Consider the following 107,291-nt stretch of genomic DNA (forward strand, 5'->3'; position numbering starts at 1 on the left):
GAGGAGAAGGCGCGGATCCGGCGAGAGATGGACGCACTCTTCGACGAGCTCGGACTCGACGACGAGGGTGTGATCGCCCTGCCCTATGTGACCAGGGCGTTCCGAGCGACTCGGGACTGAGCCGCGGGCTGTGGCCAGAGGGACTCGTGACTCGTGCCCCCTGGCTCTCGCTAGCGGCATCGTCCGTGGCCGCTAGGTCTAGCCGACACCGGGGACTGGTCTGCAGGGCCGAATGAACCTATGGTTGTGCCATGAGCCGTCGGCGCAACATGCTCTGGACGATCCTCGTGGCATCCGTCGCATTGGCGGGTTGTGCGGAAGCCCAGACGCCGCGACCGAGTCCGATGACGACTGCCCCAGCGCAAAGCGCTACGCCCGCAGAGTCCGGTTCCGCGGCGACATGGGACCTGGTCGACCCGGGCAGCGTGACAGCGGAGAGCAGGACACTCGACGTCGCGGTGACCCGACTCGGCTGCGCCAACGGGGAAACCGGCGAGCTGCTCGCGCCCGTCGTGACCTACGAGGCGGGCGAAGTGATCATTCGCATTGATGCCGAGGTGCTCGAGCTGGAGGCTGCCAACTGTCTTGGTAACAACGCGGTGCCGGTCACTGTTGTGCTCAGCGAGGCAGTCGGAGAGCGTGCTCTCGTCGATGGAGGCTGCATCGGTCTGGAGGCCGAAGGCACGGCGCCATGCATGTCGAGTGTGCGCGCCTCGTTCGCCCCGTAGATCTGCGCCTCGCCAGGCGCGTCCTTGACATAGGGTTCTGCGAGCTCGTGCATGTGCGCGCCCCGACTATGCTCGTATAGCCATGCCAAACTTATCCATAGGTATCGTCGGCCTGCCCAACGTCGGCAAGTCCACCCTCTTCAACGCACTCACCAAGAACGACGTGCTCGCGGCGAACTATCCGTTCGCGACGATCGAGCCCAACGTCGGCGTGGTGAACCTGCCCGACCCGCGCCTCGAGAAGCTCGCCGAGATCTTCGGGAGCGAGCGGATCCTCCCGGCGGCGGTCTCGTTCGTCGACATCGCCGGGATCGTGCGCGGCGCGAGCGAGGGTGAGGGACTGGGCAACAAGTTCCTCGCGAACATCCGCGAGGCCGACGCGATCGCTCAGGTCGTCCGCGGCTTCGCCGACGACGACGTCGTGCACGTCGACGGCACGGTGAATCCTGCCTCCGACATGGAGACGATCAACGCCGAGCTCATGCTCGCCGACCTGGAGACCGTCGACAAGGCGATCGCCCGGTACGAGAAGGAAGTTCGTGGCAAGAAGACCGAGCCCGTCGTGCTCGAGACCGCGAAGGCGGCGAAGGATGCGCTCGAGCGGGGTGTGCTGCTGTCGGTCGCCGGCATCGACCTGACGCCGATCCGGGAGCTCGGTCTGCTCACCGCGAAGCCCGTCATCTTCGTCTTCAACGTCGACGAGTCCGTCCTGACGGATGACTCCCGCAAGGCCGAACTCGCCGCTCTCGTCGCTCCCGCCAAGGCGATCTTCCTCGACGCGAAGATCGAGTCCGAGCTCATCGACCTCGATCCCGAGGATGCGGCCGAGCTGCTCGCGTCGACCGGCCAGGACGAGTCGGGTCTGGATCAGCTCGCCCGCATCGGCTTCGACACCCTGGGGCTGCAGACCTACCTCACGGCCGGCCCGAAGGAAGCCCGCGCCTGGACGATCCCCAAGGGGTCGAAGGCGCCGCAGGCAGCCGGTGTCATCCACACCGACTTCGAGAAGGGCTTCATCAAGGCGGAGATCGTCTCGTTCGACGACCTGGTCGAGACGGGCTCCGTCGTCGAAGCTCGCGCCAAGGGCAAAGCTCGCCTCGAGGGCAAGGACTACGTCATGCAGGACGGCGACGTCGTGGAGTTCCGCTTCAACAACTAGCGTCGTTCTTGTTGACGATCACTCCTGATCCCACGGCAGTCTCACCTGCGGCAGGATGTAGATGCGGCCGAGGGTCGCGACCGGATGCTTCGTCATGAACTCGGCGGCTTCGTCGATCGAAGCGGCGGTGATGAGGTCATAGCCGGCGAACCACTCCTTGAACTCGGGGAACGGGCCGTCGGTGATCAAGGCGCGGCCGTCACGGACGACGACGGACTTCGCCTGCTCGGGACCCGCTACAGGTGCCCCCTCGCCCAGACGGCCCGCCGCTTCGCCCTCGGCAGCCCAGCGTTCGAGCATCGCCTGGTCCTCGGATCGGGGCAGATCGGTGCCGGTGGGGTCGGACATGTGGATGACGAGGTACTTGCTGCTCATGCGAGTTCTCCATTCGATGGTACGAGCTGATTTCGTCGGCGGATGAGGTGAGCGGTCTCGGCGGTGTTCCCGACCAGACCGATTGCGCGGTCATAGGCCGCTCGGGCCTCGGCGGAGCGGCCGGTCGCACGCAGCAGCTCCGCACGGGTGGCGTGGAAGGCGTGGTGGCCGTCGAGCGTGTCGGTGAGTCGGTCGATGATCGCGAGAGCGAGGTCGGGTGAGTCGTGTTCGGAGATCGCGATGGCCTTGTTGAGGGTGACGAGTGGACTCGGGTCGATCTCCTCGAGCCGTGAGTAAAGGCTCGCGATCCGCGCCCAGTCGGTGCTACGCGGATGCGGGGCGGTGACGTGGGCGGCATTGATCTCCGCGAGTAGCCGGTATCTGCCGGAGGGCTCGTCAGCCTCTCGTGATCCGAGCAATTGCAGACCCTCGGCGATCAACTCTCGGTCCCAGGACCCACGATCCTGCTCATCGAGCCGCACCAGCTCACCGTCGACCGAGACGCGGGCCTGAGAGCGGGCGTCGGTGAGCAGCATCAACGCGAGCAGACCGACCACCTCGGCATCGTCAGGACGGAGTCCATGTGCGAGCCGGGTGAGTCGGATTCCCTCGGCGGTCAGTTCGCGCCGGATTGCGGGCGTGTCGGGGCCGGAAGCGAGATATCCCTCGTTGAAGACGAGATACAGCACAACGAGGACGGCATCGATGCGCGCGGGGAGGTCCTCCGCCGTGGGGATCGCGAAGGGGACGCCGGCCGCCTTGAGCTTCGCTTTAGCCCGGCTGATCCGCTGACCCATGGTCGTGTCCTGCACAAGGAACGCGTGGGCGATCTCGGCGACGGTGAGCCCGCCGACAATCCTCAAGGTCAGCGCGACGCGCGCGTCGAGCGAGAGGGCCGGATGGCAGCAGATGAACAGCAGCCGAAGCCGATCATCCTCGATGACGCCGGTCGGGGCGGCGGGTTCCGGATCGTGCAGCCGCAGCGACTCCCAGTGCTTCTCGTCTCTGCGCGCCTCACGTCGCAGCCGGTCGATCGCCCTGCGATTCGCTGTTGTGGTCACCCACCCGGCAGGGTTCGGCGGTATGCCGTGTGCTGGCCAATGCTCGACAGCGGTCGCGAACGCCTCCGCGGTCATCTCCTCGGCTAGGTCGAGGTCGCCGAACCGCCGCGTGAGTCCCGCGACGATCCGCGCCCACTCCTCGCGATGCGTGCGGGTGATCACCGACGCGACATCCCGATTGTCGTCCCGGGGTTCCGGCATGGCCATCATCTCCTCGCTACACATGTTCCGAGCGGGCCGTTCAGCTTGCGACAGTCTTCCGGAAAAGCCGTCGGATCGGTGTGCGGTCGGAGGACTTTCGCAGCGGGCCCTCGGCCTTGGCGTCCGCCCTGCGTTCCGCGGCAACGCGACGTCGCTCCGCCTCAACCATGGCCCGTCGGATCTCAGCCTGGTGATGGATGATCGTCAGCATCGGATCGTTGTACATGGAGGAGGCCCTTCCGGATCGGGCCGGAATCGTTGCATCCCGGCTATCAGGACCACGAACGGGCGCAGCTCATTTCGACACCGGCCTGACGGATTGTGCGCGCTTGGCAGCGAACAACCCGCAACCCTGGCACAACTTGGGGGAGTTCCTGTTTAACGTATAGCGTTATTAACGCCTAGCGTTATATGATCCTTGTGTGATCAGGTCGTTCGGGAGCAAGGAGGTGGAGATCGTTGACTACCGTTGACAAGGTTCCCCCGATCCACCCGGGCGAGGTCCTGATGGAGGACTTCATCGATGGCTTCGGGATCACGCAGAACAGGCTTGCCGTATCGATCGGTGTGCCGCCGCGACGGATCAACGAAATCGTGCACGGCAAGCGGGGGATCTCGGCCGATACCGCCCTGCGGCTTGCGCGGTACTTCGGTGTCTCGGCACAGTTCTGGCTCGATTTGCAGACGCGGTATGAACTGGATCTCGCTGAGGACCGTGCCGCTGAGCAGATCGCGGCGATCACGCCACTTCGGGCTGCGTAACTCAACCTGTGCAGTGATGGAGGTCGAGACGTCGGATTCTTATCCCGCACTGCAGGCGGGACATCGCACACTCGTCATCCGCATCTGCCTGGTCATCGTCATCTTCGGGCTCGTGGTGAGTGGGGTCACCGCCTTCCCGCTCCGCGAGGAGTTGTCGCTCGGACGCGACATCCTGAACAACACGGGCCTCAGCGCGACCTTCCCCGACTTCGCCTTCTGGGTGCAGCGGGTAGCGGAAGGGCTCAACGTCAGCGGGAACGACTATCCGTTCCTGGCCTACGGCACGGATTGGCTGGCGTTCGCACACCTGGCCATCGCGATGGCCTTCATCGGTCCGCTCATCGATCCGGTGCGCAACGTCTGGGTGACCGTCTGGGGCCTCACCATGTGCGCGGGCATCGTCCCGCTCGCGGTGATCGCCGGAGCCATCCGCGGTCTGCCGATCGGCTGGCAGCTCATCGACATCTCCTTCGGGGCCGTGGCTGCCGTGCCTCTTACGATCGCACTCGTGCTGACGCGCCGACTCGAGAGATCGAGCGTCGTCACCACTGTCGGAGGAACCGCGTCCGTGCGCCGCCCACACGGGTGACAGGATTGACGGATGACCGCAACACTCGTGGCCCAAGGGCTGGCCGGCGGGTACGGCCACCGCACCCTGTTCGACTCCCTCGACCTGACCGTCACCGCGGGCGATGTCGTGGGCCTCGTCGGGGCCAACGGGGCGGGGAAATCGACGCTCCTGAAGTTGCTGGCCGGCGTCGACGAGCCGCAGGCCGGGACGATTCGGCTCTCGCCGGCGGATGCCGTCGTCGGATGGCTCCCGCAGGAACACGAGCGCGTCGCGGGTGAGAGCGTGGTCGACTACATCGAACGCCGCACCGGGTGTGCGGCGGCGACCAGAGACATGGATGCTGCAGCGGCTGCGCTCGGCGATCCTTCCCTCGCGACCCCCGGGGCAGACCCCGCCGACACCTACTCGGTCGCGCTCGATCGCTGGCTGGCGAGCGGGGCCGCCGACCTGGAGGAGCGGCTTCCGGCGGTGCTCGCCGACCTCGGCCTCGATCTGGGCGAGGATCCTGCCCACACGCTGATGACATCGCTGTCGGGCGGACAAGCGGCGCGCGTCGGTCTGGCTGCGCTGTTGCTGTCGCGCTTCGACATCGCACTGCTGGACGAGCCGACGAACGACCTGGACCTCGACGGGATCGAGCGACTGGAGGCGTTCGTGCGCGGTCTCCGCGGCGGTGTCGTCGTGGTCAGTCACGATCGCGAGTTCCTCGCCCGATGTGTCACCCGCGTCCTGGAGCTCGACCTCGCGCAGGGGAGCAACCGCGTGTACGGCGGCGGCTACGACTCGTACCTGGAAGAGCGGGCGACGATCCGTCGACACCAGCGCGAGAAGTACGACGAGTTCGCGGACAAGAAGGCCGACCTCGTCGCGCGAGCCCGCACGCAGCGGGAATGGTCCAGCCAGGGTGTGCGCAACGCGATGAGGAAGGCACCCGACAACGACAAGATCAAACGCAAGGCGTCGGCGGAGTCGAGTGAGAAGCAGGCGCAGAAGGTGCGTCAGATGGAGAGCAGGATCGCCCGACTCGAAGAGGTCGAGGAACCGCGAAAAGAATGGCAGCTGGAGTTCACCATCGGGTCCGCGCCGCGTTCCAGCTCGGTCGTGTCGACACTGAGCTCGGCCGTGTTCCGGCAGGGTTCCTTCCAGCTCGGCCCGGTGTCGCTCCAGGTGAACGCGGGCGAGCGGATCGGCATCACCGGTCCCAACGGCGCGGGGAAGTCGACGCTGCTGCATGGGCTGCTCGGGCGGCAGCTTCCCGAGGAGGGAACGGCGAGCCTCGGTGCGAGCGTCCAGATCGGCGAGATAGACCAGGCCCGCGCGCAGCTCGTCGGCACGCAGCCGCTCGCCGTCGCCTTCGAGGAACTCGTGCCGGAGATGGCATCGGGGGAGGTGCGCACGCTCCTCGCGAAGTTCGCGCTCAAAGCCGATCACGTGACACGCGCCGTCGATGAGCTGTCGCCCGGGGAACGCACGCGCGCGGGGATGGCACTGCTGCAGGCCCGTGGCATCAACCTGCTCGTGCTCGATGAGCCGACGAACCACCTCGACCTCCCCGCGATCGAGCAACTCGAACAGGCGCTCGAGTCCTTCGAGGGCACTCTGCTGCTCGTCACACATGACCGTCGGATGCTCGAGACCGTAAAGACCGACCGGCACTGGCGGGTGGAGGCGGGGCAGGTGACCGAGGCGTGATCGGCAGCGTCGGCCGGACAGCGCATGCGGCTAGGCTGGAACACGGCGGCTCCGGCCGCGGTCCGGTCGCTGGCGTCCGCCGTGGACGTGCCGCCCGAGTCCTGACACCGACGGCACGAGGAGATTGACGCCGATGACCGACACCCAGATCTTCGAGCCCGACGGCCGCGCGATCCCCTTCGTCGATGAAGGCGACGGTCCTGTCAAGCTCGTGCTGATCCAGGAGCGCGATCTGGCGGCCGACGTCCTCGGCGTCGTGGCGCACTATCTCGCCGAAGAGGCGGGCTTCCACGTAGTGCGCGTCGGTCACCGAGCAGAGGTCAAGGGCGAAGAGGTCTCGCTGGAGGAACGAGTCGAGGACGTTCTCGCCGTGATCGATCAGGTCGGGTTGGGTGACACCTGGATCGGTGGGCACGGCTTCGGCGGCACGGTCGCACGCGCCTTCGCGCTGGCACACGCTGACCGCGTGAACGGTCTCGCACTGCTGGGCGTCGAAGAGAACGACACCCCGCTTGCGCCGGTGATGCCCGTACTGATCATCCAGGGCACCAAGGACCTCGCCAATCGGTTCGTCAACGGCGAGCAGCTGCAGGCCACGGCACCCGAGCGTGCGAGCGTGAAGAGCATCGACGGCGCCGATCACCTGTTCCCGATGACGCACCCGATCGAGACCGCGGTCGTGATCGAGGAGTACCTCGACTGGGATTGAGCCCCTTCAGCCGTTCAGCGTCCCTGTCGCTTCTTGTACGGCTTCGGCTGCCCCTTCACGGCGGGCGCCCGACCTTTTCCCTTCGAGGCCTTGGCTTTGCCTCCGACGGGAGCGGGGGCGCTGCGCACCGGTTCCGGCGCGGCGGCGACCTCGGCCCGCGCCTCCACGAGCAGGAGCTCGCCGACCGCCGTCAACCGTGTGGGGCCGTCGCGATGGACGAGCGGGTGACCGACCTCGGCTTCGAGCTTGTCGATCGAGGAGTACAGAGAGGCGAGCGGGATGCCGAGCCTCTCAGCCGCGCGCGGGAAGTGCAGTTCGTCTGCGAGGACGACGAAGCGACGGAGCAGTGAGATCTTCACGATGGCCTTTCGACTGCTCACGCGGGCGTGCGAGCACGCTCCAGGTTACGCGGTAGAGACAGACGGATGCCGCGACCGAGTCGGCCGCGGCATCCGGAAACCTTCGGTCAGGCGACCTGCGGGGTGACGGCGAACGACACGGAGCCTTCGTCGTCGACACCGGCATCGAGGATCTTGTCATCGAGGGCGGCGACAGCGGACTCGTCGAGGAAGAGCCGGGTGCCGGCGACTTCCACGACCTGGTCCTGCGGCTCCGGGTCGGTGGCGACGAGCACGGCGAGACGTGCGCTGCCCTCAGGGCCCTGAGCCTCGGTCGAATGGATGCGGAGCCCGGCGTCCGGGGCATCCGTCTGACGGCTGACGAGAGTCGTCACGATGGCGGAGGCGTTTTCGGTCAGGGTGAGCACGAGACTCTCCTTCCGGTTGGGGCATGCCGCGGTCGCGACATGTCCTGGCTACGATGCCCGACGGGGGGAATGCGCTCAACCCCCTTGCGCGTCCTCGGAGGAGACTCTTACCCTGCTCGCAGATTCTTGCGAAGGAACACCTGCGCCGTGCCGTCGCCGTCGGGTACGCGCTCGTGCTCTTCATAGCCGCACGACTCGTAGAGGCGGATGTTCGCCTCACTCAAGCTGCCGGTGAACAGTTCCGCCACATCAGCGCCGGACGTCTTCTCGGCGCGCTCGAGCAGGAGCCTGCCGATTCCTTCGCCCTGCACATCCGGTGCGATCGCGATTCTGCCGATCAGCAGCAGCCCATCTCGCTCGACGTAGCGGATGGCGCCGACGAGGCGCCCGCCGATGCGCGCCGTCAGCCCTGACTCAGAGCGCAGCTCCGCTTCCAGCTCCGGGAGAGTCTGCGTCAGGGGCGGCATGTCGAGGCTTCCGTAGATGGCGGCCTCCGAGACGAACGCGGCGCGCTGCACCGTCAGCACCTCACCGGCGTCCTCGTCGCTGATCGGGGAGATGACGATCTCCGATCGCGTTTCTTCCTGGTCTTCGTTCACGATGTCCGCGTCAGTCACGCGTGTCAGATTCCGGGTTGCGACCCCGCAGTGTCAACCCCCTCGCTCCCGTCCGCGTCCGGGACTAGCGTCAGAATCCGGAGGTACATCATGGCGAAGAGCACGACCACCAAGAAGACCGGCGACTCGACGAAGCGCGCGGCGAAGACGACCAGGCAGCAGAACGCGGAGAAGGGCTTCACGGCCTCGAAGACCCTCGCGGACAACCTGCAGGCCGTTCTCGTCGACCTGCTCGATCTCGCGATCCAGGGAAAGCAGGCGCACTGGAACGTCGTGGGGCGCAACTTCCGCGACACGCACCGTCAGCTCGACGAGATCATCGACGATGCGCGCGCATTCAGTGACACGATCGCGGAGCGCATGCGCGCCTTGCATGCCGTTCCTGACGGGCGCAGTGCAACCGTCGCGAAGACCACGTCGCTTCCCGAGTTCCCCGCCGGTGAGGTCTCGACCACGGAGACGATCGACCTCGTCACGGAGCGTCTGGAGGCCGCCGTGGGAACGGCTCGGGACGTGCATGACGCGGTCGACGCGGAGGACCCGACTTCTGCCGACCTCCTGCACGCGATCATCGAACGGCTCGAGCAGTTCGCCTGGATGGTCAGTGCCGAGAACCGGAGTCCCGCGGGGCGCTGAGTGCCGCTGCTCTGCCGCGCACGAGTCGCGGAAGAGCCGCCCACAGCGCCATCACGAGGATGAGCGCTGCGATGAGCGCGATGATGCCGGCGACGCGGTTGACCGTGAAGTCGATGATCAGCGTCGTCACGCCGATGGTCAGCGCGCCGATCACGACGAGGTCGATGCGGACGATCCGCGCCGCGATGCGCACCAGCTCGGGCTTGCGACGCCGACCGAACAGTGCCCGGTGCATCCCCACGGGTGCCAGGGCGAGAATGGTCGCCACCGCCGCGAGAGCGACGAGCACGACGTAGAGATCGCGCTGGAGCGCGTCCATGTCGGTGAAGCGTGGCTGGAAGGCGACCGCAAGGAGGAAGCCGGTGAGGATCTGGGTCCCGGTCTGCATGACGCGAAGCTCTTGGAGAAGCTCTTCCCAGTTGCGATCCGCCCGTTCGTTCGTGGTCTCATCTCGTCCGTCGAGACCGTTCCCACCACCCGAAGGATCTGATGTCATGGTCTCAGTGTGGATTCCCCACTCGCCCACTGTCTAGGCGGCGTCGGGCTCCGTGGTCTCGGCGCCTTCCTCACGCAGTCGCGGTTCGGTGCGACGCTCGGGCCGCGCGCCGGCCTTGTCCGCGTAGAACGCTCGGATCCGATCCATGTCGGCCGCCACATCGCCGGTCAGGTCGATCCTCGGACCGAGTCCGCTCGTCATGGTCGTCCGATCCACGAACCCGAGCGTGACCGGCATGCCTGTCGCGCGGGCGATCCGGTAGAAGCCCGACTTCCAGTACTCGTTGCCGCCCCGGGTGCCGTCGGGTGTCACGACGAGCCCGAAGACCGTACCCGCGTGCACCTGGCCCACGACGTCGTTGACCACCCTCGCGGGGTCGGCGCGGTCGACGGGGATTCCGCCGAGCCCACGCATGATCGGACCGCGCCATCCACGGAAGAGGCTCTTCTTGCCGAGCCAATGCACGTCGATGCCGAGTCGCCAGGCGATCGCCAGCATCAGCACGAAGTCCCAGTTGCTCGTGTGCGGAGCGCCGACCAGAACGGTGGGCCGCGTCGGCGCTGCCTCGCTCACGAGCGTCCATCTGCTGAACGCCCAGAACATGCGGGCGAGGAGTCGTTTGACCATCCCTCAACCGTACGGGAGAACCGCGGTAGATCTGCGGGTATGTCCGGCCGTGCGGATCCGGCGCCACCCCTTCCCGACAGGCGTAGCATCGAGGGATGAAGAACACGCGGCAGGATTCCGTGCAGCAGGAAGAGCCCGCCGGGCTGCAACCGCTCCTGGATTCCCTGAACCTGCTCGAGGGCGAAGCTGCGGGCTACTGCAGCAATGGCGTCTGCCAGTTCCCCGCGCCGAAGAACGAGTAACGGGCAGACGCCATCGCCGGTCGTCTACGGGCGGTCAGTGACCGCCGGGGAGGGCTCCGCCGGCGTCGTCGGAAGGCTTGCGGACGAACGGGCTCAGCGCCACGGCCGCGAGCGAGATGAACGCCGCGATCAGGAAGGCCGTGCGCGCACCAGGAGCACCCGCGACCGCGGTCGTCAGCCCCTCCTGCTCGCCGGCATGCAGGATCGTCGAGTAGGTCACCACCAGCAGCGCCACACCCGTGGCCCCGGCGACCTGCTGCATCGTGTTCAACACCGCGGACCCGTGCGAGTACAGCGAGCGCTGCAGCGAACCCAGTGAGGCGGAGAACAGCGGCGTGAACGACATCGCGAGCCCGACCGACATGGCCGCCTGAACGATGATGAGCGCCCACCAGATGGTGTGCTCGCCGACCGTCGAGTAGAAGAACAGCGACGACGAGACCAGGATCGTGCCGGGGATGAGCAACGGACGAGTGCCGCGCGCGTCGTAGACACGGCCCATGACCGGTCCGAGCAGCCCCATCAACACAGAGCCGGGGAGCAGGATCAGGCCGGACTGAAGCGGGTTGAGCCCGGCGACGTTCTGCAGGTACTGCGGCAGGAGCGTCAGGGTGCCGAACATCGACAGCGCCAGGATCGACATGATGATCACGGACAGCGTGAAGTTGCGCGAGCGGAAGACACGCAGATCGAGCAGCGCATCGTCGATGCGCTGCAGCACGAGCTGACGCCAGACGAACAGTCCCAGCGACAGCGCACCGACGATCAGCGAGATGATGCCGGCGGTCTCGCCCGATCCACCTTCGGCTCCGAACTGGCTGAGTCCGAACACGACTCCGCCGAAGCCGAGCGCTGCGAGGGGGATCGAGAGGATGTCGAGCGGGACGGACCGCGTCTCACCGAGATTCGTCATCCACTTCACGCCCATGAGAAGGGCGATCAGCGCGATCGGGAGGATGATCCCGAAGAGTGCGCGCCAACTGGCGAACTCGAGCACGGCTCCGGCGAGGGTCGGACCGATCGCCGGAGCGAGCGAGATCACGAGGCCGACGCGGCCCATCATGCGACCGCGCGATTGCGGCGGAACGACGTTCATGATCGTCGTCATCAGCAATGGCATCATGATGCCGGTGCCGGCGGCCTGGATCACGCGTCCGACGAGCAGCACGGTGAACCCGGGAGCGACGAGGGCCACGAGGGTGCCGAGCGAGAACGCGGACATGGCGGCGATGAAGACTTGGCGGGTGGTGAACCGCTGCAGGATGAACCCCGTGGTCGGGATCACCACGGCCATCGTGAGCATGAACGCGCTCGTGAGCCATTGGCCGAGTTCGGGTGGGATGCCCAGGTCGGCATTCAGATGGGGGATCGCGATCCCCATCGTGGTCTCGTTGAGGATCGCGACGAAGGCAGCGACGAGCAGCAGCCAGATCACGCGCATATCGGTGCGGGAGATCTCGCCCCCTGCCGCCGCGGGGGGCGTCGGGATGGAGCCGGTATCGACGGCAGACATGGGCGGCCTCCAGGGCGAAGATGAAACGGATATCGCGAGAGTTCGCAAGAGTCAATCAGCGTAACGGCAATCGCCGACATTTCATTCCGAACTCACAGATATCCGTGGAGAACGGGTGAGCGGGCCGTGGTGTCCCCGTGCGTGGGTACGCTGGCGCCATGAGCATGGGCGGCGGCATGGGCGGAGGGCACCGCGGTGGATTCCGCGGAGTCGACGAAGACGCGCAGCGGAGGCTGAACGCCGAGGCGCCCCGGATTCCCGGTCTCGGCGCGCGTGTGGTCTCGCTGTTCAGCGCCTACCGCTGGCGCATCTTCTTCACCGGGATCCTCGTGGTCGTCGGCGCCGCGATCGCCGTCGTCCCGCCGCTGATCGTGCAGCGCATCTTCGACGATGCTCTGTTCCCCGTGGCAGGCGGCGGCCCTCACCTCGAGTTGCTGGCCGTGCTCGTCGCCGCGATGGTCGGCCTGTTCCTGCTCTCCGCGGCGCTCGGTGTCGCGCAGACCTGGCTCACCTCCACGGTCGGCAACAGCGTGACGGGCGACCTGCGCGTGAAGCTGTTCGAGCATCTCCAGGCGATGGAGCTCGGCTTCTTCACCCGCACCAAGACAGGGGTCATCCAGTCCCGACTGCAGAACGATGTCGGCGGCGTCTCGGGCGTGCTGACCAACACCGTCACCAGCATCCTGGGAAACGTCGTGACCGTCATCGCCTCGCTCGTCGCGATGATCCTGATCGATTGGCGCCTGACGATCATCGCGGTCGTCATGATGCCGTTCCTCATCTTCGTCCAGCGACGCGTGGGGCAGGTGCGCGCCCGGATCGCGGGCGAGACACAGGAGTCCCTCTCCGAGCTCACTTCGATCACGCAGGAGACCCTGAGCGTGTCGGGGATGCTGCTGTCGAAGGCGTTCAACCGTCAGCGCACGGAGTCGGAGCGCTATCAGGCGGAGAACCGCAACCAGGTCGTCCTGCAGGTGCGGAGGGCGATGAGCGGGCAGGGCTTCTTCGCGGTCGTCCAGGTGCTCATGGCCAGCGTGCCCGCCGTCATCTATCTCGTCTCGGGATATCTGATCGCCGGTGGCACGGGCGCCATCACCGCAGGAACCGTGGTCGCGTTCACAACGGTGCAGGCGCGGCTGCTCATGCCGTTGATGGGACTGATGCGCGTGTCGCTCGACGTGCAGACCTCGTCGGCGCTGTTCGCCCGCATCTTCGAGTACCTCGACCTGGTGCCCGAGATCCGGGACGCCCCCGACGCGATCACGGTCGACCAGGCTCCGGGCCCGCGCGGACGACTCGAGTTCGTCGACGTCGTCTTCCGCTACCCGGATGCGTCCGCCGATGCCCGCGCGACGCTGGACGGAGTCTCTTTCGTCGCGGAACCGGGACAGCACGTCGCGTTCGTCGGACCGTCCGGCGCGGGAAAGACCACGATCCTCTACCTGGCTCCTCGCCTGTACGAGGCGAAGGGCGGCGCCGTGATGTTCGCCGGTGCCGACGTGCGGGATCTCTCCCAGGCGTCGATCATCGATCACGTGGGCATCGTGTCGCAGGAGACCTATCTCTTCCACGCGACCATCCGCGAGAACCTGCGCTACGCCAAGCCGGACGCGACCGAGGACGAACTGATCGCGGCCTGCACGGCGGCCAACATCCACCACATCATCGCGGGGTTCGAACAGGGCTACGACACCGTCGTGGGCGAGCGCGGGTATCGGCTGTCCGGGGGCGAGAAGCAGCGCATCGCGATCGCCCGTGTGCTGCTCAAGGACCCGCCGGTCCTGCTCCTGGACGAGGCGACCTCCGCGCTCGACACGGTGTCGGAGCGCGTCGTGCAGGAGGCTTTGGACGAAGCGGCGAAGGGGCGGACCACCCTGTCGATCGCGCACCGACTGTCCACCGTGATGGGGGCCGACGTGATCCACGTCCTCGAAGCCGGGCGCATCGTCGAGTCGGGCACCCACGCGGAGCTTCTCTCGTTCGGCGGGCTCTACGCCGAACTCGCGGCGGAACAGGTCGCGGCGTCCCGCGTGCTCGACGCCGAGGCCGCCGTCGACCAGGCCGTGTCCAGCGGAACCTCGGCCCCACTCGCCGATCGTCGCGCGGATCGGGCGCCTGCCGACTCTGCGGGCGCCGACGCGGTCGAGGCGATCACCGCAGGGGTGCCCCTGCTGGGCGAGGCTCGACCCGAAGAGCCGATCTACCCGCCGGAGTCCTGAGACGCCGTGGCGGCCTCAGTGCACCGAGAGGCCTCCGTCGACGAACAGCGAGTGCCCTGTCACGTAGGCGGAGCCCGCGCCCGCGAGGAAGATCGCCGCACCGGCGAAGTCGCTCGGAAGGCCGTTGCGGCCGATCATCGTGCGTGCGGCGAGCTCGGCGATCTTCTCGGGATCCTCCTGCAGACGGGCGTTCAGCGGGGTGAGCACGAACCCGGGCACCAGGGTGTTGCTGGTCACGCCGGTGCCGCCCCATGCCTCCGCCTCCGAACGCATGAGCGACTCGACGGCCCCCTTGGACGCACCATAGATCCCGCTGCCGACGAAGGCGCGGTGAGCCTGTTGGGAGCTGATGTGGATGAGCCTGCCGTAGCCGCGTTCCACCATGCCGCGCGCATACCGCTGACCCAGGAGGAAGGGTGCGAGTGCGTTGACCGTCATCGTCGCATCCCAGTCGTCCTCGGTGATCTCCGCGAACGGAGGGCGGATGTTGATGCCGGCGGAGTTGACGAGGATGTCCGGCTCGCCGAACGGCTCCGTGGCCGCCTCGGCGAGAGCGTGGATGCCCGGGCGGGTGCTGAGATCGCCCACGACTCCGGCGACGCGGCAGCCGTGCGCGCGGAGTTCCTCGACCGTCTCGTCGATGCGCGTCTTGCCACGGGCGACGACCACGGTCGCGGCACCGGCACGGGCCAGGGCGGTGGCGATGCCCCGACCGATGCCGGAGCTGCCGCCCGTCACGACCGCCGTGCGACCGTCGAGGGAGAAGAGGGAGGAGAGGTAGTCGTGCATGTCGCGGGTGCCTGTTCGGTCGGGAAGATGAGCGTCACCACGCGAGCGCGGCGGCGATGGCGGGGTCGGGGGCGGCATCGGCGAACTCGGGGAGTGCCCGGAGCTCCGCAATGAACGCATCGACTTCGACCGTGTAGGTCGGGTCGGGGTGGGTGCGCGCGATCTCGAGCAGGGGCGCGATGTCCATCGCGAGGATCAGGTCGAGGCGAGCGGTGACGGATGCGCGAGCGCCCGCTTCGTGCAGCACACGGATCCCGCCTCGCAAGGCCGCGAGGTAGTCGCGCAGGACGGTCAGCTGCGACTTGCCCTGCGTGATCGAGGTGCCGTCGGCACGGAGGCGCCACCGTACGACGACGTCGGGGATCACGTCGAAAGCGCGCGCCCGGGTGTACATCAGCTGCGCGACCACCTGGTCTTCGTAGGCGACACCTTCGGGGAATCGGAGGCCGCGCCAGAACTCGGTGCGGCTCACCTTGGACCACGCGACGATGTTCGATACCGCCTTCGGGTGCGCGGCGAGGGTCGTGCCGAGTCGCTCCGGCGAGGTCGCGGCCGCCACCCAGGGCTGCACCCGCCCTGCGACGTAGCCGGCCCCCTCCAGGCGGGAGCGCACGTAGGCGCCGGCCACGAAGTCGCTTCCGGTGTGATCGAGCGTCCGGGTCATCCGGGCGAGCGCGTCGGGGAGCAGCTCATCGTCGCCGTCGAGGAATCCGAGGTACCGGGTGTCGATCCGCTCGATTCCGAGGTTGCGCGCGGCCCCGAGGCCGCGGGACGCCGGGTGATGGATCGCCGTGAAGCGTGGGTCGGAGGCCGCGGCCGCATCGAAGATCGCTCCCGTGTCGTCCGTCGACCCGTCATCGATGAGGAGCGCCCGCCACCGGGACTCCGTCTGTCCACGCAAGGAGTCGAGCGCGGCAGGGGCGAAGGCGGCGATATCGCGTCCGGGGACGACCAGCGTCACGATCGGGTCGGAGGCAGTCACCCGCTGAGTCTATGGCCGCGCTTCATCCCCGGGCCGCATGCACGGAGTCTGTGACGAGTTCCGCGAGGTGTTCCGGCGCGCCGTCGGGGAGGACCTCCCTGCCGAAGGTGAATCGGACCGAGGTCTGCGCGACTTCGGCGGGCACGCCGCAGGCGAGGAGGACGTGCGAGGGATCGTCGCTTCCCGCCGCGCACGCCGACCCGCTCGAGGAGATGACGCCTCGGCGTTCCAGCTCGAGGAGCACCGATTCGCCGCTCGTGCCGGCGAAGGTGAAACTCGCCGTGCCGGGCAGACGGTGCGCGGGATCGCCGCTGAGGGCTGCTTCGGGGAGGCGGGAGAGCACTGAGGAGATGAACCGTGCCGTGGTCGCGGCGACGCGGGGCGCCACAACCTCCCGCTCGCTCTCCGCGAGGTCCAGGGCGGTCGCCAGCGCGACGGCTCCGGCGACGTTCTCCGTTCCCGACCGACGCCCGCGTTCCTGACCACCACCGTGCAGCAACGGCTCCAGCGGTATGCGCCCCCGCACGGCCAGCGCACCGATGCCCTTGGGGGCGCCGAGCTTGTGACCGGCGATGGACACGGCGTCGGCGCCGAGATCGCTCAGCGGAAGCCACCCGGCTGATTGCACCGCATCGAGGTGGAGCGGTACGCGAGAAGCCCGGGCTGCGGATGCCAGCGCCGTCGCATCCTGGACCGTGCCCACCTCGTTGTTCGCATGACCGACGGAGACCAGCGCCGTGTCGCTTCTGATCGTCGCCGCGAGCGCCTCCGGTGTGATCCGACCGGCGTCGTCCACCGGCAGGACGGTCACCTCGACCGCGTGGAAGCGCCGAAGATAGTCGGCGGATTCCAGGATCGACTCGTGTTCGATCGGGGAGATCACGAGATGCCGCTTCCCGGTCTCGAGGGCCGCGAGCGTGATGCCCTTCACCGCGAGGTTGTTCGCCTCTGTCCCTCCCGCGGTGAAGACCACATCTCCGGTTCGCACCCCCAGCACCCGCGCGACCCGGGCGCGGGCGTCGTCGAGCGCGCTCGCCGCCGCTTCGCCTGCCGTGTGATGGCTCGAGGGATTGCCGAACACTCCGCTCAGGTACGGGCGCATCGCGTCAAGCACCTCCGGACGCACCGGAGACGTCGCTGCATGGTCGAGGTAGAGCACGGCGCTCAGTCGATCCGCAGATCCAGGCCGAGGTCGAGGGCACGGGCCGAGTGGGTCAGTGCCCCGACCGAGATCACATCCACGCCGGTGCGTGCGATGTCGGCGACGGTGTCGAGGCTGACCCCACCGGAGGCTTCGACCGTCGCCCGCCCGCCGATCACGGCGACGCCCGCACGCAGATCGTCGAGGGAGAAGTTGTCGAGCAGCACGGTGTGTGCCCCGCCGTCGAGGACGGCGGGGATCTGGTCGAGCCTGTCGACTTCGACGACGATGTGCGTGGTGTGCGGAAGACGCGACAGCGCCTGGCGCAGAGCGGTTGCGAGGTCGAGGCCCGATCGGGTGAGCACGGCCAGGTGGTTGTCCTTGGCCATCACCGCGTCCGACAGCGAGTATCGGTGGTTGCGCCCGCCACCCGACTCGACCGCATGCCGCTCGAAGGCGCGCAGCCCCGGCGTGGTCTTGCGGGTGTCGGCGATGCGCGCATCCGTCCCCTCGATCGCGCTGACGTACGTCGCGGTGAGAGTCGCGATGCCGCTCATCCGTTGCGCGAAGTTCAGCGCCACCCGTTCGGCCGTCAGGATGCTGCGTGCCGAACCCGAAACGGAGGCCAGGACGTCCCCCGCGCCGAACTCGTCGCCGTCGCCGACGTGCACGTCGACGACGAGCTCCTCATCGGTGAGGGCGAAGGCGGCGGCGAAGACCGCACCACCGCTGAACACCCCGGGTTCGCGGGCGACGAGGTCGGCCGTGGCCGTCGCCTCCACCGGGATCAGGGTGGTGCTGGTGAGGTCGCCCCAGGGGGCGTCTTCTTCGAGGGCCGCTCCGACGATGCGGTTCAGGGTGGCGCGGGTGAGCATCAGACGGTCTCCAGGATCGATGAGCGGTCGCGGGACCACGGGAGTGCTTCAGGTGCGGGGGCGTCGACTCGATGGTGGGCGCCGACCGACGTGGTGCGGGCGAGGGCGGCGGCCGCGGTGGCCTCGGCGAGCAGCAGCAGGTTCGCGTCCTCATGCTCCATGGCCGTGGCCGGAGCGGGGACGGATGCGGCCCAGGCGCGCACGGTGGCCTGGGCACGGGCGAGTTGCGCGCCGGAGCGCAGGAGACCGACATCCTCCCACATCAGCTGTTGCAGGCCGCCGCGAGTGAAGGCGGGCGGCGCAGACGAGAGGGGCGCCGGTTCGCGGACTGCCGCGCGAGACGGTTCCGGGGAGATCGGGCGCCAGGGAGTCGTGAGCGCGGCGGCGGCGCGGGCGCCGAAGACGGCTCCCTCCAGCAGGGAGTTCGAGGCCAGTCGGTTCGCGCCGTGGACGCCGGTGCGCGCGACCTCACCAACCGCATAGAGCCCGGGGACCGTGGTGCGGCCATCGAGATCGGTGACGACGCCGCCCATCAGGTAGTGCGCGGCCGGAGTGACGGGGATGGGCTCGCTCGACCAGTCGTATCCGCGTTCCCTCGTCACGCGATCGATGGTAGGGAACCGCGCGGCCAGTGTCTCGGCGTCCAGCATGGTGGCGTCGAGGCGCACGGGTGCCGCCTGGATCCCTGCTTGCCGGGCTATGGCGCGCGACACGACGTCCCTCGGAGCGAGTTCACCGTCCGTGTGGCTGTCGAAGGCGAACCGACGGCCGCCGTCATCGATCAGAGTCGCGCCCTCGCCCCGCACTGCCTCCGAGACGAGGAACGCCGGACCGGTCGCCAGGATCGTCGGATGGAACTGGATGAACTCGAGGTCGGCGACAGCCGCTCCCGCACGCAGAGCCGCGGCGATGCCGTCGCCCGTCGCGCCGCGAGGGTTCGTCGTATGCGCGTAGAGCTGGCCGGCGCCACCGGTCGCGAGGATCACGGCATCGGCGAAGACCTCGGCGATCTCCCCGCCGATGAGGAGGACGACTCCGCGCGCGGCGCCATCCGTGACGATCACCTCGGTCACGAGCGCCTGCTCGATGATGCTCATCGAAGTGCGCCGCACGGAAGCGACGAGCGCCGCGGAGATCGCGGCTCCCGTGGCGTCTCCGCCCGCGTGCACGATGCGGCCGTGGCTGTGCGCGGCCTCCCGTCCGAGCTGCAGTTCGCCGTCCGCCGTCCGGTCGAAAGCGACACCCCGGCGGATCAGCTCTGCGATCCGCTCTGCCCCGTCGGTGACGAGCGCCCGCACCGCCGCGTGGTCGGCGAGCCCTGCACCCGCGTCCATCGTGTCGTCCGCGTGCTGCCCGGCCGAGTCTCCCGGTCCGTAGACCCCGGCCACGCCGCCCTGTGCGAGTGCGGTGCAGCCGTCTCCGAGCGCGCCCTTGGTGACGACCGTCACCGTGTGCCCGGCCTCCGCGGCGTGCAGCGCTGCGGTGAGTCCCGCGATGCCCGACCCGACGACGACGACGTTCATCGCGCGCCTGCGGTCACCGGTGGCTTGGCGGCGAGCATCCGCTCCAGCGCCACCCGCGCGGGGTCGGCGACGTCGCCCGAGACCGTGATCCGGTTCGGGGTGCGGCCCGCAACGAGTTCCTCCAGCACCCAGGCCAGGTAGCCGGGGTGGATGCGGTACATCGTCGAACAGGGGCAGACGACGGGGTCGAGGCAGAAGATCTCGTGCTGCGGATACTGCGCCGCGAGGCGTCGGACGAGATTGATCTCGGTGCCGATCGCGAAGGCGGAGGGCTCGGTCGCCGAGTCGATCGCCCGCCGGATGTACTCGGTCGAGCCGGCCTCGTCGGCGGCATCGACGACTTCCATCGGGCACTCGGGGTGCACGATCACACGTACGCCGGGGTGTTCAGCGCGGGCCTGCTCGATCTGGCCGACGGTGAAGCGCCGGTGTACCGAGCAGAAGCCGTGCCACAGGATCACCCGAGAGTCCAGGAGCTGCTCGGCGGACGAACCGCCGAGCGCTCGCCGCGGGTTCCACATCGGCATCTGCTCGAGTGGGACGCCCATCGCCTTCGCCGTGTTGCGGCCCAGATGCTGGTCGGGGAAGAACAGCACGCGGCGGCCGCGCTCGAAGGCCCACTCGAGCACGGTCTGGGCGTTCGACGATGTGCAGACGATCCCGCCGTGTCGACCGACGAAGCCCTTGATCGCCGCGGAGGAGTTCATGTAGGTCACCGGGATCACCGGGACCCGGCCTTCGGTGTCTGTGGCCTCGAGGTCGCCGAAGACCTCCTCGAGCTGTTCCCAGCACTCCTCGACCTGGTCGATGTCGGCCATGTCGGCCATGGAGCAACCCGCCGCGAGGTTCGGGAGGATCACCGCCTGGTCGGGCTGGGAGAGCAGGTCGGCGGTCTCGGCCATGAAGTGCACGCCGCAGAACACGATCGCCTCGGCATCGGCCCGGCCCTTGGCCGCGGTGGCGAGCTGGAAGGAGTCACCGACGTAGTCCGCGTGCTGGACGACCTCCTCGCGCTGATAGAAGTGGCCGAGGATGACGACCCGGTCGCCGAGCGTCTCCTTGGCCGTGCGGATCCGTCCGTCGAGCTCTTCCTCGGATGCCTCCCGGTACGCGGCGGGCAGCTCGCCCTGTCGCGGCGCTCCGGTCGGGATGACGTCGCCCATCGAGGAACCGGGTCCGTACCCGGGACGCGCGTCGAAGTCCCAGGGCCCGGCGGCGAGGTCTGTGGCGCAGGTGGCGTCGGTCGACGCGCCGGTGACGATCGCCTGGATCGCATGGTCCACCGAGGGGTCCAACGGGGGAACGGCGGGAGCGGGTACGAAGGTGATGCTCATCGGGTGCTCGTTTCTTCGGGACCGAGCGGGCCGCGGTCGGCCAGCTCGACATCGGTGTTGTCGCGGTACAGACGTGCAGGACGATGACTTCCGGTACGGAAGCGGTCGGTGGGGAGGAGTTTTCCGGCGGCCTCGACCTGGCGGCGGAAGTTGGCCGGGTCGAGGGTCCGGCCGAGGATCGACTCGTAGGCCTCTCGGAGCTCGGCGAGCGTGAACTCCTCGGGGAGGAAACCCTGGGCGACCCGGCTGTAGCCGACCTTGTTGCGCAGTCGCCACAGCGCGTATTCGACGATCTCGGAGTGATCGAAAGCCAGTCGGGGCAGCTGGTCGACGTCGAACCAGCGGACGTTCTCGGGGGCGCGGCCGGAGGCCTGGTGCGCAGCGATCTGGGCCGTCACGTCGTCCTGGCGGAGCAGCGCCCAGTACACGATCGAGACGACTCGGGTGGGGGAGCGGTCGACCGCACCGAAGGCGTAGAGCTGCTCCAGGTAGCTGGGCGCGAGGCCGGTGGTCTCCGCGAGCGTGCGTGCCGCTGCGTCGACGGGCGATTCGGCGACGGTCAGCCAGCCGCCGGGAAGTGCCCACTGCTGCGCGTACGGCTCGCGGGTGCGCAGGACGAGCGGCAGGGCGAGTCGCGCTCGCCCGTCATCCGTGCGTCGCAACGTCAGGATGACCGTCGAGACGGCGACCCGGATGTCACTGCTTTGAGTCATTGACACCTTAACCTCCGTGAACGATCTTAGTGTCACGCAGACCCTTAGTGCGCACATGTGACGCGGATTCGCGCCGAGTCCGAAACGTTATCTGCGTTGCGTAGGGAGGCTTGTTCACCGGTGTCGGGTTTGTTAGGTTACTGTCCTAACAAACCCCTTCGTGGTGGCCAGCCGGTCGCCTCCCGGGGCCCGCGAACCCCACACACGGGGTTCTGCTCCATCCGGAGCGATCCCTCCTGCAGTGCAGCACCGAGAGGAAACAAGAGAAATGATCCGAAACGGAAAGCGCAAGCTCGCGCTCACCGCCATCGCCGGAGCATCCGTCCTCGCCCTGGGCCTCACCGCCTGTGGCACCGGCGGCAGCGGCGATGACAACGCCGACAGCGACCGGGCGCTTCGTGTCTGGGCCGGCAGCCAGACACCGATCACCGCGAACTACAACCCGTTCGCACCGACGGTGCTCCACGGGGCGCTCGGCCCGATCTACGAGCCGCTGTTCTTCTACAACAAGACGGCGGACACGGAGCCCGTCGGCCTGATCGGCGACTCGTTCGAGTACAACGAAGACGGCACGGCGATCACGATCACCATCAAGCCCGACCTCACCTGGAGCGACGGCGAGCCGCTCACCGCGGAAGACGTCGCGTTCTCCTTCAACTACGAGGCCAACAACCCCGAGGGCAACGGTCTGATCTCGGCCGAGGCCACCGACGACACCACCGTCGTGCTGACCTACTCGTCGGCGCAGTACACGACCGAGTTCCAGCGTCTGGGCTCGACCTACATCCTTCCCGAGCACATCTGGGCCGACATCACCGACTTCGCGAACTTCACGAACGAAGAACCCGTCGGGTCCGGCGCCTACGTCGTCGACAAGACCACGAGCGAGTCCTACACCCTCGTCGCGAACGAGAACTTCCGCGATGCCGACAAGCTCGGCGTCAAGAAGGTCCAGTACATCGCGGTCGACAACAACCAGACCGCTCAGGACCTGCTCGCCGCGGGCAAGCTGGACTGGACGGGCATGTTCATCCCGAACCCGGACGACGTGACCGGCAACGGGAAGATCGACTGGATCAACACCCCGCAGGACCCCACCGTCCTGTACACCTGCTCGAACGCCGACCTCGGCTGCACCGGTCCGCAGACCGACGTCGCCGTGCGCCAGGCGCTCAACGTCGCCATCGACCGCGCCACGATCAAGGACAAGGCGTTCGTCGGTCTGACCGGTGACATCTCGCCGACGTTCGCCCTGCTGCCGCGCGACGAGAAGTGGGTCGCGGACCCGGCCAACGAGGTCAGCCCGCAGGAGGCGAACGTCGCCGAGGCGGGGGAGATCCTCGAGGCGGCCGGCTACACCAAGGGCTCCAGCGGCATCTATGAGAAGGACGGCGTGCCTCTCGAGCTGACCCTCACGTCGGTCGACGGATGGACGGACTACAACGACGCCGCGAAGCTGATCGCCGAGCAGGCCGAGGCCGCCGGTATCAAGATCACGGCCTCGACTGTCCAGTGGCAGGAGTTCTCCGATGCCCGGCAGGGTGGCGAGTTCCAGCTGATCGTCGGCGGTGTCATCGGCACCTCCGTGGCGGACCCGTTCCAGATCTACCGCGACTGGTTCGGTGGAACCACCGTCGAATCGACCAGCCCCGTGGGCACGGAGGTGCCGGCAGGCCGTTGGAACTTCAGCCGCTACAGCAACCCGGTGGTCGACACCGCGATCCAGGAAGCGATCAGCACGAACGACGAGGCGGAGAAGCAGGAGCTCTACGGCACGATCCAGACCGAGATCGTGCGTGACCTGCCCTACATCCCGCTCGTCATCAACGCGACGCAGACCTTCTACAACACGAAGGACTTCACGGGCTGGCCGACCGAGGAGGACCTCTACGCCTTCCCGCCGTCCTGGGGCGCGATCGCGGCAGGCTACGTCCTGACGCAGCTGCAGCCGGTCAAGTAACAAGAGAGGAGCCGGGGAAGAAGGAAGTCAGGAATCAGTGACATGAAGTTCTATGCACGAAGGATCGGGTTCTACGCGTTCACGCTCTGGGCCGCGATCTCCATCAACTTCCTTCTTCCCCGGCTCATGCCGGGGAACCCGGCCGACATCATGATCGCCAAGATGCAGCGGGCCGGCGGTGAGGTCTCCGAGACGGCGATCCGCAACATCAAGCTCCTGCTCGGCGGCGATGACTCCTCCCTCTGGGAGCAGTACCTGGCGTACTGGGGACGCATGTTCCAGGGCGACCTCGGCGTCTCGGTCACCAAGTTCCCCACGCCGGTCACCGAGCTCATCGCAGGTGCCCTCCCCTGGACGCTCATCCTCGTCGGCACCGCGACGGTCATCTCCTTCGTCCTCGGCGTCGTGCTCGGAGCCTGGGCAGGGTGGAAGCGCGGCACCTGGGTCGATCACCTGATCCCCGCCACCACCGTCCTCCAGTCGATCCCGTACTTCTGGATGGCCCTGATCCTGGTCGCCGTGTTCGCGGTCGGGCTCGGCTGGTTCCCGATCTTCGGCGGCTACGACGTCTTCGACTACCCGGACGGCCCCGAGCCGACGTGGGCGTTCTTCACCGATGCCGTCGCGCACGCGATCCTCCCGGCGATCACGATCGTGATCAGCTCGGTCGGTGGCTGGATGTTCGGCATGCGCAACATGATGGTGTCCACGCTCGCCGAGGACTACGTGCTCACGGCGGAGGCGAAGGGGCTGCGTCCTCGTCGGATCATGACCACCTATGCCGCGCGCAACGCCGCGATCCCGTCGATCGCGGGCTTCTCGATCACGCTCGGCTTCGTCGTCGCCGGCTCCATCGTGATGGAGCAGGTCTTCACGTACCCGGGCATCGGCAAGCTGATGTTCCAGGCTGTGACCAACAACGACTACGCGCTCATGCAGGGGCTGTTCCTCGTGATCACCCTGACGGTGCTCGCCGCCAACTTCATCATGGACCTCGTCTATGGCTTCATCGACCCGAGGGCTCGCCAGAATGTCTGACACGAAGAACCCGCTCCTGACGCAGGAGCCACCGACCACCGCGCCCGCCAGCACGATCTCGTTGGCCACGCAGCAAGGGCGCAAGCGCCGTCGGATCCTGCCCAGCACCTCACCCAAGTTCATCGTCGGCGCGAGCATCGTGGTGGCGATCGTGCTCTTCGCCATCATCGCGCCCTTGTTCACCCAGGATCCACGCAGCACCGCCAACCCGGCGCTCCAGCCGCCGTCTGCTGAGCACTGGCTCGGCACGACCAAGCTCGGCAACGACATGTTCGCCCAGCTCGCGATCGGTGCTCAGGGTTCACTGCTCATCGGTGTCACGGCCGGTGGCATCGCGATCATCCTCTCGCTCTTGTTCGGTGTCCTGGCGGGCTACCTGGGCGGATGGCGGGAAGACGGGCTGGCGCTTCTGACCAACGTGATGATCGTGATCCCCGGGCTGCCGCTCGTGATGGTGATCGCCTCCTTCGTCCCGCAGCGCAGCTGGCAGCTCGTCGCATTCGTGCTCGGCATCACGTCCTGGGCCGGCGCCGCCTACGTGCTGCGACTGCAGACACGGTCGCTGCGCACGAGGGACTACGTCTACGCCTCGAAGGTCGCCGGAGAGCGCTCCTTCCGCGTGATCCTGGTGGAGATCATGCCGAACCTGCTCCCGCTGCTCACCGCGCAGTTCCTCTTCGCCATCATCTTCGCGATCCTCGGCGAGGCGGGGCTGTCCTATCTCGGCCTCGGGCCCAACTCGTCGATCACGTGGGGGTCGATCCTCAACGATGCCCAGTCAGGGCAGGCGCTCGGTCGCGGAGCATGGTGGTGGTTCGTGCCGCCCGGGCTCATGATCGCGCTGCTGGGCGCAGGGCTGTCGCTCATCAACTTCGCGATCGACGAGGTCATCAACCCGAAGCTGCGCAATGCGCCGGAAGCCGCGCGTCGTGTGCGCAAGGCCGCCAAGACCAAGGGAGTCACCGCATGAGCGAGCCGGTGCTGACGGCGCGGAACGTGTCGATCGAGTATGAGGTCGACCCGCCGGTGAAGGCGGTGCGGGATGTCTCGCTCACCCTGAACCGCGGGGAGATCCTCGGCCTCGCGGGGGAGTCGGGCTGTGGCAAGACGACCCTGGCGTACGGGATGAACCGCCTCCTCAAGGCACCCGCGTTGATGACCGCTGGAGAGATCGTGTTCCACGATCGAGACGGACAGGACGTCGATATCGTCGGTCTCGATGGCGAAGGACTCCGGGCCTTCCGCTGGGACAAGATCTCCATGGTCTTCCAAGGGGCGATGAACTCCTTGAACCCCGTGATCAGCGTCAAGGCGCAGATCTTCGACATCTTCGACACACACCGCCCCGGCATGTCCAAGAAGGCCAAGCAGGAGCGCGCCGAGGAGCTGCTGACACTTGTCGGCGTCGATCCGAGTCGGCTCACGAGCTTCCCGCACGAGCTCTCGGGTGGCATGCGGCAGCGGATGATGATCGCGATGGCCCTGGCTCTCGACCCCCAGGTCATGATCATGGACGAGCCGACCACTGCGCTCGACGTGGTCGTGCAGCGCGGCATCATCCGCGAGATCATGCGTCTTCGCGAGAAGCTGGGGTTCGCGGTGATCTTCATCACGCACGACCTCCCGATGCTGATCGAGATCAGCGACCGGATCGCGATCATGTTGCAAGGGCAGATCGTCGAGCAGGGGACGGCGGAGGAGATCTACCGCACCCCGCAGCACGAATACACGCGGCGGCTGCTGTCGAGCTTCCCGTCGCTCAAGGGCGAGCGGGGCGACTTCGTCCGCACCGGCGCCGGCCAGGAGGGCGTCCGATGAACGCGAACACCACTGCCGCGATCGAGGCCGAGACCGGGGGGACCGCGACGTTGGAGGCGCGGCATCTGGTGAAGGACTTCCATCTGCGTTCGGGGTTCCGCACGAGCGTCCTGCACGCGGTGAAGGATGTCTCCTTCACGATCGAGGCCGGCAAGACGGTCGCTCTGGTGGGGGAGTCCGGGTCGGGGAAGTCGACGATCGCGCGGATGCTCATGAAGCTGGAGACGCCCACCAGCGGAGAGATCCTTCTCGACGGGAAGCCATCGGGGACCGGGGGGCGGGCGCTGGAGGCCTATCGCTCGGACGTGCAGATGGTCTTCCAGGACCCGTTCGCGTCGTTGAACCCGTTCCACACGATCGTGCACCACCTGGAGCGGCCGCTGCGTCTGCACCACCCGGAGCTGTCGCGGAAGCAGGTGCGGGAGCGCGCGGTGGAGCTCCTCGAGCGTGTGCGGTTGACGCCGGGGGAGAGTTTCGCCGAGCGTCGTCCGCACGAGCTGTCCGGTGGGCAGCGGCAGCGCGTCGCGATCGCGCGCGCCCTCGCTCCGGGAGCGCGGTTCATCGTGGCGGACGAGCCGGTCTCGATGCTCGACGTGTCGATCCGGCTCGGGGTGCTGAACCTGCTCGCCGAACTGCAGCGCGAGGAGAATCTCGGGGTGCTCTACATCACGCACGATCTGGCCACGGCGAGGCACTTCTCCGACGAGATCATGGTGCTCTACAAGGGGGATGTCGTCGAACGCGGACCGGCGGACGAGGTCATCCTGAACCCGCAGCACGACTACACGAAGACTCTCCTGGGCGCGGCACCCGAGCCCGACAACCTCGGCCGTCTCCGTGACGAGGTGCGCGCCGAACTCGGCCTCGCGCACTGACGCTCGACACCCTGCTTTCGAATCGCGTGAATGGTCGCTTCCGAGCTCAGAACGAGACCATTTGCGCGATTCGAACGCGCGTTTGGCGAATCCGGCACCGAGAGTCCAACCCGCTAGACTGGACCCACAACTGAAGACAGGCCGTATGACCCACGCGGGAGAGCCCCGGCGAACGCAGCCGGGCACCGAAGGAGCAAGCCTCCCCGCCAATCTCTCAGGTATGCGTACCGCGCGGGTCCGGCCACTCTGAAAAGCGATCCCGCGACCGTGCGGATCCGCCGACGGTGAAAGCCCCGCCTCTGTGCACGGGTGAAACTCTCAGGCCCATGACAGAGGGGGAGTTCCGAGGGACGGCACGCCGCCGTTCCGCCCGACACAGCCCGGGAGAACTCCATGTCCGATCCTCGCTACACCCCGCTGCGTGAACGCCACGAAGCGCTCGGCGCGTCGTTCACCGACTTCGGCGGCTGGCAGATGCCGGTCCGCTACACCTCCGACCTCGCCGAGCACCATGCGGTGCGCGAGAGCGCGGGGATGTTCGACATCTCGCACATGGCCGAGTTCAGCGTGCGTGGCGAGGGAGCCGGAGCGTTCCTCGACTATGCGCTCGCTGGTCGTCTGTCGGCGCTGGCGGTCGGAAAGGCCAAGTACTCGCTGCTGCTCGCCGAGTCCGGCGGGATCATCGACGACGTGATCGTGTACCGCTTGGCGGATGACGACTTCCTCATCATCTCCAACGCGGGCAACCGTCACGCGGTATCCGCGGCGCTGAGCGCTCGCAGCGACGGGTTCCCGCTCGTCGTCCAGGACGTCTCCGACGACTACGCCCTCATCGCCGTGCAGGGCCCACAGGCCGAAGCCGTCCTCGCGGCGACCACGGACATCACCGACGTCAGCATCCCCTGGGACGAGCAGAAGTACTACGCCTGGGCGTCCGCGAACTACGACGGCAAGCCCGTTCTCCTCGCACGCACCGGCTACACCGGCGAAGACGGTTTCGAAGTTCTCGTCGCCGCCGACGACGCGGCCGCTCTGTGGGATGCCCTGCTCGAGGCGGGCGCTCCACACGGACTCGTTCCCGCCGGACTCGCGGCGCGCGACACGCTGCGCCTCGAAGCGGGCATGCCGCTCTACGGCCATGAGCTGAGCCTCGACACCCGTCCGTCGCAGGCCGGCCTCGGTCGCGTCGTCGTGACGGCGAAGGAGCGGTTCGTGGGCAAGGAGGCGCTCCTCGCCGCTGAACAGGACGCGACCACCGATGCGCCGGTGCTGGTGGGCCTCGTCGCCGAGGGCAAGCGCGCCGGGCGAGCCGGATACGCCGTGGTCGACGCCGAAGGGACCGCGATCGGCGAGATCACCAGCGGCGCACTCAGCCCGACACTCGGACATCCGATCGCGATGGCCTATGTGCACCCTTCTTCCGCTGAAGCGGGAACCGCAGTATTCCTTGATGTGCGGGGGACCAGGATCCCCGCGACCGTGACCGCCCTGCCTTTCTACCGGAGGACCAAATGACCGACCTCGCCGCACTCCGCTACACCGAAGAACACGAGTGGATCGCCGCTGACGGCGACACCGTGACGATCGGCATCACCGACTACGCCGCAGAGAAGCTGGGCGACGTCGTGTTCGTCGAGCTGCCCGCGGTCGGCACCGAGGTCACCGCGGGTGCGGTCGTCGGTGAGATCGAATCCACCAAGTCCGTCGGCGAGCTGTACGCACCGGTCTCTGGAACGGTCGTCGAGATCAACGATGCCGCCGTCGACGATCCCTCGCTCGTCAATGCGGCGCCGTTCGAGGGCGGCTGGCTGCTCAAGGTTTCCGTCGCCGCCGGCGCGCTGGACGGCCTGCTCGACCGCGACGCCTACGTCGCACTGACGGAGGGCTGATCGCGCAGTGGTCACTTTCGCCGATCGTCACATCGGACCGACGGATGCCGCGCAGCACACCATGCTCAGCGCCCTCGGTCTGGACATCTCCGGAGCGGACGACGCGCTGAGCCCGGTCGAGACGCTGATGCGTCAGGCCGTCCCCGCGTCGATCTACACCGGCCCGTCGTCCGACGCCGGGAGCTCGCCGTCGAGGATTCCCGCCGCCGCGAGTGAGACCGAGGCGCTCGCCGAGCTGCGGAGCCTCGCCTCACGCAACACGGTGAACCGTCCGATGATCGGTCTGGGCTACTACGGCACCATCACGCCGCAGGTGATCCAGCGCAACGTGCTGGAGAACCCCTCCTGGTACACGGCGTACACGCCCTATCAGCCGGAGATCTCCCAGGGGCGTCTCGAAGCTCTCATCAACTTCCAGACGATGGTCGCCGAACTCACCGGGCTCACCACGGCCAACGCGTCGATGCTCGACGAGTCCACGGCCGTGGTCGAGGGGATGCTGCTCGCACGTCGGGCCTCGAAGTCGACGTCTGCGGTGTTCGCCGTCGACGCGGACGCGATGCCGCAGACCACGGCGATGCTCGCCACGCGCGCCGAGGCCCTCGGTATCGAACTCGTGGTCGTCGACTTCGCTGCGGGGGAGGAGCTGCCCGCCGAGCTGTTCGGCGTGTTCGTCCAGTACCCGGGAGCATCGGGTCGGGTCTGGGACCCGACGGCGGTCTTCGATGCTGCGCACCTCGCGGGTGGACTCGCAGTCGCCGCGGCTGATCTGCTCGCCCTCACCCTGATCGCCTCGCCGGGCGCGCTCGGTGCCGATGTCGCGGTCGGCACGACCCAGCGCTTCGGCGTGCCGATGGGATTCGGCGGGCCGCACGCAGGCTACATGGCGGTTCGCGCCGGTCTGGAGCGTCAACTGCCCGGCCGACTCGTCGGAGTCTCCGTGGATGCCGACGGCAAGCCCGCATACCGCCTCTCGCTGCAGACGCGCGAGCAGCACATCCGTCGCGAGAAGGCGACGTCGAACATCTGCACGGCTCAGGTGCTGCTGGCCGTCATGGCGTCGATGTATGCGGTGTACCACGGCCCGGACGGGCTCCGCGAGATCGCGACGCAGACGGCCGCAAAGGCCGCATTGCTGCGCGATTGGCTGGCTGAGGCCGGGGCCGACATCGTTCATTCCCAGTTCTTCGACACCCTGCAGGTGCGAGTCCCCGGACGTGCGGCCGAGTACGCCGCGCAGGCGCACGACGGCTACGGCATCCTGCTGCACGTCGCAGACGCCGACACGGTCGGCATCGCGGTCGATGAGACCACGACCCTCGGCGAGCTGCACCAGGTCACCCGCGTCTTCGGCGGCAAGAACGAGCGGGCCTTCGGGCACTTCGGTGGCGAGAAGCTGCGGGGGCTTCCGGTCGAGCTGCTCCGTCAGGACGATTACCTCACGCACCCCGTGTTCCACTCGCACCGCTCCGAGACCGCCATGATGCGGTACCTCAAGAGCCTGGCCGACCGTGACTACGCGCTCGACCGGGGCATGATCCCGCTGGGCTCGTGCACGATGAAGCTCAATGCGGCCACCGAGATGGCTGCGATCACCTGGCCTGAGTTCGCCGGCATCCACCCGTTCGCTCCTGCCTCAGACGTGCAGGGCTACCTCGATCTCATCGAGCAGCTCGAGGGCTGGCTCGCCGAGGTCACCGGATACGACGCGGTCTCACTGCAGCCGAACGCCGGTTCGCAGGGGGAGCTCGCCGGTCTGCTGGCGATCCGCGGATACCACCACGCGAACGGCGACCAGCACCGCACAGTGTGCCTCATCCCGTCGTCAGCCCACGGCACGAATGCGGCTTCGGCCGTGCTCGCGGGCATGAAGGTCGTCGTCGTCGCCACGGATGAGCTCGGCAACGTCGATCTCGACGACCTGCGCGCGAAGATCGCCCTGCACGCCGAGGACCTCTCGGCCCTGATGATCACGTACCCCTCCACGCACGGCGTGTACGAGCAGCAGGTCGTCGAGATCACGGCTGCCGTGCACGATGCGGGCGGGCAAGTGTACGTCGACGGTGCGAACCTCAACGCGTTGCTCGGCTACGCGCGCTTCGGTGACCTGGGCGGTGACGTCTCGCACCTCAATCTGCACAAGACGTTCGCGATCCCGCACGGGGGCGGTGGGCCCGGCGTCGGACCGGTGGCGGCGAAGTCGCACCTGGCCCCGTTCCTTCCGTCGCATCCGCTCGCGCAGCGTGCCGAGCACTTCGGCGGCTTCACCTTCGACGGCGGTGTGATCTCCGCTGCTCCCTACGGCTCCGCCGGAATCCTGCCGATCTCCTGGGCGTACGTGCGCATGATGGGTGCCGACGGTCTGCGACGGGCGACCGCGGCGGCCGTGCTCTCGGCCAACTACATCGCCGAGCGCCTCTCCGCTCACTTCCCCGTCCTGTACACGGGTGAGAACGGCAGAGTCGCGCACGAGTGCATCCTCGACCTGCGTCCGCTCAAGGAGACGACCGGCATCACGGTCGACGATGTCGCCAAGCGCCTCATCGACTACGGCTTCCACGCGCCGACCATGTCGTTCCCGGTCGCTGGCACACTCATGGTCGAGCCGACGGAGTCGGAGGACCTCGATGAGATCGAGCGCTTCATCGAGGCGATGATCATGATCAAGTCGGAAGCGGACGCGGTCGCCGCAGGGCGCTGGCCCGCCGACGACAACCCGCTCGTGCGCGCACCGCACACCGCGGTCTCGCTGATCGCGGGGGAGTGGAACCACGCCTACACGCGAGAGGAGGCGGCATATCCCGTGCACACCCTCGTTGCAGGCAAGTACTGGCCGCCCGTGCGCCGGATCGACCAGGCCTACGGCGACCGCAATCTCGTGTGCGCCTGCCCGCCCGTGGAGGCCTTCGCCTGAGTCCTCGTGCTCATGTGAGCACCCGGTGCCGCACCTCCGTGGGGGTGCGGCACCGCCTTCGTGTCTGCGGGTGTTTCGGCGATATTACGGATGATCACCACTCAGTAACGGTTCGTTAGCTGAGCGCGGCGGAGGCGGAGGGCCGGGTTACGCTCAGGTATCCCTGCTCGCTCGATGGTGAGTGTGCAGAATTCCCACGTCCACAGGAGGACACAAAGTGAAGCGCAACAAGATCGCCCTCGCGGGCGTCGCGCTGTTCGCGGTCGGCGCTCTGTCGCTCGCGGGCTGCGCAAGCGGATCCGGCAACAACGGTGACGGAGGCAACGGGTCGAACGCCGATCCCGACGCCATCATCACCACGAACGGCTCCGAGCCCGAGAACCCGCTCATCCCGACCAACACCAATGAGGTAGGCGGCGGAAAGATCCTCGACGAGATCTTCGCGGGTCTGGTCTACTACGACGCCGACGGCGAGCCGGTCAACGACATGGCCGAGGAGATCACCACTGAAGACCCCCAGCACCTCACCGTGAAGCTGAAGGAGGGACAGACCTTCACCAACGGTGAAGAGGTCACCGCCGACAACTTCATCAAGGCGTGGAACGAGGGTGCGAAGGCGTCCAACGCGCACCTCTCGAGCTACTTCTTCGAGGACATCGAGGGCTTCAGCTACGACGAGGACTCCGAGCTCACCGGTCTGGAGCAGGTGGACGACTACACGTTCACGATCGCGCTCAACAAGCCGGCCTCGGACTTCGCGCTGCGTCTGGGCTACTCGGCCTACTACCCGCTTCCCGATGTCGCTTTCGAGGACATGGACGCGTTCGGTCAGAACCCCATCGGCAACGGCCCGTACATGATCGACGGCGAAGACGCATGGCAGCACGACGTGCAGATCGACCTCGTCCGCAACGACGACTACGAGGGCGGACGCAAGCCGGCCAACGGTGGTCTGACGATCAAGTTCTACGCGACGCAGGAAGCCTCCTACGCCGACCTGCAGGGCAATGACGTCGATGTGATCGACCAGATCCCGACCAGCTCGCTGCCCGTCTTCCAGGACGAGCTCGGGGACCGGGCCGTCAACCAGCCCTCGGCTGTCTTCCAGTCGTTCACCATCGGCCAGTTCCTCCCGCACTTCAGCGGCGAGGAGGGCAAGCTGCGTCGTCAGGCGCTGTCGATGGCGATCAACCGTGAAGAGATCACCGAGACGATCTTCTCCGGCACCCGCACCCCGGCGGCGGACTTCACGTCCCCGGTCATCGCGGGCTGGTCCGACTCGATCCCCGGCAACGAGGTGCTCAGCTACGACCCCGAGAAGGCCAAGGAACTCTGGGCCGAGGCCGACGCCATCGCTCCGTGGGAGGGTGACTTCAAGATCGCCTACAACTCCGACGGCGGACACGACGCCTGGGTCGACGCGGTGAGCAACAGCATCAAGAACACGCTCGGCATCGAGGCGTCGGGCGACCCGTACCCGACCTTCCAGGACCTGCGCACCAAGATCAACGACCGCACCATCACCACGGCGGCGCGTTCGGGTTGGCAGGCCGACTACCCGGGTCTGTACAACTTCCTCGGACCGCTCTACGCGACGGGTGCCGGCTCTAACGACGGTGACTACTCGAACCCCGAGTTCGACGCCCTCATCTCGGCGGGCATCAGCAACCCCGACCCCGACGCGCAGCTCGAGGACTTCACCAAGGCTCAGGAGATCCTGTTCCAGGACCTGCCTGCGATCCCGCTGTGGTACTCGAACGTGACCGGTGGGTTCAGCGAGAACGTCGACAACGTGACGTTCGGCTGGAACTCGGTCCCGCTGTACTACGAGATCACGAAGGCCGGCGAGTAAAGTCTGACGGCACTTCACCCATGAGGCGGTGACGATTCTTCGTCACCGCCTCATGGGCTGTGTTCGCCTCGCTTTCTTTGCCCTCAAGAAGGGACAAGCGGATGCTCGGTTACATTCTGAGACGTCTTCTGCAGGTGATCCCGGTCTTCTTCGGAGCCACCCTGCTCATCTATTTCCTCGTGTTCGCCATGCCCGGCGATCCGATCCTCGCTCTGTTCGGCGACAAGACCCCGAACCCGGCGGTCATCGAACAGCTGCGTGCGCAATACCACCTGGACCAGCCGTTCCTCGTGCAGTACTGGTACTACATCACCGGTGTGTTCCAGGGAGATCTCGGAACCACGTACTCCGGACGGCCCGTCTCCGCGGTTCTCGCTGCGACACTTCCTGTGACGGGGCGCCTGGCCGTCATGGCGATCGGCATCGAGTTCTTCCTCGCGATCGTCATCGGTACGGTCTCGGCTCTGCGTAAGGGCAAGCTCTTCGACAACGTCTCGCTCGTGGTGGCGCTCGTGGCGATCGCGATCCCGATCTTCGTCGTCGCCTTCCTCGCCCAGTACTTCCTGGCGATCCAACTCGGCTGGTTCAAACCGACCGTCGGCGCGGACAACGACTGGGGCGGTCTGTGGCTTCCGGCGATCGTTCTGGGGTTCAGCCTCTACGCGGTCAGCATGCGCCTGATGCGCAGCTCCGTCATCGACACACTCAACCAGGACTGGGTGCGCACCGCCTACAGCAAGGGTCTGTCGCGTAATCGCGTGCTCCCTGTGCACGTGTTGCGGAACTCGCTGATCCCTGTGATCACCAACTCCGCCACCAACTTCGGTGTGCTGCTCGTCGGCGCGACCGTGACAGAGGGCATCTTCAACGTCCCGGGCGTAGGAAACACGCTGTTCCAAGCGATTCAGCGCGGTGAGGGTCCGACCGTCGTCTCGTTCGTGACGGTGTTCGTGATCCTCTACGTGCTGGTCAACCTTGTCATCGACCTGCTCTACGGTCTGCTCGACCCGAGGATTCGCTATGCCTGATCCCACTTCTCAGAAGCACTACGTCGCTCCCGTCGAGACGGAATCCGTCAACGTCGACGCCGTGCGCATCGCCGACAAGCCCAGCAACCTGTGGCGTGACGCCTGGCGCGACCTGCGCAAGCGCCCGCTGTTCTGGTTCTCCGTGGTCCTGGCGCTCGTCTTCCTGTTGATGGCGCTGTGGCCCACACTGTTCACGCAGGTGCCGCCGAACAGCGACTGCCACCTGTCGGACAGCAACGGCGGCCCGACCGAGGGCCACCCGCTGGGCTTCACCTTCCAGGGCTGCGACATCTACTCCCGTATCGTCTGGGGGTCGCAGACGTCGCTCGCGGTCGGTCTGATCGCCACAGTGATCGCCTCGGTCCTCGGACTCATCATGGGGGCGCTCGCGGGGTTCTACGGAGGGTGGCTCGACTCGGTGCTCTCGCGCATCGGTGACATCTTCTTCGCGATCCCCTACATCCTGGCCGCCGTGGTCGTGATGACCGTCTTCCGGGACTCCCGCTCCGTCTGGACGCTCGCCTTCGCTATCGGTGGGTTCGCCTGGGCCTCCACAGCCCGTGTGGTCCGCGCGGAAGTGCTGAGGGTCCGGCAGGCCGACTTCGTGATGGCGTCGCAGGCCGTGGGGCAGTCGAAGTTCCGCATCCTGGTGAGCCACGTCATCCCGAACGCGCTCGCGCCGCTGCTCGTGGTCTCGACTCTCGGTCTCGCTGCCGCGATCGTGGCTGAGGCGACCCTGTCGTACCTCGGCGTCGGTCTCGGCAGCAACACCATGTCGTGGGGCCTCGATATCGGCAAGGCACAGGCATCCCTGCGCGTCGCTCCGATGGCGCTCATCTATCCGTCGATCGCGCTCACCCTGGCGGTGCTCGCGTTCGTGACCCTGGGTGAGCTCATCCGAGACGCCCTCGACCCGAAGGCGAGGGCTCGGCGATGAGCGAACGCACTCCCGACCAGGTGCCCCTGTTGAGCGTTCGCGACCTGAAGGTCGCCTTCCGCACGCAGGAGGGGCTTCGTGAAGTCCTCCACGGTGTCAGCTTCGACGTGCTTCCGGGCGAAACCGTCGCGATCGTGGGGGAGTCGGGTTCCGGCAAGTCCACGACTGCCACGGCGATCATCGACCTGTTGGCTGGTACGGGGCAGGTGACGGGTGGTTCGATCACCCTCGACGGTCGTGAGCTCACCACGCTCAGCCGTCGAGAGATGGAAGCAGTTCGTGGTCGCGACATCGGATTCGTGCCGCAGGACCCGATGTCGAGCCTGAACCCGGTGTGGAGCATCGGCTTCCAGGTCAAGGAGGCCGTCCGCGCCAACGGCATCGCCCAGGGTCGCGCCGCCGTGAAGGCGCGCACCGTCGAGGTGCTGCAGCAGGCAGGCCTGGCCGATGCCGAGCGTCGACTGCACCAGTATCCCCACCAGTTCTCCGGCGGGATGCGTCAGCGCGCGCTGATCGGGATCGGTCTCGCGGCCGATCCGAAGCTGCTCATCGCCGATGAGCCGACGTCGGCGCTCGACGTGACGGTGCAGCGGGTGATCCTGGATCACATGGCCTCCCTCACGCAGGACAAGGGCACATCGGTTCTGCTGATCACCCACGACCTCGGCCTCGCCGCCGAACGCGCGGAGAAGATCATCGTGATGAACGGCGGCAACATCGTCGAGGCGGGCCCGAGCCGGCAGATCCTCGAGGATCCGCAGCATCCGTACACGAAGCGGCTGGTCGCTGCGGCGCCGAGTGTGGCATCGAAGCGAATCCAGGCCGTGGTCACGGATCGTGGCATCGAGACGCGCGAGGACCTTGCGGCGATCCCGCCGACGGTTCGAGTCGCCGGGCTGACCAAGGACTACAAGATCCGTCAGGGGAACTTCCGCAGCGAAGCCTTCCGTGCGGTGGATGACGTGTCCTTCGAGATTCCGCGCGGCAAGACGCTCGCGCTCGTGGGTGAGTCCGGTTCCGGCAAGTCGACCGTCGCGAAGATGGTGCTCAAGCTGGAGGATCCGACCAGCGGCACGATCGAGATCGACGGCCAGGACGTGTCGAACCTGTCGCGCGCGCAGGCGTTCGGCCTTCGCCGACGCATGCAGCCCGTGTTCCAGGATCCGTACGGCTCGCTCGATCCGCTCCGCAACATCGGCAACACGATCGCCGAGCCGATGCAGATCCACGGCGTCGGTGACAAGGCGTCGCAACGTGCGCGCGTGAAAGAGCTGCTGGAGCAGGTCGCCCTGCCGCAGGCGCTCGCCAGTCGCTACGCCAACGAGCTCTCGGGCGGACAGCGCCAGCGTGTGGCGATCGCCAGGGCGCTCGCGCTCAAGCCCGACATCATCGTCCTCGATGAGGCGGTGTCGGCGCTCGATGTGCTGGTGCAGGACCAGATCCTGAAGCTCCTGGCAGACCTGCAGTCCGAGTTGGGCCTCACGTATCTGTTCATCACTCACGACCTGGCCGTGGTCCGCGTCTCGAGCGACCTGGTGTGTGTCATGGAGAAGGGGAAGATCGTCGAGCAGGGAACCGTCGACGAGATCTTCGCGAATCCGCAGGAGGAGTACACGGAGCGCCTCCTTCAGGCGATCCCGGGTGCGTCCCTCACGCTCGGAGGCGCCGGAGCGTGACCTCGTCGCAACAACCCGAGGGCGCGCGCACCTACCGCGCGCCCTCGGGCGTGGTCGTCCTCGTCTTCAGCGCTCTCCTGGCTTTGTTCCTGCTCGGCGACACCGCCGTTCGGGGAAGCTGGGAGCAGATGCTGCTCGTCGCTCCGTGGGTGCTGCTCGCCTTGTGGATCGTGTACGAGATCAGTTACGTCTCCCATGTCCGCGTGGATGCCGATGGGGTTGTCGTCCAGAACATGCTGCGTCGCACGAGCTTCGACTGGGCGCGGGTGCGCGACATCGACCTGCGCTGGCAGCTGCTGTTCTCGCTGGACGACGGGCGTGAACTCAACTGCTACGGCGGCCCCGCGCGCGCCCGGCCTCCTCGCCCCGGTCGCGGAGAAGAGGCCGAGCCCAAGCCGTCATCCGGTTTCCAGGCTCTCACGGACATCCGCGACCTCTGGGATGCTGCACCCTCGTCCGACGCTCCGATCCGACGTGAATGGGATCGACCGGCGGTCGTCGCGCTCGCGGTGATCGCGGTCTGGGCGGTCGCAGCGATCTTCCTCGCCGGTTCCGCCGCGGTCTGATCGACTCAGCCGGGGAGCCCGAACAGTGCGGGCCACATCGCAGCCGCCCAGGGGTAGCCGACGAAGGCGGCGGCGTCGATCACGAAGTGTGCGACCAGGAAGGGCAGGAGGCGTCCGCTGCGCTGATACAGCCAGCCGAAGAGCAGGCCCATCGCGAGGTTGCCGAGGAACGCCGGATACCCCTGGTAGAGGTGGTAGCTCGCGCGCAGCACCGACGTCGAGACGATGATCGTCCACGGGCGCCAGCCGAGCTGGCGGAGCCGGGCGAAGAGATAGCCGAGCAGGACGAACTCCTCCTGCAGCGATGCGCGCGCCGCGGCCAGCAGCAGGACGGGAACGGTCCACCAATACGCGTCGATCCCCGCGGGGTCGATGGCCACGGTGAGTCCCAGAGCCCGTCCGGCGAGGTAGAGCCCGAGGCCGGGGATGCCGATCGCCAGGACGAGCAGGATGCCGCGGCCCACATCGCGTCCTGGCCCGGTGCCGTCCAGGCCCAGCCGCGCCAGATGCGGCCGCCGGGACTGCCAGAGCAGGAAGCACACCAGCACCACCGGGACGAGGGAGAAGCCGATCGCGAGCACCTGGTAGATGAGGTCGAAGATCTCGCGGTCGCTCCGGGAGGGGTTCAGCTTCGCGACCTGATCGGCGATCGGGATCTCATCCGTGAGCCGGTAGGCGAGCTGAACGATCGCGTACACGGCGGACTGACCGAGTCCGAGCGCCAGGACGATCCCGATCTCCCACCACAGTCGTGCGCGAGACGGGGCGGGGGAGAGGTCGGGGAGCTCCCACGGAGCCTGCGGTCTGGTCACGATCTCGATGCTACGACCTGCTTTCAGGAACAAGCTCTGTGCTTGCGTTATCCTGGAACGTCGGCTTCCCGGCACAAACCCCCCACCGTTTAGGACACCTGCATGGCGCACGCCCTTCGCTCTGACCTCCGCAACGTCGCGATCGTCGCGCACGTCGACCACGGCAAGACCACCCTCGTCGACGCCATGCTGCGTCAGACGGGCTCCTTCGGTGAACACGCCCACGTCGATGAACGTGCCATGGACTCGAACGACCTGGAGCGTGAGAAGGGCATCACGATCCTCGCCAAGAACACGGCGATCACCTACAAGGGCAAGCACGCCGGCGGCGAGGAGATCACGATCAACGTGATCGACACGCCGGGTCACGCCGACTTCGGCGGCGAGGTCGAGCGCGGCCTGTCGATGGTCGACGGCGTCGTGCTGCTCGTCGACGCGAGTGAGGGCCCGCTGCCGCAGACCCGCTTCGTGCTTCGCAAGGCGCTCGAGGCCAAGCTCCCCGTGATCCTCCTGGTCAACAAGACCGATCGCCCCGACGCCCGCATCGCCGAGGTCGAGGAGGAGGCACACGACCTGCTCCTGGGCCTCGCCTCCGACCTGGTCGACGATGTGCCCGACCTCGATGTCGACGCACTGCTCGACGTGCCGGTGGTCTACGCCTCCGGTCGCGCCGGTGCCGCATCGCAGAACCGTCCCGCCGACGGCTCGCTGCCGGACAACGACGACCTCGAGCCGCTGTTCGAGGCGATCCTCGAGCACGTTCCCGCTCCCGAGTACGACGACGAGCACCCGCTGCAGGCCTGGGTCACGAACCTCGATTCCAGCCCCTTCCTCGGTCGCCTCGCGCTGCTTCGCGTCTTCAACGGCACGCTCAAGAAGGGCCAGACCGTGGCCTGGGTCCGGGCCGACGGCACCACCAGCAACGCGCGCATCACGGAGCTCCTGAAGACCCGTGCTCTCGAGCGCTACCCGGCCGACTCCGCCGGTCCCGGCGACATCGTCGCCATCGCCGGCTTCGAGAACATCACGATCGGTGAGACCATCGCCGACCCCGAGGACGTGCGTCCGCTGCCGGCCATCACGGTCGACGACCCCGCCATCTCGATGACGATCGGCACCAACACCTCGCCGCTGATGGGCAAGGTCAAGGGGCACAAGCTCACCGCGCGCATGGTCAAGGACCGTCTCGACAAGGAGCTGATCGGCAACGTCTCGCTCAAGGTGGTCGACATCGGGCGTCCGGACGCCTGGGAGGTGCAGGGCCGCGGAGAGCTTGCCCTCGCCATCCTCGTCGAGAACATGCGTCGCGAGGGCTTCGAGCTCACGGTCGGCAAGCCGCAGGTGGTCACGAAGAAGATCGACGGCAAGACCTACGAGCCTTTCGAGCATCTCACCATCGACACCCCGGAAGAGCACCTCGGAGCGATCACCCAGCTGCTTGCGAACCGCAAGGGTCGCATGGAGAACATGACCAACCACGGCACGGGCTGGGTGCGGATGGAGTTCATCGTCCCCTCGCGCGGCCTGATCGGATTCCGCAGCGAGTTCCTCACCACGACGCGCGGCACCGGCATCGCCAACGCGATCTCGCACGGTTACGAGCCGTGGGCCGGGCAGATCACGACGCGTCAGAACGGCTCGATCGTCGCTGACCGCCAGGGTGTCGTCACCCCGTTCGCCATGATCGCCCTCCAGGAGCGCATGTCCTTCTTCGTGCAGCCCACTCAGGAGGTCTACGAGGGCATGGTTATCGGTGAGAACTCGCGTGCCGACGACATGGACGTGAACATCACCAAGGAGAAGAAGCTCACCAACATGCGCTCGGCCACGGCCGACAACTTCGAGTCGATGACGCCGCCGCGCATCCTCACGCTCGAGGAGAGCCTCGAGTTCGCGCGCGACGACGAATGCGTCGAGGTCACGCCCGAGTCGGTGCGCATCCGCAAGGTGATCCTCGACCAGACGATCCGCGGCCGCGAGGCATCCCGCTTGAAGCGTCAGGACGCCAACGCCTGAGACATCTGGAGCACGCTCCCGAGGGCCCTGCGAGCACCGATACGGTGCTCGCAGGGCCCTCTTTCATGAAAATCCCAGGTGGGGGCAAGTTTTCACTCAGACTGATGATGCAGAATCGTTGACTTGCGCCCGGGGTGACCTCCCGATGAGCCCCCTGCAGAGGCGTACGACCACCCGAAAGTCGACCCATGCTTCAGAAGACCCGTGCGCTTCGGCGCGCCTCCGCGGCGGCATCCGCCCGCGCGGCGATCCACGCCCGCCGTCCCATGACCATCCTCGCGACGACCGCGGCCACCCTCGTCGGGATCACGCTCAGCGTGGGCCTTGCCTCCGCACCTGCGGTCGGTGCCACCGTCTCCGACGCCGCGGCAGCGGTGGGTGCGACCTTCGTCGGCGCCGAGCCGCTGACCTCGATCGACCAGGACGCCAAGGAGACCCTCGCGGCGGCGCAAGGCGCCGTGCTGGCGGCCGAGACCCTCGGCGACGAGGTGACCGCATCGGGACTCGACGTCGGCGCCGTCACGGCAGTCGACACGGCCGCGCTCGAAGACGGCATCGACCGGCTGTCCGACCGCGGTCTGATGCCCGTGCTCCTGGTCGGCATCCTCTCCGACGAGGTGCAGGCCGCGACCGCCCAGGTCGCCTCCGCCACGACCGACCTCCGGCAAGCGCTGACCACGGCACAGGAGAAGCACGCCGCAGAGGAAGCCGCGCGTATCGCGGCAGAGCAGGCCGCGGCCGCACAACGCGCCGCAGAAGCCCTCGCGGCAGCCAACACCGTCGAGGGCGCCAAGGCGACGGCGCGACAGCTGATGGCCAGTCAGTACGGCTGGGGTGAGGGGGAGTTCTCCTGCCTGGAGTCGCTGTGGAACAAGGAGTCGGGCTGGAACTATCAGGCGTACAACGCAGACGGAGGTGCCACCGGTATCCCGCAGGCGCTGCCCGGCAGCAAGATGGCCTCGGCGGGGGCCGACTGGCAGACCAGTGCAGCCACGCAGATCGCCTGGGGCCTGGGCTACATCGCTTCGGCGTACGGGAGCCCCTGCAGCGCCTGGTCGCACTCGCAGGCGATGAACTGGTACTGATCGGCACGGGAGCGCTACGGTGACAGTGACGCCGGGAGGCGTCGCTGATTCCAGGAGGGCAGATGCTCGATCCGGCCGCGTGGCTCGACGTTCCGCAGGAGGTGTCGACCGGCGGGCTCCCCGGGTGGGACCGCGTCGAGGAGATCGTCCACGCCGCGCACGCGCGATACGCCACGGAGAGCTCCGGACGTGTGGCCGACTACATCCCGGTGCTGGCTGAGGCCGACCCTGAGCTCTTCGGGCTCGCCGTCATCGAGGTCGGCGGCGGGCTGCACGATGCGGGTGATGCGCAGCATCCGTTCTCGATTCAATCGATCTCGAAGATGTTCGTCTACGCCCTGGCGATCCAGGAGCACGGACACGAGCGCGTGCGCGAGATCATCGGGGTCAACAACACCGGTCTGGCGTTCAACTCGGTCGTCGCGCTCGAGCTCAACGGCGGGCATCCGATGAATCCGATGGTCAACGCCGGTGCGATCGCGACCACCGCACTGATCTCGGGGGACACCGAAGCCGAGCGCTGGGATCGGGTGCGAGAAGGGCTGTCGGCCTTCGCCGGACGCCCGCTGGCACTCGACGACGTCGTCTACCGCTCCGAAGCCGAGACCAACGACCGCAATCGCGCTTTCGGGCGCCTGTTGCGCAGCTATGGTCGCCTCGACGGCGACCCCGACGCGATCGTCGACACCTACACGCGCCAGTGCGCGGTGAGCGTGACGGCGCACGACCTCGCTGTCATGGGCGCGACGCTCGCCGATGGCGGAGTGAACCCCGTGACGGGGGAGCGGGTCGTCTCGGCAGAGGTCTGCCGCGACACGCTCGCGGTCGTCGCCTCGACCGGGCTGTACGAACGGTCCGGCGACTGGCTCTTCGAGATCGGACTCCCCGCGAAGTCGGGAGTATCGGGCGGGATCGTCGCCATCGCGCCGGGCAAGGGCGCCGCCGCCGGCTTCTCGCCGCGCCTCGACGAGGCAGGCAACTCCGTGCGGTCGCAGATGGCGATCGGCCACCTGTCCCGCGCACTCGGCCTCAACCTCTTCGCATCCGCCGTCGCACCCCGGGAGATCCCATGACGCACGCAGAGCAGGTAGCAACGAAGACGTCGTGGCTGCCGATGGTGAGCCTGTTCCTCGCGCAGGTGCTGATGTCGTTCAACGTCGCGGCGCTCCCCATCTCGCTCGGCGGTATGGTGAGCGAGTTCGGGGTGCCGCCAACGGTGGCCAGTACGACGATCGTGATGTACGGTCTCGCGGTCGCCGCGCTCGTGATGACCGGTGCCAAACTCGGTCAGCGTGTGGGGTGGGTGCTGATCTTCCGCGTCGTGATCGCCCTGTTCGCCGGTTCCGCCGTGATGATGCTGTTCGCCCCGACGGTGTGGTGGGCGATCGCAGGGCAGGCGGTGGCCGGAGCGGCGGCCGCCATCATCGTCCCCTCGATCGTCGCCCTGATCGCCGAGAACTACCGCGGTTCCCAGCAGGCCACGGCGATCGGCGCGATCGGCTCGGCACGCGCGATCTCGGGCGTCAGCGCGTTCCTGATCGGCGGCACGCTCGGCACTCTGGTGGGCTGGCGGCCGATGTTCATCATCGTCCTGGGCATCGCCGTGGTGGTCTTCGCATTGAGCTTCACGCTGCGCGGCGATCGCGGCGACGCGTCCATCCGCATCGACCTGGTCGCCTCGCTCCTCATCGGTGCGGCGATCGTGCTGCTCACGCTCGGCTTCAACAACCTGAACGGCTGGGGAGCCCTCGCGGCGACCGAGGCTGCGCCGTTCAGCATCCTGGGGCTGTCGCCGGCTCCGGTCTTCATCATCCTCGGCATCGTGCTCGGGCAGGCGTTCTTCCTCTGGACCAGGAAGCGGATGGCCGACGGCAAGGTTCCCCTGATCGATCTCAGCGTCCTCGGGTCGGGGCGGGAGCGGGCGGCCGTGTACGCGATGTTCATCGTGGTCGCGCTCGAGGCGTGCGTGAACTTCACGATCCCGCTGTACATCCAGATCGTCCAGGGGCGGACGCCGTTCGACACCTCGATGGCGATGATGCCGTTCAACCTCACGGTCTTCATCACCGCCACGCTCGTGGTGCGGTTCTACAAGCGCTACCCACCGCGGACGATCGGCGTTTTCGGGTTCATCCTCACGACGGCCGCGCTCGTGTGGCTCTCCGTGGTCGTGAACAACAACTGGGAGACGCTGCCGACGATCCTGGGACTCGTCGTCTTCGGCGTCGGCCAGGGCGCGCTGGTGACCCTGGTGTTCAACGTGCTCGTGACTGCGGCGCCCGCCGAGCTGGCCGGAGACGTCGGATCCCTCCGAGGCACGACGCAGAACCTCGCCTCCGCCGTCGGAACAGCTCTCGCCGGCGCGCTGCTGGTAACCCTGCTCTCCGTCAGCGTCGGGCGAGCGGTGATCGAGCATCCCGAGATCCCGCCGTCGCTGGTGGCGCAGGTCGACATGGACAACGTGAACTTCATCAGCAACGACGACCTGCGTGCGGCGCTAGAGGCCACGGATGCCACGCCGGACCAGGTCGATGCCGCTGTGGCTGTGAATGAGGACTCGCGCCTCGGGACGCTCAAACTCGGTCTGCTCATCCTCGCCGGGGTCAGTGCTCTCGCGATCCTGCCCGCGTCGCGTCTGCCGCAGTACCGGCCGCACGAGATCCCCGATCCCTCCCCGGCCGGCGGGGCGGACGACTGAGGATCAGCGCAGCTCCGAGATGAGGACGGCGCTGGTGCGCGGCGTCGTCGCCTCGAAGATGTGCGGCGCATCGCCGGCGTAGGTGAGGTAGTCGCCGGGGTGGAGGACCACGGGTTCGTCCGCGGGTCCGACCCGCGCCTCTCCCGCGACCAGGATCACGTGCTCGATCGTGCCGGGGTGGTGGGGGTCCGACAGGCGAGGGTCCCCCGGATCCGCCTGGATCAGGTAGACGTCCCTGCGCGCACCCGGAGGGCTGGCCGATAGCAGAGTCGCGCTGTAGGCCGCGGCCGAGGACGGCACCCCCGCGAGGTCGTCAGCACGGATCAGGGTCGGGGCGTTCGCCTGCTGGTCGACGAGCACAGCGAACGGCACGCCGAGTGCGACGCCGAGTGCCCACAGCGTCTCGACGCTGGGGTTGCCCGAACCGCTTTCGAGCTGGGAGACCGTCGCCTTGGACACTCCGGCTCTTCGGGCGAGCTCGGAGACCGACAGGCTCGCGGACTCCCGTTCGCGGCGCAGGGTGCGGGCGATGCGTGTGCGGAGATCCTCCATGTGTTCATCATGTCAAACGTTCGTTCGCTTGACTATGCGTCTCCTCGTGTTCAGAATTATGGACATGCGTTCATTGAAGCGAACACCGCGAGGCGACCGGCGTCATGACCGCGGAGCGTGAGGTCTGGCGCGAGGCGCTCGGCGTCGTGCTCGCGACCAGCGCATACGGGATCTCCTTCGGCGCCCTGGCCGTGGCATCCGGGCTGGACGTCTGGCAGACCTGCGTCCTGAGTCTGCTGATGTTCACCGGTGGCTCGCAGTTCGCGTTCGTGGGCGTCTTCACGGCCGGCGGCCTCGCGGCCCTGCCCTCGGCGATCGCGTCGGCGGCTCTTCTCGGAGTGCGCAACGTGGCCTACGGGATGCGTATGTCGCCGATCGTCGGGGGCGGCCCCGGGCGCAAGGCGGTGGCCGCGCACTTCACGATCGATGAGTCGACCGCGGTCGCGATCTCGCAGAGCGATCCGCGGCTGCGTCAGATCGGCTTCTGGGTGACCGGGATCGGCATCTTCGCCGGCTGGAACATCACCACCCTCGTCGGAGCGCTCGTGGGCGACGTGCTGGGGGACCCGAAAGCGTGGGGGCTGGATGCCGCCGCCGCTGCGGCGTTCCTCGCGCTGCTGTGGCCCCGACTTCGGCAGCGGCAGGCCGTCGCGGTCGGGGTGGCTGCCGCCGTGGTCGCCGCCGCGTTCACACCTTTCCTGATGCCGGGTCTCCCGGTCCTCGTCGCGGCCGTCGTCGCGATAGCGGTCGGCTGGTTCAACTGGCTCGGGCGACCGGCATCCGTGACGGAAGGGCCGCTGGATGACTCGGAGGCTTTCTCGTGACACTCTGGAGTGCGATCCTCCTCGCCGCCGTGATCTGTCTCGCGTTGAAGGCGGCCGGCTATCTGGTGCCGTCCTCGGTGCTCGAAGCGCCCCGTGTCGCCCGGATCTCCGACCTGCTGACCGTGGCTCTCCTCGCGGCGCTCGTCGCCGTGCAGACGCTCGGTGACGGTCAAGCCATCACCGTCGATGCCCGCGTGCCCGCCTTGCTGGTCGCCGGAGGGCTTCTGTGGCTGCGGCAGTCGTTCCTCGTCGTCGTGGCCGCTGCTGCCGCGGTGGCGGCTCTCTTGCGCGTCTTCGGCCTCGCGGTGTGATTCCCGGAGCTCGTCGGTGCACCGCTCGCGCCGGTAAGCTCGACGGGTGCGCGTGAGCTGGGTGTCGAGAACGTTGTCCTGGGTGGCTGCGGCCCTGGTGGGCGGCGTCTACGGCGTTGCGGGCACCATCGCCCACAGTGTGATGTGGGGTCCGATCCCGATCGGGCTCATCGTCGCCGCCATAGCGTGCGCCGCGATCCTGGTCGCCGTGCGTGCGCTCACTCACGATAGGGGAGCAGCCGTCGCCGCCGGCCTGGGGATGATCGGGATGCTGGTGCTGATCTCCGGTGTGGGCCCCGGCGGATCCGTGGTCGTGCCGGATTCGCTCAGTGGCCAGATCTGGACGTACGTGGTCGCGGGGATCGTGCTTCTGGTCATCGCCTGGCCGTCCTTCTCGCGGGTCCCTGTGCGCACCGAGGCGCCCGCCGCGCAGGAATCCGAGTCGCGTGAGTCGTAGACTGGAGCGGTGACGTATGTGATCGCCCTCCCGTGCGTCGATGTCAAGGACCGAGCCTGCATCGACGAGTGCCCCGTTGACTGCATCTACGAGGGCGAACGCTCGCTGTACATCCACCCGGACGAGTGCGTGGACTGTGGTGCGTGTGAACCGGTGTGCCCCGTGGAAGCCATCTACTACGAGGACGACCTGCCCGATGAGTGGCAGGACTACTACAAGGCCAATGTCGAGTTCTTCGACGAGATCGGCTCTCCCGGAGGCGCGGCGAAGGTCGGCGTCTACGCGTTCGACCACCCGATCGTCGCCGCGCTCCCGCCGCAGGGCGAGTAGGCGCGCGCTGTGAGCGTCCGCGACCTCGCCGACTACCCCTGGGACGCCGTCGTCCCGTTCCGCGAGCGTGCAGCCCGGCACCCGGACGGGATCGTGGATCTCTCCATCGGCTCGCCGGTGGACCCGACCCCCGACATCATCCGGCGCGCTCTGGCCGATGCGACCGATGCCCATGCCTATCCGCAGACGGTCGGCACGCCGACCCTGCGCGAGGCGATCGTGGAATGGTACGCGCGGCGACGCGGCGTGCCCGACCTCCGGGTCGACAACGTGCTGCCCACGATCGGCTCCAAGGAGTTCGTCGCGTTGCTGCCCACCCTGCTCGGATTGGGGGAGGGCGACATCGTGGTGCACCCCCGTGTCGCCTATCCGACCTACGAGGTCGGCGCCCGTGTCGTCGGCGCCACACCGCACCCCGCCGATGATCCTGCGGACTGGCCGGAGGGCACCAAGCTCGTCTGGATAAACACGCCCGGCAACCCGGACGGGCGCACGTGGACCGTCGACGAGCTCGCCGCCGCCGTGGCACGCGCCCGCGAGCTCGGCGCCGTGCTCGCGAGTGACGAGTGCTACGCCGAACTCGGCTGGGACGGCGAATGGGCCACCTCGCCGATTCCGTCGATCCTCGACCCGAGGGTGACGGGTGGCAGTCGCTCGAACCTGCTCAGCGTGTACTCGCTCAGCAAGCAGTCCAACCTCGCCGGCTACCGTGCCGCGTTCGTCGCCGGCTGTGCCCGCGTGGTCGGCGACCTCCTGACGGCGCGCAAGCATCTCGGTCTGATGCCGCCCGCTCCGGTGCAGCACGCCATGGCGGTGGCGCTCGGCGACGACGCGCATGTCGCGGCGCAGAAGGAGCTCTATCGCACCCGGCGCGATGCGCTGCGTCCCGCCCTGGTGGCCGCGGGGTTCCGCATCGATGGTTCGGAGGCCGGACTGTACCTGTGGGCGACCGAGGAACGGGATGCATGGGAGTCACTGGAACGGCTCGCTGATCTGGGTATCCTCGCGGGGCCGGGGCCGTTCTACGGTGCCGACGCCGCGCAGCACGTTCGCCTCGCGCTCACCGCACCGACCGAGCGCATCCTCGAGGCTGCACGACGCCTCACTGTCGAAGCTCTGTAGGTTATCCCCTTGAAGTAGCCGTCTGTTTGGCGGATGTCACAGTAGGCCAGAGTGCCTACTAGGCTGTAAAAGCGATTCGGTCGTGACCCGACCTGGCGCTTCAGCGCCGTGAGATCGCCAGTTCCGACTTGATCAAGATCATGTCCGACACCACCGCGACGAGCGGGGACGGACACCAGGAGGAGGTCCGCGTGAGTGCAGCGGCAGACCAGACGGCGAAGCTGACGATCGGTGAGACGACCGCCGAATTCCCGGTACTGCGCGGCACGGCGGGGCACGACAGCATCGACTTCTCGACGCTGACCCGTCAGACCGGCTACACCGGCCTCGACTACGGCTTCGTGAACACCGCGTCGACGAAGTCCGAGATCACCTTCATCGACGGCGACAAGGGCATCCTCCGCTATCGCGGGTACCCGATCGAACAGTTGGCGGGATCGACCAGCTACCTCGAGGTCGCGTGGCTCTTGATCTACGGCGAGCTGCCCTCGGCGTCCGAGCTCGCGGAGTTCGACGAGAAGATCCGTCGCCACACTCTGCTGCACGAAGACCTCAAGCGCTTCTTCTCCGCACTTCCGCATACGGCGCACCCGATGTCGGTGCTGTCTTCGGCGGTCGCGGCGCTCTCGACCTATTACGAAGGTCAGACCGACCCGCACAACCCCGAGCATGTCGAGCTGAACATGGTCCGCATGCTCGCCAAGCTTCCGGTGATCGCGGCGTATGCGCACAAGAAGAGCGTCGGCCAGGCCTTCCTGTACCCCGACAACTCGCTGAGCTTCGTGGACAACTTCCTGAAGCTGAACTTCGGCGTGCACAGCGAGGAGTACGAGGTCAACCCGGTGATGTCGAAGGCTCTCGAGCTCCTCCTCATCCTGCACGAAGACCACGAGCAGAACGCCTCGACCTCGACCGTCCGCCTCGTGGGGTCGACCGGAGCGAACCAGTTCGCGTCGATCTCCGCCGGCATCCAAGCTCTCTCCGGCCCCCTCCACGGCGGTGCGAACGAGGCCGTGCTGACCATGCTCGGGCAGATCCGTGACTCCGGTCAGAGCGTGTCGCGCTTCGTCGAGCGGGTGAAGAACAAGGAAGAGGGCGTGAAGCTGATGGGCTTCGGGCACCGGGTCTACAAGAACTACGATCCGCGCGCCAAGCTCGTCAAGGACGCCGCCGATGAGGTGCTGTCGTCGCTGGGCGTCACCGACCCCCTTCTCGACCTGGCCAAGGAACTCGAGGAGCTCGCGCTCGCTGACGACTACTTCCGCGAGCGTCGGCTGTACCCGAACGTCGACTTCTACACGGGCGTGATCTACAAGGCGATGGGCTTCCCGACGCGGATGTTCACGGTGCTCTTCGCGATCGGACGTCTGCCCGGCTGGCTCGCGCAGTGGCGCGAGCTGCAGCTCGACCCGCAGACCAAGATCGGCCGCCCGCAGCAGCTGTACACGGGATCGTCGGAGCGCTCTTTCCCGACCCGCTGAGCCATCGGCCGCGCCCGGCCGTAAGCAGTCGAGGCCCCCTCTGCCCACCGACGCCCCCTCGCAATGACGACTGTCAGTGGGGGCGTCGACGTGCTGAGGGGGCCTCGACGTGAAAGGGGGCGGAGCGGGACGCGTCAGCGCCCCCGGCCGCCGCCCTGACGGGACTGACCGCTCTGGGTGGAGTAGCCGCTGCCCTGGCCGCCACTGGAGCGGGGACGGCGGCGCCGACGCGACGGCGGGTTGGCGGCCCCGTTCCGCTCGCCGCTCGCGGGACGCTGCTTGGAGGACTGACGCTGCTGCTGCTGCGCCGGCTGGACCGGGGCCGGTCGCACGTGCGGTGCGCGCTCGGGGACGAGGGCGGTGACGGCCGCCGCGGTCACGTCCTCCAGCTGTGCGCTGATCGCAGCCTTGCGCAGCAGGTCCTTGACGTCACGACGCTGGTCGGGCAGGACCACGGTCACGACCGTCCCGGCTGCTCCCGCGCGTGCCGTGCGACCGGAGCGGTGCAGGTACGCCTTGTGCTCGACGGGCGGGTCCACGTGCACGACGAGGTCCACATTGTCCACGTGCACACCGCGCGCGGCGACATCGGTCGCGACGAGCACGCGCACGCCACCGTCCTCCGGGGCGGCGGAGAACGCGCCGAGATTGCGCTCGCGGGCGTTCTGCGAAAGGTTGCCGTGCAGGTCGACCGCGGGGATGCCTGCGGCGGTGAGCTGCTTCGCGAGCTTCTTGGCCTGGTGCTTGGTTCGGGTGAAGAGGATGCGACGGCCCGTGCCCGATGCGAGGTCGCGCACGAGCGCGGTCTTGTTGTCGGTCGAGTCGACCACGAGCACGCGGTGGGTCATCTCGCCGACGGGCACGCTGTCCTCGTCGACTTCGTGGCTGACTGCGTTCGAGAGGAAGCGGCGGGCCAGAGTGTCGATCCCACGGTCGAGCGTCGCGCTGAACAGCAGGCGCTGGCCGCCCGCGGGGGTAGCGGTGAGGATGCGGGTGACGCCGGGGAGGAAGCCGAGGTCTGCCATGTGGTCGGCCTCGTCCAGCACGGTGACCTCGATCGCGCTGAGACGCACGACCTGCTGCTTCATGAGGTCTTCGAGTCGACCGGGACAGGCGACCACGATGTCGACGCCGCCGCGCAGTGCCTGCTCCTGCGGGCGCTGGCTGACACCGCCGAAGACGGTCGTGACACGAAGACCTGCGGCTTCGGCGAGAGGCGCGATGGTCGCGGCGATCTGGGTCGCGAGCTCACGGGTCGGAGCGAGGACGAGTCCGCGCGGGAGGCCTGCGCGGCGCTGACCTCCGGACGCCGCGAGGCGCGCGACGAGCGGGAGGGCGAAGGCGATGGTCTTGCCGCTTCCCGTGCGGCCGCGGCCCAGGAGGTCGCGTCCGGCGAGCGAATCGGGGAGGGTGTCGCGCTGGATGGCGAACGCCTCGGTCTTGCCGGAGGCGGCGAGAACATCGGCGAGCTCGGCGGGAACGCCGAGTTCAAGGAAAGTAGACATGCAGAAACTCCGTCAGCGCACGAGTGAACGGCGCGAGATAGGGGGTGAGGTGGGCGACGGCGCAGGAATTGCGCATCGATTCGCCGTTCGAAAGGCCAGCTCGTGCTGGTGATGGGAGCGGTTCGGCTCGCTTCGGTCCTCAGAGACCCCGTGACGACGACGATGTTGTGGGACCGGCGGTCCGTGCAACGCTTCTAGTCTATCAGCGCGGGCATGCCGTCAGCTGCATGCCCGCGTCGTGCGCGAGTCGTCGAGCGCGGATCAGGCGTGCAGGGCCTGGTTCAGCGTCACTCCGACACCCGCCCGTCGCACGGCCTCGACCGCTCCGCTGAGGGAGTTGCGACGGAAGAGCAGTCCATCCTGGCCCGAGAGCTCTGCGCCCTTCACCGTCCGCCGTCCGCCGTCCGGAGTCGCGGGACCGTCGGCGAGGACGATCTTGGTGCCGGCCGTCACGTAGAGTCCCGCCTCGACGATGCAGTCATCGCCGAGCGAGATGCCGATGCCTGCGTTGGCGCCGAGGAGGGTGCGCGCTCCGATCGACACGCGATGGGTGCCGCCGCCCGAGAGGGTGCCCATGATGGAGGAGCCGCCGCCGATGTCACTGCCGTCCCCGACGACGACACCCTGCGAGATGCGTCCCTCGACCATCGAGGCGCCGAGAGTGCCAGCGTTGAAGTTGACGAAGCCCTCGTGCATCACCGTCGTGCCGGGGGAGAGGTGGGCTCCGAGGCGGACGCGGGACGCGTCGGCGATGCGCACGCCGGGGGGCTGGACGTAGTCGGTCAGACGGGGGAACTTGTCCAACCCCTGCACCTGGATGCCTGCGCGCTGGAGGTGCGGGCGGAGCCGCGCCGCGACGTCGGGGTGCACCGGCCCTGCGTTCGTCCAGGCGACGTTCGGCAGGTGCCCGAAGATGCCGTCGAGGTTCAGCTCGTTGGGGCGCGCGACGAGGTGCGAGAGCGCGTGCAGTCGCAGATATGCGTCTGCCGTGGACGCGGGGGCCTCGTCGAGGTCGATCTGCAGCTGCACGACCTCGACCGTGACATCTCGTCGCTCGTCGCGTCCGACGAGGGGCTCGAGCGCAGCGACCGCAGCCTCGTCCGCGACCGATGCGCCACGGCGCACCTCCGGGTACCAGGCATCGAGAACCGTGCCGTCCCCGGCGATCGTGGTCAGTCCGATACCCCATACCGTGCGTGCGTCGCTCATCCCTCCACGCTATCGCGCCCGGCCGGTGACGACGTCACGCATGACGGGGAAAGTAGGCTGGACGCATGGTGCTCGATCTGACCGCGTCCTCCGTCGAACTCACTCGTGCGATCTGCGACATTCCGAGCGTCTCCGGCGACGAGCAGACGCTGGCCGACGCGATCGAGGCCGCGCTCTCACCGCTGGCCCATCTCGAGGTCTTCCGCCACGGCAACACGATCGTCGCCCGCACCGACCTCGGGCGTGCCCAGCGCGTCGCGATCGCCGGTCACATCGACACCGTGCCGATCAACGCCAACCTCCCGACCCGGGATATCGAGATCGATGGAGTGCCGTACCTGTGGGGACGCGGAACGGTGGACATGAAGGCCGGGACCGCCGTGCAGCTGAAGCTCGCGGCCGAGCTCACCGCTCCCGCCGTCGACATCACCTGGATGTGGTACGACAACGAGGAGATCGAAGCCTCCAAGAACGGTCTCGGTCTGCTCGCCGCCGTTCGTCCCGATCTGTTCCAGGCGGACTTCGCGATCCTCGGCGAGCCGTCCAACGGCGAGGTGGAGGGGGGCTGCAACGGCACCCTTCGAGCGCTGGTCCGTACGACCGGCGTCCGAGCGCACAGCGCCCGCGCGTGGATCGGTGAGAACGCGATCCACAGCGCCGCGCCCATCCTCACCCGGCTGGCGGAGTACCGCGCGAAGGAGGTGCTCGTCGAAGGACTGCTCTACCGCGAGAGCCTGAGCGCCGTGCGTATCGCGGGCGGCGTCGCGGGGAACGTCATCCCCGATGCCTGCGAGGTCGAGGTCAACTACCGTTTCGCTCCGAACAAGTCGGCTGCGGATGCCGAGTCCCATCTGCGCGGAGTCCTCGCCGGCTTCGACATCGAGATCACGGACGCCGCCGAGGGCGCGCGCCCGGGGCTCGATGCCGAGATCGCGAAGCAGTTCGTGGCGGCCGTCGGAGCGGAGCCGCGCCCGAAGTACGGGTGGACGGACGTCGCGCGGTTCTCGGCTCTCGGTATCCCCGCGGTGAACTACGGCCCGGGCGACCCCCACCTCGCACACCACGACGAGGAGCGCGTGCCGCTCGCGCAGATCGACGCCGTGGAGCGGGGCCTGCGCGTATGGCTCGCTTCGCGCTGAGCACCGCTCGCCGGTGGGCGCACGCGCCGCTCGCGCTGCGCATCGCGCTCATCTATCTCGGTGCGCGGGTGGTCACGACCGCGTTCTTCCTCGTAGCGGGCTCTCTGTCGACCGGCGCCTCCCGGTTCGGGGCAGACGCGAGCCTCGTCGACTTCATCCTCGGCTGGGACGCTCAGTGGTACTGGCTCGTCGCGGAGACCGGGTACCCGGCCGACCTTCCCCTGACCGACTCCGGCGAGGTCGCCGAGAACGCCTGGGCGTTCATGCCGGTGTTCGCCTTCGCGGCCAAGACGGTCGGGTTCCTGTTCGGCTCGTGGGGCGTGGGGGCTCTCCTGATCTCGTTCGTCTCCGGATACCTCGCCTGCCTCGCCCTGCACCGCCTGCTCCGTGACCGCATCGGAAGCGGCGCGGCGACCTGGGCGGTCGTCTTCTTCGCCGCCGGGCCCATCGCGGCCATGTTCCAGGTCGGCTACGCCGAGACCCTCTTCCTCCTGCTGCTGTTCCTCGCACTCGACGCGACCGCCCGACACCGCTACTCCTGGCTCTACGTGCTCATCCCGGTGATGGCGTTCACCCGCCCCGGTGTGCTCGCCTTCGCCCTCTACCTGGGGCTGCACGGGATCATGCGGTGGATTCGTCGGAAGGAGGAGCCGCTCTCCGGTCGGGAGATCGCGCACATCCTGGCGCTCGGTGCGCTGGCGAGCGTGACCGGGTTCGCGTGGCAGGTGATCGCCGGCATCGTCACCGGTGACCCCGGCGCATATCTCGCCACCGAGCTCGCCTGGCGTCGTCACTGGATCGTCGGCGGGGTCGACGGTTTCGTCCCGTTCGAAGGCTGGGTCCAGGCAGCGCAGTTCTGGTTCGGCTTCTGGGGGTTTCCGCAGTGGTGGGGGCCGATCGCACTGGTGCTCCTGGTCGTCGGGTTCGCGGCCGCGCTGTTGTACTCCCCGCAGGTCCGCGCCCTCGGGGGTGAGCTGCGACTGTGGAGCGCAAGCTACCTCCTCTACCTGCTCGCCGTGTTCTTCCCGCAGTCGAGCACGTTCCGTCTGCTCCTGCCGCTGAGCCCGTTGTGGGGCGCGGTCGCCGTCCCGCGGTCACGGCGTTGGCGACTCGGAATCCTGGCGCTGTGTCTCGTCGGGCAGTGGATCTGGATCTTCCACATGTACGCGCTCGGAAACACGTTCTGGCAGGTGCCGTGATCGTGAAGCTCCGCCCAATTGTTGCTCGGTGACCTCCAGGCCCCGGTGACACCCGATAAACTCATCCCATACCACCGGAGGAAAGGGAGCCACGATGGCAGCGATGAAGCCGAGGACCGGAGACGGACCCATGGAGGCCGTGAAAGAAGGACGACTCATCATCGTGCGCGTTCCGCTCGAAGGCGGCGGCCGTCTGGTCGTCTCCGTGAACGACGCAGAGGCCAAGGAGCTTCACGACGTGCTCGCCGCCGTCGTGGCGCCGGCCTGATCGATCTCGGGTCCGCGTCCGCGGATTCGGAAGGGCGGTGGATCTCGGATCCACCGCCCTTCGTCGATTGCGAGGTCTTCGCAGCGGCCGGAGCCGAGGGCTCAGTCCCGCTCGGGAAGGCTGATGAGTTGCAACAGGCCTTCGCCGGCGGGGGACACCGTCGCCAGCACTGCCGACGACTCTTGCGTCTCCTGCACCAGCGAGCGGTAAGCGGAGGTGACCTCGTCGCGCTGCACCGGGTCGGCGACGCGACCACCGGCGAGGATGCGAGGTACCAGGACGAGTCCGCCCGTGCGAGCGAGGCGAAGCCCGTGTTCGACGTATTCGATCACGTGTTCGGGGTCGGCATCGACCAGCACGATGTCGTAGGAAGCTTCGTTCATCCGAGGCAGGACGTCGATGGCGCGCCCGGTGATGAACCGGACCCGCGTGGAAGGGACCTTCGCATCGGCGAACGCCTGGCGCGCGGCCGCGAGGTGCTCGGGCTCGTTGTCGATCGAGGTGAGCACGGCCTGCGGGGCACCGCGGAGGAGCCAGAGTCCCGAGACGCCGGCGCCGGTGCCGATCTCGACGATCGACCGCGCGCCCGTCGCAGCCGCGAGCACGGCGATCTGGGAGCCGACGACCGTGCTGACCGGCATTGCGCCCAGCTCGATCGCGTGTGCGCGGGCACGGGCGATGGCGTCCGGTTCGACGATGGACTCGCGGAGGAAACGCGCGTTCGCGTCGTGCTCGCTCATAGCCTGTTCTCCCTGCCTGCCCGGTGATTCCCTCCAGCGTATTCGCTCGTCGCGCGCGAGGACCGCAGGCGCGGCGGTAGCCTGTACAGATGACGTTCGGGCTCACCTTCGAGAAGATGCTGCTGATCGGCCTCATCGCGGTCCTGATCATCGGTCCTGAGCGTCTTCCGCGGGCCGCCGAGAGCTTCTCGCGAATGGTCCGCAAGGCCGGTGAGTACCTCCGCGACACCAAGAGCCGGATGCGCCAGGAGATGGGCCCCGAGCTGGACGATGTCGATTGGCGAAAGCTCGATCCCCGCCAATATGATCCGCGCCGGATCATCCGCGACGCCCTGTTCGAGGAGCCTCAGCCGGCGACGCCGATGCAGGCCACGCAGGCGATCGCCGAGCCGATCGCCCCTCGAGCCGCCCCGCAGGAGTTCAGCGCGACGAATCGCCCTCCGTTCGATTCCGAGGCCACCTGATCCTCTAGGAGATCCGTGAGCGCAGCGTCGTGATGTCCGCGTCGCTGAAGAGGGCACGGGGGATGGCGGTGGCCGCGCTCGTGCCGCGCACCTTGAGCAGTACCGCATCCCTGCCTACGCGCATGCTCTGGAACGTTCCGTAGGCGATCTCCGACTGTCTCCTGCCGCTGCCCAGCCTCAGCACGCCGTCTTCGAGCTGTGCCCACACCACGGTCTCGACGGGCATCGCCGTCCGTACGGCCTGGCGCGCGGACGAGACCGACATCACGACGGCGAACACCGCGAGGCCGACGATCAGCAACGGCATCCAGCCTGCGCCGAACGGTGGTTCCGTGCCGCTGGGCACGGGCGTGCTCAGGTTCAGGATGCTGAGCGTCAGCGCGCCGGCGAGCGCGACCCACATGACGATGGCGGCCGGCCGGGTCAACGAGTAGATCGCCGCGTCGCGAGCCATTCGTTGCAGCAGCCCCTCGTCGATCGTCAGGGAGCGGGGAGGCATCGGGTCACTCCTCCTTGCGCGGTCCACCGACGGTCATCGGCAGCGAACGACCGGCGAGGCCCCGCCCCCGCCGTGTGAGGGAGCGAGCGAGATCGTGGATCGCGGTGGCTGCGGCATCCGTGGCTCCCCCCGAGATGAGAGGGGCGCCGGCGTCTCCACTCTGTCGCAGCGCGGGGCTCAGGGGAATCGACGCCAGAAGCGGGACGGCCTCGTCCGGCTCGGAGAGCGCCTCGGCGACGGCCGCTCCGCCGCCTGACCCGAACAGGTCCAGCGCGGTTCCGTCTGGCAGCGTGTAGGCGGCCATGTTCTCGACGACGCCGATCACGTGCTGGCCGGTCTGCCGTGCGACGAGCCCGCTGCGGATCGCCACATCCGAGGCCGCCGTCTGCGGGGTCGTCACGACGAGGACCTCCGCGTGCGGGAGCAGCTGACCGATCGAGATGGCGATGTCGCCCGTGCCGGGAGGCATGTCGATGAGCAATATGTCGAGGTCGCCGAAGAAGACGTCGGTGAGGAACTGCGACACGGTGCGATGCAGCATCGGCCCCCTCCACGCCACGACGGACTCGCCGTCGCGCAGGAACATCCCGATCGAGATGGTCTTCACACCGTGCGCCACCGGGGGCAGCATCAGGTCGTCGATACGCGTCGGCTGCGTCCCCGCGGGGATGCCGAGGAGGCCCGGGATGGAGAATCCGTGCACGTCGGCATCGACGAGTCCGACCGAGAGACCCTGATCGGCGAGGGCGACGGCGAGGTTCGCGGTGACGGTGGACTTTCCCACTCCGCCCTTGCCGCTCGAGACGAGGATCACACGGGTGAGGGAGTCGGGGCCGAACGGCATGTGCCGCGCCGGACGGCCGTCGCGGAGTTTCTCGGTCAGCGCCTTCCGCTCGGCAGGCGTCATCACGCCCACCGCGACGTCGACACCGGTGACGCCGGGGACGGACGCCGCGGCCTGTCGCACGTCGGCTTCGATTCGCGCCGCTGCGGGGCAGCCCACGATCGTCAGCACGATGCCGACCTGGGCGCGGCCGTGCTCGACGGAGATGTCGCGCACCATGTCGAGGTCGCCGATGGGGCGACGCAGCTCGGGGTCCGTCACGGCGGAGACCGCGGTGCGGACGAGGTCGGCCGCGGTCACGATGCGGCGCCCCTCGATGCCTCGTCGTCGGTGTCCCCGAGCTCGGCGAGCAGAGCCTTCAGCTCCTGCCGAAGCACGTCTCGGGTCACGGCTTGCGAGTTGCGCTCCTCGAGCGCCATGCGCAGCGCCACGATCTCGCGGGCCAGGTACTCGGTGTCGGCCAGGTTGCGCTCGGCGCGCTGGCGATCCTGCTCGATCTGCACCCGATCGCGGTCGTCCTGGCGGTTCTGCGCGAGCAGGATCAGCGGAGCGGCGTAGGAGGCCTGCAATGAGAGCATGAGCGTCAGGGCCGTGAACCCGAGCGCGGCATCATCGAAACGCAGCTCCTCGGGCATCAGCGTGTTCCAGACGATCCAGACCACGCAGAACAGGCTGAGGATCACGAGGAACGCCGGCGTCCCCATCGCCCGCGCGACCCACTCCGTGAATCGCCCGAAGCGATCGCGAGAGGTGGTGCGGGGGCGGCCCGTGCTGCGTCCCGGCGCGTCCAGACGCGACTCGCGGGCCATCAGCTCGTCTCCTTCGCGGCGGCGGCGATGTCGTCGCTGTCCTGTGAACGCCAGTCATCGGGGAGGAGATAGTCCAGCACATCGTCGATGCTGATGGCGCCGACGAGCCGATGGGCGGCGTCGATCACCGGCAGGGAGACGAGGTCGTAGCTCGCCAGCAGACGTGCCACCTCGGCTGCCGATGCCGTGACGGGAACGGGCTCGAGGCTGTCATCGAGGATCGCTCCGAGCCGTTCGTGCGGGGGATAGCGCAGCATCCGCTGGAAATGCACGAGCCCGAGCAGGCGGCCGGTAGGTGTCTCGAACGGGGGGAGGGTCACGAACACCGCCGCAGCCAGCGCCGGGTGCAGCTCGTGGCGGCGGATCAGGGCGAGGGCTTCGGCGACGGTGGCATCGGCCGACAGGATGATCGGTTCCGGGGTCATCAGACCGCCGGCGGTGTCCGGGCCGTAGCGCAGCAGCATCCGGACGTCCTCGGCCTCCTCCGGCTCCATCAGCTCGAGGAGCTGCTCCAGGCGGTCCGGTGTGAGCTGGGCGAGCAGATCGGCTGCATCGTCCGGCTCCATCTGGTCGAGGATGTCGGCCGCGCGCTCATCGCCGAGCCGGTCGAGGATGTGCACCTGCTCGTCCTCGGGCATCTCCTCGAGGGCATCGGCGAGGCGATCGTCCGAGAGCTCTTCGGCGACCTCGATCATGCGCTGCTGGGGCAGATCGAGAAGCGTGTTCGCGAGGTCGGCGGCATGCAGTTCGGAGTACGAGGCGACGAGCTGTTCAGCCGACTGGGATTCTCCCGGTGCACGTTCCTCGGCGACCTCGTTCCACGCGGCGAACGTCGTCGGTCCCTTGGCGAAGGGCGAGGCGCTGGTCTTCGGCCGACGCAGGAAGAGCTGGCTGATGGCCCATTCCCCGAGGCGGTTGGGCTCGATCGCCACGTCCTCGATCACGGCCTTGCCGCTGCCGTCGGCGAAGCTGACCCGCCTTCCGAGCATCTCCGCGAGCACACGCACCTCACCCGCACGCGGAGAGAAGCGTCGCACGTTGATGAGCCCGGTGGTGATGACCTGACCGGAGCGGATCGAGGTGACGCGGCCGATCGAGAGGAACACGTGTCGTCGTCCCGGGATCTCGACCACGAGACCGATCACGCGGGGTGCCGCGGTACTTCGGTACACCACGACGACATCCCGGACCTTGCCGAGCCGGTCGCCGACGGGATCGAAGACGGCGCACCCGGCCAGGCGCGCGGCGAAAACCCGTTGTGTGCTCACCCCTCCAGAGTAGTCGGCGGGTACGGTCATGCGCGGGATGGCCGCGCCTCGGACGGTGTGGCGATGCGCATGGAAGAATAGTCGGATGAGTATGCTGAACCGCCCCGCGAACAGCTCGGAGACCGGCGAGACCGTCGCTTCCACGCGCGACTACGAGAACGCACAGAAGACCGTCTCGAAGCTGATCGCCGGGGAGGTTCCGGCACGGGACATCGCGATCGTCGGGCAGAGTGTACGCACGGTCGAGCGTGTCACCGGCAAGCTCGGCTATGCCGCGGCGGCACGCTCCGGCGCGATCAACGGAGTGCTGATCGGCCTGTTCCTGTCCGCGATCCTCGTGCTCGGCAACCCCGAGGTCCCGATCCAGCTGTTCGTGGGTTTCGTTCTCATCGGTGTCGCCGTCGGGATGCTCCTGAGCCTCGTGACCTACGCGATCGTGCGGCGTCGGCGTGACTTCGCCAGCGTCACGCAGTTCGCGGCGGATCACTACGAGGTCACCGTCCAAGCCGCCTCTCTCGCCAAGGCTCGCGATGTGCTCGGCGCGACGCGCGTCGCTCCGGTGCGGCCCCCGGTGAACCTCGACGAGCCGCCCCGATACGGAGAGCGGATCCCCCCCGGCGCTCCTGCTCCTACGCCGGCACCCGAAGAGCCCGTGATCCCCCCGCGTCCCGCCGATCCCGTGACAGAACCGGCCGCCGACCCGGAGCCGGGGGCGCCCGCACCGGAGCCGGGGGACGCTGGACCGATCGAGCCCGACGCGACCCCCGGCGCAGACGGCGCCTCGGGCGAGCGGGCCTGACGCCGATCCCGGCACGTTTCGCCTGATGGCCGAGATCGAGGTCGCCCTGCCGAACGGAGTCACCGTCGTGTCCGCAGACTGGACCCGCGGCGACAACGGCGCGACGGTGATCGTCGCCCACGGTGCGGGCGGGGGAAAGGACCACCCTTTCCTCACCGGGTACGTCGAGGCACTCAGTGCGATCGGCTTCTCGACACTCCGCTTCAATTTCCCGTACGTGCAGCAGGGGCGGCGGATGCCGGGGCCGGCCGCGCACGCGATCGCCACCTGGAACGCGGTCACGATGTTCGCGCGCACGTCGGACCCCGCGGCGACGATCTGGGCGACGGGGAAGTCCTACGGCGGACGCATGGCATCGATGGCGGTCGCGGAGGGCTTGCGCGTGGACGGACTCGCCTACCTCGGCTATCCCCTGCATCCGCCGGGGCGGCCGGAGAAGCCCCGGGTCGAACACCTGCCGGCGATCACCGTGCCACAGCTGTTCGTCGAGGGGACGAACGATCCCTTCATCCAGCCGATCTCGCAGTTCGAACAGGCGGTCGAGGCCTGTCAGGATGCGCGCATCGTCTGGTTCGAGGGCGGCGGGCACACGTTCGAGGTGAAGGGCCGCAAGCTCCCCGCGGAGCAGATCGGTGCCTCGCTCGCCCCGATCGTGGCCGAGTTCGCCCTCGGAAGCGCTGAGGACTGACTTTCAGTCGATGAGAACCGACAGCTCCGGGTCCGCGAGCACGCGGCGGACGGTGGAGACCCCCAGCGCGCTCATCTCCGGGTTCGAGTTCTCGTAGTACCAGCCGAGGCCCAGTGCCTGTTGCAGCGCCCATCCGGCACCCCGCCGCCATTCGGCCTCGCCGACGGAGATACCGTCGCGGACGAGGCGTCGCGCCGGGGCGTCGAGGATGTGCCAGGCGGCGACGAGGTCGAGCGCCGGGTCCGCAGGCCCGAAGCCCCCGCCGTCGAGCACACCCGCCAGCCGGACCTCGTCGCCGCGGTCTATGACCAGGAGGTTGAACGGCGTGAGGTCACGGTGGCTCATCAGCGGAACATCTGCGGGCGGAAGCGCGCGCAGGGCCGCCCAGAGCCTCGCCGTGCGCTCCACGTCGATCAGGTGGTCGCTCCGCGACAGACACTCCGAGACCCAGCCATCGTGGTCGCCGAGTCGCCCGCCGCGGCCGTTCCCGTCGAACACCCGCCCGCGTACATCGACCGACCGCAATGCACGGATGAGGACGACCAGATCCTGAGCGAGTGCTTCCGAGGCGGCGGCTTGAAGGGGTCCCAGCGGCTCGCCCTCGATCCAGGATTGGATCGCCCAGGCCGAGTCGAACTCCTCCGACGCGGCGGCGGTTCCGTACGGTCGCGGGGCGGGGAACGGAATCGCCCCCGCCAGCTCGTCGAGCGCCGCGGCCTCGCGCACGAGAGTGGGCTCCGACGTCGCGAGGCGCGGGAAGCGTGCAACGAGGCCGTCGCCCACTCGAATTATCCTGTTCACCGTCCCCGTGGCCGTGATCGGCCGCAGGATCTCTCCGTGCAACTCGGGGAAGCGCCGTACGATCAGGCGTGCTGCGACCTCGGTCTCGAGCGCCAGCTCACCGTCATGCATCCGCCGATGTCAGCTCTGGAGCCGGGCGATCCATGCTTCCACCTCGTCCGCCGTGCGGGGGATGTCGGCGGAGAGGTTGACGGGGCCGTCCTCGGTCATCAGGATGTCGTCCTCGATGCGGACGCCGATGCCGCGAAGCTCTGCAGGAACGGTGAGGTCGTCGATCTGGAAGTACAGGCCCGGCTCGATCGTGAACACCATGCCGGGTGCCAGGACCCCGTCGTAGTACATCTCGCGGCGCGCCTGAGCGCAGTCATGCACATCGATGCCGAGATGGTGCGAGGTTCCGTGCACCATGTATCGACGGTGCTGGCCGCCCTTGTCCGCGTCGATCGCCTCGTCGGCCGTCACCGGCAGCAGGCCCCACTCCGCAGTGCGCGCGGCGATGACCGCCATGGCAGCCGCGTGCACGTCGCGGAACCGGACGCCCACTCGCGCGGCCGCGAACGCGGCGTCCGCGGCCTCGCGCACCGTCTCGTACACCCGGCGCTGCACCTCGGTGAAGGTGCCCGACACCGGCAGCGTGCGGGTGATGTCCGCCGTGTACAGGCTGTCGGCTTCGACTCCGGCGTCGACGAGGATCAGGTCGCCAGGTACCACGGTGCCGTCGTTGCGTGTCCAGTGCAGATAGCAGGCATGCGGACCGGAGGCCGCGATCGTGTCGTAGCCCTCGCCGTTGCCGTCTTCACGGGCACGGCGGTGGAAGACGCCCTCCACGACCCGCTCGCCGCGGGCGTGCGCCACCGCGGACGGGAGCTCGCGGACGATGTCGTCGAAGCCGTTCGCAGTGATCTCGACGGCGCGGCGCATCTCTGCGATCTCGAACTCGTCCTTGATCAGGCGCAACTCGGAGACGAAACGGGTGAGCGACTCGTCCTCGTCGAGCACGAGCTCTCCCTCGACGCTTTCGAGCTCGTGCAGATGGGCGGTCGCGATCTCGAGATCGGCCGCGACACCGTCGAGGGATGGGCGCGGACCGATCCAGAACTCGCCGATCGTGGCGTCGGCATAGAACTCCGTCGTGGTGCGATCGGCGCGCTCACGGAAGAAGAGCGTGACGTCGTGCCCCGTATCGGTCGGCGCGAAGACGAGGACCGAGTCGGGTTCGGCATCCGCGGCCCACCCTGTGAGGTGAGCGAAGGCGGAGTGCGCTCGGAAGACGTAGTCGGTGTCGTTGCTGCGCTGCTTCAGCGAACCTGCCGGGATGACGAGGCGCTTCCCAGGGAAAGCCGCAGAGACCGCGGCACGACGGACGGCGGCGTACGATGCTTGCGCGCGCGGTGCGGGAAGGGTCTCCGGACGCTCTGCCCACCCTGTGGAGATCGTGTCGAGGAATCCCTGCGGGAAGGGCTGCTTGCGGTTCGTACTGCTGTTCTCGACAGACGCTTCGACGGTGGTTTCTGCGATCGTGTCGCGTTCTCCGGTGCTCATCCTCCCAGTCTGTCACCTGCGAGGCGGGTTGCGGGAGCTCAGCCGGCCGGCTCCAGCTGGACGACGAGCGCGCGATGGTCACTGCCCCCGGCATCGGCCAGGACCACGGAGCCCGTCGGCGTCCAGTTCGGCGAGGCCATCACGTGATCGATCGGCGCCCCGGCGAGGGGCGGGAGCGAACTGGGCCACGTTCCCGCGAGACCGTTGCCGGTGCGCGAGGCGACATCGCGGCAGTACCCGATGTCGCCACCGCCCACTCCGAGCGGCGCCATGTGGTCGATCGTCGCGTTGAAGTCCCCGGCCAGGATGAAGTCGCCCTGCGGGCACTGGTCGGCGATCCACTGGAGATCGCTCTGCCACTGCTGCATCTCCTCCATGCGGGGAGCGACCGCGTGCACGGCGACGATCGTGGGGCCGGAGCCGTCGATCGGCATCAGCACGGCACTCGGCACGGAGCCCGTGTTGCTGCTGCCGTCCTTCGAGGACTCGATCACCGAGTACTCGCCGAGGTCGGGGGCGACCAGTACCGTGGTGTGCCAGGACTGGGGACCGTTGGGGACATCGGGGCGGAACTGCACGTGGTGCACCCACATCGGGTGCCCCTGTTCGCGCAGCATGATCGCGATGCGTTCGCCGACGTCCTCGGTGGTCTCCGGGAGCGCCACGATATCGGCACCCTGAGCGAGGATCTGCTGCGCGATCACCTCGGCGGATACGGCTTCGCCCGCCGTGTTCCACGTCAGTACCCGGATGCTGCTCTCCGTCTTCTGCGGGAGGTCGGTGGTGCCGAAGCCGCGGGTCGCTCCGATGATGCCGGTGGCGCCTGCGCCCAGCAACGCGACGATGAGCACCGACGCGGCGAACCCGCGCAGGGGACGGGCGAAGAGCAGCAGGAGCGCGAGCACGGCGAGCACGAGGAGTCCGCCGAGGACCAGCCCGCGCGCGGACACCAGCTGCGCGAACGGATACGTCTGCTCGAGACGGAAGAACTGCGGCCACACCACGATCGCCGTCGCGATCGCGAGCAGGACGGTGAAGAGGATCCCCAGTAGTCGAAACATCACCTCAAGCCTAGGAGCGCCGCCTGTGAAGTCCCTGCCTCGACATCCGTCTCCGTGCGCCTCCGCGTCCACCGGTGGTCGCGCTCGGTACGCTCGGAGGATGGCCTCTCCGTCCTCCGGGTTCGTCGGTCCCACCGACCTGCATCTGCACTCCAACCAGTCCGATGGCACGGAGTCGCCCGCGGAGGTGATCAGGCAGGCGCACGCGCACGGGATCCGCACCGCGGCGCTCACCGATCACGATCGCTCCACCGGATGGCAGGAGGCCGGCGACGCCGCCGTCGACCTCGGCATGACATTCATCCCGGGGATGGAGCTTTCCGCGAAGCACGATTGGCGCAGTGTGCACGTGCTCGGCTACCTCTTCGACCCCGATGATCCGGCTCTGCAGGCCGAGACCGACCGCATCCGCGGGGATCGGATCGGGCGCGCGGAACGGATCGTTCGCAACATCGGGCGCGACTACGACCTGGCCTGGGATGACGTCATCGCTCAGACGACTCTGGATGCGACCGTCGGCCGCCCCCACATCGCAGACGCCCTCGTGGCACGGGGCATCGTCCGCGACCGCACCGAGGCGTTCGACGGGATCCTCCATCCGCGCGAGGGCTACTACGAGCCGCACTACGCACCGGATCCGCTGACCGCGGTGCGCCTGATCACGCAAGCCGGGGGAGTGGCGATCGTCGCGCACCCGGTCACCGCCGGCCGGGACCGGATGATGCCGATCCCGTACATCGAGCGTCTGATCGCGGCCGGGCTCGGCGGCTTCGAGGTCGACCACCGCGAGAACACCGAGGCGGGCAAGCGGATGCTGCGCGAGCTTGCGCAGAAGCACGACCTCATCGTGACGGGGTCCAGCGACTACCACGGCAGCGGCAAGCCGAACCGTCCAGGCGAGAACACCACATCCGACGTGATGGTCGCGCGATTGCTCGCACGCGGCACCGGTGTCGAACCGCGCTCACCCTTCCGAGAAGTCGAGGCGTCAGGCTCCGGTGACCGGAGCGGCGCCGGCCCCGGAACCTCCACGGCGACGACGGCGGCGGCGTGCCGGCGCGGGCTTGCCGTCGTGGTGCTCCTTGCCCGCACCGTCGTGGGTGCCTGCGCCTTCGGCGCTGCGGTCTGCCGTCGGAGCGGACTGTCCTTCGCCGGTGGTGGCTTCCGATGCACCCTCGGTGAAGGTCGAGCCGACCGGAGTCGCGCTGTTGCGGCGGCGGCGGCGTCGTCGCGTCCCGGTCTTGTCGGCGCCCTCGGCGGCGGCGTCTGCCGCACGCTCGGGACGACGGGTGCGCTCGGTCTTCACGGATTCGGTCTTCGGAGCCGACACCAGGCGGCCCTTCGTTCCCTCGGGGATGTCGAGGTCTTCGTACAGGTGCGGACTCGACGAGTAGGTCTCGATGGGCTCCGGCTGACCGAAGTCGAGTGCCCGGTTGATGAGAGCCCACTTGTGCAGGTCCTCCCAGTCGACGAACGTGACGGCGATACCGGTCTTGCCGGCCCGACCCGTACGGCCGGCGCGGTGCAGGTACGTCTTCTCCTCGTCGGGAATCGTGTGGTTGATGACGTGGGTCACGTCGTCGACGTCGATGCCGCGCGCGGCCACATCCGTCGCGACGAGCACGTCGCGCTTGCCGGCCTTGAAAGCCGCCATGGAGCGCTCGCGCTGGTCCTGACCCATGTCGCCGTGCACACCGCCGACGTTGAACCCGCGATCGTTGAGCTCATCGACGAGGCGCTGTGCCGCGCGCTTGGTGCGCGTGAAGATCACCGTCTTTCCGCGGCCCTCGGCCTGCAGGATGCGGGCGATGATCTCGTCCTTGTCCATCGAGTGCGCGCGGTACACGAGGTGCTTGATGTTCGCCTGAGTGAGGCCCTCGTCCGGATCGTTGGCACGGATATGGATCGGGTTCGACATGAAGCGACGGGCGAGGGCCACGATCGGGCCGGGCATCGTGGCCGAGAACAGCTGCGTGTGGCGGACGGCCGGGACTTTCTGGAAGATCTTCTCGATGTCGGCGAGGAAGCCGAGGTCGAGCATCTTGTCGGCCTCGTCCAGCACGACCTCCGTCGCATTGGACAGGTCGAGCAGGCGCTGCCCAGCCAGGTCGATCAGGCGGCCGGGAGTGCCGACCACGATCTGCGCGCCTGCCTTGAGCTGGTCGATCTGGCCTTCGTAGGCCTTGCCTCCGTAGATGGCGACCACGCTGGTGGAGCGGTTGCTGGTGAGCAGGTCGATGTCCTCGTACACCTGCACCGCGAGCTCGCGGGTGGGGACGACGATGAGTGCCTTGACACCGTGCTCCGGGTCTTTGCCGAGGCGCTGGACGACGGGGATGCCGAACCCGAAGGTCTTTCCCGTTCCGGTCTTCGCCTGGCCGATGATGTCCTGCCCCGGAAGGCCGAGAGGGATGGTCTGCTCCTGGATCGGGAACGCATCGACGATGCCCTTGGCCGCGAGTGCGTCGACGATGTCCTGATCGATGCCGAGATCGGCGAAAGTTGTCACTTTTTCAGATTGCCTGTCCGGCGACCCTGGGGGATCGCCTCGTAAACGGATCCACGCCGTCTCTTGTGCCACAGGCGCGGTGCCCCGCTCCGACGGCGGGGACACGCCCAGCCTACCGGAGGGGTGGTGCGGACCAGGAAGGAGAGGCGCGCGCGGGTATTGTGAATCCCGTGGCGGACTCGAGAGGAAGACCTCGTGGTTAAGTGGTTCTGGCAGCGCGATGACGCGCCACGGCGAATCCTCACCCTGCGCAGCCGCGGAGAGCAGAGTGATGCGACGAGGGTCGACTTCGCCGAACTCGCCCCCGAGCTCGATCGATTCCTCGGTCAGGCCGCATACCTGCAGCTGGGCTACTTCGAGACGCTCACCAGACTCATCCGGGCGACCCCTGAGCTCTCCGAGAAGGAGTCGCTGTCACGGGCGGCCGGGGCGGCGTTGACCAAGCACCGGGGGATCGTGGAGGTCATCGCCGAGCGCGGCGGCGACCCGACGCAGGTGATGTTGCCCTTCCGTGAGAACCTCGACGCGTTCCGGCGGAAGACGATCGGTGCGCGCCCGCGGGAGACGCTCCTCGCCGTCTACATCACCGCCGGGATGCTCGACGACTTCTACCTCGCGCTCGCGTCGAGCTATGGGGATACCGGTCGTCGGGTCGCGGAGATCCTCCGTGAGGACGATGCCGGCCATGAGATCGTCGCGATCATCCAGGAGACGATCGAGAGCGATGAGGAGTGGCGGTCCCTGCTGTCGATGTGGGCACGTCGCCTCGTCGGCGACACCATTCTGGTCTGCCGTTCGGCCCTGCGGCCGGAACTGCTCCAGGTCGACGACGAGCGCGTCGAGCCGGTCTACACCGAGCTCATGGGCGCCCACGCACGCCGCATGGATGCGATGGGCCTCGCGTCCTAGGCGCCGTCAGATGCCGAGTGCCGCCTTGGCATCGGCATCGGAGCGCTTGCGCTGCGCGGTGACCGCAGCCGTCGCCACCGCGGCGATCGCGCTGGCGCCCAGCACGCTCGCGAGCCACAGCCAGATGTCGTCCTCGCCGACGCCGGCCCACTGCAGGCCCGTATAGGTGATCGCCGAGACCGCTGTGGCGACAGCGGGGGCGAGCGCCACTCCGCGCAGCTCGCGGCCCGAGATCAGGAAATGCACCGCGATGCCCAGGGCACACGCGCCGATGAGTGCGAGCAGGATGTACATCGTGTGCTCAGGCGACGAAGCCGACGCGGCGCGATTCCTCGGTGCCCAGCTCGACGTAGGCGAGGTTCGCCGTCGGGACGATGTAGGAGTTGCCCTTCACATCGGCGAAGCTCACGTGCGTGGCGTTCTGCTCCAGTGCCGAGGTGACCTGGGTGCGGACCTCGTCCGCGCTCACGCCGGTGTCGAAGCTCAGTTCGCGGCCGGTGTTGATGATGCCGATGCGGATTTCCACGCGTGCTCCTTGAAGTTCGGGGACTGGCCCAACTCTACCCCGCGGGCCCCGGGCCGGATCGGCGCCCGGCGTCGGTTTCGCCGTGAGCGCACAGCCCGGACGATCGCTCGCCGCGAGCTGCCCTCGCGGGCGGGCGTATGAGGATGTCCGCGCACCCGGATAGCGTGGAGGGCATGACACCGGATGCCGCGCAGCGAGCTGTGATCGCCGCCGAGACGTTCGCATCGGGCGTCATCATCGGGGCACCGGGAACCGGAAAGACGCGGACGCTCGTCGAGCGCGTCGTGCACCTGCTGGATGCCGGCGATCTGCGACCGGAGCAGGTGCTGGCCCTCACGCCGAGCCGCCAGGCTGCGACGGCGCTGCGTGACCGGATCGGTGTCCGCATCGGGCAGGCGACTCCGGGGCCGCTGGCGCGTTCGCTCGGCTCCTTCGCCTTCCAGCTGGTCCGAGGGGCGATGGTGCGCGACGGGGCGGAACCGCCGGCGCTGCTCACCGGAGCCGACCAGGATCGCATCATCGCGGATCTGCTCGCCGGCGATGCCGAGGACGGTCGCATCCCCTGGCCGGAAGCGCTCAGCAGTTCGGTGCGCGCGTCGAAGGGATTCCGTTCCGAGCTCCGAGCCTTCCTCGCCGAGTGCACCGAGATCCGGGCCCGGCCGGACGAACTCCGCGCGTCGGCGAACGACGTGTGGGTAGCGGCCGCGGACTTCCTCGTCGAGTATCGGACGGTGCTCGACGCGCTGCGCTCCGCGCACCGCGACGCCGCGGACCTTCTCAGCGAGGCAGGTGCCATCCTGCGCACGGCCGAGGCGACCACGCTCGGCCCGCTCGCGCCGTTGCGCGTCGTGCTGATCGATGACGCGCAGGAGCTCACCCGCGGAGGGATCGATGTCGTGAGGGCACTGCGGGGCCGGGGCATCGCAGTGCTGGCCTTCGGTGATCCCGACATCTCATCCGGGTCGTTCCGGGGCGCGAGCCCGGAGCTTTTCGCCCAGCTCGCCGGAGCCGTGGGCGAGGTGCATGTGCTCGACGGTGCGCACCGGCAGCATCCGGCGCTCACTGCGTTGACTCGCACTGTGACGCAGGCGATCGGCGTTTCCGGACGCGTCGAACATCGCCGCGCTCCGGTGCCCGTCGAGCTCGACGAGGTCGACGCGCACGTGTCGACGTTCGTCGCCCCTTCCCCCTATGAGGAGCTCGACCGCATCGCCGGAGTCATGCGCGACTGGCATCTGTCCGAGGGCATCCGCTGGGACCGGATGGCCGTCATCGCTCACGACACCCGGCAAGTGACCACGCTGGAGACCGAGCTCGCGGCCAGGGAGATCCCGACGCGCGCCGCCGGTGTGCAACGCCCGCTCGGCAGCGAAGGGGTCGTGCGCGACATCGTCGGCATCGTGCGGCTGGCCCTGACGCCGGTGGACGAGCGCACCCCGGAGCAGCTCGAAGAGGCGCTGCGCACCCCTTTCGGCGGGATGGATGCGATCGGGCTCCGCCGTCTCCGCGCCCGCCTCCGGCACATCGAACTCGAGCAGGGCGGGTCGACGCCGGCGCGCGAGCTCTTGCGTCAGGCAATGGCGAACCCCAGCCATCTGACGCTCATCGACGCGCCGGAATCCCGCTCCGCCGAGCGCTTCGCCGAGACGGTCGAGGCGGTCGCGCGCGCCGCCGACGAGGGGGAGACGATCCACGATCTGCTGTGGCGGGTGTGGGAGCAGGCACGAGCCGTCGACGGCCGGCGTCTCGAGGTGGCATGGCGGGAGATCTCTCTGCTGCCGACTGGCGCGGAAACGGCCCGCTCACTCGATGCGCTCGTCTCGCTCTTCGACGCGGCGAAACGCTTCGTCGAGCGCACCCCCAACGAGAAGCCCGAGGCATTCGTGCGCGACGTCCTCGACAGCGAAGTCCCCGAGGACTCCCTGTCGACGCCCGACCGTCCGGGCAAGGTCACGTTGCTGACCCCGGCCACGGCACTCGGGACCGAGTTCGACGCGGTCGTCGTCGCCGGAGTGCAGGACGGCATCTGGCCCAACGTCCGCTTGCGCGGTGGCCTGCTGCAGACCTGGCGCCTGGCCGATGCGCTCGAGGCCGCTCGTACCGGCAAGAGCATCGATCAGCCGGGTGTGCTGGACCGGCGGCGCGCGGCGCTGCACGACGAGCTCCGTCTGTTCGTGCGCGCCGTCTCGCGGGCGCGGCAGCGGCTCCTGATCACCGCGGTGGACGACGACGACCTCACTCCGAGCCCGTTCTTCGCTTTCCTGCCCGCCCCGGCGCCGCCGGAGCGCCACGCATCGGCCGAGCATCCGCTCACGTTGCGCGGGCTGGTCGCCCGGCACCGTCGGACGCTCACCACAGCGCACTCGGACGCGCTCAGGCGTGACGCGGCGGGCCAGCTCGCCATCCTCGCCAGAGAAGGAGTGCCGGGAGCCGACCCCGCCGAGTGGTACGGCGTCACTGCACCCTCGACGGAGTCACCGCTACGCGATCTCGCCGTCGACGGCGCGCGCGTCTCGCCGTCCAAGATGGAGTCCTTCGAGGAGTGCGGTCTCAACTGGGTCGTCTCGGCTCTCGGCGGAGACACGGTGATGCCGCTGACGGCGGGGATCGGCACGATCGTCCACGAGGCGATGGAGCGCGTTCCGGATGGCGACCTGGAGCAGATGCGCGCGATCGTCGCGGGACGATGGCCGGAGCTCGACTTCGAGACCGCGTGGATCGGCCGCAAGGAGCGGCGACGCGCCGACCTGCTCGTCGAGCGCCTGCACACCTACCTCGGCGAGGTGCGCCGCGAAGGGGGACGCGTGATCGGCAGCGAGGCGGAGTTCCGTTTCGCCGTCGACGTCGCCGCTGCCACCGGGGCGGACACGGTGCCCGCCGTGCATCCGGTCGGGGAAGACCGCGCGAACCAGGCGATCATCCACGGATACATCGATCGCATCGAAACATACCCGCCGGGCTCCGGCGAACATGACGCTGCACGCGGTCGCGGCTGGGAACCGATGTCCGGCGGTCCGGAGGATCGCATCGTCGTGGTCGACCTGAAGACCGGGAAGAACGACCCGGAATCGGACTCCGGTGTCCGCGAGCATGCCCAGCTCGCGGCGTATCAGGTCGCCGTCCAGCAGGGTCTCGTCGGTGACGCTCCGCCGGCGTCGTTGGCCGGCGCGCGTCTCGTGATCGTCTCCAAGACGCTCGCCAAGAGCGAATACCGCATCGCGCATCAGCACACGCTCGACGACGGATCGCGTGCGGCTTTCCTCCGTCGTGTCTCGGATGCCGCCCGCGGTATGTCGGCATCGAGCTTCACGGCGCAGGTCGAGTCGCACTGCGCCGACACCCAGCGCCGTGTGCATCCGTGCCGCATCCACACCGTCCCGGCGGTGAGTGCATGATCGGTTGGAGCGGCGGCGAGCGGATCTCTGCGACCGACATCGCCGCCGCACTCGGACAGCCTCCGCCCACCCCCGCGCAGCAGCGGGTCATCGAGGCGCCCCCCGAGCCGGCGCTCGTCGTCGCCGGCGCAGGCAGCGGCAAGACCGAGACGATGTCCGGTCGAGTGGTGTGGCTCGTCGCGAACGGGCACGTGCGACGCGACGAGATCCTCGGACTCACGTTCACCCGCAAGGCCGCGGGGGAACTCGCAGAGCGGATAGGCCACCGCTTGGCGGTCATCGACGAGTACGGCCATCGGGGGTTGCTGCCCCATCTGGCACGGATCGTCGCCGACGGTGCCCTCCGCCGGGTCGAGGAGGCCGCCGATGGTCGACAACGTGACGTGGTGCGCAGGCACGTCCTCGACGAGCTCGCCGAACGTCATGGCACCGGGTGGGACCCGGCGATTCCTCGCGCGGCGGAGGACGTGATGATCCGCCCGAGGGTGTCGACGTACAACGCCTTCGCGGACGGCATCGTCCGCGAGCACGCTGCGCGCATCGGTCGTGATCCCGACGTCGCGATGCTCAGTCAGGCGGCCTCCTGGATGCTCGCCCGCGAAGTCGTGCTCCGCAGTGATCTTCCTGAGCTGGAGAACATCGAGTTCGCGCTCGGCACGATCATCGACGCCGTGCAGCGTCTCGCCGGCGATGCCCTCGATCATCGAGTCGACCTGGATCGGGCGGAGCGAATCGCACGGGAGCAGGCTCACGCGTTCGCCCCGTACCGCGCCAACGCCGATGTGGAGAAGGCGGCCGTGAACCTGCTCAGCCTGCCGACTCTCTCGCGGCTGGTCCGCGACTACATCGCCGCGAAGGAGCGCCGGGGCGTGCTCGACTTCGCCGATCAGGTCGGCGGTGCGTACGACATCGTCGAGTCCGCGCCCGACGTCCGTGACGAGCTTCGGGAGCAGCACCGCGTCGTGCTGCTCGACGAGTATCAGGACACCTCGGTCATTCAGACCCGCTTCCTGGCTGAGCTCTTCCGGGACTCCGCGGTGATGGCGGTCGGCGACCCCCACCAGTCCATCTACGGCTGGCGCGGTGCGAGCGCTGACAACCTCTATGCCTTCTCGCGGACGTTCTCGAGCACGGGAACGGCGCAGACGTACAGCCTCATGACGAGTTGGCGCAACGACCGCGGCATCCTCGGCATCGCCAACCGCGTGCTTGAGCCCCTGCAGCGGCCAGGACTCGATGTGCCGCCCCTCGAACCCCGTCCGGGAGCGGGAGAGGGAACCGTGACCGTCGAGTACGCGTTCACAGTCGATGACGAGGCAGCCGCCGTCGCGAACTGGTTCGCTGAGCGGAGGAAGGAACACGAAGGGCGCGGATCCCGTGCAGCGGAGAGCATTCGCCCGCACACGGGCGCGATCCTGTTCCGTTCGAAGCGGCATATGCAGACCTTCGCGGCGGCGCTCGCCGCTCGGGGCATCCCGCACCGCATCCTCGGCCTGGGCGGATTGCTCGCGACACCGGAGGTGGTCGACGTCGTCTCGACGCTTCGGGTCGTGCACGACCCCACCGCAGGATCCGCGCTGATCCGCCTCCTCACGGGCCCCCGCTTCGGGGTCGGCGTCGCCGATATGGCCGCCCTGTACGACCTCGGCCGCACGCTCTCGGAGCGAGACACCGCGTTGGCACCGCTCCCGGAAGAGGTGCGAGCGCGGTTGCGTTCCTCGCGCGGTGCCGATGAGGCGGTGTCGATCGTCGATGCGGTCGATGTGGTGCGCGCGGTGCGCGATGACTACCGCCTGCTCGAGACGATCAGTCCGGACGGTCGCGCACGCGTCCGTGCCGCAGGGGAGATGCTGGAACGGCTCCGCAGGGCAGCGTCGCAACCGATCCCAGAGCTGATCCGTCTCATCGAACTCGAACTCCGACTGGACATCGAACTCGCCGCCAACGAGACGCGGGGGCCTGCCCGGATCGCCGCCACGCAGCTACGGGCGTTCACCGACGAGGTGCGGGCATTCCTCGCGGCCGATGAGCGGGGGAGCATCGGGAGCCTGTTGGCGTGGCTCGACAAGGCCGAGAGCACCGACGAGCTGATGCCGCGCCCCGAACCTCCGGAGCCGGGTGTCGTGCAGCTGCTGACCATCCATGGATCGAAAGGTCTGGAGTGGGATGCGGTCGCGGTCGTGCGTCTGGTGGTCGACGAGCTCCCCAGCCGTGTCTCCGATACCTCGGGGTGGTTCGGTTTCGGCGTGATCCCGTTCGCCCTCCGCGGCGATCGAGAAGCGCTCCCTCGCTTCGAGTGGGATCCCGTCGAGGCGATGGGGGAGGAGACGGATCCGCAGAAACGACAGAAGCTTGCGCAGGCCTCGTTGTCGGGCGGTGCCACGAAGGCGAATCCGCAGGGCGGCGCGCTCAAGCGCTTCAAGGACGCGTACCGGGCGTATCAGCAGCAAGAGGAGCGGCGTCTCGCTTATGTCGCGGTCACTCGTGCGCGCACCGATCTGCTGCTCAGCGGCGCGCACTGGGCGGGGCAGAAGGCCCCTCGGACGCCGAGTCCCTACCTGGTCGAGGCGATCGACGTGTTGGGACTCGAGCCGATCACGCCGGTGGACCCCGACGACAACCCCTACGACGGGCCGGGGTCGACCTTGCGGTGGCCGCTCGATCCGCTGGGAGCCCGTCGCGCGACCGTCTCGGCCGCGGCGATGGCCGTCGACGATGCGTTCCGGAGCGGTGCCGCCGAGCCGTCGATCGAGCTCACGCGATTGTTGATCGAACGTGCCGCCCGACAGCGCGCGAGCGATGCCGAGGCTCCGACACGCGTGCCGGCATCGCGGTTCAAGGACTATGTGACCGATTACTCGGGCACGCTGTCGTCGATCGTGCGGCCGATGCCGGAGAGACCGTATCGACAGACCCGCCTGGGTACGCTCTTCCACGCCTGGGTGGAACAGAGATCCGAGCTCGTGGGAGTCGGCGCTCGTGTGGATGAGGCGCTCTGGGAGGTGGACGAAGACGAGGCCATGCCTGAGCTCGCGTTCGGAGCGACAGAGGCGTTCGACGGGCCGGGAGCGTCGGCGGACGCCGCAGACCTCGCGGTCCTCCAGGCGACGTTCGAACGGAGCGAATGGGGTCCACTGCGACCGATCGCGGTGGAGATCGAGATCGACTTCGCCCTCGGGGCCGGATTGCCGGATGCCGATGCCGGAGCCGTCCACATCGTCATCTGCAAACTCGACGCCGTGTATCGGCGCGCCGATCGCGGCGACCGCATCGAGATCGTCGATTGGAAGACGGGCAGGGCTCCGCGGACGGCGAAAGAGCGCGACGAGCGGATGCTGCAGCTCGCGCTCTATCGGCTCGCCTACCATCGGCGGTACGAGGTGCCCTTGGACGCGATCGACGTGGCCCTGTACTACGTGGCGGACGATCTGGTCATCCGCGGCGACCGTGTCTACTCCGAGGAGGAGCTCTTCCAGCGTTGGAGCGCCGCGCGCGCCGCCCGCTGAGCCTCGTCCGAGTCGTTCTCGTCGTCGTCGCCGTGTTCGTCGCCGGAACGCGGGCGAAGCGAGTGGGAGTCTTCGCGCGCGCCCGCTGGGCCGCTGGTCCCCGCGAACAGGCTGGCGACCCCGGAGAGGTCTTCGGTCTCGACGTCGAGCATCCTGGCACGACGGTCGGCGTCGTCGACGTGCTCGCCGGACGCGGGACCGGTCGGGTCGGTGGGCGCTGCGGTCACCGTGTCCGCCTCATCTTCCGCGTCTGCGGACTCCGCCCACAGCTCCTCGGGGTTGTACGCGTCGGTGTGCATCGAGGTGTCGATCTCGGCGACGGTGTCCTTCGGCACACGGTCGAGAGCATCGAGCGCCGAGTCGACGCCGGCACCCCGGGCGTCGATGATGGCGAGGTCGTCGCTGCGCAGTCCCTCGGCGAGTGCCTCCAGCAACGAGGCCGCATCATCGACGATGTCGGGTCGATGCATCGAATCGCCGTGCACGAGCCAGCGGGCGAACTCCAGTTCGGCGAGCAGCCGGGCGCGCACCTCCAGGCCGGCATCCGGTGCCCGGTCGATCGCATGGGAGTACGCGCGCTGGACGTCTTCAGCCGCGTCCGGTGCCGCGGACAACCAGGAAAGATCGAGGGCAGGGTCTCCCACCGAGAGTCCGTGCCAGCCGACCACGCCGACCACTTCAGGGCCGCGCTCGGGGTCATCGTCGAACAGGAACGAGGTCGCCTGCACGCCGCCAAGGATGACGGTGGATTCGAAGTGCCACAGCTCATCGTCCGCGACGGCGTCACGCCACCGGACGGTGAGTCGTGCGGGGACGCGGCCCGTGGCGGCCGCGGTGTCGACCAGGCGCTCCAGCTCTGCGCGACTCTCCTCGGCGCTGCGCGTGGCGAGACCGGCGCCGCGGACGACCGAGGTGGGCAGACCGTGCACGGCGGCGATCGAGGCGCCCATGGACTCCGCGGCGCCGCGTCCGGCCGGCACCATGGCGGCCTCGATCTGGAAACCGGGAAGGAGCTCGGTCACGAGAGCGCGTCCGTCGCCGAGCCGCGTCTCGCCGACGTAGGCCGGTGCGCGGAAGGGGAGCATGGCACGGGCCCCATCGGTCAGCGCGCGCAGGGCGAGCGCTTCGGCGGCGAGCTCCCGCGCTGTCTCGTCGTCGTCCGCCACGCGGATCGCGAGCTCACGGCCGTCGGCGAGCGTGGCGATCGCCGAGTCGAACCGTCCGTCGCCATCGGCGCTCAGACGGCGCGCCCCCGTGACCTCTGCCCCGGGCAGCGCAGCGGTCACGGCCGCGGCTAGAGTGAATGGAGAGCGTCCCATGCCCCCAGGGTAGGTCGGCTCAGGGGCGGTCCCGCCTCCGCCACGCCCGTGAAAGAGGGAGTCGATGACCAGTCAGCGCCCGTCTCTCGACCGTGCAGCCGAACTCCGCGACGAGCCGGACGTCCTCGAACGGCTTCGAGAAGACCCCGCCACTCGCGTGATCGTCGTTCGCGAGGGGCGCGTCAGAGTGGTCGATTCCGCATTGCTGCGGGTTCCGCCCGCAGCGGTCGTCGAGGCCACCTGGGCTCTGCTCGGACGGGACGCCGATGGCATAGCGCTGCTCCTCGCCGCGGCCCCGCCGGAGACCGATTCCCTCGACGCGACGCCCGACGAGATCTGGCTCGGGATCCGCGACCTCGGCGGCCGCGTCGACGGTCGGGAGTCCGAACTCCTCATCAGCGCCGTCGCCCTCGCCGGTTGGCTCCGCGATGCACCGTTCTGCCCGGCATGCGGGGGCGGGACGGAGCTGCGGCAGGGCGGATGGTCACGACGATGCGTGGTCTGCGGTCGCGAGCACTTCCCCCGCACCGACCCGGCGGTGATCGTCGCGGTCGAAAGCCGTGATGGCGAGCGTCTGCTCCTCGGAGCGAACGCGAACTGGGGCGGACGCATGTATTCCTGTTTCGCCGGGTTCACCGAGGCGGGCGAGTCGCTCGAGTCGACCGTGCACAGGGAGATCGAGGAGGAGTCGGGGGTTCGCCTGTCATCGCTGCGGTACATCTCCTCGCAGGCATGGCCGTTCCCGCGCTCTCTCATGATCGGCTTCCGCGCCGTCGTGGACGAGGAGTCCGCAGCGCTCGCCGACGGTGAGGAGATCATCGATGTGCGCTGGTTCTCCCGTGAGGAGATCGGCTCCGCGCTGGCAGGGCGGGGGCCGGTCGGGCTCCCCGGGCCCGCGTCGATCGCCCGCGCGCTGATCGTCGACTGGTACGAGGACCGCTTGTGAGCGCACTCGATGCCCTCGACGAGCGGCAGCGGGCGGCGGCATCGGTCTTGCGCGGTCCCGTCGCCGTGCTCGCCGGTGCAGGCACGGGAAAGACGCGCGTCATCACACATCGAATCGCTCATGGCGTGGATACGGGTGCGTACTCGCCCTCGCGCGTCATGGCGGTCACGTTCACGGCCAAAGCCGCCGGAGAGCTGCGAGGGCGCCTGCGAGCGCTCGGCGTCGAGGGAGTGGCCGCCCGGACGTTCCACGCGACCGCCCTGGCGCAGCTGAACTTCTTCTGGCCGACGCTCGCAGGCTCGCCCGCCCCGTCGATCATCGACAACAAGGTTCGGATGCTGGGGCAGGCGGCCGACGCGATCCGCCTGAGGCCCAGCACGGCGACTCTCCGCGACATCGCTTCCGAGATCGAGTGGCGTAAGGTCTCGATGCTCTCGATCGATCAGTACGCCGCGCTCGGACGCCCGATCAGCGGCGTGGACACCGGTCAGCTCATCGAGTTGATGCGCGGCTACGAGGCGCTGAAAGACGATCGCCGTCAACTCGATTTCGAAGACGTGCTCCTCGCCTGCGCGGGAATGCTCGAGACGGAGCCGCGCGTCACCGCGTCCGTCCACGAGCAGTATCGGCACTTCACGGTCGATGAGTTCCAAGACGTCTCGCCCCTGCAGAACCGGCTGCTCGAACTCTGGCTGGGGGATCGGCACGACATCTGCGTCGTCGGTGACGCCAGCCAGACGATCTACTCGTTCGCCGGCGCCGATCAGCGGTTCCTGCTCGAGTTCGAGCGTCGCCACCCCGACGCCACGGTAGTGCGGTTGGAGACGAACTATCGTTCCCAGGCGCCGATCCTGACCGTGGCGAACGCGCTGATGCACGGGCGGCCCGGAGCGCTCGAACTCGTGCCCGCGCGCGAGCAGTTCACCGCGGATGCCCCCACCGTGACCGCATACGACTCCGAGAGCGACGAGGCCGCGGGGATCGCGGCCTCGATCTCGGCCCAGCTCGCCGCAGGGGCATCGCCGTCGGAGATCGCGGTGCTCTACCGTGCGCACGCCCAGTCCGCGGTGCTGCAGCAGGCGCTCGCGGCCGAGGGCATCGCGACGACCGTGCTGGGTGGTACCCGGTTCTTCGCGATGCCGGAGGTGCGTCAAGCCATCCTGGCGCTGCGGGCGGCCGCGGTGGCTCCCTCCGAGCACGGTTTCCTGCCCGCGGTGCGACGGGTCCTGCGCGAGCTCGGTCTCACGGAGGAACCGCCCGCCGCAGGTGGTGTGCAGCGTGAGGGATGGGAAGCGCGACGTGCGATTCTTCGCCTCGCGGAAGAGGCAGGTCCCGACACGGATCTGCGCAGCTTCAGCGACGCGCTCATGGCCCGCGCGAAGGATCAGCATGAGCCCACGATGCGCACGGTGACTCTGTCGACCCTGCACGCGGCCAAGGGACTCGAATGGCCCCACGTGCACCTCGCCGGGTGGGCCGAGGGGTCGCTGCCGATCTCGTACGCGACGAGCTTCGAATCGGTGGACGAGGAGCGCCGTCTCGCCTACGTCGGCGTCACGCGCGCCGCGAGGACGCTGTCGCTGTCCTGGGCGAGAACTGCGGGGCGGGGAGAGCGGTCGCCGTCGCGGTTCCTTGCCGAGATGGGGACCACGGGGCGCGGCACCGGCATTCTTCGTGAAACGTCACCGAACGCCAACCGATCGAACCGTCGGCGCTGATCTGGGCGACGCGGCTCTCCGGAGCCGGGCGCTCGCCCAGGAGCACGGCCGCGACCCGCCCGGCTTCGGCGACCTGCACGGCGCGGATCGGACCCGGGTGGCGACCGATCAGCTGCGCGTGCAGCAGAGGCCAGGACGGGTCGAGATCGGTGGAGTGCGCGTCCCGGCAGGCCAGGCACGCGGACACCCCGGGGATGACGAGAGGGCCCACCGTCACGCGTCCCTGTTCGAACGACACCGGCAGATGCGGGACGTCGTCGCGGAGATGACGGGCGAGCAGGCGAGCCGCTGCGGCACCTGGCACGAGCACGACGGCGACGGCGGCTGGCTGGGCGGGATCGACGAGGGTGATGCCCTCGTCCACGAGCGACTCCCGCATGCGGTACTCGCATCGGCCGTCGGTGAGACCGATGCTCTCGACCCAGGCAGGGCGGGGTGCGGATGGCTCGTCGACCAGGAGTGGCTCCACTCGGCTGAGCAGGGCACGAGCCTGGTCACGCGGAGCCCCGGCGGCATGCGCGATCACGTCGAACGATCCGCGACGGAAGTACGAGCGCAAGCGACTGAGGAGGAGCTCCACCCAGGGTGCGTCCGCTTCGAAGCGCAGGTCACCGTCGTGGCCGAGCTGGAGCGTGCGTTCGTCGCACCACAACAGGGGCGCGTTCGGGTTCAGGCGCGTAAGGATCGGCGGAGTGAGCGGCATCCCTCTGATTGTGGAGGGGCGCGCGGGCTGCGGGTGACCCTCCAGGGCCTTCGGTGGAGAACTTCCGCTGATCTGCGCGACCGGGGAGGAGAAGTGGGGCCGCCCACGTCCGGCCGACGCCGACCCGGTCAGACGGGTCGGTCGCCCTCCGGCGCGGCGTCGCCGTCGCTCTCGTCGGGCTTCTCCGCCGCGAAGTCGTCGCCGTCCAGCAGACGTGCCAGCGCCTCGTCGAACTCGTCGGCGACCGGCTGCTCCCCGCGCTCCGCGGCCTGCAGGCGGGCCACCAGAGCGCGGGGATCGTCGATGTCCTCGGCGGTCGGCATCAGGTCGGGGTAGTCCCACAGCGAGTCTCGTGCTCCGATGCCGACGGCATCCGTCACGGCCTGCCACATCGCCGAGGCCTCGCGCATACGCCGTGGGCGAAGCTTGAGCCCGACGAGGGCGCCGAGTGCGTCCTCGGCGGGGCCGCCCACAGCGCGCCGTCGGCGAGCGGCTTCCGCGATGCGCGCGCCGTCGGGGAGCCGGGAGGTCGCCTGCGCGGTGACCACGTCCACCCACCCGTCGATCGTCGCAATGAGGTTCTCGAGCCGCGTCAGCGCCTCCCGCTGGGCCTCGCTCTGCACAGGGAGCAGCGCCCCACCCTCGATGGCGGCTCGCAATTCCTCCGGGTCGGAGGGGTCGAGCCTGCTCGCGACATCTTCCAGGGCGTCCACGTCGACCGTGACGCCGCGGGCGAAGTCCGTGATCTGCGCCATCACGTGCAGATGCAGCCATTTCGCGTGCCGGTAGAGACGCGCGTATGCGAGTTCGCGGGTGGCGAGGTAGAGGGCGATCTGGTCTTCCGGGATTTCGAGGCCCTCGCCGAACGCGGTCAAGTTCTGCGGGATCACAGCGGCGGTGCCGGCCGGGAGCACGGGGATTCCCACGTCACCGCCGGAGACGACCTCGAGCGACAGGTTCCCGAGCACCTGCCCGAACTGGGCCGCGAACACGGAGCCGCCCAGACCCCGCATCAGCTTTCCGGCCCCCTGGACCACACCGCGCATCTCCTCGGGGACCTGCGTGTCCAGCGCGGAGGTCAGCGCGTCGGCGATACTCGTCGACACCGGATCGGCGATCTCCTTCCACACCGGCAGGGTCTTCTCGACCCACTCGCCGCGAGTCATCGCGGTCGGGGGCGCAGCGAGCTCCGAGATCGTGGTCGCCTCGCCCAGCCACAGGTTGGCGAGCGAGAAGGAGTCGGCGAGCGAGGTGCGCGATCCGTCGCTGATGCCCTGACCGTCACGGTTGGCGATGAACAGGGCCTGACGCAGGGCGTTCTCCCACGGATCGCCGCCGAATGCCCCCTGGAGCTGCGACATGATCGTCTGCATCATCGCGGGGTCGAGGCTGAACCCGTCCATGCCCTCGAACGCGCCTCGCAGCGCCTCGGGGTCGATGTCGCCACCGCCCTGATTCGCGAGCATCCGTCGGAGGAACTCCTGGAAGTCCTCGGGTGTCGGGTCGTTGTCTGCCATGTCGCTCGCCTCTCAGGACATCTCTTGCCGTGGCATCTACGCTAGTCACAGGTTTCTGCGCGCGAACCCGATGCGGGCAGATCGGTGTACGCCGCTCGCGAACGACGGAGGACTGCTGTGGATCGAACGCGATCTGGAAAGCCCGGGCTCGGAGTCTGGGCGCTGATCGTCGCGCTCGTCGCCCTCGTCGTGCTGACCTTCCTGCCGTCGCCGTACGTGATTCAGCGCCCCGGTCCGGTCTACGACACACTCGGCACCGCGACGGACAAGGACGGCAACGAGGTACCGCTGATCAAGGTCGACGGCGCCGAGACGTTCGAGACGGCCGGGACGCTGGATCTGACCACCGTTCAGGTCGTGGGAAACCGCGAGCGCACCCCGAGCTGGTTCGAGCTGGCGTTGGCCTGGATGGACTCGTCCCGCGCGGTCGTGCCGCTGGACTCGGTCTTCCCGGAGGGCGTGACGACCGAGCAGCGCGACGAGCGCAACGCGACGCTGATGATCGACTCGCAGCATGAGGCCACCGCGGCCGCCCTGAACGAACTCGGGTATGACACCGGCGCGCAGGTCGTGGTGGTCGATGCCGTTCCCGATTCCCCGGCGGAGGGCGTGCTCGAGGCCGACGACGTGATCACCGCGATCGATGGCGAACCGGTGGCCTCGGCGACACAGCTGCGCGAGGCGATCCAGGAGGCGGCGGGCGAGCCCGTGACGCTCACCGTGCTGCGGGACGACGAGGAGCAGACGGTCGAGGTGACACCGGCGGAGCACGTGGAGGGCGGGGTCACGACCTGGCTCATCGGCGTCACCCTCCGCACCGACTACGACTTCGAGATCGATGTGACCATCCAGTTGGACAACGTCGGCGGCCCCAGCGCGGGGATGATGTTCGCGCTGGGCATCATCGACACGCTCACGGAGGGGGAGCTCAACGGCGGGGAGAACGTCGCGGGCACCGGGACCATCGATGCCGCGGGCACCGTCGGTCCGATCGGCGGGATCCGGCAGAAGCTCTACGGTGCGCGCGACGCCGGTGCGGAGTTCTTCCTCGCGCCGGAGGCGAACTGCGACGAGGTCGTCGGGCACGTCCCGGCCGGACTTCAGGTGATCCGCACCGCGACGCTGGACGAGTCGCTCGCGGCGCTCGAGGTGATCGCCGACGACGGCGACGTCGCCGCACTGCCGACATGTGAGCCCGCCGGCAGCTGAGTTGCGACCAGGCACCGTGACCTCGCCGTGACCGGGATGACAGCCTGCGCACAGTGAGCGATGCCTAGGATGGAAGTGTGACCTCGACCTCAGCTCCGACTCCGGCCACGCCTCGAACGTCCCGACGTATTCTCGGCATCTCCCTGGTGATCATCGCCGCCCTGATCGCGGTGTTCTTCGTGTTCGCCTCCCTGTACACCGAATTCCTCTGGTTCGACCAGCTGGGCTTCACCGGTGTCCTCACCACGCAGTGGATCGCCACGGCGGTGATGTTCGTGGTCGGCTTCCTCGGAATGGCGGTGCCGTTGTTCGTCGCCATCCAGCTCGCGTACCGGCTGCGTCCGGTGTACGTGCGGCTCAGCTCGCAGCTGGATCGTTATCAGGAGGTCATCGAGCCGCTGCGTCGACTCGCGATGTGGGGCATGCCGATCTTCTTCGGTCTGTTCGCCGGCTTCGCCGCCGCGGGGCAGTGGAAGACGGTGTGGCTCTGGGCCAACGGTGTCGCCACGTCCAGCGTCGACCCGCAGTTCGGTATCGACACCGGGTTCTACATGTTCGCGATGCCGTTCTACTCGATCCTGCTCGCTTTCGTGTCGGCGGTTCTGCTTCTCGCGCTCCTGGTCACCGCGCTCGTCTCCTATCTGTACGGTTCGGTGCGCGTGGGGCAGGGAGAGCTGCGCATCTCCAAGCCCGCCCGTATCCAGCTCGCGGTCATCGCCGGCCTTTATCTGCTCGTGCAGGCGGCGAGCCTGTGGCTCGACCAGTACAAGACCCTCGTCGAGCCGGACGACCGCATCACGGGTGCGGCCTACACAGGTGTCAACGCGACGATCCCCGGCCTCGCGATCCTCGCCATCATCGCCGCCGTCGTGGCCATTCTCTTCTTCGTCACCGCTGTCATCGGCCGGTGGCGCTTCCCGCTCGCGGCCACGGCACTCCTGATCGTCGCGGCGCTCGTCGTCGGCGTCGGCTACCCGTGGGTCGTGACGACCTTCCAGGTGCGGCCGAACCAGAACGCCTATCAGGCCGAGTACTACCAGCGGAACATCGACGGCACCAAGGAGGCCTACGGTGTCGCGGAGCTCGAGACCACGCCCTTCGCGGCCAAGACGGATGCCGAGGCCGGTCAGCTGCGAGCCGACGCCGAGACCACGGCCTCGACCCGCATCATGGACCCGAAGGTCATCCCGCCGACCGTGCGCCAGCTCGAGCAGTACCGCGGCTACTACCAGTTCCAGACGACCATGGACGTCGACCGCTACGAGATCGACGGTCAGATGCAGGACACGGTGGTGTCTGTGCGTGACCTCGACATGTCGGGCCTCGGCGACGGGGACAACTGGAACAACCGTGTGGCCGTCTACACGCACGGCTACGGTCTCGTGGCCGCCGCGGGCAACCAGCGCACCTCGGACGGAGAGCCGGTGTTCCTCGAGCGCGGCATCCCGTCTTCGGGGTTCCTGACGGACCGGGAGAACTTCGAGCCGCGCGTGTACTTCGGAGAGAACTCGCCCGAGTACTCGATCGTCGGTGCTCCCGAGGGATCCGAGCCCGCTGAGATCGACTATCCGCGAGGCAAGGACGGCTCCAACGAGACGAAGACGACGTTCTCCGGCGACGGCGGACCGAAGGTGGGCGACACCTTCACGAAGCTGCTGTACGCGCTGAAGTTCCAGTCCGAGCAGATCCTGTTCTCGAACCTCGTGAACGAGGACTCCCAGATCCTCTACGATCGTGACCCGACGACCCGTGTGCAGAAGGTCGCTCCGTACCTCGAGCTCGACAGCGACCCGTACCCGAGCGTGGTGGACGGACGCATCGTCTGGATCGTCGACGGCTACACGACGAGCCAGACCTACCCGTACTCGACGAGCGTGAGCCTGTCTGACGCGATCGCCGACTCGAACGTCACGTCACCGACGCTGGCGATCGACGACATCAACTACATCCGCAACTCGGTCAAGGCCACGGTGGACGCATACGACGGTTCCGTGACGCTGTACGCCTGGGACGAAGAGGACCCGGTCCTCAAGACGTGGCAGAAGATCTACCCGTCGACGCTGAAGCCGATCAGCGACATGTCGGGCGAACTGATGAGCCACGTGCGCTACCCGACCGACCTGTTCAAGGTGCAGCGCGACATCCTCGGCATCTACCACGTCGACACGGCGGGCTCTTTCGCGCAGCAGGACAACCGCTGGCAGACGCCGAACGACCCGCGCAGTGAATCCATGCTGCAGCCGCCTTACTACCTCACGATGCAGATGCCGGGTCAGGACTCCCCGCGGTTCTCGATGTTCTCGACGTTCATCCCGGCCTCGCAGGGGGCGGGGGGAAGCCGCGACGTTCTCATGGGGTACCTCGCGGTGGACTCGGACGCCGGTTCGGAGAAGGGCGTGAAGGCGGAGGGCTACGGCCAGCTGCGGATGCTCGAGATCGACACGGACACGACGGTGCCCGGTCCGGGTCAGGTGCAGAACACCTACAACTCCGACACGTCGGTCGTGCCTCAGCTCAACCTGCTGCAGCAGGGTGAGTCCGAGGTCATCTACGGCAACCTGCTGACGCTGCCGGTCGGCGGCGGTCTGCTCTACGTGCAGCCGGTGTACGTGCAGTCGTCCGAGGGCACCCAGTTGCCGCGTCTGCAGAAGGTGCTGGTCGCGTTCGGTGATCGCGTCGCATTCGAGGACACGCTGACCGAGGCTCTGGACACGCTCTTCGGCGGTGATTCCGGCGCCACCGGCGGCGATGACACGGTCGAGCCGAGCGACCCCGACACGGAGAACCCCGACGCCGGCGAGACGCCGGCCGAGCCGACGCAGCCGACGGATGCGCAGGCCGAGGCTCTGGCCGCTGCGCAGCAGGCACTGCTCGACCGGGAGACGGCGCTGCAGTCCGGTGACCTCACGAAGTTCGCGGAGGCCGATGAGCGCCTCACCGCAGCCGTCGAGAAGCTCCTGGAGCTGGACGCCGCAGCCGAGTAGTGACTCGTCTCGCACTGTCGTGAATGGGCGCTCCCGTAAGGGGGCGCCCATTCTTCTTCCGCCGACTCATTGCTGCAGGAAAGGCGAAAGGCCCTCTGATCTGGATTTCTCTAGATCAGAGGGCCTTTCATTTGTTGCGGGGACAGGATTTGAACCTGCGACCTCCGGGTTATGAGCCCGGCGAGCTACCGAACTGCTCCACCCCGCGGCACAAGAGATAACTTATCACGGAATGCGGGCCTCGGCGAATCGAGGGGGCTCGTGGATGGCGCCCCGGGCGTGTCGATGCGCGAGGATGGGAGCATGTCCGAGAGCGCAGCCGTCCCCGTCGCCGTGTGCCAGTTCGCGCCGACCGCATCCCGTTCCGAGAACCGCGCGAGGATCGCGGAGCTGACGGCGGACGCAGCGGCACGCGGCGCCACGCTGATCGTCTTCCCCGAGTACTCGAGCTACTTCGTCGATCCGATGGATGAGAGCCTCGCGGCGAACGCGGAAGACCTCGACGGCGACTTCGTCATGACGCTCACCGCGCTCGCTGCTGATCATGCGGTCGTGATCGTCGCGGGTCTGGTGGAGCGCGCGTCCGACGACCGCCGCGTGCGCAACACGGTGGTCGCCGTGCGCGGAGACGGCGTCCTGGCGGTCTATCGCAAGCAGCATCTCTACGATGCGTTCGGACAGACCGAGTCCGACTGGATCGAGCCCGGAGAGGTGGGGGAGGCATCGACGTTCGAGGTCGGAGGCCTGCGGTTCGGGCTCATGACCTGTTACGACCTGCGTTTCCCGGAGGTCGCCAGGTCGCTGGTCGACGCAGGGACCGATGCGCTGGTCGTACCGGCGGAGTGGGTGCGAGGTCCGCTCAAGGAGCATCACTGGACCACGCTGCTTGCGGCGCGTGCGATCGAGAACACGGTGTACGTGGTTGCGGCGGACCACCCGACGCCGATCGGGGTCGGGTGGTCCCAGATCATCGATCCGCAGGGTGTCGTCCTCGCCGGGGTCGGCACGGCCTCCGGCACGGCGGTGGCGGTCGTGGAGCGCTCCGCGATCGATCGGGTGCGAACGGTGAACCCCTCGCTCCGTGTGCGGCGTTACGCCGTCGTCCCGCGCTGAGGGGACGATCCCATCCTTCAGAGACGCTCAGGCGATGAACCCCGCCAGGCGGGACGCCGCCTCCTCCAGCACATCCACTCGCTTGCAGGCGGCGAAGCGCACCAGTCCCGCGTACTCCTGTCGGTGCGGTTCTGACACGAATGCGGTCAACGGGATGGCGACGACGCCGACGCGTTCCGGCAGCGCCCGGCAGAAGGCCGCCGCGTCGCTCCCGCCGAGCGCGGTCGCATCGGCCACGGTGAAGTAACCGCCCTGTGGCGTGTGCACGGTGAACCCGGCCGCCCGTAGTCCGTCGCCGAGGATCCCGTGTTTGCGGGCGAGCGCGGAGGAGGCGTCGGCGAAGGTGGAGTCGTCGAGTCGGAGCCCGAGGGCGACGGCGGGTTGGAACGGGGAGCCGTTCACGTAGGTGAGGTACTGCTTCACCGTGAGCACCGCCGTGATGAGTGCGGCGGGGCCGTGCACCCAGCCGATCTTCCACCCGGTGACCGAGAAGGTCTTGCCGGCGGAAGAGATCGTCAGCGTGCGCTCCGCGGCGCCGGGCAGTGTCGCGATCGGCGTGTGGGATGCCGTGAAGGCGAGATGCTCGTACACCTCATCGGTCACGATGACGGCGTCGTGCAGCGCGGCGAGCCGTACCACTTCGGTGAGGACCGCATGCCCGAAGACCGCGCCCGTCGGATTGTGCGGGTCGTTGACGAGGATGATCCGTGTGCGATCGGTCACGGTCGCCGCGAGCTGGTCGAGATCAGGCTGGAAGTCGGGCGCGCGGAGCGGAACCGTGCGCAGCCGTGCGCCTGCCAGCGCCACAGCCGCGGCGTAGGAGTCGTAATAGGGCTCGAACACCACGACCTCGTCGTCGGGGCCGTCGATCAGGGCGAGGAGCGTGGCCGTGAGCGCCTCGGTCGCGCCTGCCGTCACGATCACCTCGGTGCCGGGGTCGACGTCGATTCCGTAGAAGCGGCGTTGGTGCTCGCTGATCGCCCGCAGCAGGTCGGGCACACCGCGACCCGGTGGGTACTGGTTCGCCCCGTGCGCGATCGCGGTCCTGGCGGCTTCGAGCACCTCCGGCGGTCCGTCCTCGTCGGGGAATCCCTGGCCGAGATTGATCGCTCCGGTTCGCGCCGCGGCAGCGGACATCTCTGCGAAGATGGTGGGCGCGACGGTTCCATCTGGGGCGAGCAGACCGGCACCCGCCGCTGTGCGGCGCCATGCGCCGGGGATGACACTCATGAAGAACAGGCTAAGGCCATAGCTGAAACTCATCTTCGACATAAGGAACGCACAGACACACGCGTCATTCTGAAGTGGTCGTTGAAGGAGCACACCATGAACGAAGACAACACCCAGGACCACTCGGCACCCGCGTCGAACGACGCCGTGCCGTCCACCGAGGCAGCAGAGGTCGCCGCTCAGCCGGCAGCGGATGCCGCCGCCGACATCACCGCACCATCCGAGGCGCCGGTTCCCTCCGCACCGGCACCCGCTGCCCCCGTCGCGGGACACGAGGTGCCGCCGACCTTCACGTCGCAGGCGCCGTCGGCACCGGTGGTCGAGCCCGTGCCGCATGTCTTCGCCGCCCCCGCGACCCCCGCGACCGCGACGGCCTCTGGCGCCGCGTTCGGGATCCCCACCGCTTCGTCGTACACGCAGCCCACCCAGCCGCTGGGTGCGGACACGCTTCCCGGCGGCGCGAAGGGCAAGGACCAGAAGTCCCGCGGAGGCGCGAAGTTCGCCGCGTTCATCGTCGCGGCCGCGCTCGTCGGCGGTGTCGCAGGCTTCGGCGGCGGCGCGCTGCTGAACGGTCTTCAGAATCCGCCGTCCTCCGGGACGGCCTCGGGGCCGCAGACCGTCACGGTCAACAACCCCGGGTCGGTCAACGAGACCACCGCTGTCGCGACGTCTGCTCTGCCCTCCGTGGTCACCATCGAGGTCGCGGGCTCCGAGGAGGCCGGCAGCGGCTCCGGCGTCATCATCAGCGATGACGGCTATGTGCTCACGAACACCCACGTGGTGACGCTGGGCGGCGCCGTCGCCGACCCCACGATCCGGGTGACCACCTCGGACGGGAAGATCTACGAAGCCACGGTCGTGGGCACCGACCCGATCTACGACCTCGCCGTGATCAAGCTCACCGACGCGAAGGGCCTCACGCCCATGAAGTTCGCGGACTCGTCGAAGCTCAACGTCGGCGACACCACCGTCGCGCTCGGCGCTCCTCTCGGCCTGGCGAACTCGGTCACCACCGGCATCGTCAGCGCACTCAACCGGAGCATCCAGATCGCGTCGTCGGCTCTGCCCGACTCGTCCTCCGAGGATGCTCCTGAGCAGCAGTCGCCCGATCAGGGCCAGGGCCCCTTCCAGTTCGACATCCCCGGAAACTCTGGTCGGCAGACCTCCTCTTCCATCTCGATCGCCGTGATCCAGACCGACGCCGCCATCAACCACGGCAACTCCGGCGGTGCGCTGGTCAACAGCAAGGGAGAGTTGATCGGCATCAACGTGGCGATCGCGAGCTCGGGCAACTCCGAGGACTCCGGTTCCATCGGCATCGGCTTCGCGATCCCGTCGAACATCGCCAAGCGGGTCTCCGACGAGATCATCGCCGACGGTGCCGCGACGCACGGCCTCCTCGGCGCGTCGGTCCAGGACGCCTCGAGCGTCGAGGGCGCGACCGTCGCCGGTGCGTACATCGCCGACGCGAGCGACGGCGGCGCTGCGGCGGCAGCAGGCATCGAGGTGGGAGACATCGTCACCTCGTTCAACGGGGTGCCGATCACCAGCGCGACCGACCTCACCGCGCAGGTCCGTGCAGCGGCAGCGGGCAGCGACGCGCAGCTCACCTATGTCCGCGGCGGCAAGTCGTACGACATCGAGGTGACGCTCGGCGAACTCGCCGGCTGAGTCCCCCCGGTCTCACAGAGAAGGACGCCGCCCCGCGATAGGCTCGCGAGGTGGCGTCCTTCTCTTTCGGCTCCGGCAACGCGGCCAAGCTGCTCCGGATCCCGTTATACGCGGTCGGACGCCTCGGTACCTTCCTCCTCCCGCGCGGTCAGCGCTGGGTGTTCGGCTGCGGCGCCGGTATCGGCGACGGAGCCCTCGCTCTGTATCAGCACGCGTCAGCGCTCGGCCACGACACCCTGTGGCTCACAGGTTCCGCCCGCGAGGAGCGGGACGCCACCGCTCTCGGTATCCGGTTCGTCCGGAAGAACGGTCTGCGTGGCTGGTTGGCGACCGCCGCAGCGGGTGTTCTCGTCGTGACGCACGGCTTCGGAGACGTCAACCGCTACGCCGTCGGCGGCGCTTTCGTCGTGCAGCTCTGGCACGGGATCCCGCTCAAGCGGATCGGTCTTGATTCGCCGGCGACGACTCAGGTGCCGAAGGTCCCCGGAGCATCTCTGCTCCGACGTGTGATCGCCTTCCTGTACCGCGCGACCGCACAGCGGATCCGCGTGCTGCCGGCAGCTTCGACCCGGGCCAGAGGGCGACTGGAATCGGCATTCGGCCTGAGTGGCGATCGCGTGGTCGTGACCGGCGAACCGCGGGTCGATGTGCTGTCCGCCGGCTCGGGCGAGGGGCGTCGGGATACGGCCACCGCCCTGCTGCGCCGCGTCGTCGGGGAGATTCCGGAGGGGGCCCGGACGATCCTGTACGCCCCGACGTGGCGTGACGGAGCGCCCGATCCGGCGGTGCCGTCCGCGACGGAGTGGATCGCGATCCTTCGGATCCTCGAAGAGCAGAACGCGGTGTTGCTGGTGAGATCGCATCCCCTGGGAGCAGGTGGTTATGCGCCACCGCTGCCGAGTCGCAGGGTCCGGGCCCTGGGCGCCTCCGCCTTGGCAGATGTGACGCCTGCGCTCGCCGCCGTGGACGTGCTGGTCACCGACTACTCCTCGCTCGTCTACGACGTGGGACTGCTGGGAATGCCGGTGCTCTTCCTGGCTCCGGACGCGGCGGAGTACGCGCGCACGCGAGGCTTCTACGGTCGGTTCGAAGACGTCGCCGGTTCCGCGACGGCCGCGGACTGGCCGGCGCTGCTCGCGCAGCTGGAGCGCCTCCTGTCCGATGCCGGCTCGTATGACGCGGCATCGGCACGTTCCGCTACGCTCAGCGCGACGATGCATGCGCATCGGGACGGTCGCAACACGGATCGCGTGTACCGCGTGATCCGCGCACGGGGGATTCCCGCGCCGAAGGGAGCAGTATGACAACGGCCCGTATCGATGACGTGGCAGAGACGCTGGTCATCGCAGGGACCGGTCAGCGTCCGGCTGCGGCGGCGCTCGTCGGGCCGCGGGCGCGGGTCGAGGCGCGCGTCAGCGGAGGCGGGAAGACCTGGAAGGCCACGTTCGCGCTGCAGGCATCGCGCTGGGGAGGACCTTCGCTTCCGCTTCCCGCCGGCGTGTACGAACTGCAGATCGCCGGCGCCGATCTCGACGCTCTGCGCATCGATCCCGTCGTCCTCAGCGGAGTACGCGTCGCGGTCAGCGGGAGCGTCGTCCGCATCGCACCGCCGATCGACCCCGTGTACGAGACCGCCGAAGGGCGATCGACCCTGGAGGAGCGCTATGTCGCGCAGTCCGGCGGCACCGAGAACGCGGTCTTCTTCGAAAGCTTCTACGGCCGCAGCGTCGGCTGCAATCCGCGGGCGATCGACCGGGAGCTCGCGGAGCGGGCACCCGGGGTACGTCGCTACTGGAGTGTCGTCGACCTCTCGGTCGAGGTTCCGGACGGGGCCATCGCGGTCGTCGAAGGAAGCCCGCAGTGGTGGCACGCGCGGGGCGCCGCCCGGCTTCTCGTCGTGAATGACTGGCTGCGCCGTCGCTTCGCCCGTAAACCTGGGCAGAAGGTCTTGCAGACCTGGCACGGAACGCCCCTGAAGCGGCTCGCACTGCACCGTCCCGGCTTCGATCCGCGTCGGATGGCCGCCGTCGTGAAGGAATCGCGTCGATGGGACGTGCTGCTGGCCCAGAACACGTACTCCGAGCGCATACTCCGCAAGGCATATGCGTTCTTCGGACGACCGATCTGGGTGGAAGGATATCCGCGCAACGATGCGCTGATCACGGGCGATCCCACCGCGGTCCGCAAGGCTCTGGGCATCGGACCCGAGGAGCGGGTGCTCCTCTATGCCCCGACCTGGCGTGACGATCGTGCGGAGATGGTCGACTTCGTGGACGCAGAGCGTCTCGCCCGGGAGGCGAACGCCGTGGTGCTCGTGCGTGGGCACTCGCGGACGCTGGAACAAGGACGAGACCGTGCCGGAGCGCGCGTCATCGACGTGACGGGCTACCCGGAGACCGCCCGTCTGCTGCTCGCCGCGGACGCGCTCATCACCGACTACTCCTCGGTGATGTTCGACTTCAGCGTGACGGGCAAGCCGATGTACTTCCTGGTGCCGGACCTCGACCACTACCGCGGTCAGCTGCGAGGCTTCTACTTCGATCTCGCGGAACGGGCTCCCGGTCCGCTGGTGCGCACGCAGGAGGAGCTGGCAGCGGCGCTCGAAGATCCTGCGCATGAGGCTGCCTTCGCCGAGCGGTACGCGGCGTGGCGCCGACAGTTCAACTCGCGAGACGACGGCCGTGCGGCCGCGCGGGTGGTCGATCGTATCTTGGACCTGGGGTTCGTCACGCCCTGACGCGGCGGGCCACCTGTCTCAGGGGAGCGGCGTGTTCCGCGTGCCCAGGCGCGAGGCGTCCACGGTGTCCCGTGCGCCTCGGAGCACCCCGCCGAGGAACCCGATGCCCCAGGAGAGGTGCATCGTCGGCAGGACGAGCAGAGTCCACAGCCGTTGGCGCGGGCCTCCGCCACGGGGTGCGAGAGCGACTGCCAGCACCAGCAGCACGTAGAGCGCGAGCGGACCGTACACGAGGATCGAGGCGACCCAGGAGACGGGGCCGCTGATCACTCCGGTCAGCTGAAGCACCCCCAGGAGAAGGGCGAGCGCGGCCACGAGTACGAGTACCGGGGGAGCGAAGTAGCGGACGCCGTTGCGTCGCCCGAAGCGGCGCACCAGCTCACCCCGCCAAGCCCCCGTCGCGCGGAACTGTCGTGCCAGCCGTGCCCAGCTCTCCCGGGGCCAGTAGGTGACGGACAGCTGGGGGTCGAACCAGACGCGGTGACCGGCTTGTCGGATGCGGAGGTTGAGCTCCCAGTCCTCGCCGCGTCGGATCGTCTCGTCGAAGAGGCCGACCTCATCGAGAACCTCACGGCGCATGACGCCGAGGTAGGCCGATTCGGCCTCTCCCTCCTGCGAGCTTCCGTGGTAGGCGCCTCCGCCGAGCCCGACGGGGGAGTTGTAGAGGCGTGCGACGGACTTCTGGAACGGTGTACGTCCTTCGGCGTGCATCACGCCGCCGACGTTGGCCGAGGCCGTGCGCTCCAGCGTCGCCACCGCCCTGGCGGCATAGCCGGGGGAGAGCTCGGAATGCGCGTCGACGCGGACGACCGTGGCGTAGCGGCTGGCGCGGATGGCAGCGTTCAGGCCGACCGGGATGTGCGCGGCGGGGTTGTCGACGAGCCGGATGCGCTCGTCCGTCGCGGCGAGACGCTGCGCCAGCTCGGTCGTGCCATCGGTCGAAGGCCCGAGAGCCAGCACGAGCTCCGTGGGCACATCGACGTCTTGGGCGAGCACGGATTCGACGGCATGCTCCAGGTAGGCGCGTTCGTTGAGCACCGGCATCACGAAGGACACCCCGGGCAGGGGAGCGGCTGTCTCGTCGGCTGGCACATGACGATCATGTCACGGCGGCTACCGGCTTGCCTGAGGGGGACGGCGTCACCGTGCCGTCTCCCGGACGGTCCACCGGCCGGAGCATCCCGCGGAGACGAACTACTCTGGAGGGATGGGTGCACTGTCTGACGCGAAGAAGGCGTACCGGCTGCTCAAGCGGGCGCTCGCATCCCGCACGGCGGTGCAGCGGGTGCGTCGTCGCCTCGCCGAAACCGAGCCGTACCCGACCGGGCACTTCAAGGTGGCGGTGTACTTCGCCGACGGCGCGGTCAACATGTATCAGATGCGCCAGTGGTACCGTCCGCTCGCGGAACTCGCCCAGCGCTGGCCGGTCGTCGTGCTCTCGCGGCAGGCGACGGGCACCGAGAAGCTCTTGGACGAAGCCTCGCCCCCGGTGGCCTTCGTGCCGAAGGTCCGCGACCTCGAGCGCTTCATCGCGACCCAGGACATCCGGATCGTGCTGTACGTCAATCAGAACACCCGCAACTTCCAGATGTTCCGGTATGGGCGGCGGTGGCACGTGTTCATCAACCACGGCGAGTCCGACAAGATGTACATGACCACGAACCAGTACAAGGCGTACGACTACGCGTTCGTGGCCGGCCAGGCCGCGCGAGACCGCCTGTCGCGCACGCTCTGGGACTACGACGTCGATCGCCGGACGATCGAGATCGGGCGTCCACAGGCCGATCACTACTCGGGGACGCTGCCCTTCGTCCCCGACGGCCGCACGGTCGTGCTGTACGCCCCCACGTGGGAGGGCGACCGGCCCAGTGCGCACTACGGTTCGATCGCGTCGCATGGCGAGACTCTCGTGGCACGCCTGCTCGCCACCGGTCAGCACCGGGTGATCTATCGTCCGCACCCCCGCAGCGGCGTCGTCGACGAGGCCTACGGCGCCGCGCATCGACGGATCATCGCGGCGATCACTGCGGCGAACGCCGCGGACCCGGGCGCCCAGCACGTCTACGACGACGGCCCCGAGCTCGGCTGGCAGCTCACCGCCGCGGACGTCGCCATCGTCGACATCTCCGCCATGGTCTACGATCGGCTCGCTGCAGGGAAGCCGCTGATGATCACCCGCCCGGTGGATGCTCAGGCGTCGGTCGACACACAGGGGTACCTGTCCGACTGCGAGTGGCTGACCGCCGAGTCAGCGGCAGACGTGGTCGCCGAGATCGATCGCGTCAGGGACGATGAGGCCGCCATCGCACGATTGCGGATGTGGGTGCAGCACTACTTCGGCGACACGACGCAGGGAGTGGCGACCGAGAAGTTCCATGCCGCTGTGGACGAGCTCATGCGGGAGTGGGAGCGCTGGCAGGCGCACGAGGTCGGAGCGGTTCGCGAAGACGAGGACGACGACGACGAAGAAGCCGACGAAGAGGACGCATGAGCATCAGCTTCCCCCGCTCTTCCGCGATCGCGCCGCGCCTGGAACTGGTGGCGCGAACGGGATCGACCAATGCCGACCTTCGCGAGCATGCGGATGATGCGGACGAGTGGCCGCACCTGTCGATCCTGGCGACGCGCAATCAGACCGCAGGTCGTGGGCGGCTCGATCGGACATGGGTGGCGCCGGACGGCGCAGCTCTCGCCGTTTCCGTGCTGTTGCGCGCACTTCCGGCGGAACCGACGTCGCGGGGGTGGATACCGTTGATCGCGGGGTTGGCGATGGCGGAGGCCGTGGCCGCGCAGCTCCCGGACGAGGAGGTCGCGGTGAAATGGCCGAACGACGTGCTCGTCGACGGCCGCAAGATCTGCGGTATCCTCGCCGAGGGGGCGGGCGACGCGATCATCGTCGGTGCCGGAGTGAACACCGCGATGGCGGTCGCGCAGCTCCCTGTCCCGACGGCGACTTCGTTCGCGGCTCACGGTGTCGACGTCGACGAGGATCGGCTGCTCGCCACTTACGTGACGGTGCTCGACACCCAGCTCAGGGGCCTCTTCGTCGCCGGGGATGCGATCGCGAGCGGCGTGCACAAGGCCGTCAGTGAACGGTGCGCGACTCTGGGGCGCACGATCCGGGTCTCGATGCCGGGCGACCGCACGGTGGAAGGCACCGCAGTCGGCCTCGACCCGCAGGGACGGCTGCAGGTCGTCTCCGGGGGCATCGAGCACTCGATAGCCGCGGGTGACGTCATACACGTGCGTCCTGCGGGAAACTGACACGCCGAGGCACGCACGGGCTTGTCGGAGATCACAGGCACAATGGTGGGGTGACCCAGCCTGTGACGCTCGGCGGACGGCCTCTGATGCCGCCGCCCGGCACGCCTTCGGAGGAGCTGTTGATCGCGCGCTTCCGCGGCCACGCCCGTCGACTGTTCTGGTCCGCACTCATCCTCGTCGCCACGTTCGGTGCAACCGCGTACTTCTACGGCAACCTTCCGGCGGGATACGCGGACTGGATGCTGCTCTCAGCGGCCGGTGCGCTGGTCCTTCTCGCCGTCGTGATCCCCTTCGTCGTCTGGTACTCGCGGAGCACGACGGTCACGACGAGACGCGTCATCGCCCACCGGGGTGTCGGTGCCCGTCGGCGCCGGGAGATGTCTCACGCGCGCGGCTACACGATCGCCGTCCGACGAGGGCCCCTGCAGCGTCTGTGGGGTGCGGGCACGATCACCCTGTCCAACGGCGTCGATGCGCCGTTGCGTCTGGCGAACGTGCCGAACGTGACGCTGGTTCATGAGACTCTCGCCGACCAGATCGAGGTCGGGCAGATCCTGGCGCATCGCGACGCCCAGGCCAGTGGGGATGAGCTCGACCCGGCGTGACCCCGACCCGCCCGGCAGGCGATCGGCGACTCCGGCGGTCAGACGTGTCCGACCTTGCCGTGCAGGTGCGGGAGAATGGGATCGGACGAAGGGAGACGGCACATGGCCATGCGTGTTGGCGTGATCGGTGGAGGGCAGCTCGCCCGGATGATGATCGCTCCGGCGGTCGAACTCGGGCTCGAGATCCGGGTGCTCGCCGAGGACGAGGGGATGTCCGCCGGGCTGGCCGCGACCGCGGTCGGTGACTACCGCGATCTCGAGGTGGTGCGCGCCTTCGCCGCGGATGTCGACGTCGTGACGTTCGATCACGAGCATGTGCCCCAGTCCGTGTTGCGTGCCCTCGTCGCCGATGGTGTGGTCGTGCACCCGGGCCCCGACGCTCTCCAGTTCGCGCAGGACAAGCTGGTCATGCGCGCACGTCTCGCCGAGCTCGGCGTTCCGCAGCCGGACTGGGCTCCGGTGCGCGACGTCGCTGAGCTGCAGGCATTCCTCGATGCCCACGCGGGTGCCGGCGTCGTGAAGACACCTCGCGGCGGCTACGACGGAAAGGGTGTGCGCGTCGTCCGTGCCGCGGAAGAGGCTCAGGACTGGCTCGATGGGCTGGCCGAAGACGATGCGCTCCTCGTGGAGGAGCTCGTCCCCTTCGTGCGCGAGCTCGCCCAGCAGGTAGCGCGTCGCCGCAGCGGCGAGATCGTCGCGTATCCCGTGGTGGAGACGGTGCAGCGCGACGGCGTGTGCGCTGAGGTCATCGCGCCGGCGCCCGCCGCGGCCGAACGTCTCGTGCGGGTCGCTGAGGAGATCGGGCGCACCATCGCTGAGGGGCTCGGCGTGACGGGCATGCTCGCTGTCGAGCTGTTCGAGACCGACGACGAGCGGATCCTCGTCAACGAACTGGCCATGAGACCGCACAACAGCGGTCACTGGAGCCAAGACGGTGCGGTCACCGGACAGTTCGAGCAGCACCTGCGCGCGGTCGTCGATCTGCCTTTGGGGAGCACGGCCCCTCGTGCGGCCTGGTCGGTGATGGTGAACATCCTCGGCGGTCCGGCGGAGGGCACGCTGGAGGAGCGGTTCCCCGCAGCGATGGTCGAGCATCCGCAGGCGAAGATCCACACCTACGGCAAGGCGCCACGACCCGGCCGCAAGGTCGGGCACGTGAACGTCGCCGACGACGACCTCGACGATGCGGTGTATGTGGCGCGTGCCGCGGCCGCGCATTTCCTCTGAATCCGCTACCGGTGACGATCGTGCAGGTGGACATGCGGCACAAGAGGCGCGCCGTTCGGGGCTTCTCCCAGCGGTAGACCGTAGCCTGTTCTGGTGACTGAGCCACTGCACTCCTCCGCTGCCCCCCTGGTCGGCGTCGTGATGGGATCCGATTCCGATTGGCGCGTGATGAGCGATGCGTCTCAGGCGCTCACCGACTTCTGCATCCCGCATGAGGTCGAAGTCGTTTCGGCCCACCGCACCCCGGACAAGCTCATGGCTTATGCGCGGGAGGCCCGGTCCCGCGGTATCCGTGTGATCATCGCCGGAGCCGGGGGAGCAGCCCATCTTCCGGGCATGCTCGCCTCGATGACTCCGCTCCCCGTGGTCGGTGTGCCCGTTCCTCTCGCGTATCTCGACGGTATGGACTCCCTGCTCTCGATCGTGCAGATGCCCGCAGGGATCCCCGTCGCGACCGTGTCCATCGGCGGCGCCCGCAATGCGGGACTCCTGGCTGCCCGAATCCTCGGGGCGGCGGATGCGGAACTCGCCGACCGGGTGGAGGCGTACGCTCGTGAACTCGAGGCACAGGTCGAGGAGAAGAACGAACGGTTGAAGGGTTCGTTGTGACCCTTGCGCCTCCGCGCGCGAGGCCGCGCCCGCTCATCGAGACACGGCCCTTGCGGCACCCCGATGTGACGGATGCGGGCATGATGGCCAAGCGCGGCTGGTGGCTGGTCGCCCTGAACCTCGTGGTCCCCGGATCCGCGCAGGTGCTCGCGGGCAACCGCCGGCTCGGTCGCTTCGGACTCGGTGCGACTTTGCTCGCCTGGCTGCTCGTCGCGGTGGCGCTGGGTCTCGCCCTTTTCGCGCGCCCGGCGTTCCTGTGGCTCACGATCGGAGGCGGGCTGTTCTCCGCCGCGGTCCTCACAATCGTCCAAGTTCTTCTCATCGCGTACGTCGTGCTCTGGGTCGTGTTGACCTTCGACGCCCTACGGCTCGTACGGCTCGTGAAGGTCCCCGGGCCCTCTCGCCTCGCGATCCCGGTCGTGGCGCTCGTGCTGCTGGGCCTCGTGAGTGGCGGTGCCGGGTATGCCGCGACCGCGGTCGGCTCGGTGCGCAGCACGATCGGTGCGATCTTCGGGCAGAGTGGACCGAGCGTCGAGCCGAGCGACGGCTACTACAACATCCTGCTTCTCGGCGCGGACAGCGGCGACGGACGTGACTCGATGCGCTTCGACAGCATCTCGGTCGTCTCGGTGAACGCCGATACCGGGGCGGTGACGATCACCGGCATTCCGCGTGAGCTCCCGAACGCTCCGTTCAGCGAGGGGAGCCCGATGCAGGAGCTCTACCCGAACGGATTCGAAGGGCACGGATCTTCGACCTGCGGGTGGAACGGATGGATGAACCACGTCCGCAACGCCGCGGAGGTCTGCCGGGAGGACGGCGGGACCGGGCTCTACCCTGACGCGAAGGCCAACGGCTCCGAGCCGGGTATCGAAGCGACGAAGGACGCGGCGGAGGGGGTTCTCGGAATCGAGATCCCCTACTACGTCTTCGTCGACATGCACGGGTTCGCCGAACTCGTCGATGCGCTCGGCGGCGTGCAGATCAACGTCACCGAACGCCTGCCGAAGGGCGGTCCTCCAGAGGGCTGGACGGGTACCGACGTGAACGAGTGGGCTATCGGCTGGATCGAGCCGGGGGAGCAGCACATGGACGGTGACACCGCCCAGTGGTATGCCCGTTCGCGCTACACGACGAGTGACTGGGATCGGATGAAGCGCCAGCGCGAGCTGCAGGAGGCGATCCTCGCGCAGTTCACACCGCAGACGGTCCTGACGCGGTTCAACGAGGTGGCGGCCGCCGGAACGGCGTTGATCAGCACCGATCTGCCGTCGGACAAGTTGCCGGAGTTCTTCGATCTGATGCTCAAGGCGAAGGAGCAGCCGGTCACGACGATCGAGCTCACCCCCGATTCCGGAGTGGACGAGCACCAGCCGGACTACGCCTACATCCACGATCTGATCCGGCAGACGCTGCATCCACCGACGGAGACGCCGACCCCCGCACCGTGACCGCGAGTGTCCTCAGCGTGTGACGGCCCTCTTCGGTAGCGAGGCCGTCACACGCTCGAGGTCATGGGAGCGCGGGCATGCCGTTGGCGATGCGACGAGAATTGACGATCGCCTTGATGCTATTCCATTGAGACTGCGTGACGTTCTCGGGCGCTCCCCATAGGGCGAACTCAAGAGTCGCGGCACCGAAACTCAATGGCTGAAAGCTGAACTCTCCAACCGTTGCTCGTCGACGCAACTCGAAGACGTCGCTGTCAACACCATCAACGTTGTATATCGTTCGCATGACTACATCCTTCTTTTGCGGGGGCTGGGGTGTGGTTGGAGGGTCGCCGACGTATCTCTCGAAGTCGACACTGTTGCGGAAGCCGATTTGGAAAGGAGTGCCACCGATCCACAATGAGACGTGCACGTGGGCCCCATAGCCGTTGTCACTTCCGAAGCCCGAGGCTCCGGACTGCGCAATGACTTGACCTCGGGCTACGCGGTGACCAGGTGAAATCGCGCTGCTCTTCAGATGAAGGTAGCGGATGTAGTTCCCATCATCGCCACGCAGCGCAAGATATCGACCGGTAGCCCCGGACGTGGAGTCTTTCCGATCCACGATCATTCCATTGGTGGCCGCTCGGACTGGAGTGCCCGCCGCGACGCTGTAGTCGGTTCCTGGCTCTTGCGACGGTGGATTGCGATTCTTGTGCCCTTGCCAGGAATCCGAAATGGGAACGTTTCCGCAGGGACGAAGATAGGTGCCCGCGGCGGAGGCAGCGGACGGCGACACCGAGTCTTCGACACCGAACGCCGCGACGCCAAGTGCAAGTCCAGATGCGATGATCAGGCTTCGACGGCTCACGCCCTCGGGGTACACGCGCTCCTCAGGGGTATCCCGCTTGTCTTCGTACATCTACTGCGTCCCCCCTTCGTTCTCCCCACGGATGAGATTCTGCACCTGCTCTTCTGGCAAAGGGTCGATGGAGGCGTTTGACATCTCAATGAGAGAGTCTCGTGGTGTGCCCCCGATAGTGCATTGTGCTTGACCGTTGAACGAATTCACTCGGGCGGGAACGAGAACGAGCCACTCAGGTTCGACATCGCGACGCTCGACACGCACGCTTGCCATCTCGAATTCCGCACCTTCCCCGAAGGCAGAGCGTGTCGAGTCGACGCATAGTTGCGCTAGCTCCTGAGGCGTGAAGGCCGTGGTGGAACCAGAAGGTCCTGTCTCTTTGGGCGGTGATACCGATGCCGTCGACGTCGGCGCCAGATTGGAAGCGCCGAGCGTCGATGAACACCCGGCGATCATTGTGATTGAGAGCCCGAGAATTGCGACCTCGGACAAGCGCTTCAATGGAGGTGGTCTCATGGACACAAAGTAGCGAGTACTGAGGCTCTTTCGCTGTCCCCTGTTTGGCCTACAGACTAGTCGAGGGCGTCAGCTGTAGGTTGAGGCAGTCTGTGTCGAACGCACGGTGCGGGGAGGCGCGTCAGGGCGAGACTTGTGAATCCGCGCGCGACGAAACCCACGGTCACCACCTTCGATGAGGCGGAGCCGTGGGTTGCGGTGTGTTCGCTGGACGCACCAGACGACGGTGATCGGAGGGGGAGGGATCACCGTCGTCCAGTCGACCACCGCGCGAGGCGGCAGCCGGACCTAGGCGCGCTTGCGGCGAGATGCGCCGACGGCGACCAGGGCGCCACCGGCGACGAGTGCTGCGGCGCCACCGCCCAGAACCCACGGTGAAACGCTTCCGCCGGTGAGGGCGAGCTCGAACCCGCCGGCAGACGTCCCGTTGTCCCCGCCGCCAGTGAGCGGCAGCTCGGTACCCGCCGGTGCCACCCCCGGGTCGTGGTCGCAGGACGTGGCCGCGTCGTGGCCGTGCGACACCGTGATGGTGGCGGTGTACGAACGCGATCCGTTGAAGGAGACGGCGTAGGAGCCCTCACCGTCTGCCGGAGGGCGGAACGTGTAGGTCAGTCCGCCGTCTGCGCCAGCGGTGCTGCCCGAACCCGCAGCCCGTGCGGCCTCGAGTCCGGAGATCGACACACTCACGTTCTCGGACGGCAGGAAGTACCCTGCTCCGAAAACGATGGTCGAGACCTCGCAGGTATCGATGATCGGGTCGCTCACCTTGACGCCCGGAGGTGTCGGGTAGTCGTTGGACGACGCGGTCGGAGCGAGCGTCGGCGCCGCCGTCGCTACGGCCGGCGCAGCGAGTACGAGCGCGCCAGCGGTGAGGCTGATGGCAGCCAGTTTCTTCAGCATGATTTCTCCCCAGAATTTCACGCGGAATCGCCTCCGGATACACCCCTGCATCCGACTGCGTGGAGCCTCCCTGCCCCCACGGCAGGTTTACGGGCTCCAGATATTCCCCAGTGAGTCGACAGTACCCTATCGAGCGGCGAATGTCACGATGCGCAGATCAGTGGTTTGCGTGTCGTGTCCGGCGTGTCCACCAAGGGTGTGTGCAGGATCTGCGTGAGCCGCTCCCCGGCGCCGGTTCCCTGGTACTCCACGGTGATCGTGGTCGATTCCCCGGGAGCGAGCGATACCTCGTGCTGCACCACGGAGCGGTCGTCGAGCATGGCCGTCTGCACGCCTTCTTCTTCCCCGTCCCTGTCGATATGGGAGGGTGTCGCGCCCGCCGGGCCGTATATCGCGATGAGTGTGCGCACGGTGCCGGGCGGAACCCCGTAGTAGCCGTCGCCCGTGACGTAGGGAGGGAGCGATGTTGCGGCATCCGCAGGCGCGGTGTTGGTCCAGGTCACCCGCACCTGCGTGGTGGGCGCACCGTTGCAGGTGCCGACGGACGTCGAGAACGTGCCGCGGGTGTAGTAGTCCATCTTCCCGCCGGTGCTGTCGTTGATCAGCACACCGACGTGGGTCGCATCGGCGTCGTCCTCGGGAATCGTGCCGCCCAGAGCGGACGCGGCGAGAAACTCCTCCTCGTCCTCGTGTGCACTCCAGATGCGGATCCGTCCTTCTTCCGCGGCCTCTGCCAATGCCCCGATCAGGGCCTTCGGCTCGCCGCCGGAGAGGGCTGCGCCGAAGAGCGCACCAGCCGCCTGGGCGAAGATCTCGTCCTGCACGGCCGGGTCGGGCACGGCCGCGTAGATCTCCGAGAGCAGGATGCTGGTGATGTTCTCGGATGTCGCGGTGAATGGTCCGAACGTGAGATCCCCGGTGACGTCCATCAGCTTCTCCGCGACGATCGCGTCCACGGCGATGACGCCGTCGACGGTCCCGCCGAACCGTCCCGTCCATCGCGCGGCGATGGTCTCTCCGGCCTCGGTGAAGTCCGGGATGCTGGTGATGTTCTGCAGGAATCGACCGGGGCGATCCTCGAAAAGCGCCACCGTCGAATCGCTGAGCGGCAACGGGGTCTCGAGCGCGGGGAAGTCCCGTGTCGAGGCCTGCTGCTGGAGGGTGATCCTTCCGTTCTCCGCGTGGAGCAGGGCGACCGAGCCGATGATCCCGCCGGACGAGCGCAGCTCTGCGTTGTTCTGCATTGCCAGTACGTAGTTGCGGGGGCCATCACCGCCCAGCATGGTCGGCAGGAGGACGGCGGCGCCGTGCAGCGCGCCCACGGCGGTGGCGGCCTCGGTGACGGCGGAGCGCATCTGATCGATCGCCTCCGCGAGCGGCGGGAGAGCGGCATCGGCATCGATGCGTCTGGCCTGCAGCTCGGCGGCTGCCAGCGCGTCGCTCGCAGTGCCGAGCGGCTCTTCGATCTCGGCGAACGGTGCGAGGTCGATGGTGCCGCCCACGAACCCGAGGCTTGCGAGATCGAGGCCGTCTGCGACCTCGAGAAGAGGGGCGAGAGCATCCGTCGAGACGTCGTCGGCGATGTCGGCGATCTCGCTCACGGCACGGAAGTTCGGTCCGAGCCAGGGGATGAAGCCGAACGCCTGCCACACCGGGTCGGACGTCAGATCGGCCGCCGATGCTGCGCTGTGCGCGACGCTGCGGGCGATCGGCTCCGCGCCGTCGAGGTCTCCGGACGCGATCGTCTTCTTCAGCTGCGTCGCCCCGTCGGCGACGTCTTGGAGGTCGTTGACCGCGCCGATCCCGCGAACGGTGACCCAGCCGATCGCGACGAGGAGCAGCGCGACGATAGCGCCGATGGTCCACCCGATCCATCGGCGTCTGACGGGAAGTCGGCCATCGCTCACCCGAGCATTCAAGCATGAACGACGGTGGGGGTGGTGGACGGAAACTGTGCGAACGCTGATATTCGTGCGCCACGGGTGGCGCGCTCCACGGGGGCATGGCAGCGCGAGGATAGCCTGAGCGCATGGGAGCTCGGCTACGTTTCGTTCTGGATCAACTCGGCCAGATCGTCGACCCCGATCTCGCGTCCGCTGCGGTGGATCTGGCCCATGGCCTGGTTTCGACAGCACCCGCAGGCTGCGCGGTGGACCTCATCGTCCCCGCGGGCTCCGAGGTCACGGTCGACGGCGTGGGAGAGGTGCGTACCCTCGGTCTGGCACGCCGTGAACTGGCGGCCTCGTGGCAGCTCGGTATCGCCCCCGGCGTCGGCGGCGGCATGATCCACTCGCCGAGCCTGTTCGCTCCCCTCGTGAAGCACGACCGTGTGCACGACAACGACCAGACGACCGTCACTCTCTGGGATCTCCGTGCGTGGGACGCGCCGGAGCTGCTGCCGAAGAACCAAGTGGCCTGGCAGCGGGCGATGCTTCGTCGGGCGGTCAAACACGCCGATGCCGTCGTGGTGCCCTCTCACGCCGTCGCAACGCGGCTCTCCGAGCTCGCGCGTCTGGGTGATCGGGTGCGTGTGATCGCGGGGGCGCCGCCGCGGGGATTCGTGGTCCCCTCCGACGCCGATCGGCGTCGGAGCGCGCTGTCCCTGCCCGGCGAGTACCTGGTGCTCACCGGATCGGAGTCGTCGTTACGGGACGGTTTCCGCGGGGCGGCGGCCGCCGGTCTCGACGCCGTCGTGCTCGATGCGCCGGAAGGGTCGGAGCCCCGCTACGTCGAGATCGCATCCGCAGCCGGCCTCCCGGAGCGCCGTACTCATGTGCGGGGCGCGCTGGCGATCGAGGATCGTGCGGCCGCGCTCGCGGGTGCGTCGGTCTTCGCCGCGACCGGCGAGGTCGCGGGCTGGCCCTGGCGGGCCGTCGAGGCGATGACGCTCGGTGTCCCTGTCGTAGCGGTCGACAGCGGCTCCCACCGTGACGTGATCGCGGACGGCGGCACGCTCGTCGCCGTGGACGAGATCGCAGCGGCGATCGAGCAGGCGGCGGGACCGGCGGCTGAGCGGCTCCGGATTCTCGCGGCCGACCGGTCGAGGGCGTTCTCCTGGGCCAGCGCGGGGGAGCGCCTCTGGGGGCTGCACGCCGACCTGTAATCCGCTGAGAGCCACCTGCGCATCAGGGCGACACGCCGAAAACTTGCGCCGTGAACGCCGCAACAGTGGCATCATCGCGCAACTTCCGTCACACTGGTCACATGTCTCGACGTGCCCCACGCTCGCGAAACACCCTGAGGATCTCCCCACTCCTCACCTGTTTCCTCGCTGTCTCCGCCCTGGTGATCGGCACGGTGGTCCCCGCCACCGCCGCCCAGGCCTCCGTCTCCGCGCCGGTTCAAAGCGCCGTCAGCGCCGCGGTCGATCCTGCCGCAACCGGTATATCGAAGGCATCACTCGTCGGATTCACGCCGGGCAACATCATCAGCGACGCCGTGTTCACTGACAAGAGCACGATGACCGAGGCGCAGATTCAGTCATTCTTCAACAGCAAAGTGGCGAGGTGTCAGAGCGGGTATGTGTGCCTGAAGGACTTCAGGATCTCGTCGGTGACGAGGCCCGCTGACGCCTATTGCAAGGGGTACACGGGTGCGGCGAACGAGTCGGCCGCTCGCATCATCTATCGCGTGGCGCAAGCGTGCGACATCAACCCTCGCGTCCTCATCGTCATGCTCCAGAAGGAGCAGGGGCTCGTCACCCACACGTGGCCGAGCGCATGGCGGTACAACATCGCGCTGGGGCAGGGGTGCCCGGACACCGCGCCTTGCGACCCCAACTATGTCGGCTTCTTCCACCAGATCTACGGCGCTGCGCGCCAGATGCAGATCTACATGGAGGGCAAGTGGTTCCAGTGGTACGCACCTGGCAAGACCTGGAACATCCTCTACAACCCGAATAGATCGTGCGGGTCGTCTCCGGTGTACATCGCCAATGCCGCGACGGCGGCGCTCTATTACTACACCCCTTACCAGCCCAACGCGGCGGCACTGCGCGCGGGATACGGGACAGGTGACGGGTGCTCTGCCTATGGCAACCGGAACTTCTACAACTACTTCACCGACTGGTTCGGCGCGACGAAGTACACCGTCTCCGGTGCGATCGCCACTGCCTGGAACGCCCAAGGCGGAGCGACGGGGCGGTACGGACAGCCCACTGGGAATGCGGTGTACGTGTCCGCCAACGGTGGGGGGTACGTACAGCAGTTCGCCAAGGGAACGATCTGGAAGCCGGCTTCCTCGTCGCACGCGTATCCGATGAGCGCGGGGCCGTTCCGGTCCAACTATCTCGACGCCGGCGGCGAAAAGGGATCGTGGGGATGGCCGACGGACGACGCGGTCTGTCAGTTGGCAGCAGGCGGATGCAAGATGACCTTCCAGAAGGGCACCGTCTACTATTCCGCAGCGACCGCATCGGTCCTCGTTCCCACCGCCTTCGCTGCCCTCTACGAGATACTGGGAGCGGAGTCGAGCAGGTTCGGATACCCCACGATGGCTGCCATCGCAGGACCGGATTCAGGCTTCGAGCAGACGTTCCAAAACGGCGTGATCGTCTATTCGCCCGCGACCAGGCTCGTCGAGGTCAGCGGTGCGTTCCTGGAATTCTGGCGCGCCGCCGGGGGAGTCAAGAGCGTCTACGGCTACCCGAAGACCGCGATTCTCTCTGCTCCGGCGTCCGGGGGCGGGCAGGTCCAGGAGTACACCAAGGGCAAGATCTGGTCATCCGCGGCAGGCGTCTTCGGACTCAAGGCCGGCGGCATGCTCACCGACTACCTCGCCGCTGGCGGAGAAGGAGGCGCGTGGGGCTGGCCCACGGGAGCACAGGATTGCACGCTTGCCGGTGGTGGGTGCTCGATGTCGTTCCAGAAGGGTGTGGTCGGCTGGTCGTCGTCGACGGGTTCCGTGCTGGTGAGCGCGAAGGTCGGTGCTGAGTGGATTCGGTATGGGGTGGGTCGTTTGGGCTATCCGTCGGGTCCGGCGGCAGCGGTCACGGCGAATGGCGGGGGCTCGGTGCAGGCGTTCACGAGGGGGAAGGTGTTCGATTCCCCTGCCGGGTCGTTCGGTATCGGTTCGGGT

Annotated in this window: 95 protein-coding genes, 1 tRNA gene, 1 pseudogene and 2 riboswitches (1 of these 99 running past the window's edge); of the genes and pseudogenes, 59 read left to right on the top strand and 38 right to left on the bottom strand. The window is 68.1% G+C overall.

Going from position 1 to position 107,291, the window contains the following annotated elements; genetic code table 11:
• The 3 genes from LC041_RS07595 to ychF form a co-directional block, all read left to right on the top strand.
• Positions 1 to 120, top strand: partial view of a class I SAM-dependent methyltransferase gene (locus tag LC041_RS07595; RefSeq protein WP_226532494.1) — the 3' end only. The gene continues 621 nt to the left of window position 1, outside the view; the window shows 120 of its 741 coding nt (coding positions 622-741); its start codon lies off the left edge, out of view; the stop codon is at positions 118 to 120.
• A gap of 131 nt (positions 121 to 251) precedes the next feature.
• Positions 252 to 728 (top strand): hypothetical protein, encoded by a 477-nt coding sequence (locus tag LC041_RS07600; protein WP_226532495.1) that lies wholly within the window; start codon positions 252 to 254, stop codon positions 726 to 728.
• 82 nt (positions 729 to 810) lie between these two features.
• Positions 811 to 1,887 carry a redox-regulated ATPase YchF gene (gene ychF / locus LC041_RS07605; protein ID WP_226532496.1) on the top strand — a complete coding sequence of 359 codons (1,077 nt, stop codon included), beginning with the start codon at positions 811 to 813 and terminating at the stop codon, positions 1,885 to 1,887.
• A gap of 18 nt (positions 1,888 to 1,905) precedes the next feature.
• Here ychF and LC041_RS07610 read toward each other — a convergent pair whose 3' ends face one another.
• Both LC041_RS07610 and LC041_RS07615 read right to left on the bottom strand, forming a co-directional pair.
• Positions 1,906 to 2,262 (bottom strand): YciI family protein, encoded by a 357-nt coding sequence (locus LC041_RS07610; protein ID WP_226532497.1) that lies wholly within the window; start codon positions 2,260 to 2,262, stop codon positions 1,906 to 1,908.
• Positions 2,259 to 3,524 (bottom strand): RNA polymerase sigma factor, encoded by a 1,266-nt coding sequence (locus LC041_RS07615; RefSeq protein WP_226532498.1) that lies wholly within the window; start codon positions 3,522 to 3,524, stop codon positions 2,259 to 2,261. Before LC041_RS07615 ends, LC041_RS07610 begins: the two co-directional genes overlap by 4 nt.
• Positions 3,525 to 3,983: 459 nt before the next feature.
• Here LC041_RS07615 and LC041_RS07620 point away from each other — a divergent pair, with 459 nt between their 5' ends.
• From LC041_RS07620 to LC041_RS07635, 4 genes are all read left to right on the top strand, one after another.
• Entirely contained in the window at positions 3,984 to 4,286 is a 303-nt protein-coding gene (locus LC041_RS07620; RefSeq protein ID WP_226532499.1) for a HigA family addiction module antitoxin, read from the top strand.
• A gap of 16 nt (positions 4,287 to 4,302) precedes the next feature.
• The gene (locus tag LC041_RS07625) at positions 4,303 to 4,875 is read left to right on the top strand and encodes a hypothetical protein (RefSeq protein WP_226532500.1); all 573 of its coding nucleotides are present in this window, start codon (positions 4,303 to 4,305) and stop codon (positions 4,873 to 4,875) included.
• Positions 4,876 to 4,887: 12 nt separating this feature from the next.
• Positions 4,888 to 6,549 (top strand): ABC-F family ATP-binding cassette domain-containing protein, encoded by a 1,662-nt coding sequence (locus LC041_RS07630; RefSeq protein WP_226532501.1) that lies wholly within the window; start codon positions 4,888 to 4,890, stop codon positions 6,547 to 6,549.
• A 133-nt stretch (positions 6,550 to 6,682) separates the two neighbouring features.
• Positions 6,683 to 7,258, top strand: a complete 576-nt coding sequence (locus tag LC041_RS07635) for an alpha/beta fold hydrolase (RefSeq protein WP_226532502.1) — start codon at positions 6,683 to 6,685, stop codon at positions 7,256 to 7,258.
• Positions 7,259 to 7,272: 14 nt separating this feature from the next.
• Here LC041_RS07635 and LC041_RS07640 read toward each other — a convergent pair whose 3' ends face one another.
• The 3 genes from LC041_RS07640 to LC041_RS07650 form a co-directional block, all read right to left on the bottom strand.
• Positions 7,273 to 7,638, bottom strand: a complete 366-nt coding sequence (locus LC041_RS07640; RefSeq protein ID WP_226532503.1) for a helix-turn-helix domain-containing protein — start codon at positions 7,636 to 7,638, stop codon at positions 7,273 to 7,275.
• An 86-nt stretch (positions 7,639 to 7,724) separates the two neighbouring features.
• A complete protein-coding gene (locus tag LC041_RS07645) occupies positions 7,725 to 8,024 on the bottom strand; it encodes a Fe-S cluster assembly protein HesB (RefSeq protein ID WP_226532504.1) in 300 nt (99 codons plus the stop codon).
• 107 nt (positions 8,025 to 8,131) lie between these two features.
• Complete coding sequence (locus LC041_RS07650) at positions 8,132 to 8,641, bottom strand: GNAT family N-acetyltransferase (protein ID WP_226532505.1); 510 nt, start codon at positions 8,639 to 8,641, stop codon at positions 8,132 to 8,134.
• A gap of 90 nt (positions 8,642 to 8,731) precedes the next feature.
• On the opposite strand from LC041_RS07650, the gene LC041_RS07655 reads away from it, so the two are divergent.
• Positions 8,732 to 9,277 carry a Dps family protein gene (locus LC041_RS07655; RefSeq protein WP_226532506.1) on the top strand — a complete coding sequence of 182 codons (546 nt, stop codon included), beginning with the start codon at positions 8,732 to 8,734 and terminating at the stop codon, positions 9,275 to 9,277.
• Here the strand turns inward: LC041_RS07655 and LC041_RS07660 are convergent.
• Both LC041_RS07660 and LC041_RS07665 read right to left on the bottom strand, forming a co-directional pair.
• Positions 9,243 to 9,773, bottom strand: coding sequence for a DUF6328 family protein (locus LC041_RS07660; protein WP_226532507.1), 531 nt, complete (start codon positions 9,771 to 9,773; stop codon positions 9,243 to 9,245). The genes LC041_RS07655 and LC041_RS07660 overlap by 35 nt on opposite strands.
• A gap of 33 nt (positions 9,774 to 9,806) precedes the next feature.
• Positions 9,807 to 10,400, bottom strand: coding sequence for a 1-acyl-sn-glycerol-3-phosphate acyltransferase (locus tag LC041_RS07665; RefSeq protein WP_226532508.1), 594 nt, complete (start codon positions 10,398 to 10,400; stop codon positions 9,807 to 9,809).
• 95 nt (positions 10,401 to 10,495) lie between these two features.
• Between LC041_RS07665 and LC041_RS07670 the strand changes: the two genes are divergently transcribed.
• Entirely contained in the window at positions 10,496 to 10,642 is a 147-nt protein-coding gene (locus LC041_RS07670; protein ID WP_226532509.1) for a hypothetical protein, read from the top strand.
• Between the two features lie 34 nt (positions 10,643 to 10,676).
• Here LC041_RS07670 and LC041_RS07675 read toward each other — a convergent pair whose 3' ends face one another.
• On the bottom strand, positions 10,677 to 12,155 hold the full coding sequence (locus LC041_RS07675; RefSeq protein ID WP_226532510.1) for an MDR family MFS transporter: 1,479 nt from the start codon (positions 12,153 to 12,155) through the stop codon (positions 10,677 to 10,679).
• A 164-nt stretch (positions 12,156 to 12,319) separates the two neighbouring features.
• Between LC041_RS07675 and LC041_RS07680 the strand changes: the two genes are divergently transcribed.
• Entirely contained in the window at positions 12,320 to 14,374 is a 2,055-nt protein-coding gene (locus LC041_RS07680; protein WP_226532601.1) for an ABC transporter ATP-binding protein, read from the top strand.
• A gap of 15 nt (positions 14,375 to 14,389) precedes the next feature.
• On the opposite strand, the gene LC041_RS07685 is transcribed toward LC041_RS07680, so the two are convergent.
• From LC041_RS07685 to LC041_RS07715, 7 genes are read right to left on the bottom strand one after another with little or no spacing between them, the layout of a single operon-like run.
• The gene (locus LC041_RS07685; RefSeq protein WP_226532511.1) at positions 14,390 to 15,163 is read right to left on the bottom strand and encodes an SDR family NAD(P)-dependent oxidoreductase; all 774 of its coding nucleotides are present in this window, start codon (positions 15,161 to 15,163) and stop codon (positions 14,390 to 14,392) included.
• 34 nt (positions 15,164 to 15,197) lie between these two features.
• The gene (locus tag LC041_RS07690; protein WP_226532512.1) at positions 15,198 to 16,145 is read right to left on the bottom strand and encodes a glycosyltransferase family 2 protein; all 948 of its coding nucleotides are present in this window, start codon (positions 16,143 to 16,145) and stop codon (positions 15,198 to 15,200) included.
• 22 nt (positions 16,146 to 16,167) lie between these two features.
• Positions 16,168 to 17,304, bottom strand: coding sequence for a cysteine desulfurase family protein (locus LC041_RS07695; RefSeq protein WP_226532513.1), 1,137 nt, complete (start codon positions 17,302 to 17,304; stop codon positions 16,168 to 16,170).
• Positions 17,305 to 17,309: 5 nt separating this feature from the next.
• A complete protein-coding gene (gene nadC, locus LC041_RS07700; protein WP_226532514.1) occupies positions 17,310 to 18,161 on the bottom strand; it encodes a carboxylating nicotinate-nucleotide diphosphorylase in 852 nt (283 codons plus the stop codon).
• Positions 18,161 to 19,684 carry an L-aspartate oxidase gene (gene nadB / locus LC041_RS07705; RefSeq protein WP_226532515.1) on the bottom strand — a complete coding sequence of 508 codons (1,524 nt, stop codon included), beginning with the start codon at positions 19,682 to 19,684 and terminating at the stop codon, positions 18,161 to 18,163. Before nadB ends, nadC begins: the two co-directional genes overlap by 1 nt.
• Positions 19,681 to 21,018, bottom strand: a complete 1,338-nt coding sequence (gene nadA / locus LC041_RS07710; protein ID WP_226532516.1) for a quinolinate synthase NadA — start codon at positions 21,016 to 21,018, stop codon at positions 19,681 to 19,683. The genes nadB and nadA overlap by 4 nt, the downstream gene beginning before the upstream one ends.
• A complete protein-coding gene (locus tag LC041_RS07715; RefSeq protein WP_226532517.1) occupies positions 21,015 to 21,731 on the bottom strand; it encodes an NUDIX hydrolase in 717 nt (238 codons plus the stop codon). Before LC041_RS07715 ends, nadA begins: the two co-directional genes overlap by 4 nt.
• 268 nt (positions 21,732 to 21,999) lie before the next feature.
• On the opposite strand from LC041_RS07715, the gene LC041_RS07720 reads away from it, so the two are divergent.
• From LC041_RS07720 to LC041_RS07780, 13 genes are all read left to right on the top strand, one after another.
• Positions 22,000 to 23,691, top strand: a complete 1,692-nt coding sequence (locus LC041_RS07720; RefSeq protein ID WP_226532518.1) for an ABC transporter substrate-binding protein — start codon at positions 22,000 to 22,002, stop codon at positions 23,689 to 23,691.
• Positions 23,692 to 23,733: 42 nt separating this feature from the next.
• On the top strand, positions 23,734 to 24,729 hold the full coding sequence (locus LC041_RS07725; protein WP_226532519.1) for an ABC transporter permease: 996 nt from the start codon (positions 23,734 to 23,736) through the stop codon (positions 24,727 to 24,729).
• Positions 24,722 to 25,699, top strand: a complete 978-nt coding sequence (locus LC041_RS07730) for an ABC transporter permease (RefSeq protein ID WP_226532520.1) — start codon at positions 24,722 to 24,724, stop codon at positions 25,697 to 25,699. Before LC041_RS07725 ends, LC041_RS07730 begins: the two co-directional genes overlap by 8 nt.
• Entirely contained in the window at positions 25,696 to 26,547 is an 852-nt protein-coding gene (locus LC041_RS07735; RefSeq protein WP_226532521.1) for an ABC transporter ATP-binding protein, read from the top strand. Before LC041_RS07730 ends, LC041_RS07735 begins: the two co-directional genes overlap by 4 nt.
• Positions 26,544 to 27,422 (top strand): ABC transporter ATP-binding protein, encoded by an 879-nt coding sequence (locus tag LC041_RS07740; protein ID WP_226532522.1) that lies wholly within the window; start codon positions 26,544 to 26,546, stop codon positions 27,420 to 27,422. The genes LC041_RS07735 and LC041_RS07740 overlap by 4 nt, the downstream gene beginning before the upstream one ends.
• Positions 27,423 to 27,567: 145 nt before the next feature.
• A riboswitch (glycine riboswitch) is annotated at positions 27,568 to 27,662 on the top strand.
• A 1-nt stretch (position 27,663) separates the two neighbouring features.
• A riboswitch (glycine riboswitch) is annotated at positions 27,664 to 27,762 on the top strand.
• Between the two features lie 53 nt (positions 27,763 to 27,815).
• Positions 27,816 to 28,937 (top strand): glycine cleavage system aminomethyltransferase GcvT, encoded by a 1,122-nt coding sequence (gcvT, locus tag LC041_RS07745; RefSeq protein ID WP_226532523.1) that lies wholly within the window; start codon positions 27,816 to 27,818, stop codon positions 28,935 to 28,937.
• Positions 28,934 to 29,311, top strand: a complete 378-nt coding sequence (gene gcvH, locus LC041_RS07750; RefSeq protein ID WP_226532524.1) for a glycine cleavage system protein GcvH — start codon at positions 28,934 to 28,936, stop codon at positions 29,309 to 29,311. Before gcvT ends, gcvH begins: the two co-directional genes overlap by 4 nt.
• Positions 29,312 to 29,372: 61 nt before the next feature.
• A complete protein-coding gene (gene gcvP, locus LC041_RS07755; protein WP_374197659.1) occupies positions 29,373 to 32,225 on the top strand; it encodes an aminomethyl-transferring glycine dehydrogenase in 2,853 nt (950 codons plus the stop codon).
• Positions 32,226 to 32,442: 217 nt separating this feature from the next.
• Positions 32,443 to 34,077, top strand: a complete 1,635-nt coding sequence (locus LC041_RS07760; protein WP_226532526.1) for a peptide ABC transporter substrate-binding protein — start codon at positions 32,443 to 32,445, stop codon at positions 34,075 to 34,077.
• A gap of 101 nt (positions 34,078 to 34,178) precedes the next feature.
• On the top strand, positions 34,179 to 35,105 hold the full coding sequence (locus LC041_RS07765) for an ABC transporter permease (protein WP_226532527.1): 927 nt from the start codon (positions 34,179 to 34,181) through the stop codon (positions 35,103 to 35,105).
• Positions 35,098 to 36,042: an ABC transporter permease gene (locus LC041_RS07770; RefSeq protein WP_226532528.1), complete on the top strand. Its 945-nt coding sequence runs from the start codon at positions 35,098 to 35,100 to the stop codon at positions 36,040 to 36,042. Before LC041_RS07765 ends, LC041_RS07770 begins: the two co-directional genes overlap by 8 nt.
• Entirely contained in the window at positions 36,039 to 37,718 is a 1,680-nt protein-coding gene (locus LC041_RS07775; protein ID WP_226532529.1) for a dipeptide ABC transporter ATP-binding protein, read from the top strand. The genes LC041_RS07770 and LC041_RS07775 overlap by 4 nt, the downstream gene beginning before the upstream one ends.
• On the top strand, positions 37,715 to 38,284 hold the full coding sequence (locus LC041_RS07780; protein WP_226532530.1) for a PH domain-containing protein: 570 nt from the start codon (positions 37,715 to 37,717) through the stop codon (positions 38,282 to 38,284). Before LC041_RS07775 ends, LC041_RS07780 begins: the two co-directional genes overlap by 4 nt.
• A 5-nt stretch (positions 38,285 to 38,289) precedes the next feature.
• Here LC041_RS07780 and LC041_RS07785 read toward each other — a convergent pair whose 3' ends face one another.
• Positions 38,290 to 39,096: a CPBP family intramembrane glutamic endopeptidase gene (locus LC041_RS07785; RefSeq protein WP_226532531.1), complete on the bottom strand. Its 807-nt coding sequence runs from the start codon at positions 39,094 to 39,096 to the stop codon at positions 38,290 to 38,292.
• Positions 39,097 to 39,198: 102 nt separating this feature from the next.
• Between LC041_RS07785 and typA the strand changes: the two genes are divergently transcribed.
• The 4 genes from typA (at position 39,199) to LC041_RS07805 (ending at position 44,895) form a co-directional block, all read left to right on the top strand.
• Positions 39,199 to 41,112 carry a translational GTPase TypA gene (typA, locus tag LC041_RS07790; protein WP_226532532.1) on the top strand — a complete coding sequence of 638 codons (1,914 nt, stop codon included), beginning with the start codon at positions 39,199 to 39,201 and terminating at the stop codon, positions 41,110 to 41,112.
• Between the two features lie 188 nt (positions 41,113 to 41,300).
• A complete protein-coding gene (locus tag LC041_RS07795; protein WP_226532533.1) occupies positions 41,301 to 42,197 on the top strand; it encodes a phospholipase in 897 nt (298 codons plus the stop codon).
• 62 nt (positions 42,198 to 42,259) lie between these two features.
• Positions 42,260 to 43,270, top strand: a complete 1,011-nt coding sequence (gene glsA / locus LC041_RS07800; protein WP_226532534.1) for a glutaminase A — start codon at positions 42,260 to 42,262, stop codon at positions 43,268 to 43,270.
• Positions 43,267 to 44,895 carry an MFS transporter gene (locus LC041_RS07805; protein ID WP_226532535.1) on the top strand — a complete coding sequence of 543 codons (1,629 nt, stop codon included), beginning with the start codon at positions 43,267 to 43,269 and terminating at the stop codon, positions 44,893 to 44,895. Before glsA ends, LC041_RS07805 begins: the two co-directional genes overlap by 4 nt.
• 3 nt (positions 44,896 to 44,898) lie before the next feature.
• Here LC041_RS07805 and LC041_RS07810 read toward each other — a convergent pair whose 3' ends face one another.
• On the bottom strand, positions 44,899 to 45,447 hold the full coding sequence (locus LC041_RS07810) for a helix-turn-helix domain-containing protein (RefSeq protein ID WP_226532536.1): 549 nt from the start codon (positions 45,445 to 45,447) through the stop codon (positions 44,899 to 44,901).
• Between the two features lie 104 nt (positions 45,448 to 45,551).
• Between LC041_RS07810 and LC041_RS07815 the strand changes: the two genes are divergently transcribed.
• From LC041_RS07815 to LC041_RS07840, 6 genes are all read left to right on the top strand, one after another.
• Positions 45,552 to 46,271 carry an AzlC family ABC transporter permease gene (locus LC041_RS07815; RefSeq protein ID WP_226532537.1) on the top strand — a complete coding sequence of 240 codons (720 nt, stop codon included), beginning with the start codon at positions 45,552 to 45,554 and terminating at the stop codon, positions 46,269 to 46,271.
• Entirely contained in the window at positions 46,268 to 46,582 is a 315-nt protein-coding gene (locus LC041_RS07820; RefSeq protein ID WP_226532538.1) for an AzlD domain-containing protein, read from the top strand. Before LC041_RS07815 ends, LC041_RS07820 begins: the two co-directional genes overlap by 4 nt.
• 46 nt (positions 46,583 to 46,628) lie before the next feature.
• A complete protein-coding gene (locus LC041_RS07825; RefSeq protein WP_226532539.1) occupies positions 46,629 to 47,039 on the top strand; it encodes a histidinol dehydrogenase in 411 nt (136 codons plus the stop codon).
• Between the two features lie 9 nt (positions 47,040 to 47,048).
• The gene (fdxA, locus tag LC041_RS07830; RefSeq protein WP_131491902.1) at positions 47,049 to 47,369 is read left to right on the top strand and encodes a ferredoxin; all 321 of its coding nucleotides are present in this window, start codon (positions 47,049 to 47,051) and stop codon (positions 47,367 to 47,369) included.
• 9 nt (positions 47,370 to 47,378) lie between these two features.
• Positions 47,379 to 48,491 (top strand): succinyldiaminopimelate transaminase, encoded by a 1,113-nt coding sequence (gene dapC / locus LC041_RS07835; RefSeq protein ID WP_226532540.1) that lies wholly within the window; start codon positions 47,379 to 47,381, stop codon positions 48,489 to 48,491.
• 140 nt (positions 48,492 to 48,631) lie between these two features.
• Positions 48,632 to 49,972, top strand: coding sequence for a citrate synthase (locus LC041_RS07840; protein ID WP_264188995.1), 1,341 nt, complete (start codon positions 48,632 to 48,634; stop codon positions 49,970 to 49,972).
• A 134-nt stretch (positions 49,973 to 50,106) separates the two neighbouring features.
• Here LC041_RS07840 and LC041_RS07845 read toward each other — a convergent pair whose 3' ends face one another.
• Together LC041_RS07845 and dapD are read right to left on the bottom strand one after the other, a co-directional pair.
• Complete coding sequence (locus LC041_RS07845) at positions 50,107 to 51,477, bottom strand: DEAD/DEAH box helicase (protein WP_226532541.1); 1,371 nt, start codon at positions 51,475 to 51,477, stop codon at positions 50,107 to 50,109.
• Between the two features lie 261 nt (positions 51,478 to 51,738).
• Positions 51,739 to 52,686 (bottom strand): 2,3,4,5-tetrahydropyridine-2,6-dicarboxylate N-succinyltransferase, encoded by a 948-nt coding sequence (dapD, locus tag LC041_RS07850; RefSeq protein WP_226532542.1) that lies wholly within the window; start codon positions 52,684 to 52,686, stop codon positions 51,739 to 51,741.
• A 65-nt stretch (positions 52,687 to 52,751) separates the two neighbouring features.
• Between dapD and dapE the strand changes: the two genes are divergently transcribed.
• The 3 genes from dapE to LC041_RS07865 all read left to right on the top strand — a co-directional run bounded on the left by dapE (position 52,752) and on the right by LC041_RS07865 (position 55,292).
• Entirely contained in the window at positions 52,752 to 53,825 is a 1,074-nt protein-coding gene (gene dapE, locus LC041_RS07855; RefSeq protein ID WP_226532543.1) for a succinyl-diaminopimelate desuccinylase, read from the top strand.
• A complete protein-coding gene (locus LC041_RS07860; protein ID WP_226532544.1) occupies positions 53,807 to 55,024 on the top strand; it encodes a hypothetical protein in 1,218 nt (405 codons plus the stop codon). The genes dapE and LC041_RS07860 overlap by 19 nt, the downstream gene beginning before the upstream one ends.
• Before the next feature lie 94 nt (positions 55,025 to 55,118).
• Positions 55,119 to 55,292: a DUF3117 domain-containing protein gene (locus LC041_RS07865; protein WP_017203323.1), complete on the top strand. Its 174-nt coding sequence runs from the start codon at positions 55,119 to 55,121 to the stop codon at positions 55,290 to 55,292.
• Positions 55,293 to 55,393: 101 nt separating this feature from the next.
• Here LC041_RS07865 and LC041_RS07870 read toward each other — a convergent pair whose 3' ends face one another.
• A complete protein-coding gene (locus LC041_RS07870) occupies positions 55,394 to 56,032 on the bottom strand; it encodes an O-methyltransferase (protein WP_226532545.1) in 639 nt (212 codons plus the stop codon).
• Positions 56,033 to 56,121: 89 nt separating this feature from the next.
• Between LC041_RS07870 and LC041_RS07875 the strand changes: the two genes are divergently transcribed.
• Positions 56,122 to 56,496, top strand: coding sequence for a twin-arginine translocase TatA/TatE family subunit (locus tag LC041_RS07875; RefSeq protein ID WP_226532546.1), 375 nt, complete (start codon positions 56,122 to 56,124; stop codon positions 56,494 to 56,496).
• Between the two features lie 4 nt (positions 56,497 to 56,500).
• On the opposite strand, the gene LC041_RS07880 is transcribed toward LC041_RS07875, so the two are convergent.
• The 4 genes from LC041_RS07880 to LC041_RS07895 are packed head-to-tail and all read right to left on the bottom strand — an operon-like array spanning position 56,501 to position 59,916.
• A complete protein-coding gene (locus LC041_RS07880) occupies positions 56,501 to 56,995 on the bottom strand; it encodes a YcxB family protein (protein WP_226532547.1) in 495 nt (164 codons plus the stop codon).
• A 4-nt stretch (positions 56,996 to 56,999) separates the two neighbouring features.
• On the bottom strand, positions 57,000 to 58,139 hold the full coding sequence (locus LC041_RS07885; protein ID WP_226532548.1) for an Mrp/NBP35 family ATP-binding protein: 1,140 nt from the start codon (positions 58,137 to 58,139) through the stop codon (positions 57,000 to 57,002).
• Positions 58,136 to 58,648, bottom strand: a complete 513-nt coding sequence (locus LC041_RS07890) for a DUF1003 domain-containing protein (RefSeq protein ID WP_226532549.1) — start codon at positions 58,646 to 58,648, stop codon at positions 58,136 to 58,138. The genes LC041_RS07885 and LC041_RS07890 overlap by 4 nt, the downstream gene beginning before the upstream one ends.
• Complete coding sequence (locus LC041_RS07895) at positions 58,648 to 59,916, bottom strand: magnesium transporter MgtE N-terminal domain-containing protein (RefSeq protein ID WP_226532550.1); 1,269 nt, start codon at positions 59,914 to 59,916, stop codon at positions 58,648 to 58,650. Before LC041_RS07895 ends, LC041_RS07890 begins: the two co-directional genes overlap by 1 nt.
• Positions 59,917 to 60,001: 85 nt before the next feature.
• Between LC041_RS07895 and LC041_RS07900 the strand changes: the two genes are divergently transcribed.
• Together LC041_RS07900 and LC041_RS07905 are read left to right on the top strand one after the other, a co-directional pair.
• Entirely contained in the window at positions 60,002 to 60,715 is a 714-nt protein-coding gene (locus LC041_RS07900; RefSeq protein WP_226532551.1) for a general stress protein, read from the top strand.
• A gap of 25 nt (positions 60,716 to 60,740) precedes the next feature.
• Positions 60,741 to 61,403, top strand: a complete 663-nt coding sequence (locus tag LC041_RS07905) for an alpha/beta hydrolase family protein (RefSeq protein WP_226532552.1) — start codon at positions 60,741 to 60,743, stop codon at positions 61,401 to 61,403.
• Positions 61,404 to 61,406: 3 nt separating this feature from the next.
• Here the strand turns inward: LC041_RS07905 and LC041_RS07910 are convergent, their stop codons facing one another.
• Genes LC041_RS07910 through LC041_RS07920 form a run of 3 tightly spaced genes read right to left on the bottom strand, consistent with a single transcriptional unit; the run spans position 61,407 to position 64,807 of the window.
• Positions 61,407 to 62,315, bottom strand: coding sequence for a phosphotransferase (locus tag LC041_RS07910; RefSeq protein ID WP_226532553.1), 909 nt, complete (start codon positions 62,313 to 62,315; stop codon positions 61,407 to 61,409).
• A gap of 9 nt (positions 62,316 to 62,324) precedes the next feature.
• Positions 62,325 to 63,746 (bottom strand): aminopeptidase P family protein, encoded by a 1,422-nt coding sequence (locus LC041_RS07915; protein ID WP_226532554.1) that lies wholly within the window; start codon positions 63,744 to 63,746, stop codon positions 62,325 to 62,327.
• A gap of 38 nt (positions 63,747 to 63,784) precedes the next feature.
• The gene (locus LC041_RS07920) at positions 63,785 to 64,807 is read right to left on the bottom strand and encodes an endonuclease/exonuclease/phosphatase family protein (RefSeq protein ID WP_226532555.1); all 1,023 of its coding nucleotides are present in this window, start codon (positions 64,805 to 64,807) and stop codon (positions 63,785 to 63,787) included.
• 100 nt (positions 64,808 to 64,907) lie between these two features.
• Here LC041_RS07920 and LC041_RS07925 point away from each other — a divergent pair.
• A pseudogene (locus LC041_RS07925) lies at positions 64,908 to 65,777 on the top strand (PHP domain-containing protein); the annotation flags it as partial.
• 18 nt (positions 65,778 to 65,795) lie between these two features.
• On the opposite strand, the gene LC041_RS07930 reads toward LC041_RS07925, so the two are convergent.
• Positions 65,796 to 67,316, bottom strand: coding sequence for a DEAD/DEAH box helicase (locus tag LC041_RS07930; RefSeq protein WP_226532556.1), 1,521 nt, complete (start codon positions 67,314 to 67,316; stop codon positions 65,796 to 65,798).
• Between the two features lie 195 nt (positions 67,317 to 67,511).
• Here LC041_RS07930 and LC041_RS07935 point away from each other — a divergent pair, with 195 nt between their 5' ends.
• Positions 67,512 to 68,225, top strand: a complete 714-nt coding sequence (locus LC041_RS07935; protein WP_226532557.1) for a ferritin-like fold-containing protein — start codon at positions 67,512 to 67,514, stop codon at positions 68,223 to 68,225.
• A gap of 6 nt (positions 68,226 to 68,231) precedes the next feature.
• On the opposite strand, the gene LC041_RS07940 is transcribed toward LC041_RS07935, so the two are convergent.
• Together LC041_RS07940 and LC041_RS07945 are read right to left on the bottom strand one after the other, a co-directional pair.
• Entirely contained in the window at positions 68,232 to 68,519 is a 288-nt protein-coding gene (locus LC041_RS07940) for a hypothetical protein (RefSeq protein ID WP_226532558.1), read from the bottom strand.
• Positions 68,520 to 68,526: 7 nt separating this feature from the next.
• Positions 68,527 to 68,751: a DUF3107 domain-containing protein gene (locus LC041_RS07945; protein ID WP_226532559.1), complete on the bottom strand. Its 225-nt coding sequence runs from the start codon at positions 68,749 to 68,751 to the stop codon at positions 68,527 to 68,529.
• A gap of 173 nt (positions 68,752 to 68,924) precedes the next feature.
• Here LC041_RS07945 and LC041_RS07950 point away from each other — a divergent pair, with 173 nt between their 5' ends.
• Together LC041_RS07950 and LC041_RS07955 are read left to right on the top strand one after the other, a co-directional pair.
• Entirely contained in the window at positions 68,925 to 72,146 is a 3,222-nt protein-coding gene (locus LC041_RS07950) for an ATP-dependent helicase (RefSeq protein ID WP_226532560.1), read from the top strand.
• On the top strand, positions 72,143 to 75,652 hold the full coding sequence (locus LC041_RS07955) for an ATP-dependent DNA helicase (RefSeq protein WP_226532561.1): 3,510 nt from the start codon (positions 72,143 to 72,145) through the stop codon (positions 75,650 to 75,652). Before LC041_RS07950 ends, LC041_RS07955 begins: the two co-directional genes overlap by 4 nt.
• On the opposite strand, the gene LC041_RS07960 is transcribed toward LC041_RS07955, so the two are convergent.
• Positions 75,598 to 76,971 (bottom strand): hypothetical protein, encoded by a 1,374-nt coding sequence (locus LC041_RS07960; RefSeq protein WP_226532562.1) that lies wholly within the window; start codon positions 76,969 to 76,971, stop codon positions 75,598 to 75,600. The genes LC041_RS07955 and LC041_RS07960 overlap by 55 nt on opposite strands.
• Positions 76,972 to 77,035: 64 nt before the next feature.
• Here LC041_RS07960 and nudC point away from each other — a divergent pair, with 64 nt between their 5' ends.
• Both nudC and LC041_RS07970 read left to right on the top strand, forming a co-directional pair.
• Positions 77,036 to 77,917 carry an NAD(+) diphosphatase gene (gene nudC / locus LC041_RS07965; protein ID WP_226532563.1) on the top strand — a complete coding sequence of 294 codons (882 nt, stop codon included), beginning with the start codon at positions 77,036 to 77,038 and terminating at the stop codon, positions 77,915 to 77,917.
• Positions 77,914 to 79,635 carry an ATP-dependent helicase gene (locus LC041_RS07970; RefSeq protein WP_226532564.1) on the top strand — a complete coding sequence of 574 codons (1,722 nt, stop codon included), beginning with the start codon at positions 77,914 to 77,916 and terminating at the stop codon, positions 79,633 to 79,635. Before nudC ends, LC041_RS07970 begins: the two co-directional genes overlap by 4 nt.
• 831 nt (positions 79,636 to 80,466) lie before the next feature.
• On the opposite strand, the gene LC041_RS07975 is transcribed toward LC041_RS07970, so the two are convergent.
• The gene (locus tag LC041_RS07975; RefSeq protein WP_226532565.1) at positions 80,467 to 81,855 is read right to left on the bottom strand and encodes a zinc-dependent metalloprotease; all 1,389 of its coding nucleotides are present in this window, start codon (positions 81,853 to 81,855) and stop codon (positions 80,467 to 80,469) included.
• A 117-nt stretch (positions 81,856 to 81,972) separates the two neighbouring features.
• On the opposite strand from LC041_RS07975, the gene LC041_RS07980 reads away from it, so the two are divergent.
• Together LC041_RS07980 and LC041_RS07985 are read left to right on the top strand one after the other, a co-directional pair.
• Positions 81,973 to 83,064 carry a YlbL family protein gene (locus LC041_RS07980; RefSeq protein WP_226532566.1) on the top strand — a complete coding sequence of 364 codons (1,092 nt, stop codon included), beginning with the start codon at positions 81,973 to 81,975 and terminating at the stop codon, positions 83,062 to 83,064.
• Between the two features lie 77 nt (positions 83,065 to 83,141).
• Entirely contained in the window at positions 83,142 to 86,048 is a 2,907-nt protein-coding gene (locus tag LC041_RS07985; protein WP_226532567.1) for a UPF0182 family membrane protein, read from the top strand.
• A 134-nt stretch (positions 86,049 to 86,182) separates the two neighbouring features.
• On the opposite strand, the gene LC041_RS07990 is transcribed toward LC041_RS07985, so the two are convergent.
• Positions 86,183 to 86,256, bottom strand: a tRNA-Met gene (locus LC041_RS07990).
• 95 nt (positions 86,257 to 86,351) lie between these two features.
• Between LC041_RS07990 and LC041_RS07995 the strand changes: the two genes are divergently transcribed.
• Complete coding sequence (locus LC041_RS07995; protein WP_226532568.1) at positions 86,352 to 87,161, top strand: carbon-nitrogen hydrolase family protein; 810 nt, start codon at positions 86,352 to 86,354, stop codon at positions 87,159 to 87,161.
• Between the two features lie 27 nt (positions 87,162 to 87,188).
• On the opposite strand, the gene LC041_RS08000 is transcribed toward LC041_RS07995, so the two are convergent.
• Positions 87,189 to 88,391: an aminotransferase class I/II-fold pyridoxal phosphate-dependent enzyme gene (locus LC041_RS08000; RefSeq protein WP_226532569.1), complete on the bottom strand. Its 1,203-nt coding sequence runs from the start codon at positions 88,389 to 88,391 to the stop codon at positions 87,189 to 87,191.
• Positions 88,392 to 88,487: 96 nt separating this feature from the next.
• On the opposite strand from LC041_RS08000, the gene LC041_RS08005 reads away from it, so the two are divergent.
• The 3 genes from LC041_RS08005 to LC041_RS08015 are packed head-to-tail and all read left to right on the top strand — an operon-like array spanning position 88,488 to position 92,799.
• Positions 88,488 to 90,062: a S1C family serine protease gene (locus LC041_RS08005; protein ID WP_226532570.1), complete on the top strand. Its 1,575-nt coding sequence runs from the start codon at positions 88,488 to 88,490 to the stop codon at positions 90,060 to 90,062.
• 50 nt (positions 90,063 to 90,112) lie between these two features.
• Positions 90,113 to 91,366: a CDP-glycerol glycerophosphotransferase family protein gene (locus LC041_RS08010; RefSeq protein WP_226532571.1), complete on the top strand. Its 1,254-nt coding sequence runs from the start codon at positions 90,113 to 90,115 to the stop codon at positions 91,364 to 91,366.
• Complete coding sequence (locus LC041_RS08015; protein ID WP_226532572.1) at positions 91,363 to 92,799, top strand: CDP-glycerol glycerophosphotransferase family protein; 1,437 nt, start codon at positions 91,363 to 91,365, stop codon at positions 92,797 to 92,799. The genes LC041_RS08010 and LC041_RS08015 overlap by 4 nt, the downstream gene beginning before the upstream one ends.
• A gap of 18 nt (positions 92,800 to 92,817) precedes the next feature.
• Here the strand turns inward: LC041_RS08015 and LC041_RS08020 are convergent, their stop codons facing one another.
• Complete coding sequence (locus LC041_RS08020) at positions 92,818 to 93,891, bottom strand: glycosyltransferase family 2 protein (protein WP_226532573.1); 1,074 nt, start codon at positions 93,889 to 93,891, stop codon at positions 92,818 to 92,820.
• Positions 93,892 to 94,006: 115 nt separating this feature from the next.
• Here LC041_RS08020 and LC041_RS08025 point away from each other — a divergent pair, with 115 nt between their 5' ends.
• The 6 genes from LC041_RS08025 (at position 94,007) to LC041_RS08050 (ending at position 99,955) form a co-directional block, all read left to right on the top strand.
• Positions 94,007 to 95,290, top strand: a complete 1,284-nt coding sequence (locus LC041_RS08025) for a CDP-glycerol glycerophosphotransferase family protein (protein WP_226532574.1) — start codon at positions 94,007 to 94,009, stop codon at positions 95,288 to 95,290.
• Entirely contained in the window at positions 95,287 to 96,063 is a 777-nt protein-coding gene (locus LC041_RS08030; protein ID WP_226532575.1) for a biotin--[acetyl-CoA-carboxylase] ligase, read from the top strand. Before LC041_RS08025 ends, LC041_RS08030 begins: the two co-directional genes overlap by 4 nt.
• An 86-nt stretch (positions 96,064 to 96,149) precedes the next feature.
• Positions 96,150 to 96,668 (top strand): PH domain-containing protein, encoded by a 519-nt coding sequence (locus LC041_RS08035; RefSeq protein ID WP_226532602.1) that lies wholly within the window; start codon positions 96,150 to 96,152, stop codon positions 96,666 to 96,668.
• A 102-nt stretch (positions 96,669 to 96,770) separates the two neighbouring features.
• Positions 96,771 to 97,895, top strand: a complete 1,125-nt coding sequence (locus tag LC041_RS08040; protein ID WP_226532576.1) for a 5-(carboxyamino)imidazole ribonucleotide synthase — start codon at positions 96,771 to 96,773, stop codon at positions 97,893 to 97,895.
• Between the two features lie 141 nt (positions 97,896 to 98,036).
• Positions 98,037 to 98,504, top strand: a complete 468-nt coding sequence (gene purE, locus LC041_RS08045) for a 5-(carboxyamino)imidazole ribonucleotide mutase (protein ID WP_226532603.1) — start codon at positions 98,037 to 98,039, stop codon at positions 98,502 to 98,504.
• A gap of 80 nt (positions 98,505 to 98,584) precedes the next feature.
• The gene (locus tag LC041_RS08050) at positions 98,585 to 99,955 is read left to right on the top strand and encodes an LCP family protein (RefSeq protein WP_226532577.1); all 1,371 of its coding nucleotides are present in this window, start codon (positions 98,585 to 98,587) and stop codon (positions 99,953 to 99,955) included.
• Between the two features lie 61 nt (positions 99,956 to 100,016).
• Here LC041_RS08050 and LC041_RS08055 read toward each other — a convergent pair whose 3' ends face one another.
• From LC041_RS08055 to LC041_RS17345, 3 genes are all read right to left on the bottom strand, one after another.
• Entirely contained in the window at positions 100,017 to 100,856 is an 840-nt protein-coding gene (locus LC041_RS08055) for a M23 family metallopeptidase (RefSeq protein ID WP_226532578.1), read from the bottom strand.
• Positions 100,857 to 101,603: 747 nt separating this feature from the next.
• The gene (locus LC041_RS08060) at positions 101,604 to 102,215 is read right to left on the bottom strand and encodes a hypothetical protein (RefSeq protein WP_226532579.1); all 612 of its coding nucleotides are present in this window, start codon (positions 102,213 to 102,215) and stop codon (positions 101,604 to 101,606) included.
• 143 nt (positions 102,216 to 102,358) lie between these two features.
• Positions 102,359 to 104,122 carry a DUF4012 domain-containing protein gene (locus tag LC041_RS17345; protein WP_226532580.1) on the bottom strand — a complete coding sequence of 588 codons (1,764 nt, stop codon included), beginning with the start codon at positions 104,120 to 104,122 and terminating at the stop codon, positions 102,359 to 102,361.
• A gap of 122 nt (positions 104,123 to 104,244) precedes the next feature.
• On the opposite strand from LC041_RS17345, the gene LC041_RS08070 reads away from it, so the two are divergent.
• Complete coding sequence (locus LC041_RS08070; protein ID WP_226532581.1) at positions 104,245 to 105,318, top strand: glycosyltransferase; 1,074 nt, start codon at positions 104,245 to 104,247, stop codon at positions 105,316 to 105,318.
• 101 nt (positions 105,319 to 105,419) lie between these two features.
• On the top strand, positions 105,420 to 107,291 hold a 1,872-nt coding region (locus LC041_RS08075), incomplete at its 3' end, for an LGFP repeat-containing protein (protein ID WP_374197657.1).

The organism is Microbacterium paraoxydans (assembly GCF_020524545.1).
GTDB classification, from domain to species: domain Bacteria; phylum Actinomycetota; class Actinomycetes; order Actinomycetales; family Microbacteriaceae; genus Microbacterium; species Microbacterium paraoxydans_C.

Bases quoted from the DNA above. Each gene is read 5' to 3' on its own strand.
- LC041_RS07600 (WP_226532495.1), top strand. From the start codon at position 252: ATGAGCCGTCGGCGCAACATGCTCTGGACGATCCTCGTGGCATCCGTC.
- ychF (WP_226532496.1), top strand. From the start codon at position 811: ATGCCAAACTTATCCATAGGTATCGTCGGCCTGCCCAACGTCGGCAAG.
- LC041_RS07610 (WP_226532497.1), bottom strand. From the start codon at position 2,262: ATGAGCAGCAAGTACCTCGTCATCCACATGTCCGACCCCACCGGCACC.
- LC041_RS07615 (WP_226532498.1), bottom strand. From the start codon at position 3,524: ATGCCGGAACCCCGGGACGACAATCGGGATGTCGCGTCGGTGATCACC.
- LC041_RS07625 (WP_226532500.1), top strand. From the start codon at position 4,303: ATGGAGGTCGAGACGTCGGATTCTTATCCCGCACTGCAGGCGGGACAT.
- LC041_RS07630 (WP_226532501.1), top strand. From the start codon at position 4,888: ATGACCGCAACACTCGTGGCCCAAGGGCTGGCCGGCGGGTACGGCCAC.
- LC041_RS07635 (WP_226532502.1), top strand. From the start codon at position 6,683: ATGACCGACACCCAGATCTTCGAGCCCGACGGCCGCGCGATCCCCTTC.
- LC041_RS07655 (WP_226532506.1), top strand. From the start codon at position 8,732: ATGGCGAAGAGCACGACCACCAAGAAGACCGGCGACTCGACGAAGCGC.
- LC041_RS07660 (WP_226532507.1), bottom strand. From the start codon at position 9,773: ATGACATCAGATCCTTCGGGTGGTGGGAACGGTCTCGACGGACGAGAT.
- LC041_RS07665 (WP_226532508.1), bottom strand. From the start codon at position 10,400: ATGGTCAAACGACTCCTCGCCCGCATGTTCTGGGCGTTCAGCAGATGG.
- LC041_RS07670 (WP_226532509.1), top strand. From the start codon at position 10,496: ATGAAGAACACGCGGCAGGATTCCGTGCAGCAGGAAGAGCCCGCCGGG.
- LC041_RS07675 (WP_226532510.1), bottom strand. From the start codon at position 12,155: ATGTCTGCCGTCGATACCGGCTCCATCCCGACGCCCCCCGCGGCGGCA.
- LC041_RS07680 (WP_226532601.1), top strand. From the start codon at position 12,320: ATGGGCGGCGGCATGGGCGGAGGGCACCGCGGTGGATTCCGCGGAGTC.
- LC041_RS07685 (WP_226532511.1), bottom strand. From the start codon at position 15,163: ATGCACGACTACCTCTCCTCCCTCTTCTCCCTCGACGGTCGCACGGCG.
- nadC (WP_226532514.1), bottom strand. From the start codon at position 18,161: ATGCTCACCCGCGCCACCCTGAACCGCATCGTCGGAGCGGCCCTCGAA.
- nadB (WP_226532515.1), bottom strand. From the start codon at position 19,684: ATGAACGTCGTCGTCGTCGGGTCGGGCATCGCGGGACTCACCGCAGCG.
- nadA (WP_226532516.1), bottom strand. From the start codon at position 21,018: ATGAGCATCACCTTCGTACCCGCTCCCGCCGTTCCCCCGTTGGACCCC.
- LC041_RS07715 (WP_226532517.1), bottom strand. From the start codon at position 21,731: ATGACTCAAAGCAGTGACATCCGGGTCGCCGTCTCGACGGTCATCCTG.
- LC041_RS07720 (WP_226532518.1), top strand. From the start codon at position 22,000: ATGATCCGAAACGGAAAGCGCAAGCTCGCGCTCACCGCCATCGCCGGA.
- LC041_RS07725 (WP_226532519.1), top strand. From the start codon at position 23,734: ATGAAGTTCTATGCACGAAGGATCGGGTTCTACGCGTTCACGCTCTGG.
- LC041_RS07730 (WP_226532520.1), top strand. From the start codon at position 24,722: ATGTCTGACACGAAGAACCCGCTCCTGACGCAGGAGCCACCGACCACC.
- LC041_RS07735 (WP_226532521.1), top strand. From the start codon at position 25,696: ATGAGCGAGCCGGTGCTGACGGCGCGGAACGTGTCGATCGAGTATGAG.
- LC041_RS07740 (WP_226532522.1), top strand. From the start codon at position 26,544: ATGAACGCGAACACCACTGCCGCGATCGAGGCCGAGACCGGGGGGACC.
- gcvT (WP_226532523.1), top strand. From the start codon at position 27,816: ATGTCCGATCCTCGCTACACCCCGCTGCGTGAACGCCACGAAGCGCTC.
- gcvH (WP_226532524.1), top strand. From the start codon at position 28,934: ATGACCGACCTCGCCGCACTCCGCTACACCGAAGAACACGAGTGGATC.
- gcvP (WP_374197659.1), top strand. From the start codon at position 29,373: ATGCTCAGCGCCCTCGGTCTGGACATCTCCGGAGCGGACGACGCGCTG.
- LC041_RS07765 (WP_226532527.1), top strand. From the start codon at position 34,179: ATGCTCGGTTACATTCTGAGACGTCTTCTGCAGGTGATCCCGGTCTTC.
- LC041_RS07770 (WP_226532528.1), top strand. From the start codon at position 35,098: ATGCCTGATCCCACTTCTCAGAAGCACTACGTCGCTCCCGTCGAGACG.
- LC041_RS07775 (WP_226532529.1), top strand. From the start codon at position 36,039: ATGAGCGAACGCACTCCCGACCAGGTGCCCCTGTTGAGCGTTCGCGAC.
- typA (WP_226532532.1), top strand. From the start codon at position 39,199: ATGGCGCACGCCCTTCGCTCTGACCTCCGCAACGTCGCGATCGTCGCG.
- LC041_RS07795 (WP_226532533.1), top strand. From the start codon at position 41,301: ATGCTTCAGAAGACCCGTGCGCTTCGGCGCGCCTCCGCGGCGGCATCC.
- glsA (WP_226532534.1), top strand. From the start codon at position 42,260: ATGCTCGATCCGGCCGCGTGGCTCGACGTTCCGCAGGAGGTGTCGACC.
- LC041_RS07805 (WP_226532535.1), top strand. From the start codon at position 43,267: ATGACGCACGCAGAGCAGGTAGCAACGAAGACGTCGTGGCTGCCGATG.
- LC041_RS07810 (WP_226532536.1), bottom strand. From the start codon at position 45,447: ATGGAGGATCTCCGCACACGCATCGCCCGCACCCTGCGCCGCGAACGG.
- LC041_RS07815 (WP_226532537.1), top strand. From the start codon at position 45,552: ATGACCGCGGAGCGTGAGGTCTGGCGCGAGGCGCTCGGCGTCGTGCTC.
- LC041_RS07840 (WP_264188995.1), top strand. From the start codon at position 48,632: ATGTCCGACACCACCGCGACGAGCGGGGACGGACACCAGGAGGAGGTC.
- LC041_RS07845 (WP_226532541.1), bottom strand. From the start codon at position 51,477: ATGTCTACTTTCCTTGAACTCGGCGTTCCCGCCGAGCTCGCCGATGTT.
- dapD (WP_226532542.1), bottom strand. From the start codon at position 52,686: ATGAGCGACGCACGCACGGTATGGGGTATCGGACTGACCACGATCGCC.
- dapE (WP_226532543.1), top strand. From the start codon at position 52,752: ATGGTGCTCGATCTGACCGCGTCCTCCGTCGAACTCACTCGTGCGATC.
- LC041_RS07860 (WP_226532544.1), top strand. From the start codon at position 53,807: ATGGCTCGCTTCGCGCTGAGCACCGCTCGCCGGTGGGCGCACGCGCCG.
- LC041_RS07865 (WP_017203323.1), top strand. From the start codon at position 55,119: ATGGCAGCGATGAAGCCGAGGACCGGAGACGGACCCATGGAGGCCGTG.
- LC041_RS07870 (WP_226532545.1), bottom strand. From the start codon at position 56,032: ATGAGCGAGCACGACGCGAACGCGCGTTTCCTCCGCGAGTCCATCGTC.
- LC041_RS07875 (WP_226532546.1), top strand. From the start codon at position 56,122: ATGACGTTCGGGCTCACCTTCGAGAAGATGCTGCTGATCGGCCTCATC.
- LC041_RS07880 (WP_226532547.1), bottom strand. From the start codon at position 56,995: ATGCCTCCCCGCTCCCTGACGATCGACGAGGGGCTGCTGCAACGAATG.
- LC041_RS07890 (WP_226532549.1), bottom strand. From the start codon at position 58,648: ATGGCCCGCGAGTCGCGTCTGGACGCGCCGGGACGCAGCACGGGCCGC.
- LC041_RS07900 (WP_226532551.1), top strand. From the start codon at position 60,002: ATGAGTATGCTGAACCGCCCCGCGAACAGCTCGGAGACCGGCGAGACC.
- LC041_RS07905 (WP_226532552.1), top strand. From the start codon at position 60,741: ATGGCCGAGATCGAGGTCGCCCTGCCGAACGGAGTCACCGTCGTGTCC.
- LC041_RS07910 (WP_226532553.1), bottom strand. From the start codon at position 62,315: ATGCATGACGGTGAGCTGGCGCTCGAGACCGAGGTCGCAGCACGCCTG.
- LC041_RS07915 (WP_226532554.1), bottom strand. From the start codon at position 63,746: ATGAGCACCGGAGAACGCGACACGATCGCAGAAACCACCGTCGAAGCG.
- LC041_RS07920 (WP_226532555.1), bottom strand. From the start codon at position 64,807: ATGTTTCGACTACTGGGGATCCTCTTCACCGTCCTGCTCGCGATCGCG.
- LC041_RS07940 (WP_226532558.1), bottom strand. From the start codon at position 68,519: ATGTACATCCTGCTCGCACTCATCGGCGCGTGTGCCCTGGGCATCGCG.
- LC041_RS07950 (WP_226532560.1), top strand. From the start codon at position 68,925: ATGACACCGGATGCCGCGCAGCGAGCTGTGATCGCCGCCGAGACGTTC.
- LC041_RS07955 (WP_226532561.1), top strand. From the start codon at position 72,143: ATGATCGGTTGGAGCGGCGGCGAGCGGATCTCTGCGACCGACATCGCC.
- LC041_RS07960 (WP_226532562.1), bottom strand. From the start codon at position 76,971: ATGGGACGCTCTCCATTCACTCTAGCCGCGGCCGTGACCGCTGCGCTG.
- nudC (WP_226532563.1), top strand. From the start codon at position 77,036: ATGACCAGTCAGCGCCCGTCTCTCGACCGTGCAGCCGAACTCCGCGAC.
- LC041_RS07975 (WP_226532565.1), bottom strand. From the start codon at position 81,855: ATGGCAGACAACGACCCGACACCCGAGGACTTCCAGGAGTTCCTCCGA.
- LC041_RS07995 (WP_226532568.1), top strand. From the start codon at position 86,352: ATGTCCGAGAGCGCAGCCGTCCCCGTCGCCGTGTGCCAGTTCGCGCCG.
- LC041_RS08000 (WP_226532569.1), bottom strand. From the start codon at position 88,391: ATGAGTGTCATCCCCGGCGCATGGCGCCGCACAGCGGCGGGTGCCGGT.
- LC041_RS08005 (WP_226532570.1), top strand. From the start codon at position 88,488: ATGAACGAAGACAACACCCAGGACCACTCGGCACCCGCGTCGAACGAC.
- LC041_RS08015 (WP_226532572.1), top strand. From the start codon at position 91,363: ATGACAACGGCCCGTATCGATGACGTGGCAGAGACGCTGGTCATCGCA.
- LC041_RS08025 (WP_226532574.1), top strand. From the start codon at position 94,007: ATGGGTGCACTGTCTGACGCGAAGAAGGCGTACCGGCTGCTCAAGCGG.
- LC041_RS08030 (WP_226532575.1), top strand. From the start codon at position 95,287: ATGAGCATCAGCTTCCCCCGCTCTTCCGCGATCGCGCCGCGCCTGGAA.
- LC041_RS08035 (WP_226532602.1), top strand. From the start codon at position 96,150: ATGCCGCCGCCCGGCACGCCTTCGGAGGAGCTGTTGATCGCGCGCTTC.
- LC041_RS08040 (WP_226532576.1), top strand. From the start codon at position 96,771: ATGGCCATGCGTGTTGGCGTGATCGGTGGAGGGCAGCTCGCCCGGATG.
- purE (WP_226532603.1), top strand. From the start codon at position 98,037: ATGGGATCCGATTCCGATTGGCGCGTGATGAGCGATGCGTCTCAGGCG.
- LC041_RS08050 (WP_226532577.1), top strand. From the start codon at position 98,585: ATGATGGCCAAGCGCGGCTGGTGGCTGGTCGCCCTGAACCTCGTGGTC.
- LC041_RS08055 (WP_226532578.1), bottom strand. From the start codon at position 100,856: ATGTACGAAGACAAGCGGGATACCCCTGAGGAGCGCGTGTACCCCGAG.
- LC041_RS08060 (WP_226532579.1), bottom strand. From the start codon at position 102,215: ATGCTGAAGAAACTGGCTGCCATCAGCCTCACCGCTGGCGCGCTCGTA.
- LC041_RS08070 (WP_226532581.1), top strand. From the start codon at position 104,245: ATGGGAGCTCGGCTACGTTTCGTTCTGGATCAACTCGGCCAGATCGTC.